Annotated in this window: 113 protein-coding genes and 3 tRNA genes; 71 read left to right on the top strand and 45 right to left on the bottom strand. The window is 68.1% G+C overall.

The window, feature by feature from the left end; genetic code table 11:
* The first annotated feature begins 12 nt into the window (after positions 1-12).
* Positions 13-690: an HAD hydrolase-like protein gene (locus tag ACSF8R_RS11275; RefSeq protein ID WP_434811970.1), complete on the top strand. Its 678-nt coding sequence runs from the start codon at positions 13-15 to the stop codon at positions 688-690.
* The gene (locus ACSF8R_RS11270; RefSeq protein ID WP_434811969.1) at positions 687-1,943 is read left to right on the top strand and encodes a hypothetical protein; all 1,257 of its coding nucleotides are present in this window, start codon (positions 687-689) and stop codon (positions 1,941-1,943) included. Before ACSF8R_RS11275 ends, ACSF8R_RS11270 begins: the two co-directional genes overlap by 4 nt.
* A gap of 9 nt (positions 1,944-1,952) precedes the next feature.
* Here ACSF8R_RS11270 and ACSF8R_RS11265 read toward each other — a convergent pair whose 3' ends face one another.
* Positions 1,953-2,159 carry a cold-shock protein gene (locus ACSF8R_RS11265; protein ID WP_434811968.1) on the bottom strand — a complete coding sequence of 69 codons (207 nt, stop codon included), beginning with the start codon at positions 2,157-2,159 and terminating at the stop codon, positions 1,953-1,955.
* A 295-nt stretch (positions 2,160-2,454) separates the two neighbouring features.
* Between ACSF8R_RS11265 and ACSF8R_RS11260 the strand changes: the two genes are divergently transcribed.
* The gene (locus tag ACSF8R_RS11260; RefSeq protein ID WP_434811967.1) at positions 2,455-3,096 is read left to right on the top strand and encodes a GntR family transcriptional regulator; all 642 of its coding nucleotides are present in this window, start codon (positions 2,455-2,457) and stop codon (positions 3,094-3,096) included.
* A gap of 62 nt (positions 3,097-3,158) precedes the next feature.
* Entirely contained in the window at positions 3,159-3,476 is a 318-nt protein-coding gene (locus ACSF8R_RS11255) for a hypothetical protein (RefSeq protein WP_434811966.1), read from the top strand.
* A gap of 18 nt (positions 3,477-3,494) precedes the next feature.
* Here the strand turns inward: ACSF8R_RS11255 and ACSF8R_RS11250 are convergent, their stop codons facing one another.
* Entirely contained in the window at positions 3,495-4,085 is a 591-nt protein-coding gene (locus ACSF8R_RS11250; RefSeq protein WP_434811965.1) for a TetR family transcriptional regulator, read from the bottom strand.
* Positions 4,086-4,167: 82 nt separating this feature from the next.
* On the opposite strand from ACSF8R_RS11250, the gene ACSF8R_RS11245 reads away from it, so the two are divergent.
* From ACSF8R_RS11245 to ACSF8R_RS11220, 6 genes are read left to right on the top strand one after another with little or no spacing between them, the layout of a single operon-like run.
* Positions 4,168-4,785, top strand: a complete 618-nt coding sequence (locus tag ACSF8R_RS11245) for a biotin transporter BioY (RefSeq protein WP_434811964.1) — start codon at positions 4,168-4,170, stop codon at positions 4,783-4,785.
* Positions 4,782-5,873, top strand: coding sequence for an AMP-binding protein (locus ACSF8R_RS11240; protein ID WP_434811963.1), 1,092 nt, complete (start codon positions 4,782-4,784; stop codon positions 5,871-5,873). The genes ACSF8R_RS11245 and ACSF8R_RS11240 overlap by 4 nt, the downstream gene beginning before the upstream one ends.
* Entirely contained in the window at positions 5,863-6,978 is a 1,116-nt protein-coding gene (locus ACSF8R_RS11235; RefSeq protein ID WP_434811962.1) for a thiolase family protein, read from the top strand. The genes ACSF8R_RS11240 and ACSF8R_RS11235 overlap by 11 nt, the downstream gene beginning before the upstream one ends.
* Positions 6,978-7,658: an energy-coupling factor ABC transporter ATP-binding protein gene (locus tag ACSF8R_RS11230; protein ID WP_434811961.1), complete on the top strand. Its 681-nt coding sequence runs from the start codon at positions 6,978-6,980 to the stop codon at positions 7,656-7,658. The genes ACSF8R_RS11235 and ACSF8R_RS11230 overlap by 1 nt, the downstream gene beginning before the upstream one ends.
* Complete coding sequence (locus ACSF8R_RS11225; protein WP_434811960.1) at positions 7,652-8,263, top strand: energy-coupling factor transporter transmembrane component T family protein; 612 nt, start codon at positions 7,652-7,654, stop codon at positions 8,261-8,263. The genes ACSF8R_RS11230 and ACSF8R_RS11225 overlap by 7 nt, the downstream gene beginning before the upstream one ends.
* Positions 8,260-8,592 (top strand): CHY zinc finger protein, encoded by a 333-nt coding sequence (locus ACSF8R_RS11220; protein ID WP_434811959.1) that lies wholly within the window; start codon positions 8,260-8,262, stop codon positions 8,590-8,592. The genes ACSF8R_RS11225 and ACSF8R_RS11220 overlap by 4 nt, the downstream gene beginning before the upstream one ends.
* An 11-nt stretch (positions 8,593-8,603) precedes the next feature.
* On the opposite strand, the gene ACSF8R_RS11215 is transcribed toward ACSF8R_RS11220, so the two are convergent.
* Genes ACSF8R_RS11215 through ACSF8R_RS11205 form a run of 3 tightly spaced genes read right to left on the bottom strand, consistent with a single transcriptional unit; the run spans position 8,604 to position 11,914 of the window.
* The gene (locus tag ACSF8R_RS11215) at positions 8,604-9,518 is read right to left on the bottom strand and encodes a carbohydrate kinase family protein (protein ID WP_434811958.1); all 915 of its coding nucleotides are present in this window, start codon (positions 9,516-9,518) and stop codon (positions 8,604-8,606) included.
* The gene (locus tag ACSF8R_RS11210) at positions 9,515-10,591 is read right to left on the bottom strand and encodes a zinc-dependent alcohol dehydrogenase (RefSeq protein WP_434811957.1); all 1,077 of its coding nucleotides are present in this window, start codon (positions 10,589-10,591) and stop codon (positions 9,515-9,517) included. Before ACSF8R_RS11210 ends, ACSF8R_RS11215 begins: the two co-directional genes overlap by 4 nt.
* Before the next feature lie 30 nt (positions 10,592-10,621).
* The gene (locus tag ACSF8R_RS11205) at positions 10,622-11,914 is read right to left on the bottom strand and encodes an MFS transporter (RefSeq protein WP_434811956.1); all 1,293 of its coding nucleotides are present in this window, start codon (positions 11,912-11,914) and stop codon (positions 10,622-10,624) included.
* 155 nt (positions 11,915-12,069) lie between these two features.
* Between ACSF8R_RS11205 and ACSF8R_RS11200 the strand changes: the two genes are divergently transcribed.
* Entirely contained in the window at positions 12,070-12,993 is a 924-nt protein-coding gene (locus tag ACSF8R_RS11200) for an AraC family transcriptional regulator (RefSeq protein ID WP_434811955.1), read from the top strand.
* 81 nt (positions 12,994-13,074) lie between these two features.
* Here ACSF8R_RS11200 and ACSF8R_RS11195 read toward each other — a convergent pair.
* A tRNA-Leu gene (locus tag ACSF8R_RS11195) sits at positions 13,075-13,158 on the bottom strand.
* A gap of 145 nt (positions 13,159-13,303) precedes the next feature.
* Between ACSF8R_RS11195 and ACSF8R_RS11190 the strand changes: the two genes are divergently transcribed.
* From ACSF8R_RS11190 to pknB, 7 genes are all read left to right on the top strand, one after another.
* Entirely contained in the window at positions 13,304-14,035 is a 732-nt protein-coding gene (locus tag ACSF8R_RS11190; protein WP_434811954.1) for an FhaA domain-containing protein, read from the top strand.
* Positions 14,032-14,565: an FHA domain-containing protein FhaB/FipA gene (locus ACSF8R_RS11185; protein WP_434811953.1), complete on the top strand. Its 534-nt coding sequence runs from the start codon at positions 14,032-14,034 to the stop codon at positions 14,563-14,565. The genes ACSF8R_RS11190 and ACSF8R_RS11185 overlap by 4 nt, the downstream gene beginning before the upstream one ends.
* A gap of 12 nt (positions 14,566-14,577) precedes the next feature.
* Complete coding sequence (locus tag ACSF8R_RS11180) at positions 14,578-15,813, top strand: Stp1/IreP family PP2C-type Ser/Thr phosphatase (RefSeq protein WP_434811952.1); 1,236 nt, start codon at positions 14,578-14,580, stop codon at positions 15,811-15,813.
* Positions 15,810-17,192, top strand: a complete 1,383-nt coding sequence (locus tag ACSF8R_RS11175) for an FtsW/RodA/SpoVE family cell cycle protein (RefSeq protein WP_434811951.1) — start codon at positions 15,810-15,812, stop codon at positions 17,190-17,192. Before ACSF8R_RS11180 ends, ACSF8R_RS11175 begins: the two co-directional genes overlap by 4 nt.
* Complete coding sequence (locus tag ACSF8R_RS11170) at positions 17,192-18,646, top strand: peptidoglycan D,D-transpeptidase FtsI family protein (protein WP_434811950.1); 1,455 nt, start codon at positions 17,192-17,194, stop codon at positions 18,644-18,646. The genes ACSF8R_RS11175 and ACSF8R_RS11170 overlap by 1 nt, the downstream gene beginning before the upstream one ends.
* Positions 18,643-20,424: a serine/threonine-protein kinase gene (locus ACSF8R_RS11165; protein ID WP_434811949.1), complete on the top strand. Its 1,782-nt coding sequence runs from the start codon at positions 18,643-18,645 to the stop codon at positions 20,422-20,424. The genes ACSF8R_RS11170 and ACSF8R_RS11165 overlap by 4 nt, the downstream gene beginning before the upstream one ends.
* 62 nt (positions 20,425-20,486) lie before the next feature.
* Positions 20,487-22,211: a Stk1 family PASTA domain-containing Ser/Thr kinase gene (pknB, locus tag ACSF8R_RS11160; RefSeq protein ID WP_434811948.1), complete on the top strand. Its 1,725-nt coding sequence runs from the start codon at positions 20,487-20,489 to the stop codon at positions 22,209-22,211.
* A 1-nt stretch (position 22,212) separates the two neighbouring features.
* On the opposite strand, the gene ACSF8R_RS11155 is transcribed toward pknB, so the two are convergent.
* The 3 genes from ACSF8R_RS11155 to ACSF8R_RS11145 are packed head-to-tail and all read right to left on the bottom strand — an operon-like array spanning position 22,213 to position 23,800.
* Entirely contained in the window at positions 22,213-22,860 is a 648-nt protein-coding gene (locus ACSF8R_RS11155) for an anthranilate synthase component II (protein WP_434811947.1), read from the bottom strand.
* Entirely contained in the window at positions 22,857-23,015 is a 159-nt protein-coding gene (locus ACSF8R_RS11150; protein WP_434811946.1) for a hypothetical protein, read from the bottom strand. The genes ACSF8R_RS11155 and ACSF8R_RS11150 overlap by 4 nt, the downstream gene beginning before the upstream one ends.
* Positions 23,015-23,800: a class E sortase gene (locus tag ACSF8R_RS11145; protein WP_434811945.1), complete on the bottom strand. Its 786-nt coding sequence runs from the start codon at positions 23,798-23,800 to the stop codon at positions 23,015-23,017. The genes ACSF8R_RS11150 and ACSF8R_RS11145 overlap by 1 nt, the downstream gene beginning before the upstream one ends.
* Positions 23,801-23,853: 53 nt before the next feature.
* Between ACSF8R_RS11145 and ACSF8R_RS11140 the strand changes: the two genes are divergently transcribed.
* Positions 23,854-24,093, top strand: coding sequence for a cell division protein CrgA (locus tag ACSF8R_RS11140; protein ID WP_434811944.1), 240 nt, complete (start codon positions 23,854-23,856; stop codon positions 24,091-24,093).
* 125 nt (positions 24,094-24,218) lie between these two features.
* Here the strand turns inward: ACSF8R_RS11140 and ACSF8R_RS11135 are convergent, their stop codons facing one another.
* Both ACSF8R_RS11135 and ACSF8R_RS11130 read right to left on the bottom strand, forming a co-directional pair.
* Positions 24,219-25,094 carry a rhomboid family intramembrane serine protease gene (locus ACSF8R_RS11135; RefSeq protein ID WP_434811943.1) on the bottom strand — a complete coding sequence of 292 codons (876 nt, stop codon included), beginning with the start codon at positions 25,092-25,094 and terminating at the stop codon, positions 24,219-24,221.
* A 17-nt stretch (positions 25,095-25,111) separates the two neighbouring features.
* Positions 25,112-25,669, bottom strand: a complete 558-nt coding sequence (locus ACSF8R_RS11130; protein WP_434811942.1) for a peptidylprolyl isomerase — start codon at positions 25,667-25,669, stop codon at positions 25,112-25,114.
* An 88-nt stretch (positions 25,670-25,757) separates the two neighbouring features.
* On the opposite strand from ACSF8R_RS11130, the gene ACSF8R_RS11125 reads away from it, so the two are divergent.
* Together ACSF8R_RS11125 and ACSF8R_RS11120 are read left to right on the top strand one after the other, a co-directional pair.
* Positions 25,758-26,342: a DNA helicase gene (locus tag ACSF8R_RS11125; RefSeq protein ID WP_434811941.1), complete on the top strand. Its 585-nt coding sequence runs from the start codon at positions 25,758-25,760 to the stop codon at positions 26,340-26,342.
* On the top strand, positions 26,342-26,818 hold the full coding sequence (locus ACSF8R_RS11120; protein ID WP_434811940.1) for an aminoacyl-tRNA deacylase: 477 nt from the start codon (positions 26,342-26,344) through the stop codon (positions 26,816-26,818). The genes ACSF8R_RS11125 and ACSF8R_RS11120 overlap by 1 nt, the downstream gene beginning before the upstream one ends.
* Here the strand turns inward: ACSF8R_RS11120 and ACSF8R_RS11115 are convergent, their stop codons facing one another.
* The 3 genes from ACSF8R_RS11115 to ACSF8R_RS11105 form a co-directional block, all read right to left on the bottom strand.
* The gene (locus ACSF8R_RS11115) at positions 26,819-27,244 is read right to left on the bottom strand and encodes an NUDIX hydrolase (RefSeq protein ID WP_434811939.1); all 426 of its coding nucleotides are present in this window, start codon (positions 27,242-27,244) and stop codon (positions 26,819-26,821) included.
* 58 nt (positions 27,245-27,302) lie between these two features.
* Positions 27,303-27,375, bottom strand: a tRNA-Ala gene (locus ACSF8R_RS11110).
* A gap of 12 nt (positions 27,376-27,387) precedes the next feature.
* A tRNA-Ile gene (locus ACSF8R_RS11105) sits at positions 27,388-27,461 on the bottom strand.
* 96 nt (positions 27,462-27,557) lie between these two features.
* On the opposite strand from ACSF8R_RS11105, the gene ACSF8R_RS11100 reads away from it, so the two are divergent.
* Entirely contained in the window at positions 27,558-28,274 is a 717-nt protein-coding gene (locus ACSF8R_RS11100) for a VIT1/CCC1 transporter family protein (RefSeq protein ID WP_434811938.1), read from the top strand.
* 21 nt (positions 28,275-28,295) lie between these two features.
* On the opposite strand, the gene ACSF8R_RS11095 is transcribed toward ACSF8R_RS11100, so the two are convergent.
* The 5 genes from ACSF8R_RS11095 to recF all read right to left on the bottom strand — a co-directional run bounded on the left by ACSF8R_RS11095 (position 28,296) and on the right by recF (position 35,282).
* Positions 28,296-28,700: a DUF3566 domain-containing protein gene (locus tag ACSF8R_RS11095; protein WP_434811937.1), complete on the bottom strand. Its 405-nt coding sequence runs from the start codon at positions 28,698-28,700 to the stop codon at positions 28,296-28,298.
* Entirely contained in the window at positions 28,697-31,303 is a 2,607-nt protein-coding gene (gene gyrA / locus ACSF8R_RS11090) for a DNA gyrase subunit A (RefSeq protein ID WP_434811936.1), read from the bottom strand. The genes ACSF8R_RS11095 and gyrA overlap by 4 nt, the downstream gene beginning before the upstream one ends.
* Positions 31,304-31,357: 54 nt before the next feature.
* The gene (gyrB, locus tag ACSF8R_RS11085) at positions 31,358-33,415 is read right to left on the bottom strand and encodes a DNA topoisomerase (ATP-hydrolyzing) subunit B (RefSeq protein ID WP_434811935.1); all 2,058 of its coding nucleotides are present in this window, start codon (positions 33,413-33,415) and stop codon (positions 31,358-31,360) included.
* Positions 33,416-33,540: 125 nt separating this feature from the next.
* Positions 33,541-34,029, bottom strand: a complete 489-nt coding sequence (locus ACSF8R_RS11080; RefSeq protein ID WP_434811934.1) for a DUF721 domain-containing protein — start codon at positions 34,027-34,029, stop codon at positions 33,541-33,543.
* Positions 34,026-35,282: a DNA replication/repair protein RecF gene (gene recF, locus ACSF8R_RS11075; RefSeq protein WP_434811933.1), complete on the bottom strand. Its 1,257-nt coding sequence runs from the start codon at positions 35,280-35,282 to the stop codon at positions 34,026-34,028. Before recF ends, ACSF8R_RS11080 begins: the two co-directional genes overlap by 4 nt.
* Positions 35,283-35,398: 116 nt before the next feature.
* Here recF and ACSF8R_RS11070 point away from each other — a divergent pair, with 116 nt between their 5' ends.
* Complete coding sequence (locus ACSF8R_RS11070; protein WP_434811932.1) at positions 35,399-36,889, top strand: peroxidase family protein; 1,491 nt, start codon at positions 35,399-35,401, stop codon at positions 36,887-36,889.
* Positions 36,890-36,910: 21 nt separating this feature from the next.
* On the opposite strand, the gene dnaN is transcribed toward ACSF8R_RS11070, so the two are convergent.
* Both dnaN and dnaA read right to left on the bottom strand, forming a co-directional pair.
* On the bottom strand, positions 36,911-38,056 hold the full coding sequence (gene dnaN / locus ACSF8R_RS11065) for a DNA polymerase III subunit beta (protein WP_434811931.1): 1,146 nt from the start codon (positions 38,054-38,056) through the stop codon (positions 36,911-36,913).
* 447 nt (positions 38,057-38,503) lie between these two features.
* A complete protein-coding gene (dnaA, locus tag ACSF8R_RS11060) occupies positions 38,504-39,919 on the bottom strand; it encodes a chromosomal replication initiator protein DnaA (protein ID WP_434811930.1) in 1,416 nt (471 codons plus the stop codon).
* A 316-nt stretch (positions 39,920-40,235) separates the two neighbouring features.
* Here dnaA and rpmH point away from each other — a divergent pair, with 316 nt between their 5' ends.
* The 6 genes from rpmH (at position 40,236) to rsmG (ending at position 43,396) form a co-directional block, all read left to right on the top strand.
* Positions 40,236-40,373 (top strand): 50S ribosomal protein L34, encoded by a 138-nt coding sequence (rpmH, locus tag ACSF8R_RS11055; RefSeq protein ID WP_022879826.1) that lies wholly within the window; start codon positions 40,236-40,238, stop codon positions 40,371-40,373.
* A 12-nt stretch (positions 40,374-40,385) separates the two neighbouring features.
* A complete protein-coding gene (rnpA, locus tag ACSF8R_RS11050) occupies positions 40,386-40,724 on the top strand; it encodes a ribonuclease P protein component (RefSeq protein WP_434811929.1) in 339 nt (112 codons plus the stop codon).
* Between the two features lie 65 nt (positions 40,725-40,789).
* Positions 40,790-41,077 carry a membrane protein insertion efficiency factor YidD gene (gene yidD / locus ACSF8R_RS11045; protein WP_434812012.1) on the top strand — a complete coding sequence of 96 codons (288 nt, stop codon included), beginning with the start codon at positions 40,790-40,792 and terminating at the stop codon, positions 41,075-41,077.
* A gap of 7 nt (positions 41,078-41,084) precedes the next feature.
* Positions 41,085-42,191 carry a membrane protein insertase YidC gene (gene yidC, locus ACSF8R_RS11040; protein WP_434812011.1) on the top strand — a complete coding sequence of 369 codons (1,107 nt, stop codon included), beginning with the start codon at positions 41,085-41,087 and terminating at the stop codon, positions 42,189-42,191.
* A 49-nt stretch (positions 42,192-42,240) separates the two neighbouring features.
* A complete protein-coding gene (locus tag ACSF8R_RS11035) occupies positions 42,241-42,759 on the top strand; it encodes a protein jag (RefSeq protein WP_434811928.1) in 519 nt (172 codons plus the stop codon).
* On the top strand, positions 42,752-43,396 hold the full coding sequence (rsmG, locus tag ACSF8R_RS11030; protein WP_434811927.1) for a 16S rRNA (guanine(527)-N(7))-methyltransferase RsmG: 645 nt from the start codon (positions 42,752-42,754) through the stop codon (positions 43,394-43,396). The genes ACSF8R_RS11035 and rsmG overlap by 8 nt, the downstream gene beginning before the upstream one ends.
* 333 nt (positions 43,397-43,729) lie before the next feature.
* Here the strand turns inward: rsmG and ACSF8R_RS11025 are convergent, their stop codons facing one another.
* A complete protein-coding gene (locus ACSF8R_RS11025) occupies positions 43,730-44,011 on the bottom strand; it encodes a GIY-YIG nuclease family protein (protein WP_434811926.1) in 282 nt (93 codons plus the stop codon).
* Positions 44,012-44,804: 793 nt separating this feature from the next.
* On the opposite strand from ACSF8R_RS11025, the gene ACSF8R_RS11020 reads away from it, so the two are divergent.
* Genes ACSF8R_RS11020 through ACSF8R_RS11010 form a run of 3 tightly spaced genes read left to right on the top strand, consistent with a single transcriptional unit; the run spans position 44,805 to position 47,102 of the window.
* Positions 44,805-45,740, top strand: a complete 936-nt coding sequence (locus ACSF8R_RS11020) for a ParA family protein (RefSeq protein ID WP_434811925.1) — start codon at positions 44,805-44,807, stop codon at positions 45,738-45,740.
* Positions 45,740-46,726 (top strand): ParB/RepB/Spo0J family partition protein, encoded by a 987-nt coding sequence (locus tag ACSF8R_RS11015; RefSeq protein WP_434811924.1) that lies wholly within the window; start codon positions 45,740-45,742, stop codon positions 46,724-46,726. Before ACSF8R_RS11020 ends, ACSF8R_RS11015 begins: the two co-directional genes overlap by 1 nt.
* Positions 46,727-46,760: 34 nt before the next feature.
* Positions 46,761-47,102 carry a tryptophan synthase subunit alpha gene (locus tag ACSF8R_RS11010; RefSeq protein ID WP_434811923.1) on the top strand — a complete coding sequence of 114 codons (342 nt, stop codon included), beginning with the start codon at positions 46,761-46,763 and terminating at the stop codon, positions 47,100-47,102.
* A gap of 171 nt (positions 47,103-47,273) precedes the next feature.
* On the opposite strand, the gene trxA is transcribed toward ACSF8R_RS11010, so the two are convergent.
* From trxA to ACSF8R_RS10990, 4 genes are all read right to left on the bottom strand, one after another.
* Positions 47,274-47,597: a thioredoxin gene (gene trxA, locus ACSF8R_RS11005; RefSeq protein ID WP_434811922.1), complete on the bottom strand. Its 324-nt coding sequence runs from the start codon at positions 47,595-47,597 to the stop codon at positions 47,274-47,276.
* A gap of 93 nt (positions 47,598-47,690) precedes the next feature.
* Entirely contained in the window at positions 47,691-48,677 is a 987-nt protein-coding gene (trxB, locus tag ACSF8R_RS11000) for a thioredoxin-disulfide reductase (protein ID WP_434811921.1), read from the bottom strand.
* A gap of 109 nt (positions 48,678-48,786) precedes the next feature.
* Complete coding sequence (gene murJ / locus ACSF8R_RS10995; RefSeq protein WP_434811920.1) at positions 48,787-50,385, bottom strand: murein biosynthesis integral membrane protein MurJ; 1,599 nt, start codon at positions 50,383-50,385, stop codon at positions 48,787-48,789.
* The gene (locus tag ACSF8R_RS10990) at positions 50,378-52,474 is read right to left on the bottom strand and encodes a DUF6049 family protein (protein ID WP_434811919.1); all 2,097 of its coding nucleotides are present in this window, start codon (positions 52,472-52,474) and stop codon (positions 50,378-50,380) included. Before ACSF8R_RS10990 ends, murJ begins: the two co-directional genes overlap by 8 nt.
* Before the next feature lie 153 nt (positions 52,475-52,627).
* Between ACSF8R_RS10990 and ACSF8R_RS10985 the strand changes: the two genes are divergently transcribed.
* From ACSF8R_RS10985 to ACSF8R_RS10955, 7 genes are all read left to right on the top strand, one after another.
* Positions 52,628-54,151 (top strand): DUF7059 domain-containing protein, encoded by a 1,524-nt coding sequence (locus tag ACSF8R_RS10985; protein WP_434811918.1) that lies wholly within the window; start codon positions 52,628-52,630, stop codon positions 54,149-54,151.
* 174 nt (positions 54,152-54,325) lie between these two features.
* Complete coding sequence (locus tag ACSF8R_RS10980; RefSeq protein ID WP_434811917.1) at positions 54,326-55,753, top strand: CCA tRNA nucleotidyltransferase; 1,428 nt, start codon at positions 54,326-54,328, stop codon at positions 55,751-55,753.
* Positions 55,754-55,820: 67 nt separating this feature from the next.
* Positions 55,821-57,131: a GAF domain-containing protein gene (locus tag ACSF8R_RS10975; protein ID WP_434811916.1), complete on the top strand. Its 1,311-nt coding sequence runs from the start codon at positions 55,821-55,823 to the stop codon at positions 57,129-57,131.
* A gap of 125 nt (positions 57,132-57,256) precedes the next feature.
* Positions 57,257-59,410, top strand: a complete 2,154-nt coding sequence (gene malQ, locus ACSF8R_RS10970; protein ID WP_434811915.1) for a 4-alpha-glucanotransferase — start codon at positions 57,257-57,259, stop codon at positions 59,408-59,410.
* Between the two features lie 213 nt (positions 59,411-59,623).
* On the top strand, positions 59,624-61,171 hold the full coding sequence (gene exaC, locus ACSF8R_RS10965; protein WP_434811914.1) for an acetaldehyde dehydrogenase ExaC: 1,548 nt from the start codon (positions 59,624-59,626) through the stop codon (positions 61,169-61,171).
* 110 nt (positions 61,172-61,281) lie between these two features.
* On the top strand, positions 61,282-61,677 hold the full coding sequence (locus ACSF8R_RS10960) for a DUF779 domain-containing protein (protein WP_434811913.1): 396 nt from the start codon (positions 61,282-61,284) through the stop codon (positions 61,675-61,677).
* 162 nt (positions 61,678-61,839) lie between these two features.
* Positions 61,840-62,937, top strand: coding sequence for a mechanosensitive ion channel family protein (locus ACSF8R_RS10955; protein WP_434811912.1), 1,098 nt, complete (start codon positions 61,840-61,842; stop codon positions 62,935-62,937).
* 183 nt (positions 62,938-63,120) lie between these two features.
* On the opposite strand, the gene ACSF8R_RS10950 is transcribed toward ACSF8R_RS10955, so the two are convergent.
* The 3 genes from ACSF8R_RS10950 to ACSF8R_RS10940 form a co-directional block, all read right to left on the bottom strand.
* The gene (locus ACSF8R_RS10950) at positions 63,121-63,366 is read right to left on the bottom strand and encodes a hypothetical protein (protein ID WP_434811911.1); all 246 of its coding nucleotides are present in this window, start codon (positions 63,364-63,366) and stop codon (positions 63,121-63,123) included.
* A 121-nt stretch (positions 63,367-63,487) separates the two neighbouring features.
* Positions 63,488-64,684: a hypothetical protein gene (locus ACSF8R_RS10945; protein ID WP_434811910.1), complete on the bottom strand. Its 1,197-nt coding sequence runs from the start codon at positions 64,682-64,684 to the stop codon at positions 63,488-63,490.
* Entirely contained in the window at positions 64,681-65,682 is a 1,002-nt protein-coding gene (locus ACSF8R_RS10940) for a hypothetical protein (protein WP_434811909.1), read from the bottom strand. Before ACSF8R_RS10940 ends, ACSF8R_RS10945 begins: the two co-directional genes overlap by 4 nt.
* Positions 65,683-66,116: 434 nt before the next feature.
* Between ACSF8R_RS10940 and rpsF the strand changes: the two genes are divergently transcribed.
* The 6 genes from rpsF (at position 66,117) to dnaB (ending at position 70,106) form a co-directional block, all read left to right on the top strand.
* Entirely contained in the window at positions 66,117-66,455 is a 339-nt protein-coding gene (gene rpsF, locus ACSF8R_RS10935; RefSeq protein ID WP_434812010.1) for a 30S ribosomal protein S6, read from the top strand.
* Positions 66,456-66,460: 5 nt separating this feature from the next.
* Positions 66,461-66,973, top strand: a complete 513-nt coding sequence (locus ACSF8R_RS10930; RefSeq protein ID WP_434811908.1) for a single-stranded DNA-binding protein — start codon at positions 66,461-66,463, stop codon at positions 66,971-66,973.
* 142 nt (positions 66,974-67,115) lie between these two features.
* Positions 67,116-67,370 carry a 30S ribosomal protein S18 gene (gene rpsR / locus ACSF8R_RS10925; RefSeq protein ID WP_005054609.1) on the top strand — a complete coding sequence of 85 codons (255 nt, stop codon included), beginning with the start codon at positions 67,116-67,118 and terminating at the stop codon, positions 67,368-67,370.
* A gap of 11 nt (positions 67,371-67,381) precedes the next feature.
* Positions 67,382-67,834: a 50S ribosomal protein L9 gene (gene rplI / locus ACSF8R_RS10920; protein WP_434811907.1), complete on the top strand. Its 453-nt coding sequence runs from the start codon at positions 67,382-67,384 to the stop codon at positions 67,832-67,834.
* Between the two features lie 187 nt (positions 67,835-68,021).
* Positions 68,022-68,462 carry a family 1 glycosylhydrolase gene (locus tag ACSF8R_RS10915; RefSeq protein WP_434812009.1) on the top strand — a complete coding sequence of 147 codons (441 nt, stop codon included), beginning with the start codon at positions 68,022-68,024 and terminating at the stop codon, positions 68,460-68,462.
* A 273-nt stretch (positions 68,463-68,735) separates the two neighbouring features.
* Positions 68,736-70,106: a replicative DNA helicase gene (gene dnaB, locus ACSF8R_RS10910; protein ID WP_434811906.1), complete on the top strand. Its 1,371-nt coding sequence runs from the start codon at positions 68,736-68,738 to the stop codon at positions 70,104-70,106.
* 134 nt (positions 70,107-70,240) lie between these two features.
* Here dnaB and ACSF8R_RS10905 read toward each other — a convergent pair whose 3' ends face one another.
* The gene (locus tag ACSF8R_RS10905; RefSeq protein ID WP_040347802.1) at positions 70,241-70,630 is read right to left on the bottom strand and encodes a heavy metal-responsive transcriptional regulator; all 390 of its coding nucleotides are present in this window, start codon (positions 70,628-70,630) and stop codon (positions 70,241-70,243) included.
* 105 nt (positions 70,631-70,735) lie between these two features.
* On the opposite strand from ACSF8R_RS10905, the gene merA reads away from it, so the two are divergent.
* The 13 genes from merA (at position 70,736) to ACSF8R_RS10840 (ending at position 89,198) form a co-directional block, all read left to right on the top strand.
* Positions 70,736-72,160, top strand: coding sequence for a mercury(II) reductase (gene merA, locus ACSF8R_RS10900; protein WP_005882720.1), 1,425 nt, complete (start codon positions 70,736-70,738; stop codon positions 72,158-72,160).
* 45 nt (positions 72,161-72,205) lie between these two features.
* Positions 72,206-72,610 carry an organomercurial lyase gene (merB, locus tag ACSF8R_RS10895; protein WP_434811905.1) on the top strand — a complete coding sequence of 135 codons (405 nt, stop codon included), beginning with the start codon at positions 72,206-72,208 and terminating at the stop codon, positions 72,608-72,610.
* Between the two features lie 56 nt (positions 72,611-72,666).
* Positions 72,667-76,371, top strand: a complete 3,705-nt coding sequence (locus tag ACSF8R_RS10890; RefSeq protein ID WP_434811904.1) for a hypothetical protein — start codon at positions 72,667-72,669, stop codon at positions 76,369-76,371.
* A 246-nt stretch (positions 76,372-76,617) separates the two neighbouring features.
* Complete coding sequence (gene cmtR / locus ACSF8R_RS10885) at positions 76,618-76,977, top strand: Cd(II)/Pb(II)-sensing metalloregulatory transcriptional regulator CmtR (protein WP_330170743.1); 360 nt, start codon at positions 76,618-76,620, stop codon at positions 76,975-76,977.
* Complete coding sequence (locus tag ACSF8R_RS10880; protein WP_434811903.1) at positions 76,974-78,878, top strand: heavy metal translocating P-type ATPase; 1,905 nt, start codon at positions 76,974-76,976, stop codon at positions 78,876-78,878. The genes cmtR and ACSF8R_RS10880 overlap by 4 nt, the downstream gene beginning before the upstream one ends.
* Positions 78,875-79,474, top strand: coding sequence for a signal peptidase II (locus ACSF8R_RS10875; protein WP_434811902.1), 600 nt, complete (start codon positions 78,875-78,877; stop codon positions 79,472-79,474). Before ACSF8R_RS10880 ends, ACSF8R_RS10875 begins: the two co-directional genes overlap by 4 nt.
* 203 nt (positions 79,475-79,677) lie before the next feature.
* Positions 79,678-80,361, top strand: a complete 684-nt coding sequence (locus ACSF8R_RS10870) for a hypothetical protein (RefSeq protein ID WP_434811901.1) — start codon at positions 79,678-79,680, stop codon at positions 80,359-80,361.
* 51 nt (positions 80,362-80,412) lie between these two features.
* Positions 80,413-80,883, top strand: a complete 471-nt coding sequence (locus ACSF8R_RS10865; RefSeq protein WP_434811900.1) for a DUF6153 family protein — start codon at positions 80,413-80,415, stop codon at positions 80,881-80,883.
* 100 nt (positions 80,884-80,983) lie between these two features.
* The gene (locus tag ACSF8R_RS10860; RefSeq protein WP_434811899.1) at positions 80,984-81,598 is read left to right on the top strand and encodes a DUF305 domain-containing protein; all 615 of its coding nucleotides are present in this window, start codon (positions 80,984-80,986) and stop codon (positions 81,596-81,598) included.
* A 117-nt stretch (positions 81,599-81,715) separates the two neighbouring features.
* Positions 81,716-82,576 (top strand): F510_1955 family glycosylhydrolase, encoded by an 861-nt coding sequence (locus ACSF8R_RS10855; protein WP_434811898.1) that lies wholly within the window; start codon positions 81,716-81,718, stop codon positions 82,574-82,576.
* Between the two features lie 58 nt (positions 82,577-82,634).
* Complete coding sequence (locus tag ACSF8R_RS10850; RefSeq protein ID WP_434811897.1) at positions 82,635-85,088, top strand: phosphoketolase family protein; 2,454 nt, start codon at positions 82,635-82,637, stop codon at positions 85,086-85,088.
* Positions 85,085-87,676 carry a heavy metal translocating P-type ATPase gene (locus tag ACSF8R_RS10845; protein WP_434811896.1) on the top strand — a complete coding sequence of 864 codons (2,592 nt, stop codon included), beginning with the start codon at positions 85,085-85,087 and terminating at the stop codon, positions 87,674-87,676. Before ACSF8R_RS10850 ends, ACSF8R_RS10845 begins: the two co-directional genes overlap by 4 nt.
* Entirely contained in the window at positions 87,669-89,198 is a 1,530-nt protein-coding gene (locus ACSF8R_RS10840) for a multicopper oxidase family protein (protein ID WP_434811895.1), read from the top strand. The genes ACSF8R_RS10845 and ACSF8R_RS10840 overlap by 8 nt, the downstream gene beginning before the upstream one ends.
* A 283-nt stretch (positions 89,199-89,481) precedes the next feature.
* Here the strand turns inward: ACSF8R_RS10840 and ACSF8R_RS10835 are convergent, their stop codons facing one another.
* The 3 genes from ACSF8R_RS10835 to ACSF8R_RS10825 form a co-directional block, all read right to left on the bottom strand.
* Positions 89,482-89,790 carry a hypothetical protein gene (locus tag ACSF8R_RS10835; protein WP_434811894.1) on the bottom strand — a complete coding sequence of 103 codons (309 nt, stop codon included), beginning with the start codon at positions 89,788-89,790 and terminating at the stop codon, positions 89,482-89,484.
* Positions 89,791-89,797: 7 nt separating this feature from the next.
* Positions 89,798-89,983, bottom strand: a complete 186-nt coding sequence (locus tag ACSF8R_RS10830; RefSeq protein ID WP_434812008.1) for a TY-Chap2 family putative peptide chaperone — start codon at positions 89,981-89,983, stop codon at positions 89,798-89,800.
* A 66-nt stretch (positions 89,984-90,049) separates the two neighbouring features.
* The gene (locus ACSF8R_RS10825) at positions 90,050-90,598 is read right to left on the bottom strand and encodes an SRPBCC family protein (protein WP_434811893.1); all 549 of its coding nucleotides are present in this window, start codon (positions 90,596-90,598) and stop codon (positions 90,050-90,052) included.
* 358 nt (positions 90,599-90,956) lie between these two features.
* On the opposite strand from ACSF8R_RS10825, the gene ACSF8R_RS10820 reads away from it, so the two are divergent.
* On the top strand, positions 90,957-91,247 hold the full coding sequence (locus ACSF8R_RS10820) for a ribbon-helix-helix protein (protein ID WP_434812007.1): 291 nt from the start codon (positions 90,957-90,959) through the stop codon (positions 91,245-91,247).
* The gene (locus ACSF8R_RS10815) at positions 91,244-91,588 is read left to right on the top strand and encodes a type II toxin-antitoxin system PemK/MazF family toxin (RefSeq protein ID WP_434811892.1); all 345 of its coding nucleotides are present in this window, start codon (positions 91,244-91,246) and stop codon (positions 91,586-91,588) included. The genes ACSF8R_RS10820 and ACSF8R_RS10815 overlap by 4 nt, the downstream gene beginning before the upstream one ends.
* Before the next feature lie 188 nt (positions 91,589-91,776).
* On the opposite strand, the gene ACSF8R_RS10810 is transcribed toward ACSF8R_RS10815, so the two are convergent.
* The 4 genes from ACSF8R_RS10810 to ACSF8R_RS10795 form a co-directional block, all read right to left on the bottom strand.
* A complete protein-coding gene (locus tag ACSF8R_RS10810) occupies positions 91,777-92,943 on the bottom strand; it encodes a fatty acid desaturase family protein (protein WP_434811891.1) in 1,167 nt (388 codons plus the stop codon).
* A 122-nt stretch (positions 92,944-93,065) separates the two neighbouring features.
* The gene (locus tag ACSF8R_RS10805) at positions 93,066-93,452 is read right to left on the bottom strand and encodes a hypothetical protein (RefSeq protein WP_434811890.1); all 387 of its coding nucleotides are present in this window, start codon (positions 93,450-93,452) and stop codon (positions 93,066-93,068) included.
* A gap of 48 nt (positions 93,453-93,500) precedes the next feature.
* Positions 93,501-96,737 (bottom strand): GH32 C-terminal domain-containing protein, encoded by a 3,237-nt coding sequence (locus tag ACSF8R_RS10800; protein ID WP_434811889.1) that lies wholly within the window; start codon positions 96,735-96,737, stop codon positions 93,501-93,503.
* A gap of 200 nt (positions 96,738-96,937) precedes the next feature.
* Positions 96,938-97,978: a LacI family DNA-binding transcriptional regulator gene (locus tag ACSF8R_RS10795; RefSeq protein WP_434811888.1), complete on the bottom strand. Its 1,041-nt coding sequence runs from the start codon at positions 97,976-97,978 to the stop codon at positions 96,938-96,940.
* 118 nt (positions 97,979-98,096) lie between these two features.
* On the opposite strand from ACSF8R_RS10795, the gene ACSF8R_RS10790 reads away from it, so the two are divergent.
* The 5 genes from ACSF8R_RS10790 (at position 98,097) to ACSF8R_RS10770 (ending at position 102,361) form a co-directional block, all read left to right on the top strand.
* Positions 98,097-99,206, top strand: coding sequence for a substrate-binding domain-containing protein (locus tag ACSF8R_RS10790; RefSeq protein WP_434811887.1), 1,110 nt, complete (start codon positions 98,097-98,099; stop codon positions 99,204-99,206).
* A gap of 68 nt (positions 99,207-99,274) precedes the next feature.
* A complete protein-coding gene (locus ACSF8R_RS10785; RefSeq protein ID WP_434811886.1) occupies positions 99,275-100,309 on the top strand; it encodes an ABC transporter permease in 1,035 nt (344 codons plus the stop codon).
* Positions 100,306-101,106 (top strand): ATP-binding cassette domain-containing protein, encoded by an 801-nt coding sequence (locus ACSF8R_RS10780; protein WP_434811885.1) that lies wholly within the window; start codon positions 100,306-100,308, stop codon positions 101,104-101,106. The genes ACSF8R_RS10785 and ACSF8R_RS10780 overlap by 4 nt, the downstream gene beginning before the upstream one ends.
* The gene (locus ACSF8R_RS10775) at positions 101,103-101,408 is read left to right on the top strand and encodes a putative quinol monooxygenase (RefSeq protein ID WP_434811884.1); all 306 of its coding nucleotides are present in this window, start codon (positions 101,103-101,105) and stop codon (positions 101,406-101,408) included. Before ACSF8R_RS10780 ends, ACSF8R_RS10775 begins: the two co-directional genes overlap by 4 nt.
* Entirely contained in the window at positions 101,408-102,361 is a 954-nt protein-coding gene (locus ACSF8R_RS10770) for a carbohydrate kinase family protein (RefSeq protein ID WP_434811883.1), read from the top strand. Before ACSF8R_RS10775 ends, ACSF8R_RS10770 begins: the two co-directional genes overlap by 1 nt.
* A 4-nt stretch (positions 102,362-102,365) precedes the next feature.
* On the opposite strand, the gene ACSF8R_RS10765 is transcribed toward ACSF8R_RS10770, so the two are convergent.
* Both ACSF8R_RS10765 and ACSF8R_RS10760 read right to left on the bottom strand, forming a co-directional pair.
* On the bottom strand, positions 102,366-102,530 hold the full coding sequence (locus ACSF8R_RS10765; RefSeq protein ID WP_434811882.1) for a hypothetical protein: 165 nt from the start codon (positions 102,528-102,530) through the stop codon (positions 102,366-102,368).
* A 48-nt stretch (positions 102,531-102,578) separates the two neighbouring features.
* Positions 102,579-103,385 carry a nuclease-related domain-containing protein gene (locus tag ACSF8R_RS10760; protein WP_434811881.1) on the bottom strand — a complete coding sequence of 269 codons (807 nt, stop codon included), beginning with the start codon at positions 103,383-103,385 and terminating at the stop codon, positions 102,579-102,581.
* A 148-nt stretch (positions 103,386-103,533) separates the two neighbouring features.
* Here ACSF8R_RS10760 and ACSF8R_RS10755 point away from each other — a divergent pair, with 148 nt between their 5' ends.
* The 3 genes from ACSF8R_RS10755 to ACSF8R_RS10745 all read left to right on the top strand — a co-directional run bounded on the left by ACSF8R_RS10755 (position 103,534) and on the right by ACSF8R_RS10745 (position 106,237).
* The gene (locus ACSF8R_RS10755) at positions 103,534-104,175 is read left to right on the top strand and encodes a response regulator (RefSeq protein WP_434811880.1); all 642 of its coding nucleotides are present in this window, start codon (positions 103,534-103,536) and stop codon (positions 104,173-104,175) included.
* Complete coding sequence (locus ACSF8R_RS10750; protein WP_434811879.1) at positions 104,172-105,662, top strand: sensor histidine kinase; 1,491 nt, start codon at positions 104,172-104,174, stop codon at positions 105,660-105,662. The genes ACSF8R_RS10755 and ACSF8R_RS10750 overlap by 4 nt, the downstream gene beginning before the upstream one ends.
* Positions 105,663-105,808: 146 nt before the next feature.
* Positions 105,809-106,237 carry a hypothetical protein gene (locus ACSF8R_RS10745; RefSeq protein ID WP_434811878.1) on the top strand — a complete coding sequence of 143 codons (429 nt, stop codon included), beginning with the start codon at positions 105,809-105,811 and terminating at the stop codon, positions 106,235-106,237.
* Between the two features lie 31 nt (positions 106,238-106,268).
* Here ACSF8R_RS10745 and ACSF8R_RS10740 read toward each other — a convergent pair whose 3' ends face one another.
* Positions 106,269-106,586: a cupin domain-containing protein gene (locus ACSF8R_RS10740; RefSeq protein WP_434811877.1), complete on the bottom strand. Its 318-nt coding sequence runs from the start codon at positions 106,584-106,586 to the stop codon at positions 106,269-106,271.
* A gap of 111 nt (positions 106,587-106,697) precedes the next feature.
* Between ACSF8R_RS10740 and ACSF8R_RS10735 the strand changes: the two genes are divergently transcribed.
* Entirely contained in the window at positions 106,698-107,321 is a 624-nt protein-coding gene (locus tag ACSF8R_RS10735; RefSeq protein WP_434811876.1) for a GNAT family N-acetyltransferase, read from the top strand.
* 138 nt (positions 107,322-107,459) lie between these two features.
* On the opposite strand, the gene ACSF8R_RS10730 is transcribed toward ACSF8R_RS10735, so the two are convergent.
* The 4 genes from ACSF8R_RS10730 to ACSF8R_RS10715 all read right to left on the bottom strand — a co-directional run bounded on the left by ACSF8R_RS10730 (position 107,460) and on the right by ACSF8R_RS10715 (position 110,189).
* Positions 107,460-108,437 (bottom strand): arsenic resistance protein, encoded by a 978-nt coding sequence (locus ACSF8R_RS10730; protein WP_434812006.1) that lies wholly within the window; start codon positions 108,435-108,437, stop codon positions 107,460-107,462.
* A 97-nt stretch (positions 108,438-108,534) separates the two neighbouring features.
* Positions 108,535-109,446: a formate/nitrite transporter family protein gene (locus ACSF8R_RS10725; RefSeq protein WP_434811875.1), complete on the bottom strand. Its 912-nt coding sequence runs from the start codon at positions 109,444-109,446 to the stop codon at positions 108,535-108,537.
* A gap of 151 nt (positions 109,447-109,597) precedes the next feature.
* Positions 109,598-109,987 (bottom strand): MmcQ/YjbR family DNA-binding protein, encoded by a 390-nt coding sequence (locus tag ACSF8R_RS10720; RefSeq protein WP_434811874.1) that lies wholly within the window; start codon positions 109,985-109,987, stop codon positions 109,598-109,600.
* Between the two features lie 31 nt (positions 109,988-110,018).
* Complete coding sequence (locus ACSF8R_RS10715; RefSeq protein WP_434811873.1) at positions 110,019-110,189, bottom strand: hypothetical protein; 171 nt, start codon at positions 110,187-110,189, stop codon at positions 110,019-110,021.
* Between the two features lie 89 nt (positions 110,190-110,278).
* On the opposite strand from ACSF8R_RS10715, the gene ACSF8R_RS10710 reads away from it, so the two are divergent.
* The gene (locus ACSF8R_RS10710; RefSeq protein WP_434811872.1) at positions 110,279-111,568 is read left to right on the top strand and encodes a serpin family protein; all 1,290 of its coding nucleotides are present in this window, start codon (positions 110,279-110,281) and stop codon (positions 111,566-111,568) included.
* Positions 111,569-111,655: 87 nt separating this feature from the next.
* The gene (locus ACSF8R_RS10705; RefSeq protein ID WP_434811871.1) at positions 111,656-112,330 is read left to right on the top strand and encodes a Type 1 glutamine amidotransferase-like domain-containing protein; all 675 of its coding nucleotides are present in this window, start codon (positions 111,656-111,658) and stop codon (positions 112,328-112,330) included.
* Positions 112,331-112,404: 74 nt separating this feature from the next.
* Here the strand turns inward: ACSF8R_RS10705 and ACSF8R_RS10700 are convergent, their stop codons facing one another.
* Complete coding sequence (locus ACSF8R_RS10700; protein ID WP_434811870.1) at positions 112,405-112,767, bottom strand: hypothetical protein; 363 nt, start codon at positions 112,765-112,767, stop codon at positions 112,405-112,407.
* Positions 112,768-112,980: the final 213 nt, after the last annotated feature.

Genomic DNA, 112,980 nt, shown 5'->3' with positions numbered 1-112,980 from the left:
AGGCTGGATGCCATGGCGCGCTCCCCCTGGACCTGCATCCTCTGGGACGTCGACGGCACGATCGTCGACGCATCCGACGGCATCCTCGGGCGCTTGACGCGCTGCCTCGCCGACTACGGGTTGCCGGCGCCGACGCGTGCCGAGCTCGTGCACTGGATCGGCCCGCCGATGTATGAGTCGTTCCAGAAGAACGTCGGCATGAGCCCCGAGCAGGCGGCCGACGCGGTCAAGCACTACCGCACGATCGGCAAGGCCGACGGGTACACGACGGGCGCGAAGCTCTACCCGGGCGTCGCACAGTTGATCGCCGATCTGGATGCCGCAGGCATCCCGCAGGCGACCGCGAGCTCGAAGCCCGAGGTGCAGGTCACCGCCCTCATGGACCACTTCGACCTCGCCCCGCACCTGCGGGCGATCGTCGGTGCCACGGCCGACGAGAAGACGCTCGCGTCGAAGGCTGCGATCGTGGGTGAATCGCTGCGCCAGTTGCGGGCTTCGGGTGTGGACACCTCACGTCCCGTGCTCATCGGCGACCGCCACCACGACATCGACGGCGGCCGTGAGCAGGGTGTACCGGTCATTTTCGTGCGGTGGGGTTTCAGCTGGCCGCACGAGTCCGAGGGGGCACAGGCGGTCGTCGACGACATCGACGGGCTGCGCGCGTTGCTGCTCGTGCAGGACGAGGCGTGACCGCCGGCGAGGTGTGGGGCTGGGTGTTCCCGGCGCTGGTCGTCTTCGGTGTCGCGGCCGCGCTCGTGGCGGCCGGCGTGTGGTTCGCCCGGCGGGCTCGACGATCGCCCAAGGCGGTCGCCGCCGCGGACGCGGAGCGTGCGCAGGCCGGCATCGCGCTGGTGCGCCTCGATGATGCGGTCGGCGAACTCGATCTCGAGGTCGGTCTGTCGGGTGCGCTGTATGAGGGTGCGGCATCCCCCGCCCTGCGCCGCGCGCGCATGACGGCGCAGCACGCCCGCGACGATGCGTTCTCGCAGTACCGCGACCTCGACGATGCGCCCACGCCTGCCCAGCGCGCCATCGCTGCGCAGCGAATTCGCACTCGCGCCGAGGCGGCGACCGCCGCTGTGGCGCGTGCCCGCACCGAGCATGCCGACTGGGTGCAGCAGCACGTCTCGGCCGCAGAGCAGGTGGATGCCGCGCGCACGCGCCTCGCGGCACTCCGCGTCGAGATGGGCGATCCGTCGGCGCTCATTGCCGAACTGTCGCAGCGTTACGACGCGGTCGAGTGGGAGCGCGGTGCCGCCGCCTCGACGACGGCGATCGAGGCACTGGATGCCGCGGACCAGCTGCTGGCGGAGGCGTCGGAGCGGGCAGCCGATCCGACGCGCACGGCCGTGCCGGTGCTCGCCGCCGCAGAACGCGAGGTGCGCCGCGCTCGCGAGGCTGCGCGTCGGCTCGACGAGACGTATCGCCTCGTGACAGATGCGGGCGCTGCGGTCGGTGAAGAGCTCGAAGCGGCGCGTGTCGCGGTGCGTCAGGCGCTCACGATCCGTGAGGGCCTCGAACCCGCCGACGCGGAGCGGCTGGGCGGCGAGCTTCGCACGATCTCGGAGCGCCTGGCGGCATTGGAGGCCTCGGCGCCACGCCGACCAACGGCGACGGTGGATGAACTGGCGCGGCTGCGCGACCGGCTCGACCTGGCCCTCGGCGATGCGCGCACGGCACAGCAGCGACTGCGGGGCGCGCGCTCGGCACTGCCCGGCGCGCTGGCGACGGCGCGGGCCGCGATCGCGCACGCGGAGCCGAGGGCGTCACGCGCGGGCGCGGATGCACGCGTCAGATTGACGTCGGCGCAACGGGAACTCGCGGCCGCTCGCGGCACGCAGGATCCCGTCGAGGCGCTCGACGCCGCTCGGCGTGCCGCACGGCACGCCGAGGATGCCGCCGCCCTGGCCGATTACGATCGCGACCGACCCGGGCGGCGGTGACCCGACGGGTCAGACGGGACGAATGTTCTCCGCCTGCAGGCCCTTCGGGCCCTGGACGATCTCGAACTCGACGCGCTGGTTCTCTTCGAGCGACCGGTAGCCGGTCGAATCGATTGCCGAGTAGTGGGCGAAGACGTCGGCGCCGCCCTCATCCGGGGCGATGAACCCGAAACCCTTCTCCGAGTTGAACCACTTGACGGTACCGCTGGTTGCCATGACTGCCTTACCTGTATTGCGAAGCCGGCGCCGATGCGCCGACGGGGATCACGCTACGGCAGGCGCGCGCGGGTGTCGCGTGCGCCGACCGATGGTGACACAAACGTTGCACGGGGAGGACGCCCCCATTCGACGCCCGGGCCTGACGCAGAGCGCGTAACAGCCCGGGCGTCGACGGATCCCCCCGGATAAGCCACGCGAAGCGTGACAGCCTCACTCTAGCGATATATCAGTCCGGTGACGGTATCGAATGGATCACTCCCAGCGGCCTCTCGGCGACATAGAATCGTCCTCTATGACAGCCGCCCTCGAGCCGCTCGACCTGTCGCGCGGCGGCATCCTCGGCGACCAGGTCTACGAGAGCATCGCCACCGCAATCCTGACGGGGCGCTTGGCCGCAGGGCAGCGCATGCGCGACGTCGATCTGGCCGCAGAGCTCGGCGTTTCGCGCACACCGGTGCGCGAGGCGCTGCAGCGGCTCGAGCGCATCGGACTGGTCGAGATCGCGGTCGGCCGCTACACGCGAGTGTCGACGCCCGACGACGAACTGCGCCAACACACGGCCGAGTTCACGGCGTACTTCATGGGCAATGCGCTGCGCCTCGCACTGGCACACGGGACGGATGCCGAAGTGGCCGGCATCCTCGAAGCCTGCGACCGGGTGATCGAAGCGTCGAAGACCGGCGACGGAGTCGTGTTGTTCGAGACCTCGACGTTGATGTTCATGGAGATCACGCGGGCCACGCACAACCGCCTGTTCCTCGGCGTCATCCGCGAAGCGCAGCACGCGATCGCCCGCAACCTGCACGGCTGGGACCCGTTCATGCGCGACCCGCTGCTGCGCACGGAGGGGTATGTGCGCCTGCGCGAGGCGATCGCCGCGCGCGACGGCGACACCGCCGAAGCGACTCTGCGCTACCTGCACGCGCTCGTCTGAGCTCCGGTGTCGGCCGTCCCTGGCATGATCGCTTCGGCCGGGGAGAGGAGACACCCGGACCCGTGGGCACCAACCGCCGGTATGCGCGCCAACTCAACGGACGCATGGATGACCGCATCCTCGAGCGCACGGCCGCGTCGGGTCCGCTCGAGACGCTGCTCGCGGCCGAACTGCAGCTGGATCGCCTTGCGGTGACGACCGATCCGCAGCCGGCGCCGGTGCGCGCGTGGGTGCGGTTCGGCGGCGTGCCGATCGAAGTCGACGCCGAAGCATGCATGTGGACCGCCCGGGCGGTGGCGATCCGGTTCCGGGTCGGCGCGAAGGAGTTCCGCACGTGGGTGTGGTCGTCAGCGGTCTCACCCGTCGAAGCCGCTCCGTGACGGCCGAGGGAAGTACGCTCAGGCGGCGCGGGCCTGCAGCCCGTCGACGAGCAGTCCGATGCCGAAGTCGAAGTCTGCGTGCAGGTCGCGGGCACCGGCATCCGTGCCACTCGTTGCGCTCAGGCCGATGCGGTCGTAGGCGAGCAGCTGTTGCTCGTACTGCACGTGCCCGAGCACGAACAGCAGCATCGCGGTTGCGGCCGGTCGCACGGCCTCGGATGCCGGGGAACCGGCTGCGATCACCTCGACGAACCGGTCGTGCGCGGTCGATGATCCGAGGCCCAGCGCCATCGAGCTCGAGACGACTTCGGCGCCGTCGCGGTGTGCGAGCAGGGCCGAGCGCAGTGCACTCGCCTCCCCGCGAAGCCGCGCCGGCCACGACTGCTCGGCGGGGACGGGCGCCGTCTGCGCGACGATGCGGTCGGACAGTTCGGCCAGCAGGCTCTGCTTGTTGGGAAAGTGCCAGTACAGGGCGCCGGCCTGCACGCCGAGTTCGGTCGCGAGTCGTCGCATCGTGAAGTCGGGCAGCCCGTATGCATCGAGAATGCGCATCGCCGCCCGAGCGACGTCGTCTCGGGTGTGGCCGCGGGTGCCAGCTTCTCGCGTCATGCCGCTAGTCTATTGAACGCCGTTTAGGTGAACACCGTTCAAGTCATCTCTCGCCACCAGCCATCACTGTAGGAGTGCCGCCATGCCCACCACCTCCACCCGCGGGCTCGATGCGACCGCCATCGCCCGTGTCGCCGTGTTCGCCGCCCTCATCGCCGTGCTCGGCCTGCTCGGAGCCTTCACGGTCTTCGGGGCAGTGCCCATCACCGCGCAGACACTCGGCGTGATGCTCGCCGGGGCGATCCTCGGGCCGTGGCTCGGCGCAGCATCGGTCGCCGTCGTGCTGGCGCTCGTGGCGGCGGGTCTGCCGCTGCTGGCCGGGGGACGGGGCGGCATCGGCGTCTTCGTCGGCCCGACCGCCGGCTACCTCGCTGGTTGGCTCGCCGGTGTCATCGTCATCGGCCTGATCGTGCGCCACCGCGGCCGCATCCCCACGCCCGTCCGCACCGTCGTGGGCGTGCTCACCGGCGGCATCCTCGTCATCTACCTCTTCGGCATTCCGGTGCAGAGCCTCGTCATGCGCCTGCCGCTCGGCGAGACCGCGCTGTCGAGCCTCGTCTTTCTGCCCGGCGACCTCATCAAGGCGGTCATCGCGTCGGTCGTCGTGCTGACGCTCGTCCGCGCGTACCCGCGCGCGTTCCGACGCGAGACGATCGCCGACGCCGCCGAGACCGAAGAGCGCGACCCGGTCCGCGTGTGATCGTCCCCGTCCGCGGCGACACCGACCGCCTCGTCGAGCGCATCGCCGGCATCCGTGCCGCGGGCGATGCGCCGCTGGTGGGCGATCCACGGTGGCCCGAGGACCAGTGGCGAAACGCCGTCGCCGCGGTCTCGCAGGTGCCGGCGGGCAGCATGGCGGCGTGGGCGGCGCTCACGTCGGGCAGCAGTGCGCATCCGCGCATCGTGCTGCGCAGCGAGGCCTCGTGGGCGGAATCGTTCGACACCGTCGCCGAGCTGCTGGATGCCGGTGCCGACGACGCCGTGCTGCTGCCGGCCCCGCCCGCCGCATCGCTCACGCTCTTCTCCCTCGCCCACGCGCTCGGCGGCGGGCCGCGGCCGGTGCTCGCCGGTGAGCCGGATGCCGAGGTCACCTGCCTGCACGGCACCCCGAACGCGCTGCGTGAGGTACTCGACCGTGGCGTACCGCCGCGCCTGCGCACGGCGCTCATCGGCGGGTCCCGCCTCGACGCCATGCTGAGGGAGCGGGCGGAAGCGGCCGGCATCCGCCTTGTCGCGTACTACGGGGCAGCAGAACTGTCGTTCGTCGCGGTCGATCGCGGCGACGGACTCGTGCCGTTTCCGGGTGTCGACCTCGAGATCCGCGACGGGGTGGTGTGGGTGCGGTCGCCGTTCGTCGCCGACGGGTACGCCGGTGCCGCGGGGCCGCTCCGGCGCGACGGGGCGTGGGCGACGGTCGGCGACCGAGGCGAGCTCGTCGACGGGCGCCTGCACCTGCACGGCCGCACCGACGGCGCCATCTTGAGCGCATCGGCGACGATCATGCCCGATGAGGTCGAAGAGGCCTTGCGTACGATCCCTGGTGTGCGTGATGCGATCGTGTTCGCGAGGCCCCATCCCCGGATCGGCGCCTTGCTGGCCGCGTTCGTCGAGTTCGACGGCGAGCCGGTCGCGAACCTGGCCGCCGCCGCGGCGCAGCTGCTCGCGCCTGCGCACCGTCCGCGCCTGTGGTTTTCGGGTGCGCTGCCGCGCACAGCGTCGGGCAAGCCCGCGCGCGCGGCGGCGATCCGTGCGGTCGACGACGGAACGGCGGTGCGCCATGCCCGCTGACCCGGTGATCATCGCCGCGCGGCGCACGCCCATCGGCACGCGCGGCCGCGGACTGTCGGGCGTCACACTCGACCGGCTCGGCGCGGCCGCCATCACTTCGGCGCTCGCCGACGCCGCCGCGGTCACGGGTCAGGCGCCTGCGGTCGTCGATGTCGTGTGGGGCAACTGCATGGGCCCCGGCGGCAACCCCGGCCGGGTCACCGCGCTGGCGGCCGGCCTCGGACACGACGTGCCGGGTGGCACGGTCGACCGGCAGTGCGGCAGCGGACTGGCCGCGGTGCTGGATGCCGTGACCGCAGCCCGCGTCGACCCCGGCGTCCGGGTCGCGGGCGGCGCCGAGAGCCCTTCGACGGCTCCCGTGCGCGCATTCGACGGTGTCGCGTACGACCGGGCGCCGTTTGCACCGCTCGGGTTCGCCGATCCCGACATGCCGCGCGCGGCCGACGACCTGGCCCGGCACGACGGCATCTCGCGCGAACGGCAGGACGCGTACGCCGCTCGCAGCCATGCGCGCGCGATTGCGGCCCGCGATGCCGGTCGCTTCGACGCAGAACTCGTGCCGATCGCGGGCCTCGACCACGACGATTCGATCGGTCACGCCGCACCGCTGCTGCCGCGGCTGCGTCCACTGTTTGCGGGCGGCACGGTGACGGCGGGTACGGCGACCCGCATCAGCGACGGGGCCGCTGCCGTCGTGGTCGCGCCGGCCGGTGCCGCGCCGGGCCTCGCCGTCCGCGGCGGTGCGATCGTCGGCTGCGACCCTGCGCTGCCCGGTGTCGGCGCCGCCGCCGCCGTCCGCACCCTGCTCGACCGCCACGGGCTCACGGTCGCCGACATCGCCGCGTTCGAGATCGTCGAAGCCTTCGCGGCGCAAACCCTCGCCGTCCTCGACCGGCTCGCCCTCGCCGACGACGACCCGCGCGTGTGCGCCGACGGTGGCGCGCTCGCCCTCGGACACCCGTGGGGCGCGAGCGGCGCGATCTCGGTGGTGCGCCTGTTCAGCCGGCTGGTGTGCACACCGGCAGTGCCCGGCACGCTCGGTGTGGCCGCGGCATCCATCGGGGGCGGCATGGGTGTCGCCGCGCTCGTCGAGGTGGTGCGCTGATGCTGCACCTCGATCGGGTCGGGCTCACGGTGGGCGAGACGACGGTGCTGCGCGACGTGACCCTCGACGTCGATGTGCGCACGCTCGCGGTGATCGGCGACAACGGGTCGGGCAAGTCGAGCTTCGCGCGCGTGGTCGGCGGGCTCGTGCGGCCCACGACCGGCACCGTGCGGGTGCTCGGGGTCGAGCCGCGTGGCCGGTCGGGCGCGCTGCGCAAGCGGACCGCGCTGGTCTTCAGCAACCCCGACACGCAGATCATCATGCCGACCGTGGTCGAAGACGTCGCGTTCTCGCTGCGTGGCGAGGGCCTGTCGAAGCAGGAGCAGGCGGCGCGTGCCGGGGAGGCCTTGGCCCGGTTCGGGCTCGCCGAGCTCGCGGATGCGTCGGCGCACGAGCTCTCGAGCGGTCAGAAGCAGTTGCTCGCACTGTGCGGCGCGTTCGTGCGAGACCCCGATCTGGTGATCGCCGACGAGCCGACCGCGTACCTCGATGCGCGCAACGCCCGCGCCGTCGCCGACCACCTGTTCGCCCCCGACGGGCACCGCCTCGTGCTCGTCACCCACGACCTCGCCCTCGCGGCCGGCTGCGACGCCGCGGTCCTGTTCGCGGACGGCGGCGTGGTCGAGGTGGGACCCGCGGATGCCGTCATCGCCCGCTACGAGCGGGAACTCGCGTGCTGACCGCGTACCGCCCAGGTCAGGGGCGCCTGCACCGCATGTCTGCGGGTGTGAAGACGGTGCTGCTGCTTTTGCTCGCCATCGGCATCCTGCTGCTGCCGTCGCAGTGGTGGTCCGCCGGCGTCGCCGTGGGCGTCACGGTGGCCGGCTACGCCCTCGCGCAGTTGCGCGACGGGCTCTGCGGCATGCGCGAACTCGGCCGACAGGTGCGGGCGATGTGGTGGATCATCGCGTTCACACTCGTCAGCCAGCTCATCTTCACGGGCGTCGAGCCGGCCGTCGCGAACACTGCCAGGGTCACGGCATCCCTCGCCCTCGCCGGACTGCTGGTGCTGACGACACGGGCGAGCGACCTGCTCGCGGTCTACGAACGTGGCCTGTCACCGCTGCGGAAGGTGGGCGTCGATCCGGAACGCATCGCGCTGCTGCTGATGGTGACGCTCAGCACGATTCCGGCGCTCGCCCGCGCCGCCCGCGACGTGCAGGAGGCGCAGCGGGCGCGGGGTGCGCGGCCGAATCTGCGTACCTTCGCAGTGCCGTTCCTGGTGGTCGCGCTCTCGCACGCCGACCAGCTGGGCGATGCACTCACCGCTCGGGGCGTGCGATGATGCGTCCGGTCGTGCGCGGCCCGGTCGTCGACGCGCAGACCCGCTGCATCCACTACGCGACGCCGCTCGACATCATCGCGATCGAGTTCGCCTGCTGTCGCGCCTTCTACCCGTGCCACCGGTGCCACGACGAGACGGCCGACCATGCGGCACGGCCGTGGGGCGCGGATGCCGGTGGTCACCCCGCCGTGCTCTGCGGCGTCTGCGGACACCTGCTGACGATCGACGCCTACGCAACGGCGAGCGCGTGCCCCGCGTGCGACGGCGCCTTCAACCCCGGCTGCAAACTGCACTGGGAGCTGTACTTCGATCCGGCGCTGCGGGGCTGAGGCCGGCAAGCTCAACGACTGACGAGCAGCTCCGTTGCCCAGGGGAGGTCTGCGCCACGCCGCGAGACGGTCACCGCAGCGCAGGACTGCGCGAACGATCCCACCCGCGAAAGCGCCTGCAGGTCGAGCATCTGGCCCCGGTCGACGACCGGCAGCTCCACGTCCTCGAAGATCTCGCTCAGCGCGTGGATCATTCCCGCCATGAACGAATCACCCGCACCGATGGTGTCCACGACGCCCGGCACCTGTGTGGCGAGCGCGATGCGATGCGCACCGGTGCACACCAGCGCACCGTCTGCTCCTCGGGTGACCGCCACAACCGCGGCCCCGAGCGCGAGGAGGCGGTCAGCCACGCGGTCGAGGGCCCAGCCCGGGTAGAGCCAGGCGGCGTCCTCGTCGCTGAGTTTCACGACGTCGGCCGCGCTGAAGAACATCTCGGTCACCGGCAGCTGCTGCGCATGCGGACGCATCAGCGCGGGCCGCACATTCGGATCGAATGTGGTGATGGCATGGGCGCGGGAGGCACGCATGGCTTCGAGAGCGGTGGCATCGCCAGGTGGAAGCGCCGCACCGAGCGAGCCCGTATGAACGAATCTCGTGGCCGGAGACACCTCGACGGACGCGACCTGCCAGTCGACGTCGAATTCGTATCGCGCGGACCCGTCGTCCTGGATGGTCGCGACCGCCGACGCCGACCGCACCGGCGGCATGTCATTGCGCAGGCTGACTCCGGACGCGTCGAGGTGGTTGAGGATCACGGCGCCGTTCGGGTCGTCCGCGACGCCCGCATGGAGCTCGACGGCGTGGCCGAGTCGGCCGAGCCCGACGGCAACGTTGAGGGGCGATCCGCCAGGGGTCGTGGACGGCTTCCTCCCCGGTTGTTCGACGATGTCCACGAGGGCTTCTCCGATGACGACGATGCTCATGGAACGATGAGGACCTTTCCGGAGCTGTCGTTCGTCGCGGCGGCGAATGCATCCGCGACGGCTTCGAGACCGAAGACCTGGGAGATGATCTCATCCGTGGGCAGACCACCGTCGGCTGCGATGTCGATGGCGGTGCGCACGTCCGCCTCGGTGTACGCGGCGCAGCCTTGGACGCGGATCTCCCAGTCCTGGATGAGCGGCATCGGCAGGGACGCGTCGCGAGGAGGAACGCCGACCACGACCAGCGTGCCCGCCCGACGCAGGAGCGCGATGGACTGCGCGAAGGAGCGTTCGTTCGCGACGCAATCCAGCACGACGTCCGCCGTCGGACTGCCCAATGCGTTGAGAACCTGCTCGTTGACGTCGGGGGCTGAGGCGAGCACGGCCCCGCGTGCTCCGACGCGTCGCGCACGTTCGAGCTTGCCGGTGTCCATGTCGGTGACGACGACGGATGCCGCGCCCGCGTGCAGTGCAGCGACGACGCACAGCACCCCGATGGTGCCCGCTCCGAGGACGACCACGTGCGCGCCACGCAGGTCGCCGGCGATGCGTGCTGCGTGGACCGGAGTGGCGAGGCACTCGACGAGCACAGCGGTGCGGTCATCGACCCCTTCCGGGACGGCGAAGAGATTGCGCGCGGGTGCGACGAACTCGGTCGCCATGGCGCCGGACCACTGCTGCGAGGGATCGCAGCCGATCCACGTCAGCTGTTCACACGCGTTCGACCGATTCGTGAGGCAGTTCACGCAGCTTCCGCAGCTGACGTTCGGCTTCAGGATGACGCGTTGACCCACGGTGAACCCGTCGACGTTCTCCCCCCACCCGGCGACGACGCCGACGGCCTCGTGGCCGGGAACGTAGGCGCTGGTGAGGAACGGGTGAGCGCCTGCCAGCGCGTGGGTGTCGGACCCGCAGATGCCGACGACGCTGGAGTGCACCAGCACTTCATCCGGCTTCGGGATGAGGGTGGCGGCATCCTCGAGGTGCACGCCATCGAGCGGGATCGACACCGCGCGGCGGAAGGTGCCCGTGGGGAGATCGGATGCGGGGGTGCGGGTGAGTGCGTCAGACATGGCGATGGTTCCTGATTCAGGTCGGTGCGGTCAGGCTGCGAGAACTTCGGTGCGAGCGGGGATGCGGTGGCCCCGCTCGTCGAAGCCGGGCTGTGGGGGTCGAACGAAGTAGGTGAGGCCGGCGCCGATGACGTAGAGGACGGCGAAGGCCCAGCACACGCCCCCGATGCCGAGAGTCGGCAGCAAGAGCGCGGCGATGGCCGGCCCGAGGAATGTGCAGACACCGGCCGCCAGGTTGTGCGCCGAGATGGCCGCTCCGGTGTGCTCAGGTGCCAGGGACGGGAAGACGGCGCCCATCGGGACGAACGCGGAGACGGTGATGCCGAGGAGCACGGCGGCCGCCGACATCATGATCATGTCGGGGCCGAACCATTGCGGCACATAGTAGAAGGCGAGTGTCGCCACCGCGCAGCCGATGCATCCGAACCAGCGCATCTGCCGCATCCACCCCGCTTTGTCGCCGATGCGTCCCCACACGACGTTGGTGACGAGGGTGACGGCGAACATGAGACCCCACAGCTGCATCCACTGGGCGAGGGAGAAGGAACCGACCGCGTCGTAGCTGTCGGTGGTGAGGTAGAGCGGCATCACGACGGGGAATCCGAAGAGCGTCAGATTGCAGATGACCCTGACCAGCGCGATGACGAGGATCTGGCGGTTCTCGACGAGGATCGTCGCGCCGCGCGCGAGTTCGCGCCAGCGGTCACCGCGGCTCAGCGTCTCCGGAGCAGCGACGGACACCCCTGCGCTCCGACCCGAGCGGTCGCTCCAGAGGCAGAACAGCACGCCCGCAGCCACCCAGGGAAGCGCCATCCAGAGGGTTGCTCGCTCACCGACGACCGGAATGATCCAGCTGGGCAGGTATGTGCCGAGCACGCCGATGCCGAGGGAGTAGGCCGCCCAGTACCAACCCATCGCGGTCGCAAGGCGACTCTTGTCCACCGTCTGGGCGATGAGCACGACGAACGAGTAGATGAACAGCGGGTACGCAGCGGCGCGAATGCCATAGACGAGGAGGATGAGCGGCAGGCTGCCGGCGTCGATGACGAATCCGAGGAACACCGCCTGCAGCACGAGCCAGCTCGTCCCTCCGATGATCATGATGCGCCTGGCCCCGAACATCTCCGAGATCACGCCGGAGCTCCACGCGGCAATGGCCGCGATGAATCCGTAGACGCTGAAGGTGAGCGCGGCGTCCACCGGGCTGTAGCCGAGCCCGACGAGGTGAACGGACAGGAACGTCAGCTCGAACCCGTCGCCGGTCATGAACAGTGCGATTGCGGCGTATCCGAGCGTGAGGCTCAGTGGCCATCGTGAGGACATGTGGTCACCTCATTGTGATGGGCGCAGTGTCAGTGCGCCGAGCGGGTCGTGCGTCATCCATATTCCGTTGCACGCTGGACACGCTCTAGAGCACTGGAACCGGGTGTTCTGATACGAAATTGACATCTGGTTCCGCGAAGAGGACGCTCGTGCACATGGATTCACCGGTATCGGAGGAGGGTGCGTCGGCATCACCGTTTCAACGGCGACCACCCGCACCCGAGGTCGTCATCCCGGACGTGGACAGCATGGTGCGCTGGCACCAGCACGACTTTCCACATCCATTGGCCAGGTGGCACACCCACCCTGAGGTCGAGGTGCATCACATCCGCGCCAGCAGCGGCATCGCGTTCGTGGGCGACTATGTCGGCCGCTTCGATCCGGGCCACTTCGTCCTGGTCGGCTCTCATGTGCCGCACAACTGGATATCGGATCTGGTGGAAGGCGAGGTGATCGCGACGCGCGACACGGTGCTGCAACTGCACCCGGACCGCATCCAGGCGCTCGCGGCAGTCGCGCCGGAAGCGCAAGAAGCGGTCAGTCTCTTCGTGGCCGCCGCGCGCGGGATGACGTACACGGGTCGAACGCGCGACCGCGCCATCGCACATCTGGATGCCGTCGGGGCCACCAGGGGCATCGAACGCTTCGCGCACGTGTTGAGCCTGCTCGCCCTCCTCGCCCGGGCACCCGAAGGGGATCGGTCCTACCTCGGGCGCCGCCGAACGACGGTGCGCTCCGATGCGGCCGCGCAGCGGAAGGTGGACGAGGTCCTCGACTACATCACGACCAATCTCTCGGATCAGGTGTCGCTGACTGCGGCAGCGGAGCTGGTGGGGATGAGCCCGTCAGCCCTTTCCCGATTCTTCACGCGGACTGCGGGGCGGGGGTTCGTGGAGACGGTTCGCCGTCTTCGCGTCATCGAAGCGTGCCGTCGCTTGGATGAGACAACCGCCCGCGTGAGTGATATCTGCTTCGAGGTGGGCTACGAGAACCTCTCCAACTTCAACCGACAGTTCCGAATCGAGACCGGGATGACCCCGCGTGAATATCGCGTTCGAGCCGCAGCGCCACACGGCTGAACCTTCCGGGGGTGGAGCGCGGCCTGGAAACGAATCAACCCCCGCCCGGATAATCCCAGGTCGGGGGCTGATTCTTCGCTGTGCGCGAGGGGGGAGTTGAACCCCCACGCCCTTTCGGGCACTGGCACCTGAAGCCAGCGCGTCTGCCTATTCCGCCACTCGCGCGAACCCGTGTCTCCAAGGACTCAACTTCCCGAGGATATCACGCGCTCACGCGTGCACAGAATCACCGGCTTCTCAGCCGATTCCGCAGGTTCACAGTGAGTGCAACTAGCATGTCCCGTACCGGTCAGCCTGCCTGAGGAGCCCCGTGGGACTACTTGACAGCTTCGAGAAGGGACTCGAACGCGCCGTCAATGGCGCGTTCGCGAAGACCTTCCGCAGCGGCGTTCAGCCTGTCGAGATCGCCTCGGCGCTGCGCAGCGAACTCGACGCGAAGGCCGCGGTCGTCAGCCGCGACCGCATCCTCGCGCCCAATACGTTCACCGTGCGGCTTGCGCCATCCGACGAAGAGCGGATGCTGGCGCTCGGCGCCACGCTCGACGAAGAACTGCACCGCCTCCTGGCGCAGCACGCGAAGGATCAGGGCTTCAGTTTCGCCGGCCCCGTGACGGTCGCGCTCACCTCCGATGACCAGCTGTCGACCGGCACGTTGCGCGTCGAATCGCGCACCGCCGCCGGTGATGTCGCGTGGCGCGGCGTGGTCGAGGTCGAGGGCAAGCGGCATCCGCTCGCGAAGGGCCGCACCGTCATCGGGCGCGGCAGCGACGCCGACATCACCATTTCGGATGCCGGCACGAGCCGCCGTCACGTCGAGGTGCTGTGGGACGGCGAGCGCGCCATGGTGCGTGACCTGGGATCGACCAACGGCACCCAGCTCGACGGCCGCAAGGTGGGCGAAGGGCCGCTGCTGCCGGATTCGGTCATCCGCATCGGACGCACCGACATCACGTTCCGCGTGGTCGCACAGGCCACGCCGCCCCGTCCGTCCACCTCGGCCGCCGACGCGACCCGCGCCTACGACCGGGGAGGGCGCCCGTGAGCGAACTGACACTCCTGCTGCTGCAGATCGGCTTCCTCGTCCTGCTGTGGTTCTTCGTGTTCGCGGTGGTCTACTCGCTGCGCGCCGACCTGTTCGGTGTGAAGGTGCGAAAGCTGCCCGAACCGGCGCCCGCCGCAGCAGCCCCGCCCACGGCAGGACCCTCGGATGCCACGGCTGCCGTCGCGCCGGTGGCCCCACCGCGTCCGCGGTCGTCGGGCCCCGAGAAGGCGACCCGCGACGCCGTGTCGCGCATCGTCATCACGAGCGGACCGAAGACGGGACTCGAACTGCCCCTCACCGGTGAACCGCTGACGATCGGCCGCTCCAGCGAGTCGGGCCTCGTCATCCGCGACGACTACACCTCGAGCCACCACGCCCGCCTGCTGCTGTGGGGCGAGCAGTGGATGATCCAAGACCTCGACTCCACCAACGGCACCTGGCACGACGGGCAGCGCGTCTCGACGCCGGTTCCGATCATCGTGGGGGCGACGGTCAAGGTGGGCGCGACGACCTTCGAGCTGCGGAAGTAACCGGATCTCGGCATGGTCTTCCAGGGATCGAGCACGGCCATCTCCCACACCGGGAAGGTGCGCTCCAACAACCAGGACTCGGGCTACTGCGGCTCGTCGCTGTTCGTCGTCGCCGACGGCATGGGCGGCCACGCCGGCGGCGACGTCGCCTCGAGCCTCGCGGTGCATCGCCTGAAGACCATCGACGAGCCGTTCCCCTCGACCGCCGCGGCAGAACGCGCCCTGCGAGAGACGATCACCGACACCGCCGCCGAACTCATCGAGACGGTGACCCGCAAGCCCGAACTGGCCGGCATGGGCACGACGGTGACGGCGCTGATGATGGTCGACGACCTCGCCGTCATCGCCCACATCGGCGACTCGCGGCTGTACCTGTTCCGCGACGGTGCGCTCACCCAGATCACCACCGACCACACGTTCGTGCAACGCCTGGTCGACTCGGGGCGCATCACGCCCGAAGAGGCCCGCTACCACCCGCGACGTTCGGTGCTGATGCGCGTGCTGGGTGACATGTCGCCCGACCCCGAGGTCGACACGTTCATCATGCCGACCCAGCCCGGTGACCGCTGGCTGCTGTGCTCCGATGGGCTGTCGGGTGTCGTCGACGACGCGCACATCTCCAAGGCGCTCGCGCAGGACATGGCACCCGCCCGCACCGCCGACGTGCTGCTCAAGCAGGCCCTGGACGGCGGTGCACCCGACAACGTCACGATCGTGATGGTCGACATCGGCGGGCAGCACCCCATGTTCGCGGGCACGCCCACGATCGTCGGCTCGGCGTCCAACCCGACCGGCATCGAGGTGCCGGCCGCACGCCCCGGCCGGGGCGGCTGGCTGCACCTGAAGAGCCAGGCCGCGAACGAACCCACCCACTTCGAGCCGGCGGCCGAGTTCCTCGAAGAGCTCATCGAAGAAGACCGGCGCCGTGCACGCTGGCGCCGCATCTGGTGGTTCGTCGGCTTCGTCGTCATTCTCGGCGCACTCGCGGCGGGCGTGTTCGCCGGCTACCAGTGGACGCAGACCCGCTACTTCGTCGGCACCGACGACGACAGTGTCGTCATCTACCGCGGCGTGCAGGCCAACATCGGTCCCATCACGCTCTCCTCGCCGTACGAAGACACCGACATCCTGCTGTCCGATCTGTCGATCCTCGAACGCCAGGCCGTCGACGAGACGGTCTCGGCTCGTTCATTGGCCGACGCGATCGCGATCGTCGACCGTCTGCGACCGACGGAGGAGGAAGAATGACCGCCTCCGTCGAGACCGACACCACGGTTCTGAAGGCACTGCGCAAACTGCGGATGCCGCAGACCCAGCGCAACCGCGAACTCGGCCTGCTGCTGTTCGTCTTCGTGATCAACGCGGTCGCCGTCGCCCTCGTGCAACTCGGCGCGACCGACGCGATCGACTGGACGTTCCTCAACTACTGCGGCGGGCTGACACTGCTCGTGCTCGCATTGCACGTCGTGCTGCGACTGAAGGCGCCGCAGGCCGACCCGTTCGTCGTCCCGATCGCGACCCTGCTGTCGGGCATCGGGCTCGCCATGATCTACCGGCTCGACATCGCCGAGTCCTCCACCGGGTGGGGCGCACTGTCGACGCGCCAGCTCGTGTGGCTGGCGATCGCAATCGTCGGGGCGATCGCGATCGTGATCCTGCTGCGCAACTACCGGGTGCTGTTCCGGTACACGTATCTGTTCGGGCTCGCCGGCGTCCTCCTGCTCCTGCTGCCGTTCGTGCCGTTCCTCGCGGTCGAAGAGAACGCCCAGGTGTGGGTGTCGGTCGGCGGCATCTTCTCGTTCCAGCCCGGCGAGCTCGCCAAGATCTGCCTCGGCATCTTCTTCGCCGGCTACCTCGTGCGCACCCGTGAGGCGATGACCTCGGTCGGTCATCGCTTCCTCGGCCTCACCTGGCCGCGCCCGCGCGAACTCGGCCCGCTGCTGATCGTGTGGGGCGTGTCGATGCTCATCATCGTGATGCAGCGCGACCTCGGCACCGGTCTCCTGCTGTTCGGCATGTTCGTCGCGATGCTCTACGTCGCGACCGGCAAGACCAGCTGGGTGTTCATCGGTGTCGCTCTCGCCGTCGGCGGCGCGATCCTCGCGTCGCGCGTGCTCCCCTACGTCACGGGTCGCTTCGCCGCCTGGCTGAACGCCTTCGACCCCGAGGTCATCGAGCAGTACGGCGGCAGCTACCAGTTGGTGACCGGCCTGTTCGGCATGGCCAACGGCGGCCTCATCGGCACCGGGTGGGGCCGCGGCTACCCCGACCTGACGCCGCTCGCGCACAACGACTACATCTTCCCGAGCCTCGCCGAAGAGCTCGGTCTCGTCGGGGTGTTCGCGCTGCTGGCGCTCTATATGGTGTTCACGAGCCGCGGCATCCGCATCGGCATCGCCGGGCAGGACGACTTCGGCAAACTCCTCGCGACGGGCCTGTCGTTCACGCTCGCCCTGCAGGTGTTCATCATGGTCGGCGGTGTGACCCGCCTCATTCCGCTGACCGGCCTCACGACGCCGTTCCTCGCGGCCGGTGGTTCCTCGCTCGTTGCCAACTGGCTCATCGTGGCGCTGCTACTGCGCATCTCGGATGCCGTGCGCTCCCGCCCCCGGGTGGTGATCGGCTGATGACCAAGGAATTGCGACGCCTCAGCATCGTGATGCTGGTGATGTTCCTCGGGCTGTTCGGTGCGACGAGCTACATCCAGGTCATCGGCGCCGAAGAGCTCAACGCCAATCCCGAGAACCGCCGCACGCTGTACGAGTCGTACGAAGTGCAGCGCGGCTCGATCGTCGCGGGCGACGAGGTGATTGCGTCGTCGACGCCCAGCAGCGACCTCTACTCGTGGCAGCGCACCTACACCGACGCCGAGATGTGGGCACCGGTGACCGGATACCTGCCGGTGTCGGGGCAGACGACGGGACTCGAGCAGGCCATGAACAGTGAACTGTCGGGCACCGGCAGCTCGCAGTTCCTCGCCCGGCTGGAGCGCATCGTGTCGGGGCAGGACCCGCGCGGCTCGAACGTGCTCATCACGATCGACCCCGCCATCCAGCGCGCCGCGTGGGAGGCGCTCGGCGACTACGAGGGCGCGGTCGTTGCGATGGACCCGAAGACCGGCGAGATCCTCGCCATGGTGACCAGCCCCAGCTACGACACGAACCTGCTGGCCGTCCACGACACGGCATCCGTCAACGAGACGTTCGACGCGCTCGTCGACGACCCGCTCGACCCGCTCTACAACCGTGCGATCGCCGGCGACCTCAACCCGCCCGGCTCCACCTTCAAGCTCGTCGTGACCTCCGCCGCCCTGTCGACCGGCGAATACACGCCCGAGTCGACCTTCGACAACCCGGCGACGTGGCAGCTGCCCGGCAGTGAGAGCGTCATCCGCAACCACGACGGCGGTACGTGCGGCTCGGGCGACGAGGTCACCCTCGCGACGGCGCTGCGCCTGAGCTGCAACATCCCGATGGCGCAGCTCGCCGTCGAACTCGGCGACGAGGTGATCCGGGCCGAGGCCGAGAAGTACGGCTTCAACAGCTCGTTCGAGATGCCGCTCACCTCGACCGCGTCGGTCTATCCGACCGGCCTCGACGACGCCCGCACCGCACTCAGCGGGTTCGGCCAGGGCGACGTCATCGCCACGCCGCTGCAGATCGCGATGGTCTCGGCGGGCATCGCCAACGGCGGCGTCGTCATGAACCCGCGCCTGGTCGACTCGGTGGTCGCACCCGACCTGACGGTGCAGCAGGAGTTCGGCGACACCGAGTTCGGGCGCGCGCTCGAGTCCGATGTCGCGGCGACCATGACCGACCTGATGATCGCCAATGTCAGTGATGGCGCGGCGAGCGGTGCAACAATAGATGGCGTCGAAGTGGCGGGGAAGACGGGCACCTCCGAACACGGTCCCGGGGACCCCTACACGCTGTGGTTCACCGGATTCGCGCCGGCAGACGACCCCGAGGTCGCCGTCGCCGTCATGATCGAGAACGGCGGCGGTCTCGGACAGTCCGGAACGAGCAACGGGATCGCGGCCCCGATCGCGAAGAAAGTCATTGAGGCGGTGCTGAGCAGATGAGACCGACGCAAGGTGTGAGCTTCGGCGGACGTTACGAGCTGGACTCGCGGATCGCGATCGGCGGGATGGGCGAGGTGTGGGAGGCCACCGACCACGTCATCGGTCGAACCGTCGCCATCAAGATCCTCAAAGACGAGTACATGGGCGACCCGGGATTCCTCGAGCGCTTCCGCGCCGAGGCCCGTCACGCCGCACTCGTCAACCACGAGGGCATCGCGAGCGTCTTCGACTACGGCGAGGAGAACGGCTCCGCCTTCCTCGTCATGGAACTCGTGCCCGGCGAGGCGCTGTCGACCATCCTCGAGCGCGAGGGGTCGCTCTCGAGCGACAAGACCCTCGACATCGTCGCGCAGACCGCATCCGCGTTGCAGGCGGCCCACGCCGCGGGCCTCGTGCACCGCGACATCAAGCCCGGCAACCTACTGATCACGCCCGACGGCCGCGTGAAGATCACCGACTTCGGCATCGCGCGCATCGCCGACCAGGTGCCGCTGACGGCCACCGGTCAGGTCATGGGCACCGTGCAGTACCTCTCGCCCGAGCAGGCGTCCGGCCACGCCGCGTCGCCCGCGACCGACATCTACTCGCTCGGCATCGTCGCGTACGAATCGCTCGCCGGCAAGCGCCCCTTCACGGGCGAATCGCAGGTCGCGATCGCGATGGCGCAGATCAACGACGCCCCGCCGCCGCTGCCGAACACGGTCGCCGAACCGGTGCGCAACCTCGTCATGGCGATGATCGCCAAGAAGCCCGACGACCGCCCGGCCACAGCATCCGCCGTCGCCCGTGCCGCCACGGCCCTGCGCCGCGGCGACATCGCGGCCGCTGCCGCGGTGGTCCCTGCGATCGCCGGCGGCGCGGTCGTCGACGAGGTCACCCAGCTGCTGAGCCCCGCGCTCGGCACCGAGGAGGCCACGCGCATCCTTCCGACCACCTCGCCGCTCGCGGCAGGTGCCGGCGGTGCCGCGGGCGCCGCGGCTGCCGGCTCGGAGACGAAGACACGCAAGCGCAGCCCGTGGACGTGGCCGCTCGTCGCCCTCATCGTGCTGCTGCTGCTCGTGCTCGGCGGCACCGTGTTCACGATGCTGCAGGGGCAGGCTGACCCCGAAGCGACGCCGTCCGACACGCCGACGTCGCAGACGCCCGCAGAATCGCCCACGCCGAGCGACACGCCGGAAGCGACGACGGTCAACGTCGATGACCTCGACCTCCTCGGCAAGACGTGCGACGAGGCCCTGCAGATCGCCCGCGCGGCGGAGCTCGAGAACGCGAGCTGCGAGACCGGCGATGCTGCACCGACGGCCGAGGACGTGGGCACCGTCTACGAGTACTCGCCGGCCGGCAACGTCGCCTTCGACGCGGCGTTCGTGATGACCGCCTACGACGAGCTCGCGCCGATCGACACGCCGTCGAACCCGACCCTGCAGGACGAGTCCGGCAACGCCATCACCACTGCGGAGCAGGGCACGACCGTGTATGCCGGGTGGGACACGTTCTCGTGCCCGGCCGGCAGCGCCGTGAAGTCGTACACGCTCACCGTCAGCGGCGGCATCTTCACCGTCAACAACGACACGTCGGCGAGCTTCAACGCCGAGCAGCGCCCCGCACCGATCACCGTCAACGGTGATGTGGGCGGACGCCTGGGTGTGTCGATGGTCGTGACCTGTGAGGGTGAGAACGGCACGCGCGACTCCGGCTCATCGGGCACCACCGAAGCGACGATCATCGCTGCCGCGACGCCCGATCCCGAAGAGCCCGACGAGGGCGCCGACGGCTGACGTCGAGGGTCGTCCCAGCATGGGGTCGGATAGGCTTGCGAGGTCTGCTCCAGGGGGGTGAAGTGTCCGAACAACGACGAGTGCTGTCCGGGCGCTACCGTGTCGACGAACTCGTCGGCCGGGGCGGTATGGCCAGCGTCCACCGCGGCCACGACCTGACCCTCGGGCGGCCGGTCGCGATCAAGCTGCTCAAGCGCGAGCTCGCCGAGAACGACACCTTCCGCACGCGGTTCCGCCTCGAGGCGCAGGCGGCCTCGCGCATGTCGCATCCGACGATCGTCCGCGTCTACGACGCGGGTGAAGACACCGAGACCGACCCGGACGGGTCGACGCATCCGGTGCCGTACATCGTGATGGAGCTCGTCCAGGGGCGGCTCCTGAAAGACATCGTCGACGCGGGCCCGCTCTCCACAGCGGATGCCGTGCGCTACACCGACGGCATCCTCGAGGCGCTCGAGTATTCGCACCGCGCCGGCGTCGTGCACCGCGACATCAAGCCCGGCAACGTCATGATCACCGAGGCCGGGCAGGTCAAGGTGATGGACTTCGGCATCGCCCGTGCCGTCTCCGACTCGTCGTCGACGGTCGCCGAGACCACGACGATCCTCGGCACGGCGTCGTACTTCTCGCCCGAGCAGGCCAAGGGTGAGCCGGTCGATGCGCGCGCCGACCTGTACTCGACCGGCGTCGTGCTGTTCGAGTTGCTCACGGGGCAGCCGCCGTTCCGCGGTGACAGCCCGGTCGCCGTCGCCTACCAGCACGTGAGCGAAGCGCCGACGGCACCGTCGGAGGTCACCGACACCGTCTCGCGCGGGCTCGACGCCGTCGTGCTGCGCGCGCTCGCGAAGGATCCGTTCCAGCGCTACCAGGATGCCGCGTCGTTCCGTGAGGCGCTCGATGCCGCCGTCGACGGCAAGGCGCCCAGCAAGCGTCAGGTCGGTGCGCTCACCAGCGAGCTCTACGGCGCCGACCCGCGGCAGGCGGCCGAGACCGCGCGGTCGCTGCGGCAGCTCTCGACCGACACGACGATGCGACGCACGCAGTCGGGACCCCCGGTGTCGTGGATCTGGACGGGTGTCGTCGTGCTGGCGGCGCTGCTGATCTCGGTGTTCATCTGGGTGATCTCCATCCGGCCCACCGACGGCATCAACCCGAACGCGCGAGAGGTACCCGACCTCGTCGACACGTCGTGGGAGCGCGCTGAAGACCGACTCGCCGAGCTCGACCTCGTCGCCCGCAAGATCGAAGAGGCGAGTGCTGAGATCAATGAGGGCAACGTCATCCGCACCCAGCCCGAGGCGGGAACCACGGTCACGCCCGATCAAGAGATCCGCGTGTACGTCTCGACGGGGCAGCAGATGGCGACGGTGCCGAACCTGTCGACCATGACCCGCGATGAGGCGGTCGAAGCCCTCGAGAAGGCAGGGTTGCAGTTCGGGACGGAACGGCGACGCAGCGACCCCGACACCGCGGCCGACATGGTCATGGATGCCAGCGCCGGGGGCTCGTCGGTCACAGACGGGTCTGAGTTGCCCCTCGGTACACGCGTCGATCTGGTGGTCGCCACGGGAACCGTGACGGTTCGTGACTTCACCAAGACGAGCACGCTGGCGTCGGCGATCGAAGAGCTCGAGTCCGACCGGTTGCAGTTGACGGTCGTCCGTGAAGAAGACCCCGATTGCCCGGCCGCAGACCCCGAGATCGTGATCGCTCAGGACAAGGTCGGCGAGGTGCCGATCCACTCCGACGTGACCCTCACGGTGTGCACGGGCGCCGCCGACGGCTGAGTCATTCCGAGCGGTGCGGATGCAGGGCGCTGCCGCGATCGGCCGCACCCCGGCATCCGAGTGATTCGAGCCAATTGCCGAGCAGGCGGTACCCGCCCTCGGTGAGCACGCTCTCTGGGTGGAACTGCACGCCGTGCGCCGGTGCGTCACGGTGCGAGAGGGCCATCACGGTGCCCGACCCGGTGCGGGCCGTGACGGTCAGCTCCGGCGGCAGGGTGGCCGCGTCGACGGTGAGCGAGTGATAGCGGGTCGCGACCATCGGATCCGGTAGGCCGTCGAACAGCCCGGCGCCGTCGTGGTGCACCTCACTGGTCATGCCGTGCATGAGTTCGGGCGCGTGCACGATGTCGCCGCCGAGCGCGGCCGCGAGCGCCTGGTGGCCGAGGCAGACGCCGAGCAGCGGGGTGCGTGCGGCGAGCGCGGCACGGACGACGTCGATGGACGCACCGGCATCCTGCGGGGTGCCGGGCCCGGGTGAGACGAGCACGCCGTCATAGCCCGAGATCGCCGCGGCCGCACCGGCAGGATCGATCTCGTCCGCCTCGACCATGTCGACGGCGGTGCCCAGTTCGACCAAGTAGCCGGCGAGGGTGTGCACGAAGCTGTCGCGGTTGTCGACGACGAGCACACGCGTGGATGCCGGGGTCATCCGCCGATCGTCGCATCCTGCGGGGTGATGATCTCGGACACCCACGGGAACACCCACACGAACAGTCCGTAGACGGCCGCCGCGACCAGCGCGAGCAGGATGACCAGCCGCACCCACCAGGGTCCGGGGAGCACATGCCACAGTGCGGCGTACATCAGGCGGGCGCTCCTTCTGCGGCGGGGGCGGCTTCGACGGGCGCCGACAGCACGGCGGGTGCACCGTCGGCGCGGGGGGTGAACTCGTCGAACAGCGCGTACGCGATGATCCGCTCGAGCATGTTGAGCTTGGGCGCGCAGCTCGTGAGGGTGAGGTAGCGCCCTTCGCCCTCGACGCCGGCGCGCTGCGGCACCGGCAGCAGGACGTCGGTCTGGGTGTCCTGCACATACTCGAGGGTGCGGAAGCGGTAGGTGTACCAACCGTCCTTGGTCTCGATGACGATCGCGTCGCCGACGACGAGACGGTCGATCGGGTCGAAGGGCGCACCCGATGTCCACCGGTGTGCCGCATACGCGGTGTTGCCGACGGCCCCGGGCATCGCCGTGTCGGCGTAGTGGCCGATCATGCCCTCGTCGAGGATGTCGTCACGCGTGACGCCCGAGGCGATGCGGAACTTCCAGTCCGACCCGAACCGGGGCACGTACATCACGCCGAACTGGTCACCGTGCGACGCGTCGCCCATGACGGGGATGACGACCGGTTCGGCCGGGTCGACGGGAGCCATCATGGGCGGGGCGCTGGGCTCAGCCCACGACTGGGCGAGCGCCTCGGCTTCGGCGTGCTCCCGGGCGCCGGCGATCGCGTCGCCGATCCACAACTGCCACGCGACGAACAACAGGGCGACGACGCCGACGGTGATGAGGAGTTCGCCCAGCACGCCGATGATCGAGACCCGGCGACGACTGCCGCCGCGCTCGCCCCTTCGATCCGCCGCGAGTGCCACACGGGGATTCTATGTCGACGGGATTCGGGCGCGCAGACCGTTAGAATCTCCCCATGGCACGTTCTGGCAATGACGACGAACCGATCGTCGAGCGCACCGACAGCGAGCAGGCTCCCAACCCGGTGTGGTTCAAGCCGATCATGCTCGGACTCATGCTCATCGGACTCGTCTGGGTCATCGTCTTCTACCTGACGAACCAGCAGTACCCGATCCCCGGCATCGCCGGCTGGAACCTCGCGATCGGCTTCGGCATCGCGTTCATCGGATTCCTCATGACCACGCGCTGGCGCTAGCCGCCCGCAGACACACGAAAGGCCGAGATCCTGCGGGATCTCGGCCTTTTCCACATGTGGACGGGGTGTGAATTACACCGGTGTGATTCATCCCCATCTGTGGATGAATCTGTGGATAACTTTCGTCAGCGGTACACGACGACGGGGATGACGAGCAGTGCGCACAGGCCGACAGCCACCGCGATCAGCAACCACAGCTGCGTGCGCTGCTGCCGCTGCGCACGGGTGCGCGCGAAGATGAAGCCCACGAGCGCGCCGACCAGGCCGCCGCCGATGTGCGCCTGCCACGAGATGCCCGAACCGGGCAGGAACGTGATCACCAGGTTCAGGCCCAGCAGGACCGCGATCGCGGTGACGTTCGCGCCGAGGTGCCGGCCGATCACGAACATCGCACCCAGCAGGCCCCAGACCGCGCCCGATGCGCCGACGACCCAGGTGCCCGGCGCGAGGAGCGCCACCAGCACCGACCCGCCGAGCGCACTGAGCAGATAGAGCGCGAGAAAGCGGAGTCGGCCGAGCAGCGGCTCGAGGCTGCGGCCGAGCGCCCACAGCGCGAGCATGTTCAGGGCGACGTGCCAGATGCTCGCGTGCACCAGCGTCACCGTCAGCAGGCGCCACGGCTGGAAGGCCACATCGGGGAACAGGAACCCGCTGTTGAAGGCGAGCCACCATTCCACGGTCGCCCCGAAGCCGGGGATGAGGGTGATCAGATAGACGAGCGAGGTCAGCGCCACGAGCCCGTACGTCATGAGGGGTCGCGAGTCGGTCGCGAGCGCCCGCACGGCACTGCGCCCGGGCGAGCGCCTCGGCATCCGAGTGACGGGTGCGACGTTCGCCTGTTGCTCACGCAGGCACTCGGGGCAGATCACCCCGACGGGCATCTGGGTCTGGCACTCGGGGCAGATGGTGCGCAGGCACCGCTGACACAGCACGAAGCTCTGCCGCTCCGGGTGCCGGTAGCAGAAGTTGTCCGGGTTGCTCCCGAAGTCGGCAGAGCTCACGTGATCTGGTGCGCCGGTCAGGCGGCGGCGATGTCGACCGAGGTCAGCACGACCGGCTCGATCGGGCGGTCACCGGCAGCGGTGGGCACGGCGCTGATCGCGTCGACGACAGCGCGCGAGGCGTCGTCTGCCACCTCGCCGAAGATCGTGTGCTTGCCCTGCAGCCACGGAGTCGGGTCGGTCGTGATGAAGAACTGCGAGCCGTTGGTGCCCTCGGGCTGGCCGGTGATCGCGTTGCGGCGAAGGCCGGCGTTGGCCATGGCGAGGATGTAGGGCTGGTTGAAGTTCAGTTCGGGGCTGATCTCGTCGTTGAACGTGTAGCCCGGGCCGCCCACGCCCTGACCGAGGGGGTCGCCGCCCTGGATCATGAAGCCGGGGATGATGCGGTGGAAGATGACGTCGGTGTACAGCGGGCCCTCACCGGGCTGGCCGGTGGCGGGGTGGGTCCACGAGCCCGAACCGTCGGAGAGTCCGACGAAGTTCTGCACCGTCTTGGGTGCCTGGTCTCCGAAGAGGTTGACGACGATGTCGCCGTGGTTGGTGTGGAGCGTCGCGACAGCGGTGTGAATCGGCATGCTCACCATTCTCTCACCCACCGCCGCTTCCCCCGCCCGCCCTGTCTGGCAAGATGGGGGAAAACGTCCCCGATCTGGGAGGGTCACCGTGAGCCTCAGCCGCAAGCGCAAGAAGGAACTCCGCAAGCTCCAGGAGCAGGCGAACAAACTGTGGGAGTCGCAGGAGGTGCTGCTCGGCCAGGCCGGTGACGTCGCCCGCGAGGCCGGCCGTCAGTTGGGCAACTACAACCGCGAGCACGTCGTGCCCGCCGTGCAGGGCGGCTACCAGAAGTACGCCGCGCCCTACGTCGACAAGGCCGCTTCGACCTCGACGAGGGTCTACAACCAGAGGGTCGTGCCGGCCGCCGGTGCCGTCATCGGTTCGGCGCTGTCGATCTGGGACGCCGCGAACGACACGCGCGACCGCATCTCGAAGGGTCGCGGCCTCGCGCAGGTCGACATGAACGACTTCGCCAAGCGTGCCGAGAAGCACGCCAAGAAGGCGCAGAAGCTGCTCGCAGCGAAGGCGCCGGCACCGACCGTGAAGAAGCAGGGCATGAGCGCCGGTGGCGTATTGGCTCTCGTCTTCGGCATCGCGGCCGCCGTCGGCGTGCTGTACGCCGCCTGGCAGACGCTTCGTGCCGACGATGAGCTCTGGGTCGCCGACGACCCGCTGCGCGCCCCCGACGCGTGATGAACCCCGACCCGCTCGACCGGGTCCGTGACGCCGCCGCTTCGCGGGGACTGGCGATCGAGCTGCGTGAGCGGCCGGCCGCGAACAGTCTCCCCGAGGCGGCGGCGTTGCTCGGTCTGCAACCGGCAGACATCGTGAAGACCCTCGTGGTCAAGCGCAGTGATGACACGTTCCTGTTCGCGCTGATCCCCGGTGACCGCGCCATCTCGTGGCCGCTGCTGCGCACGGTGGTCGGTGTGAACAAGCTGCAGCTTCCGGCGCCCGAGCTGGCCCTCGCCGCGACCGGATACGAGCGCGGCACCATCGTCCCCATCGGCAGCACGACCGACTGGCCGGTGTTCGCCGACACCTCGATCGTCGGTCGCCGGATCGCGATGGGTGCCGGCGCCCACGGCTACAGTCTCTTCGTGGATGCCGACGAGCTGATCGCCGCCTACGGCGCCACGGTCGCCGAGATCTCCCAGCCCACCGGCTGATCAGCCGAGGTCGGCCATGCGCAGGGCGACGTCGACGAGTTTGACCCGCGACAGCCGCTGCACATGTTCCACGTGGAACCACTCCGCGCGATCGGTCGACCCGTTCTGCTCGTACCGCAGCTTTCCGCCCACGATGTGCGCGCGGTACACGATGCGCAGCGCGTGGAGCGGGACGGCGACATCGCGTTGCAGTCGCCGATTCGCCGGAATGACGAACGAATCGATGCCGAGCAGCTCGTCGACCGCCACCTTGTAGCCGGTCTCTTCGCGCACCTCTCGTCGCACCGCGGCCTCGGGGTCTTCACCGTGCTCGAGCCCACCACCGGGCATCGTCCACGCCGCGCGGCGCCCTTCGTTCCAGTGGGCGAGCAGCAGACGACCGTCATCGTCGGTGACGACCGCGTACGCGGCCACTCGCATATCCATTCCCGCCACCCTAGCGAAGTCGCTCAGCGTGCGGCTGTGGCCGGTGAAGAAGAGATTGTGGAGCCTAGGAGATTCGAACTCCTGACATCCTGCTTGCAAAGCAGGCGCTCTACCAACTGAGCTAAGGCCCCGTGAGGGTGGTGTGGGGCTACCAGGACTTGAACCTGGGACCTCTTCATTATCAGTGAAGCGCTCTAACCGCCTGAGCTATAGCCCCGTGAAGGATCGGCGCCAGCGCCGTCAACCTCCAAGACTTTACCCGACACACGGCGACTTTGGCGAATCCACACGTCCGCCGCGGGAAACTGACATCATGACCCAACCGACGCAGCACCGCGAGCCGCATGACCGGGGAGTGAATCAACGGCTCAACTGGCTCCGCGCGGGGGTCTTGGGAGCCAACGACGGGATCGTCTCGACTGCGGCACTCGTCGTCGGCGTCGCCGGCGCCACCAGTGCGACCGCGGCGATCTTCACCGCTGGAATGGCGGGCCTGGTTGGAGGTGCTGTCTCGATGGCGCTGGGGGAATACGTCTCGGTGTCGAGTCAGCGCGACACCGAGCGCGCGCTCATCGAGAAGGAACGCCGCGAACTGCGAGACATGCCCGCAGCAGAACTCGAGGAGCTCTCCGAGTTGTACCGCGAGCGAGGGCTGTCAGAGAGGACCGCGCGCGCGGTTGCCGAGGAGCTCACGGCGCACGATGCCCTCTCCGCCCACCTCGAGGCGGAACTCGGCATCGATCAGGACGACTTGGTGAGCCCATGGCAGGCAGCCTTGTCTTCAGCCGTCTCCTTCACGATCGGCGCGCTGTTGCCGCTGCTGGCCATCCTGCTGCCACCCGAGCCGTGGCGCATTCCCGTCACCTTCGTCGCCGTGCTGGCGGCACTTGCCGCCACCGGTGCGGTCTCGGCGCATCTCGGTGACGCTCCAAAACTCCGAGCGGCACTGCGACTCGTCATCGGCGGCGCGCTGGCGCTCACGGCCACGCTGCTGCTGGGAACGCTTCTCGGAACGACAGGGATCGGGTGAACTCCTCCTGCGTTGAATGCCTCAGTTCGAGGTGAAGCCGACCAGCAGCCCGCCGGTCACCTTGACCATCATGTTGTAGATTCCGGCGATGACGGCGCCGAGCACCGTGATCACGATGAGGTTCAAGATCGCGACGATCGCGGCGAACGCCATGACCTGCGGCAGGTTCAAGAACTCGTTCAGCGAGAACGTTCCGCTGCTGAACGCCATCACGATCTCATCGAGCTTGCCGAGCAGGTTCGTCGTCTGCAGCACCGTGAAGATGAGGAACACCGACACGACCGTCACGATCGCGAGCGCCACCGCGGTCAGGAACGAGAGCTTCACGGCAGACCAGAAGTCCACGTACACCAGGCGCAGGCGAACCTGCTTCGCGCTGGTCTTGCTCGACGACTTCTTGGCGAGCTTGTCGGCTACCGTGCTCATGACTCGGTTTCACTCTCTTCGGGGGTGGCGGGCGTGGATACATTATCCGGTGCCACCTGAGCGTTGTCAGTGGACTGCCCGGCATTCTCCGCGTCGAGCTGCTCGGCGAGGTTGCGTTCGCTGTTGCGCGCGATGGCGAGGATGCGGTCGTCGGCGTCGGGTCGGGCGAACACGACACCCATCGTGTCACGGCCCTTGGCCGGCACTTCGGTGACGGCCGAGCGGACGACCTTGCCGCCGGCGAGCACCACGAGCACCTCGTCGTTCTCACCCACGATCAGGCCACCGGCGAGCACGCCGCGGTCATCGTTGAGCTTGGCGACCTTGATGCCGAGCCCGCCGCGGCCCTGGATGCGGTACTGGTCGACGGCGGTGCGCTTGGCGTACCCGCCCTCGGTGACGACGAACACGTAGCCCTCATCGGTGACGACGGATGCCGACAGCAGCGCGTCCTCGCCGCGGAACGACATGCCCTTCACGCCCTCGGTCGCACGACCCATCGGGCGCAGTGACGCGTCGTCGGCGGTGAAGCGCAGCGACATGCCGTGGCGCGAGATGAGCAGGATGTCGTCGGTCTCGTCGACCAGCAGTGCCGAGACCAGCTCGTCGCCGCCTTCTTCATCGTCCTGCCCGCGCAGGCGGATCGCGATGATGCCGCCCTGACGGTTGGTGTCGTAGTCGGTGAGCGCCGTCTTCTTGATCTTGCCGTCGCGCGTCGCGAGCACGAGGTAGGTCGCGACCGCGTAGTCGCGGATGTCGAGGATCTGCGCGATGTCTTCGCCGGGCTGCAGCGCGAGGAGGTTCGCGACGTGCTGGCCCTTGGCATCCCGCCCGCCTTCGGGCAGCTCGTACCCCTTGGCGCGGTAGACGCGGCCCTTCGTCGTGAAGAACAGCAGCCAGTGGTGCGTCGTCGTCACGAAGAAGTGCTCGACGATGTCGTCGGCCCGCAGCTGCGCGCCCTTCACACCCTTGCCGCCGCGGTGCTGCGACCGGTAGTTGTCGCTACGCGTGCGCTTGATGTAGCCCCCGCGGGTGACGGTGACGACGACCTCTTCTTCGGGGATGAGGTCTTCCATCGACATGTCGCCGTCGAACCCGTGCAGGATGTGGGTGCGGCGCTCGTCGCCGAACTTGTCGACGATGCCGGTGAGCTCCTCGCGGATGATCTCGCGCTGGCGTCCCTCGTCGGCGAGGATCGCGTTGAGGTCGGCGATCTGCGCCTCGAGCTCGGTGGCCTCGTCGATGATCTTCTGGCGTTCCATCGCGGCCAGGCGACGCAGCTGCATCGCGAGGATCGCGTCGGCCTGGATGTCGTCGATCTCGAGCAGCTGCTTCAGACCCTCTCGCGCCTCGTCGACGGTGGGCGAGCGGCGGATGAGCGCGATGACCTCGTCGAGCGCGTCGAGCGCCTTCAAGTAGCCGCGCAGAATGTGCATGCGCTCTTCGGCCTTGCGCAGACGGTACTGCGTGCGGCGGACGATGACCTCGATCTGGTGCGCGACCCAGTACGAGATGAACCCGTCCAGCGGCAGCGTGCGCGGCACGCCGTCGACGATCGCAAGCATGTTCGCGCCGAAGTTCTCCTGCAGCTGCGTGTGCTTGTACAGGTTGTTCAGCACGACCTTCGCGACCGCGTCGCGCTTGAGCACGATGACCAGGCGCATGCCGGTGCGGTCACTCGTCTCGTCGCGGATGTCGGCGATGCCGGTCAACTTGCCGTCGCGTGCCAGGTCGCGGATCTTCGCCGCGACGTTGTCGGGGTTGACCTGGTACGGCAGCTCGGTGACGACGAGGCAGTTGCGACCCTGGATCTCCTCGACGTTGACGACGGCGCGCATCGTGATCGAGCCGCGCCCGGTGCGGTACGCCTCGCGGATGCCCTTCGTGCCGAGGATCTGGGCGCCGGTGGGGAAGTCGGGCCCGGGGATGCGCTCCATGAGCGCTTCGAGCAGCTCGTCGCGGGTGGCCGTCGGATGCTCCAGCGACCACAGGGCGCCGGCGGCGACCTCGCGCAGGTTGTGCGGCGGAATGTTGGTCGCCATACCGACCGCAATGCCCACCGAACCGTTGACGAGCAGATTCGGGAAGCGGGCCGGCAGGACCGTGGGCTCCTGCGTGCGGCCGTCGTAGTTGTCCTCGAAGTCGACGGTCTCCTCGTCGATGTCGCGGACCATCTCGAGGGCGAGCTGGGCCATCTTCGTCTCGGTGTACCGCGGGGCTGCGGCACCCATGTTGCCGGGCGAACCGAAGTTGCCCTGGCCGTCGGCCAGCGGGTAGCGCAGCGACCACGGCTGCACGAGGCGGACGAGTGCGTCGTAGATCGCGCTGTCACCGTGCGGGTGATACTGACCCATCACCTCGCCGACGACGCGGGCGCACTTCGAGTAACTCTTGTCGGGACGGTAGCCGCCGTCGTACATGCCGAAGATGACACGGCGGTGCACGGGCTTGAGGCCGTCACGCACGTCGGGCAGCGCGCGCCCGACGATGACGCTCATCGCGTAGTCGAGATAGCTGCGCTGCATCTCGACCTGAAGGTCGACCTGGTCGATGTTGCCGTGCGCGTACCCGGCAGTCGGGTCGGGGCGTTCTTCGTCAGTCATTGTGTGCTTTCGGTGATCGAGTGCCGCGCTCGGCGCGGCGTATCGAGATCAGGGTCAGATATCCAGGAACCGCACGTCCTTGGCGTTGCGCTGGATGAATCCGCGCCGCGCCTCGACGTCGTCGCCCATCAGCACCGAGAAGATCTCATCGGCCGCGGCGGCGTCGTCGACGGTGACCTGCTTCAGGGTGCGGGTCGTCGGATCCATCGTGGTCTCCCACAGTTCCTTGGCGTTCATCTCGCCGAGACCCTTGTAGCGCTGCACGCCGTTGTCCTTCGGGATCCGCTTGCCTGCGGCGATGCCGTCGGCGAGCAATGCGTCGCGCTCGCGGTCGCTGTAGACGTACTCGTGCGGCGAGTTCGACCACTTCAGCCGGTACAGCGGCGGCTGCGCGAGGTAGACATAGCCGGCCTCGATGAGCCCCCGCATGTAGCGGAACAGCAGCGTCAGCAGCAGCGTCGTGATGTGCTGACCGTCGACATCGGCATCTGCCATCAGCACGATCTTGTGATAGCGCGCCTTCTCGACGGCGAAGTCCTCGCCGATGCCGGTGCCGAACGCCGAGATCATCGCTTGGATCTCGTTGTTGCCGAGCGCACGGTCGAGCCGCGCCTTCTCGACGTTGAGGATCTTGCCGCGCAGCGACAGGATCGCCTGACGCTCCGGGTCGCGGCCGCTCACGGCCGAGCCGCCGGCCGAGTCGCCCTCGACGAGGAAGATCTCGCTGATCGACGGGTCCTTGCTCGTGCAGTCCTTCAACTTGTCGGGCATGGATGCCGACTCGAACACGCTCTTGCGCCGGGCGGTCTCGCGCGCCTTGCGGGCGGCGAGGCGCGCGGTCGCGGCGTCGATCGCCTTCATGATGACGCGCTTGGCCTGGGCCGGGTTGCGGTCGAGCCAGTCGGTGAGCTGGTCGCCGACGACCTTCTGCACGAACGCCTTCGCCTCGGTGTTGCCGAGCTTCGTCTTGGTCTGACCCTCGAACTGCGGCTCGCTGAGCTTGACCGAGATGACGGCCGTGAGACCCTCGCGGATGTCATCACCGGTGAGGTTGTCGTCCTTCTCCTTGAGCAGGCCCTTCTCACGCGCGTACTTGTTGATGTACGTCGTCATCGCCGCGCGGAAGCCCTCTTCGTGGGTGCCGCCCTCGTGCGTGTTGATCGTGTTCGCGAAGGTGAAGACGTTCTCGGTGTAGCTCGTCGTCCACTGCATCGCCATCTCGAGCGAGATGTGGCGCACGGTGTCTTCGGATTCGACCTCGATGATCTCGTCGTTGACGACCTCGGCCTTGCGTACCTTGTTGAGGTACTCGACGTAGTCGACGAGGCCGCGCTCGTACAGGAACTCGTCGTGCGGCGCGCGATCCTCGCTCGTGCCGTCTTCGAGGTCGACGACGTACACCGACGACGGGCGCAGGTCGCGCAGCGCGATCCGCAGCCCCTTGTTCAAGAATGCCTGTTGCTGGAAGCGGGTGCGCAGGGTGTCGTAGTCGAAGTCGATCGACTCGAAGATCTCGGCATCCGGCCAGAACGTGACCGTCGTGCCCGTCTCGTCACTGGGCTCGCCCTTCGCCAGCGGACCCTCCGGCTTGCCGCCGTCACTGAACGACTGCCGCCACACGTGACCCTGTCGCTTGATCTCGACCTCGAATCGCGTCGACAGCGCGTTCACGACCGACGATCCGACACCGTGCAGACCGCCCGAGACGGCGTAGCCGCCACCGCCGAACTTTCCACCGGCGTGCAGCACCGTGAGCACGACCTCGACGGTCGACTTGGTCGGGTCGGACGCATGCGGGTCGACCGGGATGCCGCGGCCGTAGTCGACGACCTGCAGGCCGCCGTCTTCGAGAATCGTGACCTCGATCGCGTCGTTGTAGCCGGCGAGCGCTTCATCGACGGCGTTGTCGACGATCTCGTAGACCAGGTGGTGCAGGCCACGCTCACCGGTCGAGCCGATATACATGCCGGGGCGCTTCCGAACGGCCTCGAGTCCCTCGAGCACCTGGATGGCGTCGGCACCGTATTCTGCGGGGACCTTTCGGTCCTGCGGCTCGGCCTTCGGGGTGTCGCTGTCGGAAGCGGGAACGCTGTCAGGGGTTTCAGGCGTCATAAGCTCTTCGACCGCTCCAGATTCTGTTGTACGGACTTCACTCAGTCTAGTGGCTGAGGACCGGTCTGCGCCGCTGAAAGGCCCTGTGGCGCGATGAAAGTGTTTCCGAGGCCTCGGGATGTGGGTTACCCGTAGGTATCGCGCGGACCCCGGCCTGGAACGGCTCTGGGACCCCATTTCCATGAGGGGACGTCCGGTCCGATGAAACGCACGTTCTGGACACCCGCGTCCGGGAACCGCTTCATGAGCTCGGTGATGATGGGTGCGCGCATGAGATGGAGGTTCTTCGCCCAGGCCGTCGAGTCGCACTGCACCGTCAGCGTTCCGTCACTCAACGCGACGGGTGTCGCGTGCCGCGCGGTCTCTTCGCCGGCCACGTCCTCCCACTGCAGCACGAGGTCTTCGCGAGCCAATTGCGGGTCCCAACCGGCCTGCTTCGTGAGGTCGGCGAGCACGTCGCCGACGCCGTGCGGGTCGCGCCCCTTCGTGAACGGCTGGTGCTCGTCGTCGTCCCCACGTCGACGACGTTTGCGGCGAGCACGCGCCGACGGCTCGAGACCGCGCAACCGCAGGTACGTCGCGATCGTCTCGGGGTCGGGCGTCGGATCGCTCATGCCTCCGCCTCCACGGCATCCGGCTGCGTGATCGTGCCCGCCTCGACCCGTACCGTGCGCGCACGCAGCCCCTCGGGCACATCGGCCTCGACAGCGGCGGTGACGATGACCTGCTCGAAGTCGGCGACGACGCCGGCCAACCGGGTGCGCCGGTCGGCGTCGAGTTCGGCGAACACGTCATCGAGGATGAGCACCGGGTCGCCGAGCATCGACTGCTCGCGCAGGAGTCGCGCAGATGCCAGGCGCAACGACAGCGCGACCGACCACGATTCGCCGTGCGACGCGTAACCCTTCACCGGCAGCCCGCGCACCCGCAGCAGCAGGTCGTCGCGATGGGGCCCTACGAGCGTGAGCCCCCGATCGAGCTCGGATGCGCGTTTGTCGGCCAACGCCGCACGGAACTGCGACTCCACCGTCTCCCGATCCGGAACGTCACCGACACCGGTCGCGGACTCCGGTGGTTGCGTGCCGGCGCGAAGCGACGGTGTGACTTCCGGTGGTTGCGTGCCGGCGCGACGCGACGGTGTATCGAAACCACCATCCTCAGGATCGGCGCCGCCGATCGACAGCATCCACTCCAACTCCGGCTGGTGATCCGCCCCCGCGATCGCGGTGTACGCCTCGGCGACGGGACGGCCGAGGTCACCCGCGAGCGCAAGCCGGGCACGGATGACTTCGGTGCCGAGCTGCACGAGCTTGTCGTCCCACACCTCGAGGGTCGACAACCCCTCACCGCGCACACCGCGGGCTCGAGCGGACTTCAACAGTGCGGTGCGCTGCTTGAGCACGCGGTCGTAGTCGGCGAGTACGCCGGCCATGCGTGGTGCACGCTGGATCAGCAGCTGGTCGGCGAACCTGCGCCGCGACGACGGATCACCGCGGACGATCTGCAGATCTTCCGGCGCGAAGAGGACGACCGCCGCATACCGGGGCAGTTCGGTCGTCTTCACGGGAGACCCGTTGACGCGCGCCTTGTTGGATCCCGACCGGTTCAACTGCGCTTCGAGCATCACACGGCGTTCACCGTGGGCGAGCCGGGCGCGCACGATCGCGGCATCCGCGCCATCGCGCACCATCGGCGCGTCCTGCGACACCCTGTGCGAGCCGAGCGTCGCGAAATAGCCGATCGCTTCGGCCAGGTTCGTCTTGCCCTGGCCGTTGCGGCCGACGAAGACGTTCGCGCCCGCAACCAGCGACACATCGGCGGCCGCATAGTTGCGGAAGTCGACGAGGCTGAGCTGCTCCACGATCACCGAACCAGCCTAGGCACTCGAACCGACATGCGGGGGTCTGCAGCCCGCACTCGTATCAGTGAGCATCGACGGCGCTCTTCAGGAGGGAGAACGACACCATCCGACGGGAGCTCATCATGGCGCACGGCACAGCAGACCTCGGCCTGCTCACCCCGCAATCGACCTTCTACGACCAGGGCCGATTCGGCCGCCTGTTCCCGACGCTGCCGGCCTTCGCCGCAGACACGCCGTCGGTGCGCGAGGCGCTCACCGAACTCGGCAAACGCGGCGGTCCCATGGATGCCCGCGACAACCTCGGTGATGCGACACTGCTCATCACCAATCCGGGGCGCGCGGTACGCAATCCCGACAACCCGACACAACCGGCGGGCATGACCTTTCTCGGTCAGTTCCTCGATCACGACATGACGTTCGATCCCACCTCGAGCCTCGCCAGGCGGCAGGATCCGGAGTCGATCCGCAACTTCCGCATTCCGGCGCTCGACCTCGACAGCGTGTACGGCGGCGGGCCCGGTGTGAGCCCACATCTGTACGACCGCACGATCGACCACGGTTCGACAACGCTGCTCGTTGAGCAGATCACCGGCTCCGGCTCCGTCAGCATCGACGGCGCCGACCGTTTCGATCTGCCACGCAACGCGCAGGCGACCGCCCTGCTGGGCGACCCTCGAAACGACGAGAACCTCATCGTGAGCCAGCTGCACCTCGCGTTCCTGCGCTTCCACAACCGGGTGGTCATCGACCTTCGTACCGATATGCCGTCACTGACCGCGGACGAACTGTTCGCTGAGGCACAGCGCGTCGTCCGCTGGCATTATCAGTGGATCGTGCTGCACGAGTTCCTCCCCGCCACGATCGGCGCGGACCTCACCGAAGAGCTCATGACCGAGGGGCGCAAGCACTACAACTGGCGCAACAATCCCTACATCCCGGTCGAATTCGCCGTGGCCGCCTACCGGTTCGGCCACTCGCAGGTGCGTCCGTCGTATCGGGCCAATTTCGGCACCGATGCCGACGACTTGGCACACCAGTTCATCGGCTTCATCTTCGATCACCGAGCCATGGACCCGACCGACCCCGACGATCTGCGCGGCGGATGCCGGGCGGCGCGGCGCTACATCGACTGGCAGACCTTCTTCGACTTCGGCGACGGCCGAATGCGGCACAACAAACGCATCGACGCGACGTTGTCGACGAGTCTGTTTCGCCTGCCCGGGTTCGGTGACGGCGCTGGAGCGTCGCTCGCGACCCGCAACCTGTTGCGGAATCTGACGCTCAAGGTGCCGTCGGGGCAACGGGTCGCCCGCGCGATGCAGTTGCCCGAGCTCGCCGCGGCCGACCTGTCGGAACTGGCCGATCTCGAACTGGATCGGCGCACACCGCTGTGGTTCTACGTGCTGCGCGAGGCGGACGTCCTCGCTGATGGCAAGCACCTCGGCCCCGTGGGCGGTCGCATCGTCGGCGAGGTCATCCACGGTCTCATCGACGGGGATGCCTCGTCGTACCTGTCGCAGGATCCGGACTGGACGCCGACCTACGGCACGGATGACACGTTCGCGATGACCGATCTGCTCACGGCCGCCGGCGTGGTCGGCAGCCTGGGCTGAACGACGCGCGAGCGCGCCGGATCAGCGCAGCAGCAGGTTCGGCTGCAGCAGGTACTTGAAGCTCTCGGGGCCACCCGAGGTCTGCGGCGTGATGAGGATCGGGCTGAGCTTGTTCGCGTTCTCGCTCGAAGTGAACGTGACACGGGTGAACTCGCTCTTCACCGCGCTGAGCGCTTCGAGCAGGTACTGCGGGTTCAGGCCGAGCGTGACCTCTTCGCCGGTGAGGGTCGCATCGACCGACTCGGTGGCGCGAGCCTGCTCGGTGCCCGAAGCATCCATCGACACCCCGTCTTCGCTGAACGTGAAACGCAGCGGCGCCGAGCGGTCGAGCACGAGGGCGACACGACGCACGGCCTCGGTGAGGTCTGCCGTGTTGACGACGGCGTAGTGGTCGGTCGCGGCGGGGAACAGCCGACGAACCGGCGGGAAGTTGCCCTTGATCAGCAGCGACGTGACGGTCTTGTTGCCGGCGGTGAACGCGATGATCTCGCGGTCACCCGACCCCGAGAACGAGACTTGGATGTCACCCGAGTGGGCGAACGTCTTGCCGACTTCGGTGAGAGTGCGTGCAGGGACCAGTGCGGTCGTTGATTCGCCGTCGGTGGCGACACCGCCGCCATCCCACGGCACGTCGCGAAACGCGACACGGTACCGGTCGGTGGCGACGAGGCTCAGCTCGGTGCCGGCGACCTCGAGTTGCACGCCCGTGAGCACGGGCGTGACATCGTCACGCGACGCCGCGAACGCGACCTGCGCGATGGCGGTCGCGAAATCCTCTGCGGGGACGAGTCCCGAGTCGCCCGAGACCTCGGGAATCGCCGGGTACTCCTGCACCGGCATCGACGCGAGGGTGAAGCGGGCCGAACCACACGTCAGCAGAATGCCGCCGTCGGCCTCCTGCTCGATCTGAATGGGCGCATTCGGCAGTCGGCTCGCGATCTCAGACAGCAGTCGGCCGTGGACGAGGATCGTGCCGGGCTCATCGACGGTCGCCTCGATCGTCGTGCGAGCTGATGCTTCGTAGTCGAACGCCGACAGCGACAGCCCCTCGTCGGATGCCTCGATGAGCACGCCCGCGAGGATGGGCTGCGGATTGCGCTGCGGCAGGAGCTTCACGACGAACGAGACTGCTTCGCTGAACACGTCGCGATTCACGTGGAACTTCACTGCTGCTCCCTTGTCGATTACCCAGCCGGTCGTGGGTAGGGCCTTCCCATGCTAGTGCCCTGCACACCGTGCACCGGAAGAGCAGGCTCTCCACGGGCCGTCCCCCACAGGGTGATCGAATCGGCTTTTCTCTAGATGGATCTCTGTCATGGTGTTAACACCTGTGGAAAGTGTGGATAACTCCAGCGATCCCAGTCGACGAGCGGAAACCACACGTGTGTAAGTTGTGAGCGAGCTGCGGATGGCTTGTGTCCACTGTCATCCCGGGCCGCGGCGCAGTCACCGGTTCATCCACAGGATGTCGCCGTTCGTTCACAGGAGACCCGTCTCGACGACGAGTTATCCACAGGCTGTCCACACTGTGAAGAACGCGCATGATGAGACCTCGGTGCTGACACTGTCAAGCACAGAGGTGGGATATATCGGCCGAGATCGGCCGGAACGCACTCAGCGGGATGCGCGGCCGAGCTGCGTCGTGATCTCAGAGACCTGGTTGTAGATCGAGCGACGCTCCTTCATGAGCTCACTGATCTTCTTATACGCGTACATGACGGTCGTGTGGTCGCGGTTGCCGAACAGCTGCCCGATCTTCGGCAGCGACAGGTTCGTGCGTTCGCGGCACAGGTACATCGCGATCTGGCGCGCGGTGGCGACGGCCTGCGACCGGCTCGAGCCGTACAGGTCATCGACCGACAGACGGAAGTACTGCGCCGTCGCACTGATGATGTCGGTCGGCGAGATGACATTCGTGTCGTCGGTGTCGACGATGTCGCGCAGCACCGTCTGCGCCATCGAGATGTCCAGCGTCGACCGGTTCAGACTCGCGAACGCCGACACACGGATGAGCGCACCCTCGAGCTCGCGGATGTTCGACGACACCTTCGTCGCGATGTACTCGAGCACTTCGTCGGGCACCTGCAGCCGCTCGGACTGCGCCTTCTTGCGCAGGATCGCGATACGCGTCTCGAGGTCGGGCGCCTGCACATCGGTGATGAGGCCCCACTCGAACCGACTGCGCATGCGGTCTTCGAACCCGGTGAGGTGGCGCGGCGGAACATCGCTCGTGATCACGACCTGCTTGTCGTGGTCATGCAACTGGTTGAAGGTGTGGAAGAACGCCTCCTGCGTCTCCGCGCGACCCTGCAAGAACTGGATGTCGTCGATGAGCAGGATGTCGACATCCCGGTACCGCGCCTGGAACGCGGAGCCCCGGTTGTTGGCGATCGAGTTGATGAAGTCGTTCGTGAACTCTTCGCTCGAGACGTACCGCACTTTGATGCCGGCGTACAGATTGATCGCGTAGTCGCCGATCGCGTGCAGCAGGTGGGTCTTACCGAGGCCCGAGTCGCCGTAGATGAACAGCGGGTTGTAGGCCTTGGCCGGGGCTTCGGCCACAGCGACCGCGGCCGCATGCGCGAAACGGTTGGACTGGCCGATGACGAAGTTGTCGAAGGTGTACTTCGGGTTCAGTCGGGTGTCGCTGCGGGATGCCGTCGGTGCCGGTTCTGCGTACTCCTCGACGACTGGGCGCAGCGCCGCCGGCGCGGGCAGGGTCTGCACCGGAACGGGAGCTGTCAGATGCGCATCGGCGAGCTCGGGGTTGACGACGACACGGAACGCAGACGCCGAAGGATCGGCATCCGCCACAGAGAGCGCCTCCATGATCGGCGCGCGCAGCCGGGTGTTGAACTGCGCCGCGGTCAGCTCGTTCGGCACATCGAGGTAGAGCGTGCCGCTCATGACGCCTTGCGCCACGGCCAGATTCAAGAATCCGCGCAGCTGCGGGGTGACGCGGTCGTCTGCGTGGAGTCGGTCGAGCACTGCGGTCCAGACCGGAACGTCCGGAACGTCGTGCTGAGACATAGCCCCTCCGGGTGACATTGTGGATGGATGCGCGGATCGCCGCTGATCTGCGCGGACAAGCCTGTGGATAAGTATCCGTGACACGCTAGTCATCCACGTTCGCGGCGCAAAATCCACTGTAGGTGCGCTCCGCGTGTCGTCGCCATGGGCCCTGCGCACCATGGGCATAATGGGCGGTTCCCTGGGTTCGGTTTGCGTGTCACCGCCACTCGACGTACCCTTAGTCGGTTGACTTATGCCCGAATGGGCAGTCCCTGTCTATGTCTGTGTCCCCGGTCTAGAGCGCTCGGGTGACCGCCGATCCGGAGTGATCCTCATGAGCAAGCGTACGTTCCAGCCCAACAACCGCCGTCGCGCCAAGAAGCACGGCTTCCGCGCCCGCATGCGCACGCGTGCCGGCCGCGCGATCCTTTCGGCTCGCCGCGCCAAGGGGCGCACCGAGCTCTCGGCCTGACGTCACGTCACGGTGCTGGCGCGCGGGAACCGCATCACCCGCGGGGCGGAGTACAAGGCCGCCGTCCGCGGGGGTGCCAAGTGCGCCGCGACGCACACCGTGACCTACGTCATCAGTACGGACGAGCCCCGTCCCGCCCGCTTCGGCTTCATTGTCAGCAAGCAGGTGGGCGGGGCTGTCGTGCGTAATACGGTCCGCCGCCGGCTGAAGGCCGTTTGCGCGGAGGCGCTGCCCGCGATCCGCGAGGGCGCTGACGTCGTCATCCGCGCGTTGCCCCGCGCCGCCGATGCCGACTACGCGCAATTGCGCGACGAGGTCGTCCGGTGTCTCGAGCGGAGGGCTGCAGCGTGAGTGCGACGACCCTTCCTTCGTATGCCCTCGGTGACGGCCGCTGGATCGGGGCGCGACCCTGGCAGATGCTGCCCCTCGCGCCGCGCAATGCCGTGCTCACTGTGCTCCACGCATATCGCGCCACCATCTCGCACGTCTACGGCGACGTGTGCAAGTACTACCCCTCGTGTTCCGCCTATGCGGTCGGGGCCGTGCAGCAGCACGGCGCCGTCAAGGGCGCAGCGCTGACCGCCGCCCGACTCGCGCGCTGCCACCCGTGGGCCGCAGGCGGGATCGATGACGTCCCCGCACACCGCGACTTTCGTCATCAGTTGACTCCGCACGGATTCGTCGTGCCCCCCAGAAAGGACTGATCCCGTGCTGGATCTCTTCGCCGCCACCCCGACCCCGGTCGTGCCGACGCCCACAACGCCCGCCCCCGGTGACGGGACGGACTTCTTCAGCATCATCATGTGGCCGTTCAAGTGGATCGTCGAGGCGCTGCTCGCGTTCTGGCACTGGCTGCTCACGTCGGTGGGGCTCCCCGAGGCGTCGGGCCTGACCTGGGTGCTCTCGATCGTCGGTCTCGTCATCGTGGTGCGCGCTGCGCTCATCCCGCTGTTCGTGCGACAGATCAAGAGCCAGCGAAAGATGATGGAAATCGCCCCTGAACTGCGAAAAGTTCAGGAGAAGTACCGCGGGAAGCGCGATCAGCTCTCCCGTGAGGCGATGAGCCGCGAAACCATGGCGCTGTACAAGAAGCACGGCACGACGCCGGTTTCGAGCTGTCTCCCCCTGCTCGTGCAGATGCCGATCCTCCTCGGCATGTTCTACACGCTCAGCGATGTGAAGAAGCACGCCGAATGGGGCGTCGGTGGCGTCGGCCTGCTGAACACCGAGCTGACCAAGCAGTTCTACGACGCTCAGCTCTTCGACGTCGCACCGCTGCACGTCACCATGATCGAGGCCATCAACAACGGCCAGACCGTCAGCGTCATCATCCTCGTGATCCTCGTCGTGCTGATGATCGTCTCGCAGTTCATCACCCAGCTGCAGATCATCTCGAAGAATCTCTCGCCCGAGGCCAAGACCGGCCAGGCGTACCAGATGCAGCGTGTCATGCTCTATGTGCTGCCGCTCGCCTTCATCTTCTCGGGTGTGTTCTTCCCGCTCGGCGTCGTCATCTACTGGTTCACCTCGAACATCTGGACCATGGCGCAGCAGTTCATCGTCATCCGCAATCTGCCCACGCCCGGGTCGGAGGCCGCGAAGGAGCGTGAGGAGCGTCTCGCACGCAAGGGCAAGGCCCTGAACGCCGAGGGCAAGGTCGTGCCGATGGAGAAGTACCAGGCCGAGCAGCAGCGTCTGTATGAAGAGGCGCAGAAGGCGAAGGCCGAAGCCCCCAAGCGTCAGCAGCCGATGAGCAAGCAGCGCGCGAAGAAGCAACAGCAGCAGAAGCAGAACCCGGAACGGACCGACGGCAACTGACCGTCGCCCGGCATCCCCTACCCCCTCCACCGAGAGTGCAGAGACGATCATGACGCAGTCCCCCGATCCCGTCGCCGCCGAGCGCCCCACCTCGAGCGCTGACGCCACCGTGGAGCAACTCGAGCAAGAAGGCGACATCGCTGCCGACTACCTCGAAGGGCTCCTCGACATCGCAGATATCGGCGGTGACCTGGACCTTGATGTGCGCAACGGCCGCGCGTACGTGTCGGTCGAAGCCGATGAGGAGGGCTCGCTGGCGCTGCTTTCGGAACCCGAGACGGTACAGGCGCTGCAGGAGCTGACCCGCATTGCGGTGCAGACGCAGACCGGCCGTTTCTCACGCCTCATCCTGGATGTCGCCGGCTCGCGCGACGCCCGCCGCGTGCAGCTCGAAAAGCTCGTCGACCGCGCTGCCGCCCGTTTGGATGACGGTGCTTCGCAGGCATCGCTCCCCTCGATGTCCAGCTACGAGCGCAAGCTCGTGCACGACATCGTCGCCGAGCGCGGGTTGATCTCCGAGTCGTACGGCGAGGGCGCGGACCGTCACACGGTCATCCGTCGTGGCTGACGTTTCACGTGAAACACCGGTCATCGAACCGGAACCTGAAGTCGCGGCGCAGATCTTCGGTGATCGGGTCGAACTCGCACGCGCCTTCACGGCTGCGCTTGGTGCGCACGGTGAGGAACGCGGGCTGATCGGCCCACTGGAACTCCCCCGGCTCTGGACCCGTCATATCCTCAACAGTGCGGTGGCCGCTCCGTTGTTCTCGGGTCGAGTCGGTGACGTCGGATCGGGTGCGGGTCTTCCGGGCCTGGTGCTCGCGATCGCGCGGCCAGACGTGCAGTGGGTACTGATCGAACCGATGGACCGGCGCGTCACTTGGCTGCACGAGCAGGTCTCCGCGCTCGGACTCGACAACGTCGAGGTCGTTCGTGCTCGTGCCGAGGACTGGGACGGCGGACCGGTGCTCGACGCCGTCACCGCTCGTGCGGTCAGCGCGTTCCGCACGCTCATTCCGCTGACCGCACCGTTGGTGCGTGATGGTGGCGAGCTGATCCTGTTGAAGGGCGCCAATGCGGCAAATGAGATCGGTGCCGCCGAGAAGCAGATTCGTAAGTATCGCCTGTCCGACGTTCGCGTCGAGCCGGTCGGCGATGGTGTGATCTCTGAGCCCACGAGAGTGATCCGCGCGACCGTTCGCTGACGTTTCACGTGAAACATCGCGCCCCCGCTGGTTTCCGGTGGTTGAGTGCCGCGTCGCAGACGCGGTGTATCGAAACCACACCCACAGGCGCCGTTGAGGCGGCGTTTCACGTGAAACATCGAGCGCTGCACGAGAGAACCCGACAACGGCTGCGCGCCCCGGTGGTTGAGTGACGCACTGAAGGTGCGACGCATCAAGGCCAGGCAAGCACGGGATGGTGCCACAGCTCTCGATCGGGCCGTGGATCCGCGCAGCCGCCGCGCTCCCGGTGGTTGAGTGCCGACGCGCAGCGTCGGTGTATCGAAACCACGCTCTCACCAGTCCGCCGCCGTTTCACGTGAAACGCTTTCGACTGAGCAGAGGCAGCGAGCCTGCACGACTTGTGATCAAGGCGATCCGTTTCGCCCGGCTCCACCCCTGCACTTGCTTCTCACGCAGATGCGCTTCATCAACGCGATCGAACGTCTCCGCGTAGACCAGTCGGACAGGGCGACGTCGCTGGGTGTAGGCCGCACCCTCGCCGGCGTTGTGCTGAGCAAGTCGCCGTTCGAGGTCGAGAGTTGATCCGACATAGAACGAGCTATCCGAGCATTCCAGGATGTACATGTGTGCCATCAATTGAGCTTGCAGGACGCATCCAGGTGACTGATCGGGCGTTGAGGCATCTGTGGATAAGGCGACGCGATTCGCTGGTGTGCAGGAGGCGATGTTTCACGTGAAGCACTGCGCCGTAAGCGTTCTGGGAGTGGTTTCGATACACCGCGTCTTCGACGCGGCACTCAGCCACCGGGAGCGTGTGATCCCCGTGATTGGATGGCGGAGCGCACTGCGGATGCGTGGAGGCTGTTCGTTCGGGCTGTGGCGCGGATGTTTCACGTGAAACGCCACCCCTACATGCATTGCGGGCGCGGTTTCGATACACCGTGTCTGCGACGCGGAGCACATGTTTGACGTGAAACGGGATCTGCGGGGTTGCTTTCGATACACCGACGCCGCGCGTCGGCACTCAATCACCGGTCAAGGTGACGGCGGTTGAGTGACCGGGCTCAGCCCGATGTATCTAAACCGGTGCGGTCGCGCTCGAGAACGAGATGTTTCACGTGAAACATCACCCCCACATGAGTTGTGGGGGTGGTTCCGATACGCCGCGTCTTCGACGCGACACTCAACCACCGAGAGTGCGGTTGTGCGTCGGAGCAGATGTTTCACGTGAAACGGGGTCTGGGGGTGTGGTTTCGATACGCGCGTCTTCGACGCGGCACTCACAACCACCGGGGAAGGGGACGTCGGGGCGCGCCCGCCGGCAATCACCGGCGGGTGTTTCACGTGAAACGGGGGTGGGACACCGGGGACGTCGGTGCGGTCAATTACAGTAGAGGAGGCCTTTCGACAACGACGGGAGTATCAGGTGCCGGAATCGGAGAACGCGACCACATCCGCGCCCTTCTCCATCGATGACAGCCCGATCGCCCGTGAACTCGCCGATCTGACGTCGCGCCGCAAGGTGCTCGACGACGTGGAGCTGGAGTTCGATGGCAAGACGCGGATCATCACCGTGTCGAACCAGAAGGGCGGCGTCGGAAAGACGACCACCACCGTCAACATCGCTTCGGCACTCGCGTCGGTGGGCGCCCGCGTGCTTGTCATCGACCTCGACCCGCAAGGGAACGCATCGACCGCGCTCGGCGTGCCCCACACCGCCGAGATCCCCAGCGTTTACGACGTGCTCATCGACGAGTTCCCGCTGGCCGACATCGTGCAGACGAGCCCCGAATCGCCTCGACTGTTTTGCGCGCCCAGCACGATCCACCTCGCCGGCGCCGAGATCGAACTCGTCTCGCAGGTCGCTCGCGAACACCGTCTGCGGACGGCGCTCGAGGAGTACATCCAGGCATCCGAAGAGCCCGTCGATTTCGTGCTGATCGACTGCCCGCCGTCCCTCGGTCTGCTCACGATCAACGCGTTCACCGCCGCCAGCGAGGTCATGATCCCGATCCAGTGCGAGTACTACGCACTCGAGGGTCTCAGTCAGCTGCTCGGCAGCGTTCGGATGATCCAGAAGCACCTGAATCCGCGGCTGCACCTCTCGACGATCCTGCTCACGATGTTCGACGGACGCACCCGTTTGGCCCAACAAGTGGCTGATGAGGTGCGAAATCACTTCCCGCAGGAAGTCCTGCGCACTGTCATCCCGCGTTCGGTGCGCGTCTCGGAGGCGCCGAGCTTCGGACAGACCGTCATCGCCTACGACGGACAATCCGCAGGCGCCGTCGCCTACCGCGAGGCGGCTGTCGAGATGGTCAAGCGGACACAGGCTCACAGCACGAAAGAAGGAGCATCCTGATGGCGAAGCGAACCGGACTGGGGCGCGGCATCGGCGCCCTCATCCCCACGAGCGAGCCGGCCGAGTCGCGCCCGGTCGATGTCTTCTTCCCTGGCGGCACCGCAACGATCACGGCCGAGGATGTCGCTGAGGTTCGCTCGGCAGACAGTGCCGCCGCAGAACCCGAACTCGTCGCCGTCCCGGGAACACGTCTCATCGAGATCGACCCGCATGCGATCGTGCCGAACCCGCGTCAGCCGCGCACCGAGTTCGACCCCGATGACCTCGCCGAACTGGTCCACAGCATCCGCGAGTTCGGCGTGCTGCAGCCGGTCGTCGTGCGCCCCACAACTGAGGGCACCTACGAACTGATCATGGGTGAGCGTCGCACGCGGGCTTCACGCGAGGCGGGCCTCGAGAAGATCCCGGCGATCGTGCGCGACACGGCGGACGAGGACCTGCTGCGTGACGCGCTGCTCGAGAACCTGCACCGCTCGCAGCTGAACCCCCTCGAAGAGGCCTCGGCGTATCAGCAGCTGCTCGAGGACTTCGGCATCACGCAGGAGCAACTCGCTGGACGCATCGGACGTTCGCGCCCGCAGATCAGCAATACGATCCGCCTGCTCAAGCTCCCCCTCCCGGTGCAGCAGCGGGTCGCCGCCGGCGTGCTGAGTGCAGGTCACGCCCGAGCGATCCTGTCGCTCGACGATGAAGAGACCATGGGCCGCCTGGCCGACAAGATCGTCAACGAAGACCTCTCGGTTCGCGCCGCCGAAGCAGCGGCGAAGCAGATCGGAACCGCCGGCACCCGCCGCATCGCGCCGCAGGCCGGCGCTCGTCGTGCACACCTCGACGACGTCGCGCAGCGCCTCGGCGACCGCCTCAACACCTCGGTGAAGATCTCGCTTTCGGCAAAGAAAGGCCAGATCAGCATCGATTTCGCAACCATCCAGGATCTCAACCGAATCCTCGGTGAGATGGGTGAGACGGAGTACGGCGCCGCCTGAGCCCCGTGCGGCCAGGGGCGCGTACCCTGGATGAGTGGAAGATCAGCGCAACCTCCCGCCGCGAGCGAGCCTCGAGCTGCTGCGCGCCGAGGCCGCTGACGAACTCTCGGTGCTGATCGAAGAGCGGATTCGCCACGGCGAAGACCCGTGGGACTTCATGGAAGATCTGCCGAGCGTCGATGAACTGGTCGTGCTCACGCTGCGCGCGGAGAACATCGCCGGCGATGGCGGGGTTCGACCCACCGCGTCGCGCAACTATCGCGTACTGCGGCAGATCGCACTCGATCACCCGGCGCTCACCAAGGCGGTCTGGCGCATTCTCGGCAGCGAACCCCACCGCGTGTGGGACGCGTCGGTGCGCACCCAGGCATCCTGACGGGTTCGGGTTCGGGTTTCGATACACCGCCGCTGCGCGGCGGCACTCAACCACCGGACAGGGTTGCGCGGCGGCACCCAACCACCGGGCTGAGCTGCACGGCGCGGTGAACGGACGAAGAAAAATCCCGGTCAGAACGAGAATCTGACCGGGATTTCGAGGTGTGGGGGATCAGCCGATGTAGGCGGCGAGGTCCTGCTCGAGTGCGAACTTCGGCTTGGCGCCGATGATCGTTGTCTCGACCTGACCCTTGTTGAAGACCTTCATCGCCGGGATCGACGTGATCTGGTACTGCATCGCGAGGTTGGGGTTCTCGTCGACGTTCAGCTTGAGCACGGTGAGCTTCTCGGCGTGCTCCGACTGGATCTCGTCGAGGATCGGTCCGACCATGCGGCACGGTCCGCACCATTCGGCCCAGAAGTCCACGAGGACGGGGCCGTCTGCCTCGAGGACGTCCTGCTGCCAGCTGCTTTCGCTCGTGGCCTTGGCGGTCATGTGGTGTCTCCCTCTGTGTGGCGATGACGTGACGGTGTCGGTGAAGAGAACGCGCGGATGCGGCGAATTGTTCCACCGCTCCGATCGAGGCGATCAGGCGATGGAGGCCTCGGGCAGTCCGTCGATCTCGGCGGCATCCACGGCCGGTTCGCCGGCTTCGCCGAGCGCGGCGAGGTAGTGCTCGACGTCGAGGGCTGCGACCGTGCCGCTGCCGGCCGCGGTGACGGCCTGGCGGTAGGTGGGGTCGATGACGTCGCCGGCGGCGAAGATGCCGGGCACCGAGGTGCGCGACGAGCGGCCGTCGACCCACACGGTGCCTTCGGGGGTCAGCTCGAGCTTCTCGTGCACGAGGTGGGTGCGCGGGTCGTTGCCGATCGCGACGAACACGCCGTCGAGGGGGAGTTCGCGGGTGGACCCGTCGACCGTGTCGCGCAGGACGAGGCCGCTCACGGCGTCGTCGCCGAGGATGTCGGCGACCTCGGCGTTCCAGATGAACTCGATCTTCTCGTTCTTGATGGCGCGCTCCTGCATGATCTTGGAGGCGCGCAGTTCGTCGCGGCGGTGGATGACGTAGACCTTGGATGCGAACTTCGTGAGGAACGTGGCCTCTTCCATGGCCGAGTCGCCGCCGCCGACGACGGCGATGACCTTCTCGCGGAAGAAGAAGCCGTCGCAGGTGGCGCAGTACGAGACGCCGCGGCCTGAGAGGCGCTGCTCACCGTCGATGCCGATCTTGCGGGGCGCGGAGCCGGTCGCGAAGACCACGGCATCCGCTTCGTGCGTCTTGCCGGAGCCGAGGGTGACGGTCTTGACGCGCCCGTCGACGGAGAGCTCGGTGACGTCGTCGTAGACGACCTCGGCACCGAAGCGCTCGGCCTGCTCCTGCATCTTGGCCATCAGGTCGGGGCCCATGATGCCCTCGGGGAAGCCGGGGAAGTTCTCGACCTCGGTGGTGTTCATCAGTTCGCCGCCGGCCTCGACCGAGCTCGCGATGACGAGCGGGTTGAGGTTGGCACGGGCTGCGTAGATCGCTGCGGTGTAGCCCGCGGGTCCGGAGCCGATGATGATGACCTGTCGCACGGCGACGCCTCCTTGGAACGGGGGATGCGGGACGCTCACGCACCCCGGAGAACTCAACCAATGGTAACCGCGCGGCATTCCACCGGCGGGGTGCGGCACGGGCGATGCGTCAGCGACCGGGCAGGAAGCGGCGGGCGATGGATGCCGCGGCCCGCAGTTCTGGTGCCCGGAGGGCCCAGAGGGCGAGGGCGTAGACGAGGAGCGCGGCGATGCCGATCGCCACGATCGCGACGAAAGACTGCGCGAGACCGGATGTCGCCCAGCCGCCGACGCCGCCGAGCAGCAGGAACACGCCCCAGCCCGCAGCGCCCGCCGGGATGGCGGCGCCGAGGAACCGCAGGTACGCGACGGTGGCGCCACCCATGCCGAGGGGCCCGATCTTGCGACGCAGCAGCACGACCGCCAGGACGAGTTGCACGATGTTGGCGAGCGACTGCGTGAGCGCGATGCCGGCGGCGAGGTGCACCGGCGCGAGCAGGGCGAACGCGGCCAGTGCGCCGAGAATCACAAGCGCTGCCTGCACCGCGGTGAACACGAACGGGGTGCGGGTGTCGTGGTACGCGTAAAAGGTGCGTTGCAGCACGAACTGCACCGACAGGGGCAGCAGTGCGACGAGGTAGGCGCCCAGCACGAGCGAGAACTGCACCGATTGCTCAGGCGTGTGCGTGAAGAACCGCGAGATCGGCACGATGGCGGCGACGATGGCGGCGAGGGCGCCGACCATGAGCACACCGATCGTGCGGGTGGAGGTGTCGAGGTCGGTGCGGACGGCATCCGTCCGTCCTGCTGCCGCGTGTTCGCTGAGCTGGGTGAAGTAGGGGGTGCCGATCGAGAGGACGATGACCGAGAACGGCAGCATGAACACGAGCCAGGCGTATTGCAGCGCGGCGACGGAGGCGCCCTGTTCGGATGCCGCGCCCACAAGATTCGTCTGCACGAGGCCGGCGAGCTGTCCGACGACGACCATGAGGAAGGTCCAGCCGGCCAAGCGTGCGATGTGACGCAGGCCGATGCCGCGCCACTGGAAGTCGGGTCGCACGTGCAGGCCGGCTTTGCGCCAGAACAGCAGCAGCACGAGTGCTTGCGCGACGATGCCGCCCGTCGCGGTGCCCGCGAGGACGGCGATCATCTCCGGCGTCCAGCCGACCGCCGACCGTTGCACACCGAAGATCCAGATGAAGGCCGCGAACCCGACGATCGAGACGAGGTTGTTGACGATCGGCGACCACGCGAACGGGCCGAAGACGCGACGCGCGTTGAGCACTTCACCCACGAGCGCGTAGAGCCCGTAGAACAGCAGCTGCGGCAGACACCAGTACGCGAAGGCGATGGTGAGGGGGATCGCGGCGGGCGACAGCCGGGAGCCGTAGAGCAAGACGAGTACCGGCGCAGCGACGACGGCGACGAGGGTGACGGCGGTGAGCGCCGTGACCCCGAGGGTGAGCAGCTTCGAGACGAACGCGCTGCCGCCGTCCCGGTGGGATGCCGCCTTGATGATCTGCGGAACGATGACGCCGGCCAGCAGTCCCGACGAGATGATCGCGTAGATGTTGTTCGGCAACTGATTGGCGATCGCGAACGCATCGGCGGCCCCACCGCCGATGACCGGCAGTGCCGCGGCGAGCACGATGTTGCGGATGAGTCCGGTGACGCGTGAGACGAGCGTGCCCGCTCCGACGATTGCGCTGGCGCGGCCGATGCTAGCCATTGTCGGCATCCTTCTCGTGCGCGACGACGTCTTCGTCGCGGGGGCGGCCACGGGCGCGCAGCCGCAGCCAGGTGCGTACGGCGCCGAGCACGATGAGGCCGCCTACGACGATGCCCATGAGGACGATGCCGACGGTCTCCCATTCGGCGCGCACCGAGACGTCGGCGGTGAGGGTGTCGCCGATCGCGACCATGCTGGGGCTGCGCAGCTGCAGGTCGATCGTGGCTTCACCGCTGCCGACGCGGGCTTCGACGGGCACGTCGGCTCGGGTGTTCTGCAGCGGGCCCGCCTCGACGGTCGTGATGTTCTGCACCCGCAGGCGCGGGTCGTTCGGCGAGGCGATGAGGATGAGCGACACCGGCCACGCCAGGTCGTTGCGGATGCTGAACTGCAGGGGCGCGCTGGATCCGAGCAGGGTGATGCCGGCCGGTGGCACGATGCTGACAGCGTCGAGGGTCGTGCGCGTCTGCGTGCGGTGGGCCGTGACGGCATCGCGCCACGCCACCGGGGTCTCGCGCCAGCCGTTGCCGATGAGCTGGAGGATCTCTGCGCGCTCGGTGGCGGTGATCAGCTGCGGGTCTTCGAGGATGGTCGCGAAGCTCGTCAGTTCGCTTTCGTCGGTGCGGAACTGGTTGAGCACGTCGGCTCGACCGGTGTCGGGTTCGATCTCGTCGAGCTGCACCCGGGTGGGGGTGGATGCCAGCAGCTCGTTCAGATCGACGGTGCTGGTGCCCGGCACGCCGGTGACGGCCGAGAGCGCGGATTGCAGGGCACTGCGGTCAACCGATGCCACCCGGTCGACGACGACGAGCAGTGGCGCGTCGTCGAGCTGCGCGGTCGCGAGCGTTGTGTACGCGGTGACCTGGGCGAGTGCGGCGGCGCGGTCGACGCTGTCGGCGATCGTGACGGCGTTCGACAGCGCGGTCGATGTGCGACTGTCGGCCACGAGGAGCGCGGCTCCGTCGTCGGTTTCGCCGCGGCCCGAGACCGCACCCGTGGCACCTGTGACGGAGGACGGCACGAGCGTCACGGCGGTGTCGTCGGCGCGTCGGATGCCGGTGATCGTCTCGCTGCCGGCGCTGCCGCTTGCAGGCCAGTACACACCGTCGCGGGTCGGGCCGATCTCGAGCAGCGCTTCGTCGTCGGGGAGGGCGCCCGTCTCGGTGTCGTCGACGTCGGCCGCGTCGGTCGCCGGGGTCTCTTCGTCAGCCGCCGTGAAGTTCTCGGCGTCGAGGTACGGGCTGAGGGTCGTCGCCGTGAGCAGGCTTCCGGCGCTCGCCGAGAGCTGGGTGGCGATGTCGGCGTCGCCGAACTGCAGCGCGAAGCGCGTGTTCGGCAGGGCGAGCAGGTCGTCGAGCCAGTCGGTCACCGATACGGGCGCGGCGGTACCGAGTGCGCGGATCGCGGCGGGGACGGCGGGGTCGACGGCGAGGATCGCGTCGGTGCCGGTGACGGCGTCGAGCCGCGCGCGCAGCGCCCCGTCGTCTGCCGTGAGGGCTTCGAGCTCCTCGGCCGTGGCGAGACCGGTCGTGAGGGGTCCGGCCGTGATCGGCACGACGATCGCGACCTGCGGTGACGCGTCGGCATCGGGCACGACGACGACGCTGCGCGCGGTGAGTTCACCCTGCGCCGATGCGTAGGTGACCAGCAGCGGGTATACCCCGGGTGCGCGGTCCTCGGTGGTCGAGGCGTCGACGTCGACCGTCACATCGAGTTCGCCGTGCGCGGCGATCGACGGCAGCAGCGTCTGGGCCGCCTCGGAGAGCTCGCCGACATCCGAGCCTTCGGCGATCCACGCTGCAACCGCATCCGCGTCGTTGAGCTCGCTGTCGCCGAGTGACACCGACACCTGTCCGGCGGCGACGGTCGAATCGGTCGGATTCGCCGCCTGCACCGCGACCTGCAGCGGCTCGTCCGGGTTCCAGAGCGCGTCGCTTTCGGGCGCGGCCGTGAAGGTCATCGGCGGCGCTTCGGGCGGACCGGTCACAGCGGCGGCGGTGACCGGGGCGGCGCCGAGTACGAGGAGCGCGGCAAGCACACCCGACCACACGCGTCTGCGCATGCGGGGCGCGGGGCGCGGGCCTGTCACCGGCGAAGTCAAGGTCATAGGGATGCGGTTTCTGTGCGATCCCGGACCGCACGACAACGCGATTCTAGGGCGACGGGCACTGCGGAACCTGAGTGACCGGCCGCACGACGCCGGATTGCGCGCGCGCGTGGGGTGAGCGGGTTGAATGGAACCATGCACGCCGACCCGACGCCCACCGAGCCCCTGTGCGCCGCGTTGCGCGCCGACCTCACGGCGGCCGGCTACACGGCTGCGGCGGTGCGGGCGGCGTGGGGTGCGGTGCCCGACGACGCGATCGGGCGCGGGCTGATCGGTCCGGCGTTGACGGCGCTGGCGGCGCGCGACGACGCGCTCGCCGTGCTCGCGCGGCTGCTGTTCCTCGGGCAGCCGACGCCCGTGACGGTCGCGGATCGCGCCTTGCCGACGCTGACCTCCCGCGGCCTGGTCGATCTGGGGCTTGCGCGCATCGACGGCGACGACCTCGTGCCGACGGCGCTCGTGCGCCCGCAGGACGTCGACGACGAGCAAGGCAGCGGGCACTGGTGGATCGCGTCCGACCTCGACGAAGCCGCCCGCGGCGGTGCGCTGCCGGTCGACCACGTGCTGGGTGTCGGCGGGGCGTCGCTGACCCTCGCCGGATTGCAGCTGACGGCTCCGGCCGATCGGGTGCTCGACGTGGGCTGCGGCTGCGGCATCCAAGCCCTTCGCGCGCGCCGTGTCGCCGAGCACGTGACGGCGACCGACATCTCGCGCCGTGCGCTGGCGTTCACCGAACTCAACGTGCTGCTGAACGGGCAGGGCGGCGTGCAGACGCGATTCGGCAGCCTGTTCGAACCGGTTGTCGGCGAGACGTTCGACCGCGTCGTCTCGAACCCGCCGTTCGTCATCACCCCGCGTGTCGCGGGCGTGCCCGCCTACGAGTACCGTGACGGCGGCATGGCGGGCGACGCGCTCGTCGAATCGTTCGTCACCGGGGTCGCAGCGGTGCTCGCGCCCGGCGGGGTCGCACAACTGCTCGGCAACTGGGAGTACCGGGCCGACGCCGACGGCCTCGAACGGGTGCGCGAGTGGGTCGGGCGGGCACCGGTGCCGCTGGAAGCCTGGATCGTCGAGCGCGAGTTGCTCGACCCGCTCAGTTACGCGGAACTGTGGGTGCGCGACGGCGGCACCACACCCGGATCGGGCGAGTACGCCCGGCTCATCGACGCCTGGCTCGACGATTTCGCAGCCCGCGGTGTCACCGGCATCGGCTTCGGGTACCTGCTGCTGCGCCGCCCGGCATCGGGCACACCCACCCTCGCGCGCTACGAGCGGATCGCGCAGCCCGTGCCCGGCGCGCTCGGCCCGCACCTGACCGAAGCGCTCGCCGCGTGGGACCGGCTCACCGCGATGGATGACGTGGCCCTGGCGGCATCGACCCTGATGGTCGCCCCCGACGTCACCGAGGCGCGCCACCACGCACCGGGCGAGGAGGACCCCCGGGTCATCGAGCTGCGGCAGGGTGGCGGGTTCGCGCGGTCGCTCGAGGTCGACCCCGGGCTCGCGGCGCTCGTCGGGGCGTGCGACGGCGACCTGCCGGTCGGTGTGCTCATCGATGCGATCGCCGACCTGCTCGACGTGGATGCCGCGGCCCTGCGCGCCGATCTGCTGCCGCGCGTGCGCGAACTCATCTTCACCGGGTTCCTCGCACTGCCCTGACCCATCGCGACTTGCGCCGAGCTTGCCAGTTCCGCCGCGAGCTTGCCGCTTCCTTGCCGAGCTTGCCGGCGAGTTCGCGAACGAACCGGCAAGCTCGCGAGCGGACCGGCAAGCTCGCGAGCGGACCGGCAAGCTCGCGAAGGAGGGTGACGCACCGCCGGTAGGCTGAAATCCATGCTCAATATGGCCGAGGGCCTGGCCCGGATCGGCGCGCTCGCCGCATCTCCTGTGGTCGCGACCCTCGCCGACGCGTTCGCCGCGGCCGGTCACGAACTGGCGATCGTCGGCGGGCCCGTGCGTGACGCGCTGCTCGGCCGCCGCACGAACGACCTCGACTTCACGACCGACGCCCGCCCCGACGAGATCCTGCGGATCGTCGAGCCGATCGCGACCGCCACGTGGGACATCGGTCGCGCGTTCGGCACGATCGGCGCGAAGATCCGCGGCGAACAGGTCGAGATCACCACCTACCGTGCAGACAGCTATGACGGGGTCACCCGCAAGCCCACGGTCGAGTTCGGTGACACGCTCGAGGGCGATCTGGCGCGTCGCGACTTCACGGTGAACGCGATGGCGCTGCGGGTTCCCGGTCCCGCGCTCGTCGACCCGACCGGCGGTGTCGAGGATCTCGTCGCGGGCGTGCTGCGCACCCCGAGCGACCCGGCGGTGAGCTTCGGCGACGACCCGCTGCGCATGCTGCGCGCCGCCCGCTTCGCCTCGCAGCTCGGGTTCGACCCGGCGCCCGCGACGGTGGCGGCAATCGAACGGCTTGGTGAGACCCTGCGGATCGTCAGCCCCGAACGTGTGCAGGGCGAGCTGGTGAAACTGCTGCAGACCGACGATCCGACCCGCGGGATCCGCATCCTCGTCGACACCGGGCTCATGGAGCAGTTCCTGCCCGAAGTGCCGGCGCTGCGCCTCGAAGTCGACGAGCACCACCACCACAAAGACGTCTACGAGCACTCCCTCACCGTGTTGCGGCAAGCCATCGACCTGGAGCACTCCCGGCATCCCGGTGCGGCGCCCGACGTGACCCTGCGCCTGGCTGCCCTGCTGCACGACATCGGCAAGCCCGCGACCCGAAAGCTCGAACCGGGCGGTGGGGTCAGCTTTCACCACCACGACATGAAGGGTGCGCGTCTGGCGCGCAAGCGCCTGCAGGCGCTGCGGTTCGACTCCGACACGATCTCGTCGGTGACGCAGCTCATCGAGCAGCACCTGCGCTTCTTCGGGTACGCCGAGGGCGCCTGGACGGATGCCGCGGTCCGCCGGTACGTGCGCGACGCCGGCGCCGAACTGGAGCGGCTGCACATCCTCACACGTGCCGATGTGACCACGCGCAACAAGCGCAAGGCGAACCGGCTCGCCGGTGCCTACGACGACATCGAGCGGCGCATCGCCGAACTCGCCGAACAAGAAGAGCTCGACGCGATGCGCCCCGAGCTCGACGGCAACCAGATTCAGCGGATCCTCGGCATCCGCCCCGGCCGCGAGGTCGGCGAGGCATACCGGTACCTGCTCGACATCCGCCTCGACGAGGGCCTCATCGGTCCCGAGGCCGCGGAGGCTCGCCTGCGCGAGTGGTGGGCCGCCCGCGCCTGATCGGCCCTCGCGGGACGGCATGCCGCCGCCTAGACTGGCGGCACTCCTCACTGCTGAACGGAGTCGCATGGCGGGGCGCTGGTCATCGCGGCGTGAGGTCTCACCCGAGAACTCGCGCCTGCTGATCGAGCGCGCCCACGAAGAGCTGATCGGCGGCAACGCGGCTGATCCTCGCATCGCGCAGATCCGTCCGCTGGTCGCCGATTCGTGGCGCCGCTCGCTCGAGGGGCTCGTGGGCGCAGAGGCCCTGCCGCCGCTCGATCTTGACGACGACGAGCTCGAGGCATACCGCCGGGCCCACCCGCTGTCGGGCGTCATGGACATGGTGCGCGGCCTGCTGCTGCCCGACCCGGATTCGGGGGTCATCGTCGCGGTGGGCGATGCCGCGGGCCGGTTGCTGTGGGTCGAGGGCGATTCGCAGGTGCGCGCCCTCACCGGTGACATGGGCTTCGTCGCGGGCGCGAACTGGTCGGAGGCGGCCGTCGGCACGTCGGCTCCCGGGACGGCGCTCGCGCTCGACCGGTCGGTGCAGATCCACGGTGCGGAGCATTTCAATCGGCTCGTGCAGCCGTGGTCGTGCACGGCGGCCCCGGTGCACGACCCCGAGACGCGGCGCCTGCTGGGCGTCATCGACGTGACGGGCGGGGCGGATGCCGCGACGCCACAGGCCCAGTTGCTCGTCGACGCGACCGCGCGCGCCGTCGAGGGCGAACTGCTCGTGGCCCGGCTGCGCAGCCGCGCCACGCAACCGCCGCCGCGGCGAACACGGACCGTGCGCACGCCCGAGACGACGACGTTGCGGGTGCTCGGGCGTGACAAGGCGCTGCTCGAGGTCGCGGGTGAAGGCCACGAAACCGTGACCGAGCTGTCGGCCCGGCACGCCGAGATCCTGCTCATGCTGGCCGTGCACCGGCAGGGCGTGTCGGCCGAGGCCCTCGGCGAGATGATCTACGGCGAGGGCGGCGGCGACAGCATCCGACCCGAGCTGGTCCGGCTGCGCAAGGTGCTCGAACGCACCGCTCCGCACCTCGTGCCGGCGTCGCGTCCGTACCGGCTGCCGGTGCCGCTCGAGACCGACGCACACCACCTCATCTCGCTGCTCGACCGTGGTGCGCACCGGGTCGCCCTGTCGGCGTACCGCGGCGCGGTGCTGCCCGACTCGGTCGCCCCAGGTGTCGAGGAGTTCCGCGAGCAGGTGCGCGTCGCGCTGCGTGAGGCGCTGTTGTCGGAGGCGTCCGTCGACGTGCTGCTGGCCTACGCCGACATCGATGAGGGTGCCTCGGACGCCGAGGTGCTCACGCTCGCGCTGAGCATGCTGCCCGCCCGTTCACCCAAGCGCGCGGGACTCGTTGCACGCCTGGAACGGCTCGAGGCCTGACGGCTCAGGCCTCGGTCGCGAGCGCGCACGCGCTGCGGGTGACCGGATGACCCGGAGACCGTGTGTTCGGATAGTGCGTCCGGTGGCGTCGCGGTGGGAGGATGGGTGCGACGAAAGGATCGGCGATGAGCGATGACACGGCATCCGACCTGCCAAGCGAGCAACTGACGGCGCTCGCCGAGGCCCACGGCATCGCAACGCGCTATTGGTCGTTCTTCGGCGACGAGGTCGTCGTGCCCGCCTCGACCCTCGTGGCCGTCCTGACCGCCATGGAGGTCGCCGCACACGATGCGGATGCCGTGGCGCGGGCACTCGCCGACGTGCAGGACCAGCCGTGGCGGGCGCTCGTGCCCGCATCGACCGTCGTCCGGCCCGGCGCCGGTGACCTCGTGCTGCACGTGGCCGACGGCCACGACGTCACCGTCACCATTCGGTTCGAGACGGGCGGCAGCCGCGTGCTCGAGATTCCGGTGCAGAGTCCGGAAGCTCGCGAGGTTGATGGCATCCGGCTGTGGCGCGTGCGTGTGCCGGTGCCCGCAGATGTGCCGCTCGGCTGGCACACTGTGCAGGTGTCGCAATGGGTCCACGGCGGCGCCGACACCCGCGTGGCCGAAGGTGTGCTCGCGGTCACGCCGGCGCGACTGCCCGACCCACCTGTGCGCTCGGGCGAGCGCGGCTGGGGCCTGATGGCGCAGATGTACTCGGTGCGGTCGGAGCGGTCGTGGGGCATGGGCGATTTCGCCGACCTCGGTGACCTCGCCGCGATCGCCGGGCAGCGCGGGGCCGACTTCCTGCTCGTGAACCCGATCCACGCAGCCGAAGTGACCGTGCCGATCGAACCGTCGCCGTACCTCCCCGCCACCAGGCGCTTCCTCGCCCCGCTGTACGTGCGCCCCGAAGACATCCGTGAGGTCGCGTACCTCGACGAGGGCGACCGCGCCGTCGTGACCGAGGCGCAGGCAGCGGTCGGCGCGATGAACACGGATGCCGAGCGCATCGACCGCGATGCTGTCTGGACAGCCAAGCGTGCCGCCCTCGAACTCGTCTTCGCCGCACCGCGCTCGGCGGCGCGCCAGATCGAACTCGACGCGTTCCTCGCCCGTGAGGGGCAGGCGCTGCAGGACTTCGCGCTGTGGTGTGCGCTCGAAGAGCATTACGCCGACGTGCCCGCCGATGAGCGCCCCGCCGACGCGTGGGACATCGGCTCCGAACTCGTCGCGCAGCTGCGCGGCCGCCTTGCCGACCGGGTTGCGTTCCATGCCTGGCTGCAGTGGGTCGCCGACGAACAGGTCGAGGCCGCGCAGGCGGGAGCCGTGGCATCCGGCATGGGCATCGGCATCATGCACGACCTCGCCGTCGGCGTGCACACGCGCGGGTCGGATGCGTGGTCGTTGCGTGACATGTACGCCGGCGGCATCACGGTCGGCGCCCCGCCTGACATGTACAACCAGCAGGGGCAGAACTGGAACCAGCCGCCGTGGCTGCCCGCAGCGCTGGCCGAGGCCGCGTATGCGCCGCTGCGCGACATGATCCGCACCCTCCTGCGACACGCGGGCGCGTTGCGCATCGACCACATCATCGGGCTGTTCCGGCTGTGGTGGATTCCGGCGGGCCTGGGCCCCGCCGCCGGCACTTACGTGCGTTACGACCACGAGGCGATGATCGGCGTGCTGGCGTTGGAGGCGCAGCGCGCCGGCGCGGTGCTCATCGGCGAAGACCTCGGCAACGTCGAGCCGTGGGTGCGCGACTACCTGTCGGCCCGCGGCATCCTCGGTACGAGCGTGCTGTGGTTCGAGCAGGAGGGCGACCGTCCGCTGCCGCCCGAGCGCTACCGGCGGGACCTGCTCGCGACCGTCAACACGCACGACCTGCCGCCGACCGCCGGCTACCTCGCCGACGAGCACGTCGCCCTGCGCGCCCGCTTGGGGTTGCTCACGCAGCCGGTCGATGAGGCGCTCGCCGAGGCCGACGAGGAGCGGCGGCGCATGCTCGACGAGCTGCGCCGCCGCGGACTCATCGACGACGATGCCGACGAACAGCAGATCATCGAGGCGCTGCACGTGTTCCTCGCGGCATCCCCGTCGCGCCTGCTCGGCGTCGCCCTCGTGGATGCCGTGGGCGAACGTCGCGTGCAGAACCAGCCCGGCACCGACAAGGAGTACCCGAACTGGCAGGTGCCGCTCGCCGGCCCCGACGGCGCCGCGGTGCTGCTCGAAGACCTGCCCGCCGACGAACGCTTCACGTCACTGCTCGCGGCGGTCGACCGCGCCCTTCGCTGACCGCGCGTCGCGTTCAGTCACCACGACTGGGCCACATTCCGGCATCCGCGCCATCGATCGATGCCGCAGTCGCCGCGAACTGGCGCAGACGCGTGAACCGGATGCCGGGCGGCCCGCACCCCTCGCAACGGGATGCAACGTTGCACGGCGTAGCGTGCCCGACACGTCGCAGCACCGAAGCGCGACGCTCATGGACTGTCGAAGGAGACCATCATGACCATCGTCGAAGAGGGCGTCTCGAGCGTCTACGCCGCACCCGGCCAGCGGGGTGCCGTCGCCGACTACCGCTCCCGCTACGGCCACTACATCGGCGGCGAGTTCGTCGAGCCCGTCAAGGGCCAGTACTTCGAGAACATCACGCCCGTGACCGGGAAGCCGTTCTGCGAGGTCGGGCGCGGCACAGTCGAAGACATCGACCGCGCCGTCGACGTCGCCTGGAAGGCGTTCGAGTCGTGGAAGAAGACGACGCCCGCCGAGCGCGCCGTCATCCTCAACAAGATCGCCGACCGCATCGAGCAGAACCTCGAAGCGATCGCCGTCGCCGAGACGTGGGAGAACGGCAAGCCGGTCCGCGAGACCCTCAACGCCGACATCCCGCTGATGGTCGACCACTTCCGCTACTTCGCGGGCGTGCTGCGGGCCCAGGAGGGTTCGCTCAGCCAGCTCGATGAAGACACCGTCGCGTACCACTTCCACGAGCCGCTCGGCGTGGTCGGGCAGATCATCCCGTGGAACTTCCCGCTGCTGATGGCGACGTGGAAGCTCGCCCCCGCGCTCGCCGCCGGCAACTGCGTCGTGCTGAAGCCGGCAGAGCAGACCCCGGCATCCATCCTGTTCCTGTTCGACATCATCGGCGACCTGTTGCCGGAGGGCGTCGTGAACATCGTGAACGGGTTCGGCATCGAAGCCGGCGCCCCGCTCGCGCAGCACAAGCGCATTCGCAAGGTCGCGTTCACGGGTGAGACCACGACCGGTCGGCTCATCATGCAGTACGCGTCGCAGAACCTCATCCCGGTGACCCTCGAACTCGGTGGCAAGTCGGCGAACGTGTTCTTCGACGACGTCGCGCGCGAGAAGGATGCCTACTACGACAAGGCGCTCGAAGGCTTCACGTTCTTCGCCCTCAACCAGGGCGAAGTGTGCACCTGCCCGTCGCGTGCGCTCATCCAGAAGTCGATGTACGACGGGTTCCTCGCCGACGGCCTCGACCGTGTCGGCAAGATCGTGCAGGGCAACCCGCTCGACCCCGAGACGATGATCGGCGCGCAGGCCTCGAACGACCAACTCGAGAAGATCCTCAGCTATATCGAGATCGGCAAGGAGGGCGGCGCGAAGCTGCTCGCCGGCGGTGAGCGGGTCGACCTCGGCGGCGAGCTGAGCGGCGGCTACTACGTCGCCCCGACCGTGTTCGAGGGAACGAACGACATGCGCATCTTCCAGGAGGAGATCTTCGGACCGGTGGTCTCGGTGACCTCGTTCACCGACTTCGCCGACGCGATGTCGATCGCCAACGACACCCTCTACGGCCTCGGCGCCGGCGTGTGGAGCCGCTCCGGCGACACCGCCTACCGCGCCGGCCGCGCCATCGAGGCCGGTCGTGTCTGGACGAACACGTACCACCAGTACCCCGCCCACTCCGCGTTCGGCGGCTACAAGCAGTCCGGCATCGGTCGCGAGAACCACCTGAAGATGCTCGACCACTACCAGCAGACGAAGAACCTGCTCGTCTCGTACGCCGAAGGCGCGATGGGCTTCTTCTGATCGGCATCCGCGTTTCGACGCTCCGCTCCTCGCTCAACGACCGGTGGCCCCCAGCCGGTCGTTGAGCGAGCGGAGCGAGACGAAACGCACGGTCGGCGAAGGAGGTCATGATGACCACGACCGAGCAGTACCAGCGGGTTGCGGTGACGGATGCCGCGGCCGGCCTGTTGCGCGAGCTGACGATGCAGCACGGCAAGCTGATGTTCCACCAGTCGGGCGGATGCTGCGACGGCAGCGCCCCCATGTGCTACCCCGTCGGCATGTTCATCACCGGGCCGAGCGACGTGAAGCTCGGCGACCTCGAGGTGGGCCTTGACGACCCGATCGAGGTGTTCATCTCGGAGGCCCAGTTCGAGTACTGGAAGTACACGCACATCACCATCGACGTCGTGCCGGGCCGTGGCGCCGGGTTCAGTGTCGAGGGCCCGACGGGCAACCGTTTCATCATCCGCTCACGCATGCTGAACGACGCGGAGCTGGAGGCCTTCGGGCTCGCGCCGAGCTGACGGCTGACGCCGGCATCCTGATCCGACCCGGCTGATCCGCGAGACAGCATCTGCGCTGTCGAGACTGTGCGTCTTCCGCGCGGTCTCGACGGTACGGATGCTGTTTCGCGTTGAAGGGGGTCGGGCTTCTAGCGTGGAAGGACCGCAAACGAAAGGAGCACCGTGGATCAGGACCTCTGGGAGCAGTGGCTCGCGTGGGGCGTCGTCCTCGCGATCCTCATCGGCATCGCAATCGTCATCGCGTTCGTCACAACCTTCGTGCTCGTCCTCATCGGGCGCCGCAAGACCTGGCCGCACGCACTGTCGACGCGCACGCGCTGGCCCTTCCGCACCACCCTGCTGCTGATCGCGCTGCTCGGCTCGACCGCAGCGCTGCCGGTGGAGACCGACATCCGCGGCGGCATCCAGCACGGCCTCGCGATCGCGATCATCGTCGCCGGGGCGTGGCTGCTCGCGAACCTGTTCCTCTTCTTCGTCGACAGCGGCACGCAGCGCTACCGCCTCGCCGAGACCGACACGTTCTCGGCCCGCAAGATCCGCACCCAACTGCAGATCGTTCGGCGACTCGTGATCGTCGTGATCGTGGTGCTCGCCGCCGGCGCGATCCTCATGACCTTCGACGCGGTGCGTGCCGTCGGGGCGAGCGTGCTGGCATCCGCCGGCATCGCGTCGATCGTCGCCGGTCTTGCTGCCCAGTCGCTGCTCGGCAACCTCTTCGCCGGGGTGCAGTTGGCCTTCAGCGAGGCGATCCGTGTCGGTGACGTCGTCGTCGTGCAGGGCGAGTTCGGCACGATCAACGAGATCACCCTCAGCTACGTCGTACTGCAGCTGTGGGATCAGCGCACCCTCGTGTTGCCGTGCACGTACTTCACGACGACGCCGTTCGAGAACTGGACGAAACTCGGCCGCGCCCTGCTCGGCACGGTCTACTTCGACCTGGACTGGCGGGTGCCGGTCGATCGCATGCGCGAGCAGCTCGACCGCATCCTCGAAGGCACCCCGCTGTGGGACGGTCAGTCGGCGAGCATTTCGGTGACGGATGCCGTGGGCGGTCAGCTGCAGGTGCGCGTCGTCGTCTCGGCGAGCGACTCGAGCGCCCTGTGGGACCTGCGCTGCCTGGTGCGCGAGCAGCTCGCCGACTGGGTGCGCCGTGAGGCCCCCGAGGGGCTGCCGCTGCAGCGAGTCGCCTTCGACGCCCCGACCGCCGTGCCATCCCCGGTGCCGTCTCCGGTGCCGGCTCCCGGCTCGACCGAGGAGTGAGCGCCCTGTTGCGCGCGTAACTCCTCACTTTCGCGGCCTGCACCCCCGGATCCGGGCCGTTTTCGCCTCGGCCGCGCGAAAACTCAGGAGTTCCGCACGGGCGACCGAGGCAACCCGCCCGATTGCTTCACGTGAAACGGCCGGCCCCGCAGGTGCGGGACCGGCCGTCGGGGCGGATGCCGCTCAGCGGCGAACCGTCACCTCGGAGTGGGTGGAGTACACCCCGGCCACGCAGTGGGTGCAGGAGTGGACGGCGACGCGATTCGGCGGGCTCGACGAGTTCGTGCTGGAGGGCCCGATGGATGACCCGGTGCGCGCGCAGGAGGTGCTCGATCTGCTCACGGCGAGCCTCGGCGACGGCGGCTTCTCGGTGACCGCGGCCACCGCCACGTTCCAGTACGAGACGGCTGCCGGAACAATGCGGGGCATGGTCGAAGCGGTCACATTCGGCAACGCCCAGGCCTGGAATGCTGTGGCGCAGGGACTCTCAACGGCGGGCGACCCGCGTGCGCTGACTTCGACGGCGGCGCCGGGCGCGAGAGCACCCGACTCAGTTGAACAAGAACCGGGTGAGGATGCCGCTCTGGGTGAGTATCCAGAACAGGCCGAACCCGACGACGGCGATGATCGGCACCCAACGGACGCGCCGTTGCAGGCGCTGGCCCTGCTTGGCCACGCCTCGAGGTGGTGTGAAGGATTCGACGGGTGCTGCGAAGGGCAGCGCCTGTGCGCCGCCGTCGGCGGCGTGGACGGGCTGCGGCTGCGGGAACGCCTGCGCGGCGGCCTGCGCGGCGAGGCGTTCGTCGCGCCAGCGTTCCCACTGTGCGAGTTTGTCGAGCAGGGCGCCGACGACGGAGAACAGCCAGTTCCACATGTTGGGGTCGAGCGTCGAGAAGTCGCGCTTGGCGTAGAGGAACAGCCAGTCGTCGACGATTTCGATGTCGAGGGCGGCTGCGTTGTCGATGAACCGGGCCATGATGTCGGGCGTGAACAAGTAGAGCGCGTCGCGTTCGTACCCCTGAGGGCAGTACAGGTGGAAGTACTTGTCGAAGTCGCCTTCGAGGCTGAGGCGCTGGTCTTTGTCGAATGCGGCGGGCAGGTTCGAGCTGCCGAACAGGCCGTTGTTGCCGACGGCGTCGAGCACGATGTGCGGCAGCGGTGACGACAGGTGCACGCCGACGTAGCCCCACTTGTGGGTGGTCTTGTTCTTGCCTGAGCCGGTCGTGTACCGGTAGTTGCCGAACTCGACGAGGCGGGGTTCGGATCCGCGGAGGATGTCGGTGGCCTGGCGCGAACTGCCGAGGCTGAAGATCATGCCGGGCAGCGGCGGGTTCGAGGCGGTCGGGTACCAGGTCATGCCATTGGCCTTGGCGAAGCGGTCGAAGCGGTACCAGTTCTCGCCCGAGCGGCGCATCGCGGTGATGACGAGGGCGGTGATGCCGCCGACGATCGTCAGCATCACGACGACGGGCACGATCGATCCGATCACTGCGGTGGCGCCGAGGCCGGGTTCGCTGAACGAGGTGGCGAGGGCACCGAAGATGCCGAACAGCACGCTGCTGAACATGAACAGGAAGACGATCCCGATCACGATGAACACGACGATGCCACCCGTGAGCGAGCCGCCGGGCGCGCGGCCTTCTGCGATGAGCTGCTTCTTGTAGGCCTTGACGGTGGCCCGGTCGACGGGTTCGGTCAGCGGTCGCGCGTCGAACGGGTACGTGCGCGGTGCGGTCGGGTTCGTCATGCGTTCACCTCGTCGGAGAAATACGTCAGGGTCGTGCCCTCGCCGATAGGCAACGCTTCGATGCCGTCGGCGGCGCACAGCGACTGCACGAGGGCGGTGCTGCCGCCGACGATCGTGGAGTCGTAATCGACTTCGGTGACCCAGACCCAGGCGCGGTCGGCGGGCCACACGATGCTCGGTGCGTGCGCCGACGGATCGAAGCCGTGTTCTTCGGCGGGCCGGTCTCGCCATGGCGCGTCGAGCACCCAGTCTGGGGCGGCGAGCTCGTCGATGCCGCCGCGGAAGAGGACGTGAGGACGTCCGGGCAGATCGAAACGCGGTCCTTCCGAGACCTCACGGGAGAGGATGCCGTCCTGCCACGTCTTGCGACGGAACACGTCGTTGAAGACGTCGCGCGTGGCAGCGCCGAGCATGCGGTTGTGCTTCGCGAGGTCGTCGTCGTAGCGGTCGCCGATCTGCAGGAACGCGCGCGACGGGCTGTGCCCCAGGTGCCCGACGAGCCCGCCGATGCCCTCCCATTGCGCGATGTGACCCTCGGTCGGTGCCGTCGTGTGCTCACGCAGGATGCCGGCGAGGCGGGCGACGAGGCCGGGGTCCATGTCGCCTTCGGGTGGCGCGTTGTATTCGCGGCCATCCGGCCCGATGACCTGCTGCCAGCCGTTCGCGTCGCCCAGCGGGTCACCCGGGCTGCGGACGAGACGGTTCCATTGCGCACCGGCGTGGAACGTCGTGCCGAAGGCCGCAGCGGTCTGCGCCCACGTGACCGCACTGGTCACCATGCGGTCGAAGAGGGCTTCATGCTGGTGCCACGGCATCTCGCGCACCTCGTCGGGCGCCGGCATCCGCTCGCCGGGAAGTTCGGTGACGGATGCCGGATGGAACACGCGCGCGTAGGCCTCGAAGCCGCGCGGGACGACGTCGTGCATCGTGCCGAGCCAGGGGTCGTCGAGGCGTTCGCGCAGCCACTCCCCGACGCTCGTGTCGGGTTCCCATTCCATGCGGGCCACGCTACCGGGCCGTCGCGTCGCGAAGAGAAATCCTTTGTCCTCGCTGTGTCCCCCATTTGGGGGACAAGGGGGTAGACTCGACACCGGCGGCGTTGCAGAGCGTACTGCTCTCGCGCCGTCCTTCTTGCGCTCGACCGCGTGACCCGGGGCACCCTGCACCCCCTGCGACGCTCCGGTCCGTGGTCGAGCGCGAGTCGGCTTTCGCGCCGCCGGGGACCCGAACCCCGGCGGCGCGACGTCGTTCGCGCGCCGATTCGGCCGCGTCGGCGGTGAGCCGTGGCATCCGCTAGACTGTTGTGGTTGTCTGCCTCCGGCATGCCCGGTCGGCGACACGTGCATCAACCCTCCTGCTGTCGGGAAACGCCCGGCAGCCGTTCAAGTCCGAAGGAGGTGGGTTAGTGACGCACACGCACCAGTACGAACTCATGGTCATCCTTGACCCCGAGGTCGACGAGCGCCAGGTCGCTCCCAAGCTCGACGGTTTTCTGAAGGTCATCACCGCAGATGGTGGCTCGATCGAGAACGTCGACGTGTGGGGCAAGCGCCGTCTCGCGTACGAGATCCAGAAGAAGAATGAGGGCATCTACGCCGTCGTCAATTTCACCGCCACGAGCGAGGCCACGCACGAGCTCGACCGTCAGCTCAAGCTGAACGAGCAGATCATGCGTACCAAGGTCCTCCGTGCCGAGGAGGCGATCGCTCAGGTCGCCGCCGAGAAGGAGCGCGCTGAGGCCAAGGCCGCCCGCAAGGCCGCGAAGGCGTAATCGCGATGGCCGGCGAGACGATCATCACCGTCGTGGGGAACCTCACGGCCGACCCCGAGCTGCGGTACACGCAGAACGGACTGCCGGTCGCGAACTTCACGATCGCATCGACGCCCCGCAATTTCGACCGTCAGGCGAACGAGTGGAAGGACGGCGAAGCGCTGTTCCTCCGCGCGTCGGTCTGGCGGGAGTTCGCAGAGCACGTGGCAGGTTCGATGACGAAGGGCATGCGGGTCATCGCGACCGGCCGCCTGAAGCAGCGCTCCTACCAGGACCGTGACGGCAACAACCGCACGGCCATCGAGCTCGAGGTCGATGAGATCGGTCCTTCGCTGCGCTACGCCACCGCCCAGGTGACGCGCGCCGCTTCCGGCGGTGGCGGCAACTTCGGCGGAGGCCAGCAGGCCGCGCGCCCGCAGCAGGGTCAGCAGGACGAGCCGTGGTCGACCCCCGGTTCGGCAGCACCCGACGCGTGGAGCGCCCCCGGCGCCAGCTACGGCGACGACACGCCCTTTTGAGTCGGGGCGGGTCAATGCCGCGCAGCGGCGTTGATGCGACCGCGACGCAAGGTTGAGTAGCCGCCGAAGGCGGCGTATCGAAACCCAAGATCACAGGAAGCCGGCACGACCGGCATCCACAACTTCGTACTAAGGACAAACAATGGCTGGAAAGGCTACCGGCGATCGCCGCAAGCCGCGGAAGGGCGCGAAGAACGCTGCCCCCGCGAAGGCGATCCGCGTCGGCGTCATCGACTACAAGGATGTCGCCACCCTTCGCAAGTTCATCTCGGAGCGCGGCAAGATCCGTGCCCGTCGTATCACCGGTGTCTCGGTGCAGGAGCAGCGTCTGATCGCCAAGGCGATCAAGAACGCCCGCGAAATGGCGCTCCTGCCTTACGCCGGCGCTGGCCGCTGAGGAGCACCGACATGGCAAAGCTGATTCTCACGAACGAGGTCGCCGGGCTCGGAAGCGCCGGTGACGTCATCGAGGTCAAGAACGGGTACGCCCGCAACTACCTCATCCCCCAGGGCTTCGCTGTGGCCTGGACCCGCGGTGGCGAGAAGCAGGTGGCGTCGATCCGCGCCGCCCGCGAGGCACGCGCGATCCACGACCACGAAGACGCTGTGGCGCTCAAGGACAAGCTCGAGGGCGATAAGGTTCGCCTCGAGGTGACCGCGGGCAAGGAAGGCCGCCTGTTCGGCTCGGTCAAGACCGCTGACGTCGTCGACGCGGTCAAGGCTGCCGGCATCGGTGAGCTCGACAAGCGCAAGATCACCTTCCCGTCGCCCATCAAGTCGGTCGGTGACCACGAGGCCGTCGTCCGCCTGCGCGACGACGTGACCGCCGTGATCACCCTCCAGGTGGTCGCCGCCAAGTAATCGGATGCCGCCCAGGCACTCCTCACTCCGGTGATCGAGTGCCGAGCAGGCGCTCCTCACTCCGATGATCGAGTGCCGCCGCAGGCGGTGTATCGAGATCAGATGCCCCGGACCTCCACGGTCCGGGGCATCTGTCGTTCCGGCGCGCCGCTCACGGTGACGGCGGGTGGATGCTCCGCGGTTGGCGGTGTGGCGTCCGGCGTCAGACGGTGAGCCCGACACGATCGCGGCCGGCATGTACGACCTGCTGCACAACCGCATGTTCGCCGACCCGGCGTTCCCCGAACCAGACACCGTCGACGGGCCACTCCACGACACCGACCGAATCGCATACCTGCACGGGCATATAGCAGCGGTGGCGCGGGCTCGAGCGGCAGGCGTCGACGTTGCCGGATACACGGCATGGTCGCTGGTCGACAACTTCGAGTGGGCCGAGGGGTACACGCAGCGCCTCGGGCTCGTGCACGTCGACCACGCGACCGGCGGCCAGGGAAGGGTTGCCGCCCGCTGGTTCACGCTCTTCACGACCGCATGGCTCGTCGTTTCGGTGCTCGGGGCCGCGCTGTACGCCGCGGTGCGTGAGGCCCAGGGAACTGGACTTGACAAAGTCGAAGTTCTCCCCAGTTGATACACACACCGCGAACCTTCAACACACACTTCAATCACATTCGTCATCCACAGCCTGTGAACGAAAGAATCCCAGGTCAAGCTGACTATAGATTTCTCCAATCCTTGTAGACTCGGGCGTTTTCCACAGGAGTTGTACACAGGCGTTCCGGCGTTTCGTGCAGATTCTCCACACAGTTATCCACAGGGTGGTTTGCGGCTGTCGCACCCCCTCCTTACCGTGTACTCCGGCTCGAAAACCCGGGATGCGAGTCAGAGTGGGGTGAGGCGCGCAATGTCGATTGCGGACATCGGAGAAGACCGGCTCGGGGGACCCCGCGAGCATGAGCGCACTCCGCCGCACGACCTGCTGGCCGAGCAGTCTGCGCTGGGCGGCATGCTGCTGTCGGGCGACGCGGTCGCCGATGTCATCGAGTCGCTGCGCGGCACCGACTTCTACGTGCCCAAGCACGAGCTGATCTTCGAGGCGATCCTCTCCCTCTACTCGCACGGCGAGCCCACCGACGTCGTCGCCGTCACCGACGAACTCATCAAGAACGGCGAACTGCAGCGTGCCGGCGGTGCCGACTACCTGCACTCGCTCACCTCGATCGTGCCGACGGCGGCCAACGCCGGCTACTACGCGTCGATCGTCAACGAGCGCGCCCTGCTGCGCCGGCTCGTCGAGGCCGGCACCCGCATCGTGCAGATGGGCTACAGCGGACAGGGTGAGGCGCTCGACCTCGTCAACAACGCGCAGGCCGAGATCTACGGCGTGACCGGTGCCGAGCAGACCGAGGACTACGTCCCGCTGCAGGTCGCCGTCGACACCGCCGTCGAAGAGATCGAGGCTGCACGCGGCCGCGATGGGCAGATGACCGGCATCCCAACCGGCTTCGCCGGGCTCGACCAGCTCACCAACGGTCTGCACGGCGGTCAGATGATCGTCGTCGCGGCGCGGCCGGCGATGGGCAAGTCAACGCTGGCTCTGGATTTCGCCCGCGCGGCGGCCATCAAACACAAGCAGCCGACGATTTTCTTCTCGCTCGAGATGGGGCGCAGCGAGATCGCGATGCGTCTGATGAGCGCCGAGGGTGCCGTGCCGCTGCAGAGCATGCGCAAGGGGTCGCTCGACTCGCGCGACTGGACGACGATCGCCGCGACCCGCGGAAAGATCAACGACGCACCGCTCTACATCGATGACAGCCCCAACATGACGCTCGTCGAGATTCGCGCGAAGTGCCGAAAACTCAAGCAGCGCGTGGGGTTGCGGATGGTCGTCATCGACTATCTGCAGCTGATGACCTCGGGCAAGCGCGTCGAGTCGCGCCAGCAAGAAGTCTCGGAGTTCTCGCGTGCCCTCAAGCTGCTCGCGAAAGAACTGCAGGTGCCGGTGATCGCGCTGTCACAGCTGAACCGTGGCCCCGAGCAGCGGCAAGACAAGAAGCCCGCCATCAGCGACCTGCGTGAATCGGGCTCGATCGAGCAGGACGCCGACATGGTCATCCTGCTGCACCGCGAAGCCGCCTACGACAAGGAAAGCCCCCGTGCAGGCGAGGCCGACCTGATCGTCGCCAAGCACCGAAACGGCCCCACCGACACGATCACGGTCGCCTTCCAGGGCCACTTCTCCCGCTTCACGGACATGGCGCAGGACTTCGGGTAGGTATTGTAGGTTCCACGTGAAGATGTCGGATTCCAGATCGAGATGTCGGCTAGTTGTTGCTGGCCATAACGTTGTGGTCACGTAGGAAGGTCGCGGCAGGAGGCTCCGCCTCTGCGCGCGTCATCTCGGATTGGCTACAGGTACCTGCAGACCTCGTCGGCGTTGCAGGTCTCGGGTTCGGGTTCTGCGGCTGCGTCGCGGAGGGCGGCAACGTTGTCGCGGAGGGAGACGAGATCCGAGATCTGGCGCTCAATGTCCTTCAGACGAACGTCTAGGAGGTCCCGGACGTGGCCGCAGGGAATCTCGCCTCCATCGCGGATGTCGAGGATCTGTTTGATCTGCGCGAGGGTAAGTCCGGCAGCCTGGCCGCGGTGGATGAAGTCGATCCGAGTCGCTGCTTCCGGATCGTAGTCGCGGTATCCCGACGCGGTGCGCTCGGCCGCGGGAAGCAGGCCCTGCTCCTCGTAGAACCGCAGGGTCTTGGCGGTGGTGCCGGCCGCCTCGGCGAGTTCGCCGATCCTCATCTGGGTCTCCGATGTGTCACAGGTCGCACTTGACCTTCCCCCGTACTGGAAGGTCCATTGTGGCTGCATCAAGAGCAATTCTCAAGACTCAGGGGAGGAATCGGGATGCAGTCCAGGTACGACCTTGCGATCATCGGATCGGGTGGCGCCGCGTTCGCCGCCGCCATCCGCGCGACCACGCTCGGCAAGTCGGTGGTGATGATCGAGCGCGGCACTTTCGGCGGCACGTGCGTGAACACCGGCTGCGTGCCGTCGAAGGCGCTCATCGCCGCCGCTGAGGCCCGCCAGACCGCTGCCGAGGCGGGCAACCGTTTCCCGGGGATCGCCACCACAGCGGACGACGTGGACATGCCCGCGCTGATCAGCAGCAAGCAGGACCTCGTCGAGGAACTTCGGGGTGAGAAGTACGTCGACGTCGCCGACGCCTACGGCTGGCAGATCCGCCACGGCGACGCTGCGTTCGCCGGCACGCCAGAAGCGCCCGTTCTTGAGGTCACCGCGACTGACGGTGCGGTCGAGACGATCGACGCTGATCACTACCTGGTCGCCACCGGCGCCAGCGCATGGGCCCCACCGATCGACGGTCTTGAGGAGGCCGGCTACCTGACCTCGACCACGGCGATGGAGTTGACCAAGGTTCCCGACTCGCTGCTGGTGCTCGGCGGCGGCTACGTCGCCTTGGAGCAGGCCCAACTGTTCGCCCGGCTCGGGTCGAAGGTCACCCTGCTGGTTCGTTCCCGGCTGGCGTCGAAGGAGGAGCCGGAGGTATCCAAGGCGCTGCAGGAGGTCTTCGCCGACGAGGGCATCCGCGTGGTCCGCCGTGCGGTCCCGACCCACGTTGCCCGTGACGACGTCAGGGGCCAGGTTGTTGTCACCGCTGACATCTCCGGCGGCGAGCAGGAATTCCACGCCGAACAGGTCCTCGTCGCCCTCGGCCGCCGACCGGTCACCGATGGGCTGAACCTCGATGCGGTGGAGGTGAAGACCGGCGACACGGGCGAGATCGTGGTCACCGACCAACTGCAGTCCTCCAACCCCCGGATCTGGGCAGCCGGCGACGTGACCGGGCACCCCGAGTTCGTCTACGTCGCCGCCCACCACGGCAACATGGTCGCTGAGAACACGTTCGCTGGCGCTGAGCGGTCGGTGGACCACAGCCGGCTGCCGCGGGTGACCTTCACCAGTCCGGCGATCGGCGCGGTCGGGATGACCGAGGCCCAGGTGCTCGCTGCCGGGATCCGCTGCGACTGCCGCGTCCTGCCGCTGGACTACGTGCCCCGGGCGCTGGTCAACCGCGACACCCGCGGCTTCATCAAGATCGTCGCCAACGCTGAGACCGGCGAGATCCTCGGCCTCACCGCCGTCGCCAAAGACGCCGGCGAGCTCGCCGCCGCCGGTGTCCACATTCTCGGCAAGACCGTCACCGAGGTCGCCGACGCATGGGCGCCCTACCTGACCATGACCGAAGGCATCCGGATCGCCGCCAAGGCCTTCACCACCGACATCTCCAAGCTGTCCTGCTGCGCGTGACCCGCAGCCGACAGCCTCCACCCGACTCATGAAGAAGGTACCGCCATGTCGGAGCTCACGACGCAACTGCCCGAACGACTCAACAACACCGAAGAGACCGGCCTTGACGCCGTCCTATTGATCCCGCTGCTGCGGCTGATCGTCGAGGGCGGCCCGGTCACCGTCGAGCAGTTCGCCGCGGCCGCCGGCCGTCCGGTCGACGACGTACGCACGGGTCTGGCCGCGGTGCCGGACACCGAGTACGACGACCAGGGCCGCATCATCGGCCAGGGCCTCACCCTGCGCCCCACCCCTCACCGGTTCACCGTGGCCGGTGAGGAGCTCTACACCTGGTGCGCCCTGGACACCCTGATCTTTCCGACCCTGCTCGAGCGCGCGGCGAGCGTGGAGTCGGTCTCCCCGACCAGCGGCGAGCCGATCCGGGTCACCATCGTGCCCCGCGCGGTCTAGGTCCGTGTGCGCACGGCAACACAGGCTTCGTCCGAGGGTCCGACCATACTGGCACTGTGCCTGCAGAGAACGAAGCTGATCGGATAGCGACCGACGTTGAATCTCAGCCGTCGGAGCAGCCGGCGCCGACGGTTGTCCTCCGCTCTCTTGCTCCCGAGTATGAGGAACCACACCACGCGGGCTATCTGCGGCATCTTGAGGATGCGATGAAGGACCCCAGGAATCGCAACATCGCACTCACAGGTCGATACGGTTCCGGAAAGTCCAGCGTGCTCGATCAGTTCGAACGCGCACACAAGGCCGATACTCTCCGAATCAGCATCAATACTCTCGGACCCGACGAGGACGACGAGGACCTCACCAACCGGATTCAGAAAGAGCTTGTCAAACAGCTCGTCTATCGTGCCGAGCCGGGGAAGCTCCGCCGTTCGCGGTTCGTGCGAAGCAGACCGCTCACCCGCTGGCGTGCGTTCTTCGAAGCGGTCGGGATCACAGCTGGAGGGCTGCTACTGCTCTGGCTGATAGGTCTCCGTCCGGGTGACAGTTGGTTCGGGGGCACCAGCAACCCGTTCTTGACACTCCTCTTGGGCGGGATATTCGTCGCTCTCGTCGTTGCGGTCGTGTGGGTGGTGCGGCTGGTCATCGGGGACCGCGTCGTTTCACAGGTCACGACAGCGGGGACGACGATCACCCTCGGCGATAAGCCGACCACGTACTTCGACGGCTATCTCGACGAGATCGTCGCCTTTTTCGACGCTGTTGAACCGAAGTACGTGATCTTTGAAGACCTCGATCGCTTCGACGATCCGCAGATCTTCGACTCTCTCCGTGAACTCAACACGTTGATCAACGCCTCTTCTCACTGGATCGGCAAGGATCATCCGCTTCGGTATATCTACGCGATCAAGGACAGCTTGTTTGAGAAGATCGGCACGGATCTCGACGAGAAGGATCCGGGATCGGACGACGAACCGTCGAAACCGACGACTGACCGGGAACGCAAGATTGATTTGGCCGCCGCGGCCGTGGAACGTGCGAACAGGACGAAGTTCTTTGAACTGGTGGTTCCCGTCGTGCCATTCATCTCCCATCGCAACGCTCGAGACCTCCTTGCAGGAGCGCTCACGAAGCTCGGCCTTCCGAAGGATCTCGTGACCCGGCCGCTCTTGGATCTCGTCGCGCGCCACACCACTGACATGAGGTTGCTGATCAACATCTGCAACGAGTTCGCGGTGTTCGCCGAGCAGCTCTACTGGACTGAGAATCGCGCACCAGGCATGACCCCGGACGACCTGTTCGCACTGGTCGCCTACAAGAACTTCCACCTCGCGGACTTCGAAGCAATCCCCCAGCGGGCGAGTGCTCTTGACGCGCTTGAGAACAGCCATCGAGGGCTCGTTCGGGCCACCATCGAGGAGCTACAGAAGAAGCGTCGCGAACTGATCCGGACGGAAGAGAAGCGACGCGTCCAAGACGAAACGGCGGCGACTCTCGGAGCACGCCTGTTACTCGTCAAGGACCTGGTGTCGGCTCGTACCTCATACGGCTATGCGGGAATCTACGTCCAAGGGCAAACCCGCGCGTTCGATGAGGTGACTTCCCCGACGTTCTGGCGGCACGTCTCAGAAGCAGGCACGCTGACGCTGACACCCGCCCGGCCGAACTACGAGAACAATGCCGTGATCATCGATGCCGCACAACTCACGTCCTTGTTCCCCGACAGCATGGACAGCGACGTTTGGCGCGACTCGAGTCCCGCAGAACTCACCCGTCAGGTGCGGCGATACGACGAGGACATTGCATCCCTACGCGGTGCGGATTTCAAGGACCTCGCTCACTACGAGAACATCGCTTCGGGCAAGACACCGTTCAAGGACACGATCACGAGCACGCTCGATTCCGAGCTCGCACGGGACCTCGTGCGTCGCGGATTCCTGACCCGGAATTACGCGGAGTACTCAGCTCGGTTCTACGGGAGCTTCATCGGCGTGGACGTCGCCTTCTTCTACAACCACAGCGTCCAGCCGAACCAGATGTACGTCGACTACTCATTCAAGACCGAGAATGCGGTGGCGAACCTGCTCGAACAAGTACCGGCAGACTTCACAAGTTCCGCCAGTGCGCTCAACCTGGAAGTGGTCTCGTACCTCCTGGGCAACGACTTGGCGGCGGCCAAAGAAGTGGTTGAGTTTGTCGTCGCCGATTTCAGCAAGGACGCTCAGACCTTCCTCGACGCGTTCATCAATTCGCCGACGACGCCACGCGAGAAGCTTGTCGCGCTGCTCGCCGAGCATCCATGGAGAGACCTCTTTCAGTACATCGCCACTCACTCTGGCATGCCCGACGAAGACACCCGGATCCGCCTCCTCGACGCGGCGCTGCTAAGCAGCAAGACGGCCGATGCCTATGATGTCGACGGTGAAGCTCTCTCACTACTCTCCAGTGAGTACGCGAATCTTGGTGGCGTTCGTGATCCCCAGTCTCCGGAGAGGACGGCGACGATCTACGGATTCCTCCAGTCCGCCAACATCCTCGTCGAGGATCTGGGTGTCCTCGGCGCACCGTTGCGAACGCGCGTCGTTGCTGGGGAGATGTATCAGATCTCGACGCCGAACCTGCAGCTTGCCCTGGAGATCACGACCACCCCCACAATTGACGAGGCGCGCAAGCACGAAGCGGTCTGGCATTACGTCAAGGAGAACATTGACGTATACCTAGGCACGCTCTTCGCATCTCAGCCTGACGCAGAGACCGTGACTGCCGAGGCTGTCCTTCAAGCCGTCATCTCGGAACAGCACGGCACGTGGAGCGATGAGCAACTCGCAAGAGTCATCGCGTCGAGCTCGCAGACAGCAGCGCTTGCCGATATCACTGATGTCCCACTTGACGCCTGGCCCCTTCTTGTTGCGGAGCGTCGTGTTATGCCCGCTGTCGCCAATGTGAATGAGTACGCCTCGGCGCACGGCATCGATCACGACCTCGTTCAGTTTCTCGTCGACGACGGAGAGGCCATTCCGCTGCAGGGTGTTGATGAGGTTGACGAAGACGACCGGCGCGCTCTCGCCGTGCTTGTCCTCAATGCCGGCGCACTTCTCCCGGCATCTGTTCGGGTAGGTCTTGCGATCCAGCTCGACCTACGTAACGGGGTTGACGCGGCTGCCCTGGCGCCAGCCGGCGACGATCTCTTGGCGAGGGCGCTAGAAGCCGGACTCGTTCCTGACGAGGCGTCGACGTTCGAGCACTTCTCCAGCGGCGGCTGGGCCTCCGTCGCAGCCGCATTCGCCGTATCGGAGAACGTCGAGACGTTCCTCACGCCAGCGCTCGTGTCGGGGTATGTCGCAGAGCTGGTTCGCAGCGCTGGCGTCCCGGAGGTCCTCCGCAACAGGGTTGCGGAGGAAGTCACTGCGTTCGTCCCGGATGACGAGGTCGAGCCGCTCCGGGCCGTGGGCGTCTACGCCGCGGAAAAGTGGATCAGGATTCCGCGCGAGCAGGTCAGCCGTATCGCGAGAGTCACCATGGACGCCAGCGCCGTGCTCCCGCATTTGGTTCGAGATCGAGATCTCAGCCCTGATCAATTGATCGAGACGATGGCATTCCTCGGGGCGCCATACAACGCGCTAACAAGCGGTCCGGGGGTGGAGTTCGACCTTCCGCCCGTTTCGTCAGCCAAGACCCTCCTGGAGCGTCTTGAGGGGGCCGGTCGCGTCGAGATATTCAGCCGCGGATGGGGAGCCGGGAAGGGTGTCCGTAACCGGATGTGATCCCGCGGACAAATCTAGCTGGCGGAAACTCCGGACAAACTGCTGGCGGAATGCCCTCGAAGCCGCCGTGTCCGGACAAACTAGTGAAGTGCCCGACAAGGTGTTGTAGGGATTTTTCTGAGTTGTCCATTTGGCGGATGAAATGTCCACGCGATGTCCATCCGGACATTTCTCGGGAGAATCGCGGGTCAAAGTACGAAGAAGCAAGCGCCCGACGGAGTACAGCAGTTGATGTATAGTCATCGTGTGCTGACTATTGCTGATCAACTTGATGTGATGAACCGGCTCGGTCGAGCTATGGCCGACCCGACCCGCTCTCGCATTCTCCTGACTCTCTTGGCCGGCCCGAGTTACCCGGCGGTGCTGTCTCGCGAGTTGGGGTTGTCCCGCTCGAATGTGTCGAACCATCTGACGTGTCTGCGCGGGTGCGGGATCGTGGTGGCCGAGCCCGAGGGCCGGCAGACCCGCTACGAGGTCGCAGACCCGCACCTTGCCCGCGCCCTGACGGCGCTGGTGGATGTGACACTCGCGGTCGACGAGAGCGTGCCGTGCATGGACCCGAACTGCGGGGTCGAAGGTTGCGTGGCGGGGGAGGTGCGGGCGTGAGCGCGGTCACGGGTTCGCAAGTCGAGCACGTCGACCTCGACGACGACGATGATGACGATGACCGGTCCTGGTATCGGAGCCCGAGCGTTCTGATCCCGATCGCCTCCGGCGTCGCGTTCGCCGCCGGCCTGGTGTGCGAGTGGACCGGCGCGGAGACCGCGGGCCTGGTGTTGTTCTGGATCGGTCTGCTGCTGGGCGCGTACACGTTCGTGCCGGGCGCGCTGCGCAAGCTGTTCACCAAGGGCAAGCTCGGCATCGGCCTGCTCATGACGATCAGCGCCACCGGCGCGGTGATCCTCGGCTACGTCGAGGAGGCCGCCGCGCTGGCGTTCCTGTACTCGATCGCAGAGGCGCTGGAAGACAAGGCGATGGACCGCGCCCGCGCGGGGTTGCGGGCACTGTTGAAACTCGTGCCCGACACCGCGCTCGTCAAGCGCGGCGACGCCACAGCCGAGGTAGAGGCGAAGGAGCTGCGCGTCGGTGACGTGCTCGTGGTCCGGCCGGGTGAACGGATCGCGACAGACGGTATCGTGCGCGCCGGGCGGAGCAGCCTGGACACGTCCGCGATCACAGGCGAGTCGATCCCGGTCGAGGTCGAACCCGGCACCGACGTGTCGGCCGGGTCGATCAACACCACCGGCGTCCTCGAGGTCGAGGCCACCGCCGCTGGCACCGACAACTCGCTCACCACGATTGTGGAACTGGTCGAGCAGGCGCAGGCCGAGAAGGGCGACCGCGCCCGCCTGGCCGACCGCATCGCCCGACCCCTCGTGCCCGGCGTGATGATCCTCGCCGTGCTGGTCGGCGTGCTCGGGTCGCTGCTGAGCGGCGACCCCGAGCTGTGGATCACCCGCGCCCTGGTCGTGCTGGTCGCAGCGTCGCCGTGTGCTCTGGCGATCGCCGTCCCGGTCACTGTCGTATCCGCCATCGGGGCTGCGTCGAAGTTCGGTGTGGTTGTGAAGTCCGGTGCCGCGTTCGAGCGGTTCGGTGGCATCCGCCACCTCGCCGTCGACAAGACCGGCACCCTGACTCGCAACGAGCCCACCGTGACCCGCGTCGTCACCACCGGCGTGACCGAGGCTGACGTGCTGGCGTGGGCGGCGAGCCTGGAAGGTCACAGCACGCATCCCCTCGCCGCAGCGATCACCACCGCGGTTCCCAACGCTCCGGCCGCTGCAGACGTCAGCGAGACCGCCGGCCACGGCATCGCCGGCACCCTCGACGGTGCTCGTCTCGCCGTAGGGAGTCCACGCTGGCTGGACGCCGGCACGCTGGTCGGCGACGTGGAGGCGATGGAGTCCGAGGGGATGACCGTCGTCATCGTCCACCGCAACGACCAGCCCGCCGGAGCGATCGGAGTGCGGGACGAGCTGCGCCCCGAAGTCCCCGAGGTCATCGCCATACTGAACCGGCGCGGGATCGGCGTGACGATGCTCACCGGCGACAACGCCCGCACCGCCGCGGCCCTCGCCGCACAGGCCGGCATCAGCGACGTGCGCGCCGAACTGCGCCCCGAGGACAAGGCCACCGCCGTCGCGGAACTGTCGAAGTCGCAGCCCACCGCGATGATCGGGGACGGCATCAACGACGCCCCCGCTCTCGCAGCCGCCGACCTGGGGATCGCGATGGGAGCCAAGGGCGCAGATGCCGCGATCGAGTCCGCCGACGTCGCGTTCACCGGCCACGACCTGCGCCTCATCCCGCAGGCCCTCGCTCACGCCCGCCGCGGCCGCAGCATCATCAACCAGAACGTCGTCCTGTCCATCGCGATCATCGCGGTCCTGCTACCGCTCGCGATCACCGGCATTCTGGGCCTCGCCGCCGTGGTGCTGGTGCACGAAGTCGCGGAGGTCATCGTTATCCTCAACGGGCTCCGCGCGGCGCGGCGCACGAAGGCATGACCGGTCCCGTTCACGGCCTCGCGCAGGGAAGGGCGGATGCCGTGGAAGTGAGTTCCGCCGGCCCTCTTGGCGCGCGCGTCCGACCGCGTCTATTCCTGATCGCGTGCGCCGTCGCTGTCGGGGCGGTGCTGATCGACCAGGGAACCAAAGCACTCGCCCTCGCGCAGCTCAGCGAACAAGCCCGCATCCCACTCCTGGGAGACTGGCTCGGCTTGCAGCTCGCGTTCAACCCCGGCGCCGTCATGTCCCTCGGATCCGGCTCAACCTGGCTGCTCACCATCATCGCAGCCGCGGCATCCGTGGCTCTGCTCATCGCCGCAACACGCGCCCGCACCGCCGGGTGGGCGGTCGCGATCGGCCTGCTGTGGGGAGGCGCAGTCGGCAACCTCCTAGACCGCCTGCTCGCCCCACCCGGATTCGGCCGAGGCCACGTCACCGACTTCCTCGCCTACGGCAACCTGTTCATCGGCAACCTCGCCGACGTCATCCTCGGTGTCGGCATCGCTCTCGGCATTTTGCTCTACATCTCGCCGCCGAAAGGCAAAAGGTGGAGTCATCCGCCCGACGAGCACAGATCGACTCCCGAAGACATCTAGCAGCATGTTCGCGGCTGGCTTTCGAGGACATCTCGCTTGTCACTCCCGCGTCCTTTCGCTGCGCAGATGGACATCTCTGAGCGGTTCCTACAGTGTTTGTAGGTTCCACGTGGAGATGGCATTGTCTACCGCAAGATGGCCCACAGTTGGCCATTGGGCCAGGTCTCGTGGACGGATCGTGTGTATTGATCTGGGGTAGAGGAATGGCAGACGTCGTTGGGGACGGGACTGGTCTGGGGTTGGTGCCGCTCGTTCCGGTGCATGTACCCGAGCAGCACAAGGTGTACAGCGACGAGCTCGTGTCGCTCTTGGAGGACGATGAGCGCCGCAAGCGGGTCTGGAACATCGCGCTGACGGGTGGGTACGGGAGCGGCAAGAGCAGCGTCCTTGCGGGGGTGCGTGAGCGTCTGGCGTCGAGGGTCGTCGAGATCTCACTATCATCGCTGAGCGATGTCGGGGTGCAGCCGTTCGATCGACAGAGCAATGCGCTGGCGAACTACATTCAGAAGGAGATCGTCAAGCAGCCGCTGTACCGCGAGCGTCCGATCTCGGTGCCGGGGTCTCGGTTCCGGCGGATCAGCCGGTTGCCCATGCGCCGCGCTCTTGTGACTTCGGTACTCGCCGGCGTGTTGGTGACCGCAGTGTTCTGGGTGACTGGCTGGGGCGCTCCACTCCAACTGGGGGCGGATGCGGAGTGGTGGCAGCGTCCGACGATCCTGACTGTGATCGGGCTGCTCGCCGCTACTGGCACATTCGCGGCGCAAGTGTTGTTGTCGAACCGGATGCGAATCGACAAGCTCGGCACCGCGGCAACGTCGGTCAGCCTGACCGGAGACGCCGATGGGAGCTACTTCGACGAGTACCCGCTCCCGTGCGTGGTGTTCTGACCGTGTCGCGGAGGCAGGGCACCGCTACCCTGGACGGGAAGGAGGTCGGTCGTGAACGTGATTCGCTCGCACGCGCGTCTGACCCCCGGGGTGCGACGGCTCCTGCTGGCCGCTCCGATCGCCCTGGCGATCATCACCGGGCTGCTGTCCATGCACGTCCTGACCGGTTCCCACCAGCCCGCCCTGGCATCAGAGACCAGCGCGATGAGCACGCACAGCCAGGTCGGCTCCGCACCAGCCGCCGCCGACGATACGCCGATGACCGCAGCTGCGGCGGAGGGCGCTGGGGGGCATTGCCAGGACGGGTGCGGCAGCCCTGCGGGGATGCCGGATCATTCGTTGCTGATGATGGTGTGTGTGCTGGCGCTGCTGGCCGCGGTGATCGTCCTGCTCGCCCCGACGTTCCGTGCCCTTCTCACATACGCCGTAGCCCGCTCGCGCTCCCATACCCGGACTCTGCTGGCCGGATTGCCGCATCCCCGCCCGCCTTCACTGCTTGTCCTGTCCATCAGTCGCACCTGATTCCGCCTGAACCCCGGCGACCCTTGCCGGGGATGCTGCGCTCTGCCCTCCCGGGCACTGAATCAGACCCTCACCGACTGAATAGACAAGGACACCCCTGATGCGTTTTCGTACTTTCACGCTGACCGCTGGCGCCCTGGCCACCGTGCTCGTGCTCGCTGGCTGCGCCCCCACCGACGGCACCATGCCCGGCATGGACCACGGCTCCGGGGGGATGACCAGCACCGCCCCGTCCCAGTCCGCCGCCGCGTTCAACGCCGCGGACGAGATGTTCGTGACGATGATGATCCCGCACCACCAGCAGGCCATCGAGATGGCCGATCAGATCCTCGCGAAAGACGGCATCGACGAGCGGGTCGTCTCCCTCGCCGAGCAGATCAAGGCCGCACAGGACCCGGAGATCCAGACCATGAAGGGCTGGCTTCAGGAGTGGGGCGTTCCGTACGACGACTCCATGTCCGGGATGGAGGGCATGGACATGGGCGGCGGGATGATGTCGGAGGACGACATGGCCGCTTTGGATGCCGCGACCGGGGTCGAGGCGACCCGCCTGTTCCTGAACGGCATGATCGCTCACCATCAGGGCGCCGTGACGATGGCGCAGTCGGTGCTCACCGACGGGCAGAACACGGACGTGGCCGCCCTCGCGCAGCAGATCATCGACGGGCAGACCGCCGAGATCACCACGATGCAGGACATCCTCGCCAGCCTCTGACCCGGTACCCCTCGGACGGGACCCGCGCTCCCGATGCCGGTCCCGTCCGAGGCCCCACCCTCGACCCCTGTGCGGTCACCGGTATCCGGCGTACCCGCACGGAAAGGCTCTCCGTTCATGATCTCTCCCACCACCCGCAGACTGGCGATCACGGCCACCGTCACCGTCGCGCTGCTGCTCACGGGCTGCAGCACCACCCCTGCGGAGCCCGATGCCCCCGCGAGCACCGCGGCCGGGTTCGGGCATGTGCACGGCATCGTCGACGCCGGTGACGGCACCGTGCTGCTGGGCACCCACACCGGCCTGTACACGCTGGGCGAGGACGGCACCGTCACCGGCCCGGTCGGTGGCATCGACCTGGACGCGATGGGACTGACCGCTACCGGTGACAACCTCTACGCGTCCGGGCACCCCGGCCCGTCCACCCCGGCGGAGCTCGGCGCCCCCAACCTCGGCATCATCCGCAGCCTCGACGCTGGCGCCTCGTGGGAACCGGTCGCGTTCACCGGGGAAGAGGACTTCCACGTCCTCACCGTCACCGGCGACGGCACCCTGTACGGGATCGGATCCTCCCGCCCACTGCTGCGCACCAGCAGCGACGGCGGGCAGAGTTGGGCGGACGGTGCCGAGCTGCCCGCCGTCGACCTGGCCGCCGCGACCGACGGCACCCTGTACGCCGCCACCCAGGACGGGCTGCAGCACAGCACCGACGGTGGCGCCACCTTCACCCCGGCGCCGGACGCGCCAGTGCTGTACCTGGTGGAGACCGACCCAACCGGTGGGGTGGTCGGAGTGGACACCGACGGGACGTTGCGACGCCTAGTCGGCACCGGCTGGGAGAACGTCGGCACCACCACGGGAACCGTCCAAGCCCTCGGGGTCACCGGGGACGGTGCGATCGTCCTGGTCGATGACCGCGGCGTGGTCTGGATCCGCGACACCACCGCCACCGTTCTCATCCCGGCGGCAACACCATGACCCCCGTCATTCGCACCTGGCGCGACCCGAGCGGCCGCGGATCGGAAGGAGACCGACCATGACCCCCACACCGGCACCCCCCGCGTGGGCGCACCGCACCACTGATGCCACCGTCGAGCAGTTGGCGGCGGTGGATGCGTGGTGGCGGGCGGCGAACTATCTGAGCATCGGCCAGATCTACCTGCAGGGTAACCCGCTGCTGCGCCACCGCCTCAGCCGGGACGATATCAAGCCGCGGCTGCTGGGCCATTGGGGCACCACCCCGGGCCTGAACTTCCTCTACGCCCACCTGAACCGTGCCATCCGCGATCGCGACCTGAACGCCCTGTACGTGACCGGGCCCGGGCACGGCGGACCCGGCATGGTCGCCAACGCCTACCTGGACGGCACCTACACCGAACGCTACCCGGGCATCGACCGCACCGAAGAGGGGCTGCGGGCGTTGTTCCGGCAGTTCTCCTTCCCCGGCGGGATCCCCTCGCACGCGTCCCCGGAGACGCCGGGGTCGATCAACGAGGGCGGCGAGCTCGGCTACTCCCTGGTGCACGCCTACGGGGCGGCGTTCGACAACCCCGACCTGCTGGTCGCCTGCGTGATCGGTGACGGGGAGGCAGAGACCGGGCCGTTGGCGACCGCGTGGCACGGCAACAAGTTCCTCAACCCCGCCCACGACGGGGTGGTGCTGCCGATCCTGCATCTGAACGGGTACAAGATCGCCAACCCGACCGTGCTGTCCCGCATCCCCGAGGAAGAGCTGGTCGCGCTGCTGCGCGGCTACGGCCACGACCCCCACGTCGTCACGGTCGGCTTCGATGGGGAAACCCCGCGTGAGTCCCACGCGGCCTTCGCGGCAGTGCTGGATGCGGTACTGGATGAGATCGCGGACATCAAGGCCGCCGCGGCGGCGGGGACGTTGGAGGGGCGGCCGGCGTGGCCGGCGATCGTGCTGCGCAGCCCGAAGGGGTGGACCTGCCCGAAGATCATCGACGGTCTGCCGGTGGAGGGCACCTGGCGGGCCCATCAGGTGCCGCTCGCCGAGGTCCGCGACAATCCGGAGCACCTGCGGATCCTCGAGGACTGGCTGGCGTCCTACCGTCCGCACGGGCTGTTCGACGTGATCGGCGCCCCGCGCCCGACCACGGTCGCGATCGCCCCGGACGGGGATCGGCGGATGAGCGCGAACCCGGCCGGCAACGGCGGACAACTCACGATCCCGCTGCGGCTCCCGGACTTCCGCGAGCACGCCCACCCCGTCGACCCCGCCGCGCGCGGGGCGTCGACCGGCGAAGCGACCCGGACGTTGGGGGATTGGCTGGCGGGGGTGATCCGGGACAATCCGGACAACTTCCGCATCTTCGGCCCGGACGAGACCGCCTCCAACCGACTCGCCCCACCCGTCTACTCGGCGACGGGCAAGCAGTGGAACGCGGCCGTGGAGCCCGTCGACGAGCACCTGGCCCCGACTGGGCGGGTGATGGAGGTGCTCAGCGAGCACCAGTGCCAGGGCTGGCTCGAGGGCTACGTCCTGACCGGCCGGCATGGGCTGTTCAACTGCTACGAGGCGTTCACCCACATCGTCGACTCGATGTTCAACCAGCACGCCAAATGGCTCGAAGCGGCCCGGGAGGTGTCGTGGCGGGACCCGATCCCGAGCTTCAACTACCTGCTCTCCAGCCACGTCTGGCGGCAGGACCACAACGGGTTCTCTCACCAGGACCCCGGGTTCATCGACCTCGCCCTGAACAAGAGCCCCGACATCGTCCGCGTCTACCTGCCGTTCGACGCGAACACGCTGCTGTCCACCTACGACCACTGCCTGCGCTCGGCCGGGTACATCAACGTCGTCGTCGCCGGGAAGCAGCCCGCCCCGCAGTGGCTGACGATGGACGAGGCGATCGAGCACTGCACCCGCGGGCTGGGCATCCTGCCGTGGGCGGGCACGGAAACCGAGGGCACGGAGCCGGATGTGGTGCTCGCCGCCGCCGGCGACGTCCCCACCCTCGAGACCCTCGCCGCCGCGGCGCTGCTGCGCGAGCACGTCCCCGACCTGAGAGTGCGGGTGGTGAACGTGGTCGACCTGACCCGGCTGCAGTCGGAGGATCAGCACCCGCACGGGCTGCCGGACCGGGAGTTCGATGCGATCTTCACCCCCAACAAGCCGGTGATCTTCGCCTACCACGGCTACCCGTGGCTCATCCACCGGCTCACCTACAACCGCGCCGGGCACCAGAACCTGCACGTGCACGGCTTCCAGGAGCGCGGCACCACCACGACCCCGTTCGACATGGTCATGCTCAACGACCTCGACCGGTACCGGCTGGCGATCGACGTCCTCGACCACGTCCCGGGCCTCGCCGCCCGCCACGCGGAGCTGCGGCAGGAGCTGCAGGACGCCCGCCTGCATGCCCGCGCCCACACCCGTGAGCACGGCACCGACATCCCCGCCGTCGCCGACTGGCACTGGCCCCACCCCGACACCACCGACCCCGCCATCGGGAAGGAACCGAAATGAGTGACACCAGAACCGTGACCCTGCAGGTCAGCGGCATGATCCGCGCGACCTCCAAGAACGTCACCGAAGCCCACCTGGGCCGACAACCCGGGGTGATCGCCGTGGACGCGAACCCGGTCTCGCAGACCGCGACCGTCACCTACGACCCCGAGACCACCTCGGTCGCCCACCTCCAGCAATGGGTCATCGACTGCGGGTACCACTGCGCCGGCCAGTCCGTCCCCGACCACATCTGCCCTCCCACCGGCGACTCACACGACCACGGCGCCCACGACCACGCCGGCCCCTCAGCCGACGGCGCACAAGAACCGCACGCGAGTCACGACGCGCACGAGGGCCACACGGATGCCACGGGTCACGCCAGCCACGCGGGCCATGAGGGTCACGCAGGCCATCACGACGACCCCGTCCACGATCACGCCGCTGGCCACGACCACACGCACGCCCCGTCGGCGACGGCGGATGCCGGTGAGCACGCCGGTCACACCGCGGCCGCGGGTGGGCACGATCATGGTGCAGCGTCGGGTCACAGTGCGCAGGAGATGATGGGCCACGGTGGGCATCACGGCGGGATGTCGATGGACGCGATGATCCGCGACATGCGCAACCGGTTCCTGGTCGCGCTGATCCTGTCGATCCCGATCACCCTGTGGTCTCCGATCGGGCGGGAGGTGATCGGATTCGAAGTGCCGGCACCGTTCGGGCTGCGCGATGACGTGTTCATGCTGATCCTGTCGCTGCCGGTCATCTTCTACTCCGCGTGGATCTTCTTCGACGGCGCCTACCGGGCGCTGCGCGCGAAGACCCTCGACATGATGGTGCTCGTCGCGGTCGGAGTCGGCGCCGGCTGGCTGTACTCCCTCGCGGTCACCCTCACCGGCGGCGGTGAAGTGTTCTACGAAGCCGCCACGGTGCTTGCCACCTTCGTGCTGCTGGGGCATTGGGTGGAGATGCGCGCCCGCGGCGGCGCGAACGACGCCATCCGCACCCTGCTGGAGCTCGCACCCTCGCAGGCGGTCGTGATCCGTGACGGGCAGGAAGTCGAGATCCCCACCAGCGAGGTCGTCCCGGGGGATCTGATGCTGGTGCGGCCGGGGGCGAAGATCCCCACCGACGGTGTCGTGGAATCCGGAGAGTCCGAGGTGGACGAGTCGATGGTTACCGGCGAATCCATGCCGGTGGACAAAGCGCCCGGGTCGGAGGTGATCGGAGCGACCGTGAACACCGTCGGCACCCTCCGCGTCACAGCCACCAAAGTCGGGTCGGACACGGCGTTGGCCCAGATCGTGAAGCTCGTGCAGGAGGCGCAGAACTCCAAAGCCCCCGGACAGCGCCTCGCCGACCGGGCAGCGTTCTGGCTGGTCCTGGTCGCCCTGATCGGCGGCACCCTCACCTTCCTGGTGTGGCTGCTCGCCGGCGCTGCAATCCCGATGGCGATCCTGTTCGCCATCACCGTCGTCGTCATCACCTGCCCCGACGCCCTCGGATTGGCGACGCCGACGGCGATCATGGTCGGCACCGGGCTCGGCGCGAAACGGGGCGTGTTGTTCAAGAACGCATCCGGGATCGAAATCGCCGCCCGCATCGACACGGTCGTGTTCGACAAGACCGGCACCCTCACCAAGGGGGAGCCGGAGGTCACCGACTACATCCCCGTCGGCGGCGACGACCTCGAGACCCTCTCCCTCGCGGTCGCGTTGGAGCGGGAATCCGAGCATCCTCTGGCGAAAGCGATCGTGAATTACGCCGACGCCCGCGACATCCCCCGTCGCACCGCAACCGCGTTCCGAAACGTCACCGGACAGGGCGCGATCGCCACCGTCGACGGTCGACAGGTCGTCATCGGCAACCCGCGCCTTCTCACCGGGGAGGGGATCGACATCAGCGGGGTGCAGGCCGCTCAGCAGGACCTGGCTGGGTCCGGCCGCACCGCGATCCTGTTCGCCGTGGACGGGCAAGTCGCCGGGATCATCGGTCTCGCCGACGCACCCCGGGACACCGCAAAGACCGCGATCGACGCTCTCCACGAGCAGGGCGTCGAGGTCGCGATGCTCACCGGGGACAACAAGCCCACCGCCGACCGGATCGCCGCTCTCCTCGGCATCGACACCGTGATCGCGGATGTGCTCCCCGAGGACAAGTCCGCGAAGGTCGCCGAGCTGCAGAAGACGGGCAAGAAGGTCGCGATGGTCGGCGACGGCGTCAACGACGCCCCCGCCCTCGCCCAGGCCGACCTCGGCATCGCGATCGGCGCCGGCACCGACGTCGCCATCGAGACCGCCGACGTGGTGCTGATGCGCTCGGACCCGCTCGATGTTGCGATCGCACTCAAGATCGGCAAGGGCACACTGCGAAAGATGCGGCAGAACCTGGGCTGGGCCATCGGATACAACGCCGCCGCCCTCCCCATCGCCGCCGGCGTGTTCTACCCGGCGTTCGGGATCATGCTGTCCCCGGAGATCGCCGCCCTGTCGATGTCCGGTTCCTCCGTGATCGTCGCCGTCAACGCCCTCCTCCTCAAGCGGCTCCGCCTGCCCGCCCAGGCGCCCGCTGCGACGACCATGCAGAAGGAGCCCGAACATGCCTGACCGTCCGCTCTCTCCCACACCGTCCTCCCCGATGCTGCTGACCCGACGAGGTGTGCTCGGACTCGGACTGGGCGCCGTCGCGGCAGCCGTGCTCGCCTCCTGCACCCCCGCGCCGCAATGGGTGACACCCACCGGCGCAGCGGTGTCCGGCACGGAGAAGAACCGCGGCGGCACCGGCCGAGTCACCACCGTCGACCTCACCGCCGCCCCCACCACGCTCGACCTGGCCGGTACCGCCGCCGCCACCTGGGCGTTCGGAGGTATCCCGGCCCCGGTAATCCGGCTCACCGCAGGCGACACGCTGAAAGCGACCGTCCGCAACCAGCTCGACGCGGACACCTCCGTGCACTGGCACGGACTCGCCCTCCGCAACGACATGGATGGGGTCCCTCCGGTCACCCAAGCCCCCATCGCCCCGGGCGGACAGTTCGCATACGAGTTCGTCACCCCGCATCCGGGCACCTACTGGTTCCACCCCCACGTCGGCCCGCAACTGGACCACGGCCTCTACGGTGCGCTCATCATCGACGACCCGGACGAGAAGGTGACGTGGGACGACGAATGGGTGCTGATCCTCGACGACTGGCTCGACGGCGTCACCGCCACCCCGGACCAGGTCCTCACCGACCTCTCGAAGGGCATGGGAGACATGGGCGGGATGGGCGACATGTTCATGCGGATGGGGAACCTGCTGATGGGCGCCACCTCCGACCTGCTCGGCGGCGACGCCGGCGACGTCTACTACCCGCACTACCTCATCAACGGCAAACCCAAAGCCGACCCCGCCCAATTCACCGGCACTCCTGGTGCCCGGGTGCGGATCCGTGTCATCAACGCCGGCAGCGACACCGCGTTCCGGTTCGCGATCGGCGGCCACACCCTGACGATCACCCACACCGACGGGTTCCCGGTGGATCCTGTCGAGGTCGACAGTGTCCTGATCGGGATGGGCGAACGCTACGACCTGCAGGTCACCCTGGACGATGGGGTGTTCCCTGTCGTCGCCGACGCGGAAGGCAAGCAGGATCGCGCGTTCGCGCTCGTTCGCACCGCCGCTGGCACGGCTCCGGCCAGCGACGCCCCCGTCGCCGAGCTCGGCACCGGCAGGGTCGGCACCGCTGCCGGACTGAGCGCGACCGCCTCCGTCACCCTGCACCAGGCATCCCCCGACCGGGTCGTGCACCTCGCGCTGACCGGGGGGATGGAGGCGTACGACTGGGGGATCAATGGGCGCCGGTTCGACATGAACGACCCGTTGCGGGACGCGCACGCGATCAGTATGGGGGAGCGGGTGCAGTTGCGGATCCGCAATGACACCGAGATGTGGCATCCGTTCCACCTGCACGGCCACACCTACCAGCACGCGAACGGCGGCCCCCGGAAGGACACCTCCATCATCCTCCCGGGCCAGACCCTGACAGTCGACTTCGACGCCGACAACCCCGGCCAGTGGGTCGCGCACTGCCACAACATCTACCACGCCGAGACCGGCATGACCACGGTGCTCGGATACCAGTCATGAACCGCGCGTTCATCCCCAGCACGGGAGGATGATCGCGCGGGCGATCGGACGGCGGCGGACGTCAAGTCTAAGTGGACTTCCTACTCTTATGTAGGGATCTGCCATTTCGCGCGGAATCCTGCTGACGAAACTGCTGCCAATTAGCGTGGAATCCCCGAGTTCTCCGCCAACTTGACCGTGTCCATATGGACGTTTCGGCTCTCGAACTCGGACCTCCTCGGAGTGATGCGACGCTGGTGGGAGGCTGCGTTCAGCGTCCCAGAGCTCGGGCCTCTCGCGTCAGTCAGGCGGTCTTCTTGTACGTGGCCCGAAACACTGCATCCTCAAGCCACTTCTTGAAGTCAGCGTTGTCCGAGTACTCCTTGAAGAGCTGAGTCTTGTCACGGACCAGGCTGAGCATCACGCGGCCGAGCGCATCGACCATCGCGATCTTCGCGTTGGCTTTGTCATTGTTCGCGGCGGCGATCTGGCAGGCAGGGTCTTCGGTGACCTTCGCCGGAACTTCTTCGGGAATCCGGTGGCGTATGCGCCAAGGCTTCCTTCGCGCCGTGCTTGCGATGGGGAGAGCGCGGAAGCGGTCTCCAGCGGACACGAGCGCGCTACAGCCGATCCATGAGCAGGTTCGCGACCATCCCCGGCATTCGACGGTTGTGCCTGATGTACTCATCCATCAGGTCTACGGAACCATCATCGAAGGAGAAGCGCCCCTCGGCGGAGACAAGCGCCACCGGGGCGCTACCACGCAGTAGCGCCCAGAAGCGGCACGAAACCGGGCCTGCTGCGATGCAGGCGCTCGGGGAGGGCGACCCAGCGACGCGCGAGCGCCGCCGACGTCACTCGCTGCACGCGGATCATGCGAGAACCGAAAGCATTCGGCGCATGCGATCGTGCCGCTTGCGGAACACTGCAAGCAATTGGCTGCGCAGGATCACGCGGTCGATGGTCGGCCCGAACGGCCCCGCGAAGCGCAGCGTGTCGGTGTAGCGGCTGCCGGTTCCGTCGTCGACCGCCGTGTGGGTGTGGTGGAAGTATCGGAAGAATCCCCGGACCTGCTGGTCGCTGAACTCTCGCCCGGGCTCATGCGAGTCGATGAAGGCAACCCACTCGATCGGGATGACGTGTTTGAGCCACCACCTGAAGTGATAAGTGCCGCCGAGTTCGCCCGTCTCGGTCGAGGACCACAGCACCTGCATCGGTTCCGGCATGATCGCGATGAAGTTCTGGCGCTGCAGGCAGAAGTCGATCACGACGTCCGCGGGTTGCGGCAGCCACGACTCGACCTTCACCTCGATGACGTCGGCCGGGGCATCCAGCAGAGCGAGCCCGCCAATGCGACTTCGCCCGGCATAGGCGCGGGCTGCGATCTTGCGCTCGGTGATGGTCAGTTTGTCGGTGGTCACGTCGGGCCTCCTGGCAAGCACACTCTATCCGCGGCGCGGAGATCGAGGTGTCGATCAGCCACAGCGGCTCGTTCGTTGCCGTTGCCGTCGCCCGCCGCCCGGTGGGAATCGACATCGAGGATGCTGCCGATGTGGTCCTACGCGCGGGCGACCTCTCGATGCTCCTCAGTGACCCTTGATCTACGCGGCCTGACTCGTGAGGTGGAAGCCGTGGCAGGCGTCGCACTCGTAGGTGCGGACTTCGCGTCGCCGCGTGGGCAGGCTCAGGACTTCGGCGTGGCGAGGCAGTATCCCTTTCGCCGCCGGCGTGGCGTCAGCACGGGCGTGACGGCGCGATCGAGATCGCCGCGAACCTTGACTGGGAGCGAACGGGGATCCCGGAGAGGCCACGCAGAGCCGCCGGTATACTCCGAGTATGACCACGACCATCAAGGTGAGTGATGAGCTCCGCGACAGGCTCAAGGCGCAGGCTGCTCGCGATGGGCTCACGCTTGGCGCGCACCTCGCGCACCTCGCCGATGCCGAAGATCGGCGGCGGCGGCTTGAGCAGCTGAAGTCGGTGATCAGCGGCTCGACGGAGGCCGAGACCGAATCGTATGCGCGAGAGACGGCGGACTGGGAGCGCGCCGAGTTGTCCGACGCGTCGTGACGGCGTCGGACCTCGCTCCGGGCGCTGTCGCCTGGGCGGCGCTCGAACCGGTCCGTGGCCGCGAACAAGGCGGGCATCGCCCGGTGCTGATCGTCGCCTCGCAGGGCTACTTGGATGCCGTGACGACCCTCGTCATCGCGCTCCCCATCACGACGGTCGACCGTGGGTGGCCGAACCACGTCCGAGTGGATGGACCCAGCGGACTGGATCGTCCGTCGTGGATCATGACCGAGCAGCCCCGCACCCTCCCACGCGACAGGCTCACCGGAATCGCAGGAGAGGTGACCGATGAGTGCTTGGTCACGGTGCGCACCTGGCTCGGCGACTTCTTCGACCTGTGACGTGCAGCTCGTAAGCTCGACGCATCCGGAAGGAGACGGCTCTACGCCAGTCCCGCTGATGATCTCCGGGCTGATGGACTCTGCGGTCGAGCTCGCAGCGGTCGAGCCGTCCGAGCATGTGACGCGCACGCCAGGCGATGCGTCGGGCTCGGGCGACATGGTCGACACTCGCGTGAACGCGCGGGTGGTCAGGCCCGCCCGCGCGTGGCGATCATCGGGCACTCGAACGGGTCGCGCGCGGCGAGGCCCACGCGGTTGAGGTAGGCGATCACGATGCCGTACGAGCGCCACAGTGTCGTCTCGGTGTACGGCACGCCGAGGGCGCGGCACTGGTCGATCACGATCTCGCGGGCGCGCGCCAGGTGCGGGCGCGGCATGTTCGGGAACAGGTGGTGCTCGATCTGATAGTTGAGCCCGCCCATCAGCCACGTCGCCCACCAGCCGCCGCTGACGTTGCGCGACGTGCGCACCTGCTTGCTGAAGAAGTCGAGCTTGGCGTCTTTGGCGATGATCGCCATGCCCTTGTGGTTCGGTGCGAACGAGGCGCCCATGTACACGCCGAACACCGCCAGCTGTACGCCGAGGAACGCGAACGCCATGCCCAGCGGAAGGAAGATGAACACCGGCGTCCAGATCACCGCGAACCGCAGCGCGATCAGCGCCAGCTCCGTCCAGCGTTCCTTCACCGCTTCGCGACCGAGTAGGTGACGGATCGCCAACACATGCAGGTTCAGGCCTTCGAGCGTCAGCAGCGGAAAGAACAACCAGCCCTGTCGTCGGGTGATGAGCCGGCGGATGCCGCGGGCTTTCGTGGCATCCTCTTCGAGGAACGAGATCGTGTCGACCTCGATGTCGGGATCTTTCGTCACCCGGTTCGGGTTCGCGTGGTGACGGGTGTGCTTCGACGTCCACCACGAGTAGCTCATGCCGACCACGCCGTTCGCGAGCACGCGGGCGAGACGGTCGTTCGCGGGGCCGGACGCGAGAATCTGTCGGTGCGCAGCCTCGTGCCCGAGGAACGCGACCTGCGTGAACAGGATGCCGAGGGCGCCGGCGATCAGCAACTGGAACCAGCTGTTGCCAAGCAGCACGAATCCCGTGATCGCGCCGCCGAATCCGAGCAGTAGCACGAGTCCCACAGCGCCATAGAACCAGGGTGTTCTGCGCAGCAGCCCGCTCTCTTTGACCACCTGCGACACCTCGGTGTACGCCCGCGTCATCGGGGGAAACTCGGTCGTGCCGGCATAGGTCTGACGGACGGGGCCGAGACGGTTCGCGGTGATGGTGGAAGAGATAGTGCACCAGTTTCGATGGGGACCGGTCGGCCGTTTCACAGCCAGAGGCGGGGCGCCCATCGCTGCCACCACGCTACGCGCTCGACCATGAGCGGACCGGCATATCTCCGAACACACCGAGGATGCTCAGGTTGCGGGTGCGTCTGGCTTCGGGTCGCCGCGGGGCCGCGGACGTCCGTGCGTCAGACCGCGCGAGGAAACGCGCCGGCGATGCGTGTGGCGACGGCATCCACGTCGACGTCGGTTTCGGTGGCTGTCGTGAGCCGCTTGACGAGCAACCTTGGCCACAGCACGTGAACGCCATTGACGATGAACGAACCCCCGATCAGCGGCCAGTCCGCTTCGATGAAGCACAGCGCACCGGTTACCGGCACCGTCGGGTCGTTGACCGCGGTGGCTCGAGTGCGGAGCGCCTTCGGCAGGAGATCGCTGCGCTGCTGGACGACGAACTCGTGTCGGAGCGCGCCCGCCGCACCGGTGCCAGGCTGCGTGCGGAACGGCCCGGCGCCGACGTTGCCGCGACCAGGATTCTCGAGGTCGCGGACGCCTCGCGAGGCTGACCGCGACACTGCCGACGCTCAGTGGGGAGGCGGGTCCCCACCCGCCTCCCCACGCACTCACCTACGCACCTGCACCGCGAGCAGGTTGCTCGAGGTGGCGCCGACCGCATTGGCGAACTCGACCCGGTACACGTGCGAACCGACGTGCGCGCCGCGCACGTCGAACGTCGCCCGCTGCGCGCCCGGGGTCGCCGCCGTCAGCGGACCTTCGGCGAGGAGCGTGTCGCCCTCGTAGACGCGGTACGACGTGGCATTGGTGCCCCACCACAGGTTCGCGGTGAGCCTGAAGTCGCCGTCACCGTCCCAGTTGTCGTGGCTGAGCACCGGTCGGGCCGGATTCGCCTGGGTGACGGTGACCGTCACGGTCGAGGTCGCCGTGACGCCCTTGCTGTTGACGAGCTCGCCGGTATACGCATACGTGCCGTTGGCGCGCCCGCTGATCGGCACCGTCGCGCGCTGCGCGCGCTCACCGTCGTGCGTGAGCGGGACGGTCGCCACCAGCTCGCCGTTCTCGAACAACCGGAACGAGCTCGCGTTCTCACCCCACCATAGGTTCATCGTCACCGTGTACGCACCATCGGCCAGCCCGGTGTCCCACCCGTTGTCATGGCTGAGGATGCCGCGAGCAGGGGCAGCTGCCGCACCGTCATCGGGGCTCGACCACATGGTCCCCTCCAACGGCGTGACCGTGATGCGTTCCAGTACGGCTGCACCTCCCTCGGACCAGGCGCTGATCATGTCGGCCCCCTCGGCGGGGAACACCTGGTCGGTGATCGTGACCGTGCCGTCAGCGGCGAACAGTTCCACCGAGGCGCGATCGAGGTACAGCTCGAAGCGCACCGTACCGTCCGCATCGAGCTCGACAGGGGCATCCTCGATCGAGGCGAACGCCGGGTGGAAATCGACCTCTCCGGACGCACGGCGGTCGACGAACAACCGGCCCCGGTCGCGGTCGTATCCGATACGTGTGCCGGTGTCACCGTCGCCGAACACGGTGATGCCGGCCTGCTCGGCCGACCCGGGACGCAGCACGACCTCGACCTTGGCGACCTCGCCCGACAGACCGAGCTCGCTCTGCCCGTCCACGCTCACCCCGGTACGGGTCGCCGCACCGCCGGTGTCGAGGACGTCGCCGACCTGCGCGACGACCTGCTGTCGCAGCCGCGGGCCGTCAGGGGTCGACACCAGCGTCACCTCCCGCGGGAGGCTCATCGAGCTGCGCCACGTGGAGGTGGGGATGTCGTTGGCGTAGTCCCAGTTGTTCATCCAGCCCTGCATGATGCGCGACCCGTCGGTGGGGGTCCCGAAGTACGACACCGCCGCGTAGTAGTCGCGCCCCCAGTCGAGCCAGTCGTATCCCTCCAGTCGGGGCGCCGCGGGGGTGTCGGCGAACATGATCTGATCGACCAGGATGTGTCCCCAGCCGAACCGGTTGTTGTCGACGATGCGGATGGTGGCATCCTTCCCCGCGAACGCCCGCACATCCCACCCGACCCAGTCCAGCGTCTCGCTGTCGGCACCGGTGGCTGTGCGCACGACCTCACCGTCGACCACGAGGCTCACCGAGGTCTCGTCGCTGCGCACCTGCGCGGACGTGTCGCCGACGACGACGTGGTCGAAGGTGAGATGTCCCCACCCCCCGGTCGCCTCGTCGCGGATGCGCAGCTGCGCGGTGCTGCCGCGGTAGGACGCGACATCCCACGATGCCCAGTTGAGCTGGCCGGCGTCCGACCCGGTCTGGGTGCGGACCACCTCGCCGTCGACGACGAGCTCGGCCTGCAGGGTGCCGTCGGTGCGCTTGCCGCCGCCGATCAGGAACGACACGACGTCACCGTCGAGGGTGAACTCGGGTGAGGTGTAGAGGCCGACGTTGTCGTCACCGTTCGGCCCGCCCTCCCAGGTGTTCACTCGCTTCTGCCCGAGGTAGTAGTCGCCGCCGGCCGTCGACGGGTTGCGGGTCGGTTCGGTCGCGAAGTCCCCGGTGAGCTGCCATCCGGTCTGGGAGAGGTCCTGCCCATCGGGCAGTTCGAAGTCGAACACGGTCGCACCGGCCGGCGGTTCATTGCCCAGCTGTGTGCCGTCGACGTGCGGATGCCGCCCGCCGCCCACCAGCAGATTGATGGCGTCGGACGTGATCGTGAAGGTCGGGGACTCGAGGGTGCCGACCGGCCAGTCGCCGTCGGCGAACCCGTTCACCAGGCCCTCACCGGCGAAGCCCGTCACCGTGTTCTGGCCGGCCATGGTGCCGGTCGCCGGGACGGCGGTCCACGGGCCGTCGAACCGGTTGCCGGGCTCGTTCGAGACCGTCCACCCCTCGTATGTGCCGTCGTCGAACCCGGCGTACACCTCGCCGGCGGGCAGGTCGGACGGACCGTCGGTGCTCTCGCTGGTGAAGGTGGTGCCGTCGAAGTCGCCGACGAAGTACTGGCCACCGCTGCCACCGGCGACCGCGCCGGGGTTGAGGTTGACGACCATGACCCACTTGGTGCGTTCGGGGTCGCCGTCGACAGGCAGCTCGAACAGGTCGGGGCACTCCCAGATGCCGCCGGTGGAATTCGCGGGCCCGAAGTCGGAGAGGTGCTCCCACGACCGCAGATCGTCGCTGCGGTACAGCACGACCTTGTGGTCGAGCGCCTCGACGGCGACCATAACCCAGTACGCGCCGGCCGGGCCGTCGTACCAGAACACCTTCGGGTCGCGGAAGTTCGCCGACCCGCGGTCGAGGACCGGGTTGCCCTCGTACTTCGTCCAGGTCGTTCCGTTGTCGGTGCTGTAGGCGAGGGACTGCGCCTGGATGCCGGCGTGTGTCGGGTGGGCCGGCTCGTACGCGCTGGTGTAGATCGCCACGAGCGGCGCCTGTCCTGCGACGCCGAAACCGGAGGTGTTGTGCTCGTCGACGACGATCGACCCCGAGAAGATGCTCTCGATCGGGCTGCCGGACTCGTCGAAGGTCTGCGGGATCGCGATCGGCTGCTCTTCCCAGTGCAGCAGGTCGTCGGAGGTCGCGTGCCCCCAGCTCATGTTGCCCCAGCGGGTGCCGTCGGGATTGTGCTGGAAGAACAGGTGGTACGTGCCGTCGACGTAGACCATGCCGTTCGGGTCGTTCATCCAGTTCTCGGCGGGGGTGAAGTGCACCTGCGGGCGGAAGCGTTCGTCGCCGGGCAGCTCGTCGGCTGCTGCGGCGGCACCGGTGGCGGCGATCGCGCCGGTGAGCGCGAGCGCGGTCGCGGCTGCGGTGGCCGCGACGCGTTTCGCGATCGAGGGTCGTGTGCGGGCAGGGATCGGATGACTCATTCGCGCTCCTTCGGGCGAGGCCGGGGCGGGTTCCCCAACGTGCTGACATCGATGTCAGCACGTTCCGCAGGAGGCTAGGGAATGTCCGCCGGACAACGCAAGGGATGCTTCAAGAACGATGCTGACACCGTTGTCGCAGCGATGCGGCGGATGCGGGGATGGCGCGCGTGAACACCGGCGATGTCGCAGCTGGCGTCCTGTCAGTCCTGGGCGACGATCTCGCCCGATCCGCGCGGGATCAGCCTGGTCGGCACGATCTCGCGTCCGGCGGGTGAGCGGTCGCCGGCCAGGCGCGCGAAGGCGCGTTCGACCGCTTTGCGACCGATCTGCTGCGGATCCTGGGCAACGACGGTGACGGCGGGATCGACGAGATCTGCCAGTGGCAGGTCGTCGAAGCCCACCAGCGCGATGGTGTGCTGCATCCGCGCGCGTTGCAGTGCGTGCAGTGCGCCCACCGTGATGAGGTTCTGTGCACTGAAGACCGCGGTCGGCGGGTTCGGGCCGGCCAACAGACCCGACAGTGCGCGCTCGGCGGCGTCGGCGTCGTGCAGTTCGGTCACGATCGTCGCCAGCGAGGTGGGGATGCCCGCCTGCCCGAGCGCGTCGAGGAATCCGGCGTGGCGGTCGCGGGCGGTCTGGATGTCCATGCGGTCCGCCAGCAGCGCGATGCGACGGTGCCCGTGGGCGATCAGGTGCGCCGTGGCCGCTGCGGCGCCGTCGCGGTTGTCGCTCACCACCGAATCGACATCGACGCCCGGGTCGCGGTCGATGTACACGACCGGCAGGCCGCGTTCGTTGACCGCGCCGAGGTAGGACTGGCGGCGACCGGCGGTGGTGAGGATGAGCCCGTCGACACGCCGCTGCAGAAAGGCGCGCACTGCGCCGTCCTCCCGATCGGGATCGTCATCGAGGCTCGAGGCGAACACGGCGACGCCCCGCGCGGATGCGACGTCTTCGACGGCGCGGTGGATGGCGCCCGAGAACGGGTTGTCCACGCTGCCGACGAGCAACCCCAGCGTGCGGGTCCGGCCGTCCGATCGACGAAGGCTTCCCGCCTGCAGGTCGACATGGTAATCCAGGGCGCGGACGGCGTCCCACACGCGCGCGGCGGTGGCAGCGGCGACGTTCGGTTCATCGTTGATGACACGCGACACCGTCTTGGTGCCCACGCCCGCGAGGGCGGCGACGTGGCGCATGGTGGCCCGGGGGCGACGGACTTCGGGATGCTGGGGCGCTGACATCGGTGTCAACTTCCTGTAACGACGGTCGGATTCTGTATTGACCATATCGGATCGATGGGCTAGAAAGTCCATTGACATCGTTGTCAAGGGACAGCGTTGGCCCGAGAGGAATTCAATGATGAACCACATGTACCGCCGTCGCAGCGTGGGAGCTGCGACCATCGCCCTGACCGCAGCCGCCGCATTCGCCCTGGCCGGTTGCTCGAGCAGCAGCAGCACACCGGGAGCCACCGGTGACACCGGAGACACCGAGCAGATCGGTGTCTCGCTCATCGTCAAAACCAACTCCAACCCCTTCTTCATCGCGATGCAGGAGGGCGCCCAGGAAGCCGCCGATGCGAACGGCGTGTCGTTGACCCTCGCCGCCGGACGTGAAGACGGCGACGAGGACACGCAGATCCAAGCCATTGAAGCCGCCATCTCCAAGGGCGACGCCGGCATCCTGATCACCCCGAACGGGCCCGCCGTGCTCGACGCGGTGCAGAAGGCGCGCGATGCAGGCCTCTACGTCATCGCCCTCGACACCGTGCCCGACCCGGCAGACGCCGTCGACATCACCTTCGCGACCGACAACTTCCTCGCCGGCCAGTACATCGGGCAGTGGACCGCCGCCGCTCTCGACGGCGAAGACGCGGTGATCGGTCTGATCGATCTGTTCGACGACAAGGCCGTCACCGTGGACTACAACCGCGATCAGGGCTTCCTCGACGGTATGGGCATCGACACCGGCGATGTCACCGTCAACGGTGACGAGGCCGAAACCGGCTCGTACAGCGGCGGCGACTACACGATCGTCGGCAACGAGGCGTCGCAGGGCGCCGAAGACGGTGGTCGCACCGCGATGGAGAACCTGCTCGCGAAGAACCCCGACATCAACGTGGTCTACACGATCAACGAGCCCGCGGCCTACGGCGCGTTCCAGGCGCTCGAAGCAGCGGGCAAGAGCGCCGACGACGTGCTGATCGTCTCGGTGGACGGCGGCTGCACCGGCGTATCGCAGGTCGCCGACGGCACCATCGACGCGACCAGCCAGCAGTACCCGGTCGCCATGGCAGAACTCGGTGTCGAAGCGATCGTCGAACTGGTCGAGAGCGGCACCGCACCCGAGACCAGCGAAGGACTCGACTTCTTCAACACCGGCGTCGCACTGGTCACTGACCAGCCGGCAGACGGCGTCGACTCGATTGACACCACCGAGGCCGCCGGCATCTGCTGGGGCGGCGAGTAAGCACCGAACGGATGCCGCGGCCGCAGCGCCGGCCGCGGCATCCACCCGCTCCGATCGGAAGTGACACAGTGACCCAGTCAGCCCCACCGACCTCGACCCTCGACCTGGCGGCCGAGTTCCTCGACCGGCGCACGCCGCTCGACCGCGTACGCGGACTGCTGCACCGGTACCCCGCGATCAGCCCCGCCGTGGTGCTGATCGTCGCGGTCATCGTGTTCGGCACCATCAATCCGCGCTTCTTCGCCGCCGCCAACCTGTCGCTCGTGCTCGACCAGGTTTCGGTCGTCGGCACCGTGGCGATCGCGCAGACCCTCATCATCCTCACCGCGGGCATCGATCTGTCGGTGGGTGCCGCCATGATCCTCGCCTCGATGGTGATGGCGCAGACCGCGTTCCACAACGGCTTTCCCGCCGCGATCGCACTGCTGGCGGGTCTAGTCGCCGCCCTCGCCGCCGGTGCACTCAACGGGTTCTTGGTGACCCGCGTGAAACTGCCACCGTTCATCGCGACCCTCGGCACCTTCAACGTGTTCGTCGCGCTCACGCTGCTCTACAGCGGCGGACAGACCGTCCGGCGGGCCGAGATGCCCGAGCTACTCACCTGGACGGCCACCCCGCTGCCCATCGGCGACGTCCGGCTGACGGTCGGCGTGCTCATCATGCTCGCGCTGTACGGGCTGGTCGCCTACGTGCTCGGACGCACCGCGTGGGGCCGGCACGTGTACGCGGTCGGCGACGACGCCGAGGCGGCGCGACTGGCGGGCATCTCGACCAGCCGCGTGCTGATGAGCGTCTACGTCGCCGCCGGCGCCGTGCTGGCAGTGGCGGCGTGGATCCAGATCGGTCGATCGGGTGCAGCCAGCCCCAATGCCGGTGCCGACCTGAACCTCGACTCGATCACCGCGGTCGTCATCGGCGGCACATCCCTGTTCGGCGGCCGGGGAGTGATCTGGGGCACCCTGCTGGGCGCCGTGATCGTCGGCGTGTTCCGCAACGGACTGTTCCTCGCCGGCGTCGACGGGCTCTACCAGACCCTCGCCATCGGCATCCTCGTCATCGTCGCGGTCGCCGTCGACCAGTGGATCAGAAAGGTACGCAAATGAGCCTCATCCAAGACGCCGCACCCGTCACGCCGCCCGCACACGGAGTGCCCGTGCTCGAAGCCAAGCGGCTGGTGAAGACCTTCGGGCGCGTGGTCGGCCTCGACGGGGTCAGCCTGCAACTGCACCCCGGCGAAGTGCTCGCTGTGATCGGCGACAACGGCGCCGGCAAGTCCACCCTCATCAAGTGCCTCACGGGCGCGTACATCCCCGACGAAGGGCAGTTGCTGCTCGACGGCAAGCCGGTGCACTTCAAGCGTCCCCAGGACGCGCGTGCCGCCGGCATCGAGACCGTCTACCAGAACCTCGCCGTCTCGCCTGCCCTCGATGTCGCCGCCAATCTGTTCCTCGGTCGGGAACGGCGAAAGCCAGGGTTCGCCGGATCGGTGCTGCGGCTGCTCGACACCTCTGGCATGCGGCGCGAGGCACGCGAGCAGGTGCACCGGCTGGGTATCTCGACTCTGCAGGACGTGACCGTGGCCGTCGAGAACCTCTCCGGCGGACAGCGCCAGGCGGTTGCTGTCGCGCGGGCGGCGGCGTTCGGATCGAAGGTCGTCATCCTCGATGAGCCGACCGCCGCGCTCGGCGTGCGCGAATCGAACCAGGTGCTCGAGCTGATCGTGCGTCTGCGTGAGCACGGCGTGCCCGTGATCCTCATCTCGCACAACATGCCGCACGTGTTCCAGGTCGCCGACCGCATCCACATCCAACGGCTCGGCAAGCGCGCGGCGACCATCACCCCGCAATCGCACTCGATGACCGACGCGGTCGCGATCATGACCGGTGCGGCGCAGGCATGAGCGAATCGGTCGTGTTGTACGCCGAATTCACCGCCACACCGGATGCCGGCGAACACGTCGATCGGTTGATCTCGGATTACGCTCAACTCGTGCGCGCGGAACCTGGCAACGAGGTGTTCGAGGTGTATCGACGCGAGGAGGCCCCGGACCGGTTCTTCGTCTTCGAGCGGTACCGTGACCGGGCGGCCTTCGAGGCGCACCTTGGCGCGGAATCCGGACGCGCGTTCAACGACGCGCTCGGTCCGCTGATCGTCGAATCGGGAAGCACGCTCAGCTTCCTGCGCGAAACGGCGCGGGTCTGATGGGCAGGCAGGCCGACGGCACCGGAGAGGTGGCGGAAGGTCTCGTCCACGCACGGGTGCTCGTCATCGGTGAAGCACTGGTCGACATCGTGCAGCGCGACGGGATCGGCGCGCAGGAGAGCCCGGGAGGGAGCAGCGCCAACGTCGCGCTGACGCTGGGAAGACTGGGCCGGCCCAGCATCCTGCTCACCGCGTTGGGCGACGACGAGCGCGGTGACCGCATCCGTGCCTGGCTCGATGCGTCGGGCGTGCGCGTGCTCGCCGGACCGTTGGAGCGGACCTCGACCGCGTCGGCCGTGCTATCCGCTGACGGGTCGGCCAGTTACGAATTCGATCTGCACTGGCGCCTCGACGCCGTCCACCCGCCGCGTGCCGGCATCGTGCACAGCGGGTCGTTGGCGGCGTTGCTCGAACCCGGTGCGAGCCAGGTCCGCGGGATCGTCACGGCGATGAGGCCCGAAGCGCTGGTCACCTACGACCCGAACATCCGCCCCGCGCTGCTGCCGGATCCCCAAGCGGCCCGCCAGGCAGTGCTCGCCGCCGTCGCCTCGGCCGACCTCGTCAAAGCGAGCGACGAAGACATGTCGTGGCTGCATCCCGGTGAGGACCCGGTCGAAGTAGCGCGCCGATGGCTCGCCACTGGACCTGCGGTGGTGGTCATCACCCGCGGTGCGCAGGGAGCCGTTGCCGTCTCGAGGTCGGGCGAGGTGCGTGTCGCGGCACCGACGACAGCCGTTGTCGACACCGTCGGTGCCGGCGACAGCTTCATGGGCGCACTGATCGACGGACTCATCGACACAGGTCTGGCCGACGCATCCGCGCGTGAGGCGCTGCACGGCGTGGATGGGGCGACGCTCGAGGCGCTGCTGCAGTTCGCGGTCGCCACGGCTGCGGTCACGGTGTCCCGTCCTGGGGCCGATCCACCGCGGCGCGCCGAGATCATGGCGCTGTGACCGTTCAGTCGTGACGCGGGCCGACCCTTGCCGGTTCCGCCATCGCCGGTTCGTCGCTCGACGGTGTGTCCGTGCCGGCGTCCGCAGCATCCTGCGCCCGCGCGGCAGCGACGGCAGCCGCGATCTGGGCTCGTACCTTCGCGGCGTTGCGCTTGCGTTGGCGGCGCATCAGGAGCGTCTGGCATCGGGTCGCCGCGGGGCCGCGGACGTCCGTGCGTCAGGCCGCGCGAGGAAACGCGCCGGCGAGGCGTGTGGCGACGGAATCCACGTCGACGTCGGTTTCGGTGGCTGTCGTGAGCCGCTTGACGAGCAACCTTGGCCACAGCACGTGAACGCCATTGACGATGAACGAACCCCCGATCAGCGGCCAGTCCGCGTCGATGAAGCAGAGCGCACCGGTCACCGGCACCGTCGGGTCGTTGACCGCGGTGGCGACGCGTTCGACCTGGGTCTGCACGCCGGCGACAAGCTTCGTCTTGTCGCGACCCGCGACGCGGAGCGACTCGACGCGCGGGCGGAAGATGCCGCCGTCGACCTGCAGGGCGGGTCGACCCTTGTAGCGCTTCGCATCGACGACCCACACCCCGCTGGGAGCGACGATGATGTGGTCGATGTTGGCTCGCGTTCCGGGAATGCGGCGGTCATGGAGCACCTGTGTGGTCTCGGGCAGGTCCTTCATTCGTGCGGCGAGCAGTTCCTCGCCGATCGCTCCCTGTTCCCAGGCGCGGGTGCTCTGCGGATCGTCGGAGAGCGCAAGGATCAGCCCGCCAAGCTTCGGGTGCTTGGTGCGGATGCGATCTTCGCGAGCCTGTTTGCGACGCTCGTACTCGCGTCGAGCCGATCCGCCTGCCACATCCGGCCTCGATTCGACAGGCTCCGCTGCACATTGCACGCAACGGACGGTCTTCGACGCTCGCTCGTACACCGCCTCCTGCTTCACCGCGAGCGCCAAGCCGCACAGCCGACAGATTCCCGCATAGCGCAGCCGCATGACCTTGTCGCCCTGTTCCAGCTCCGCGTCCACGGCCCGACCGTAGCAGCGGCCGAGACACTGACTGTGCCACCTGGCATCAGCGAGGTTCACTGTGCGGCGCCCGACGTGACGCCGACACCGGTCACGGCGTGGGGGCTCGCCCCTACTCGTCGGCCGGGTTCGGGACGACAATGGCGGCATGGCAGAGGAGATCACGGTGCTCCTCGCGGACGACCATCCCGTCGTGCGCGGGGGTCTGCGCGCGCTCTTCGACACCTTGGACGGCATTCGGGTGGTCGCGGAAGCAGCCGATGGCGCCGGGGCGATCCGTGAAGCATTGCTGAATCGTCCCGACGTGATCCTGCTCGACGTGCGGATGCCGGGGATGGGTGGGATCGATGCGGCACGACGGATCGCGATCGACGTGCCGGAGGCGGGCATCATCATGCTGACGATGGTCGACGACGACGTGCTGGTCACCGACGCCCTGCAAGCCGGCGCGCGCGGCTACCTGCTGAAGGGAGCCGAATCCGATGAGATCGAACGCGCCGTGCGCAGCGTCGCGGCAGGCGACGCCGTCTTCTCGTCGGCCATCGTGCCCGGGGTAGTGGGCCGGATGCGGGGTCCCGCCTCGACGCCCGCGATCGGCTCGCTGACGGCGAGAGAGCGACAACTCCTCGACCTCATCGCGCGCGGCCTCTCGAACACCGCGATCGCCGAGCGCATGGGCATCGCCCCGAAGACCGTCGGCAACCACATTTCGTCGGTTTTCCTCAAACTGCGGGTCGCGACACGTGCCGAGGCGATCGTCCTGGCACGCGACGCCGGGTTCGGCCGATGAAGCGCCGTCGGATCGGTCTCGCACTGGCCGCGTTCCTCGTCATCGCCAACCTCGCGCCGGCACTGGATATCCGACCCGACCCGGCGACGGGCGAGGTCGGATGGCTCCCGGTCACCGCTGCTGCCATCGGTCTCGTCCTCGCGGTCGCGACCGTTGTCCTTCTCGTCCCAGCGTGGCGTGGTCGCCAGTGGGCGGTGCGCGCCGTCGCGCTGATCCAGTTGCTGGGGATGCTGCAGGCGACCCCGATCTTCTTCGTCCCCGCCGAGGTCGTCCCTGCAGGCGCGGTCGTCTTCGCGGCACTGGGTGCACTTGCGAGTCTGGTCGCGATCACGCTGATGCTGTACGACTCGTCATCCGTGCTGCTTGCCTCGGCGGCAGTCGTCGTCACGGTGGCCATCTACGCGGGCCTCGTCGCCGCTGTGTCGGTGCTCTTGCCTGCCGCGGCGGAGCGCAGCATCCAGACCGCGAGCGCCATCGTCGTGGCGCTGCTGTTCGCGCCGATCCTGGCGCTCATGCGTCGCACCGTCGCGCGGTCGATCTACGGCGGGAGGGTCGATCCTGCCGGAACGGCCATCTCCGTCAATCAGCAGCGCGGGATCGGTGAGGGTGCGGTGCAGACGGCCGTCGAAGAGACCCGTCGAGCGTTGCGTCTGCCGCGGCTTGAACTCATGGAGGGCGGACGCACGCTCGCCGCCGCGGGTGCGCGGCATGCGACGGCCGCCCGCGAGACACTTCCCGTCGGGAACGAATCAGGCCTCGTGCTCGTCGTCACGTTGCGACCCGGCGAGACGCGCTTGCATCGCGACGATCGTGCTGCGCTCGAGCTCGTCGCCGCGCCGTTCGCGCTGCTGCTGCGCGAGTCGGCGTTGATCGCCGAGCTCCGTGTCGCTCGAGCTGATGCCGCACGTGCGCGAGAGGCCGAACGCGCCACCATTCACCGCGAACTGCACGACGGACTGGGCCCGCTGCTCACTGGCGCGTCGTACCGCCTGGACGCGGTACGCAACCAACTCGATGCGGCGCCGCAGGGGGTGGATGCCGACCTGGCCACCATCGGCGCGGACCTCCGTACCGCAATCGACGAGGTGCGTCGCGTCGTCTATGGACTGCGCCCGGCTGAGCTCGAGCAGGGGACGATCTGGTCGGCCGTCAGACGGCACGCGGGGGCTGTCGGCGCCGACCTGAGCCTTCCGGATCCGCCCCCGGCGCTGTCGCCGGCCGTCGAGCTCGCCACCTTCCGTATCGTGACCGAGGGGATCGCGAACATCGAGCGGCATGCGCCCGGTTCGCAGGTCACCTTGGCGATCGAGTGCGACGGAGACGCGATGCGCATCGGCTTGGGCAACGCCGGCGTGTTCGAGCCACCCTCGGCTGCCGGCGTGGGGACGACCTCCATGCGCGATCGCGCCGAGGAACTCGGTGGGCGCTTTCACGCCGGACCGGTGGCGCAGGGCTGGCTCGTGAGCGCCGAACTGCCCCTCCATTGAGACGGTCGCCCCGCGACACTGGGGGCGGACCCCCATACGTCTCCCGGCCAGGTGGGTGCTTCCCCTCATGATCGCATCGCGTCGCGCAGGGAGCATCGAGTGAGCGTCCGCTCCGGGCGTCGCCGCAACCACAGGGGGTTCACATCATGTCCGCTTCATCCATTCCATCCGCCGTCACCGAGACGAGGCCACGTCGTCTCGGCATGCTTCGCACGGGCCTCGTGATCGGGGCGATCTTCGGCCTGCTCGGCGTACTGCCGTCGCTCGACATGGGGTTCGACGGCTCTGGCTGGGACGTCGTGCTCATCGTCTTCGCGATCCTGTCCGTGCTGGTCGCGATCGCCGCCATCATCTGCGCCGTGGTGGGCTGGCACGGGCGGCGCGGCGCGGCCATCACCGCGTGCATCGTGCAGGTGATCTCGCTCATCCCGTCGCTGCCCGCCTTCTTCCTGCCGCACCACGAGACGACTGCGGAGGGCCCGGGCCCGACACTTGCGATCGTCGGCATCGTGCTCACCGCCGGCGTCATCGCGCTCATCCTGATCGGGTTGCGTCGAGCGCACGCACACCCGTGAGTGCGCCGGTCGATCATCGGTCGCCCGCGCGTCAGCCCTTCGGCAGCATCGTCAAGAGCATCTTCGACGGCTCGAGCGCGCGCACCGCGTGCGGCACACGCGCGTCGAGGTGCAGCATCCCGCCCGGTCGCAGTTCGACAGTCTCCTCGTCGGTCGAGAACTCGAGGTGTCCGGTGAGCCCCTGGACGAGGATCGGGCCCGGTGCGGAATGCTCGGTCAGTTCGGCACCCGCATCGAAGGCGAACACCAGCACTCTCGCGGCATCCCCCGACAGCGCGAGCTTCGACGCGCGCTTGCCCGCCTCGATTTCGACGACGTCCAGCAGGTTCTCGACGAAGGTGAGCGTCATGCCCCCATTCTCGTGTCGGCATCGTACCGAGACAAGGGCCGGGTCGGGTCGCGCGTTGACGATGTCGGACCCAGGCGGCAAACTGACCTGCACCGACGCGGGGAGGATGCCATGGCCGACACCGACCAGACGAGCGACGACACCGGCGCCACGAGACACGTCATCAAGCCGCTCACGCCCGAGACCTTTCCGGGCTGGCTCGCGCTCGCCGACAAGCACAACGGCGTGTGGGGCGGATGCTATTGCTCCTACTTCCACGGCGACACCGAGCACACCGCCAAGGCCGACTTCGACAACAACCGTGGCGCGTACAAGAAGCGTCTCGTCGAGGAGGGCGTCGCGCACGCGGCGCTCGTGTTCGACGGCGATCAGGCGATCGCGTGGTGCGAGTACGGCACCCCGGCAGAACTCCCCGGCATCTATCACCGCAAAGAGTACGACGCCGGTGAGCAGAACCCGGCGCCGTGGCGCATCACCTGCTTCTTCGTCGACCGCGACCACCGACGTTCCGGGGTCGCCCGTGAAGCACTCGACGGCGCACTCGACCTGATCGCGAAGGCCGGCGGCGGCGAAGTCGTCTCGTTTCCGAACGTTCCGGTCGAAGGCAAGAAGACCTCGGCATCCTTTCTGCACAACGGCACGCGCCGCATGTTCGAGAAGGCGGGCTTCACGTTCGAGCGCGACCTCGGCAAACGCAAGACGGTCATGCGGATCACCGTGCCTCCGGCCGCGTGATGGGTCGGCGCCCCGACCCGCTGACGTGCCCGACCTGCGGTGACCCGCTGCGGTTCGAAATCCTCGACGACGAACGGTTTCTCGTCGCGTGGTCGTGCGTCAACTGCGGGCTCATCCGCACGACCGAACCGGTGTGAGTCAGCCCTGCGCTGACGACCTGACGACTCTCGGCACGAGCCGTACGAACACGACCATCGCGACCAGTTCGACGAGCGTCTGGGTGACCACGACGAGCGGTGCGAGGTCGAACGCGGCCGGCAGCGCGAGCACGAGCGGCAGCACCACGAGCGAGTTGCGGGTCGCGCCGCTGAAGACGATCGCGCGACGCCCGGGCACGTCGATCCGCCCGATGCGACCGGCAGCCGCGCCGAGCGGCACCATGACCGCGGCGAACAGCACGTATACCGGAACCGCGAGCGCGAGCGACGGCAATTCGCCGGCGACCCCTGAGATCTGCGACGCCACGACGACGGTGAGGGTCAGCATCATGAGGGGCACCATCGCGCCGAGCACGGCATCCTGCACGCGCGCGCCCACCCGTGTCCGCGCCGCGAACTGGGTGAGTGCGGCGGCGAGCAGCGGCAGCACGATCAGCAGCACGAACGCCTCGACGAACGGCGCAAGGTCGACGGCCCCGACGAACTCGGCCCCGACGAACAGCCACAGGTACACGGGCAGCAGCAGCATCTGCGCGAGCATGAGCAGCGGCGCCGCGGCCAGCAGGCGGTCCTTCGCGCCACCGGCGAGGCCCGTGAACACGATCACGTAGTCGACGCACGGCGTGAGCAGTACGAACAGCACACCGATCAGCAGCGCCTGCTCGTGCGCGACGATGCGCGACAGCACCCACACTACGACCGGCACGACGACGAAGTTCAGCGCGAGCACCGTCGCGAGAAACCGCACGTCACGGATCGCTTGCCCGATCTTCGCGAACGGCACGCCGAGGAACGTCGCGTACAGCAGCACCCCCAGCACCGGGTTGATCGCCAGTTCGGCGGGGTGCGCGACCGCCGGGATGCCGAGACCGAGCGCCGCGCCCACCGCCAGCGCAAGAAGGTACAGCGCGACCTGATGCTTCTCCATCCAGTCGGCGCTCGCTCGCACGCTCCCCATCATGCCCGTACGCCACCGCTCCGCAGTCAGTTGCGCGGCATCCAGTGAGGATGGACCCGACGCAATTGACTGCGGAGCGGTGGGTGGTGCCCGGCGGTCAGACCGAGGCGGTCTCGCGCTCACGGTCGACGTCGTGCCCGGCGACGGTGACGGGCGCGGCGACGGTGGGGGTGGCTTCGCGGCGGCTGCGCTTCGGCTCACGGATGCGGCGCGGCGAGCTCGGGCGGCCGTACGTGTAGTAGAGCGGCAGGCCGACGAAGGCGAGGCCACCGACGAGGTTGCCGAGCACGGTGGGCAGCTCGTTCCAGATGAGGTAGTCCATGACCGTGAAGTCGCCGCCCAGCAGCAGGCCCGACGGGAACAGGAACATGTTCACGATCGAGTGCTCGAAGCCCATGAAGAAGAACAGCATGATCGGCATCCACATCGCGAAGATCTTGCCGATGACGCTCTTCGACACCATCGCCATGACCACGCCGGTCGCGACCATCCAGTTGCACAGCACGGCCCGCACGAACAGGGTCAGCATGCCGGCCGCCCCGTGCTCGGCGTAGCCGACGGTGCGGCCTTCGCCGATGTGGCCGATCGCCTCGCCGACTTCGTTCGGCGGTGTCGAGAATCCGTAGGTGACGACGATCGCCATGAGCACTGCGACGGTGAAAGCGCCGATGAAGTTGCCGAGGAATACGAGGCCCCAGTTGCGCAGGATGCCGCCGAGCGTCACGCCCGGCCGCTTGTCGAGCCACGCGAGCGGCGCCAGCACGAACACGCCGGTGAGCAGGTCGTAGCCGAGCAGGTACAGCATGATGAACCCGACCGGGAACAGCACGGCGCCGAGGATGGGGCTGCCGGTGGTCACCGAGACGGTGACGGCGAACGCGGCCGCGATGGTGAGCACGGCGCCGCCCATGATGGCGCGGATGATCGTGTCGCGGGTGGAGTACATCACCTTCGACGCGCCGGCGTCGATGACGTCGCGGACGAGTTCGGTGGGCTTGACGTAAGACATCGCAGATCTCCAGGGGACGGGGAGCAAGACGAGGGGTCGAGCGGTATGGTCACCGAACCTACGACCGCCCCGTTACCCCCGAAGTGCCCACGACGGCACAGTCGTGTTACCGCTTCCTCTCAACGGGGATGCCGGCCATGTGAGGGTGCCGTCAGCCGGCGGCGTCGTCGAACTCGCGCTGCAGGTACTTCGGAGCCTGCGCGCGCCACGCCTCGGTGACGAGTTCGGCGAGGTGATCCGGCTCGATGCCAGCCATACGGAACGCGACTTTCGGCTCGCCCCACGCGGTCGTCGCGGGCAGAAAGACGTCGGGCAGCATCTCGCGCAGCGCGAGGGCGTCGACCCGGTCGGCGATCTTCACACCGACGACGAGTTCAGTCGCGACGATCTCACGGACGTCGGCGGGAATGCTCGGCCACGGGTGGCACTCCCACGCGAACGGCTTGCGGCGCACGAACCACGCCACACCACCCGTCGTCGCGCGCTCCTCACTACCCGGAAGCCCGGCCGCGATCGCGCGCACATCATCGAGGGTCGCCACGGACCGAGCCTATGCGGCAGTCCCGACAGTGTCAGTCGTGCCGACCGCTGTGATCCGCGACATCCGGTTCGGCGCGAAGCTCGTCGGCGATCTCTTCCTCCGGTCGTGGCGCGATCGTCTCGTCGTCCTCGAGCTCGGGGATCGTCGTCTCGCCCGGGCGAGGCACGTGCGGCTCGACATGATGCTCGGTGTGCTCGGTCACGGCGGCTCCTCCGTTCGTGCCCCACAGCGTACGCCCGTCGCGGCGTGAACGCGTCGAGACGATCCGCCCGGGGCAGACACTTCCCGGTCATGAGGAGCAGACCCGAGTGCGCCGCTGTCGCTGCCGCCGCGATCTCGGTGAGCCTGCTGGTCGGCTGCGCGGGTAGCGAGAATCGAGCGGATGCCGGGCTCGTCCGTGCCGACGTCGCCGCGCGCACCGTCTCGACCGCCGACGCGGCAGCACTGCCAGATGTCGTCGCAGCGTCGCGCGAGGCGGGTATGGCACTGCTCTCCGCGGCCGCCGACGACGCGAACACCGTCGTCTCACCGTCGAGTCTGCAAGTCGCGCTGTCGATGCTCAGTGAGGGCGCACGCGGCGACTCCCTCGCGCAGCTCGAAACGGCCCTCGGTGCCAGCGGCGACGATCGCCGCGACGCGTTCGCCGCACTGCGCGGGGCGCTTGCGCCACTCGACGGAGATCCCAGGGATGCCACGGGCGACGACCTGCCGGACGAGCCGATCGTGCACCTGGCCGATCAGGTGGTCGTCGATGAGGGATTCGAGGTCAGCAACGACTACCTCGCGACGATCGCCGAGGTGTACGACGCCGGCATCCATCACATCGACCTCGACGGCGCCGCGGCGAAGGACGCACTCGACGCGTGGGCCGATCACCACACCGGTGGACTGATCCCCGAGAGCGCGATCTCGCCGAATCCCGACCTGCGCCTCGTGTTGCAGGACGCGATTCTGCTGGCGGCGCAGTGGCAGACCCCGTTCGGAACAGCGGCCACGTTTCCGCAGCCGTTCATGTTGCCCGGCGGCGACAGGGTCGACGTCGACATGATGCACAGCATCGAACCATTCGCCTACGTCGAAGTCGATGGCTGGCGTGCCGCCCGGCTGCCGTACAACGATGCGCTGCACGCCGACGTCGTGCTGCCGCCGACCGGCATCGATCCCGCCGCGGCCTCCGCCGACCTGCTCGCGGACCTCGACGCCGCACTCGACGTCGCGTCGCCGGAGCCGCTCGATCTCGCACTCCCCAAGGTCGACACCGCAGGCACGCTCGACCTCCTGCCGTCGCTGGCGGCACTCGGCGTCGCATCGATCGGCTGTACGGGCGACGCGGATTTGTCGGGCATCGGCGGGGTGCCTGGTGAGCTGTGCGTCGCCCAGGCATCGCAGCAGACCGTTCTGCGGATCGACGAGGAGGGGACCGTCGCCGCAGCGCTCACCGAGATCGGTGCGGAAGCGAGCGCCGCCCCCGCGGCGCCAGACCGGCAACTGCACCTCGACAGGCCGTTCCTGTTCCAGATCGCCCACACCGACACGGACTGGCTGCTGTTCGCCGCAGCCATCCGCGACCCGCGCAGCTGATCCACCGACTCCGCGAGACTTCACGAATGTCACGATTTCGTGCGTGAAGCGTGACATTCGTGAAGTCTCGCGCGGCAGACTGACCGCATGAAACTGTTGCTCACGTCGGGTGGGATCACGAACGACAGCATCCGCAACGCGCTCGAAAGAATGCTCGGCAAGCCGATCGGCGAGGCGAACGCCCTCTTCGTGCCGACCGCGCAGTGGGGGCAGCCGGCGTGCAGCCCCACGACCGCGTTCAACTCGACCGCCGACACGTGGCCGAGTCACACCTCGATGACGGGCCTCGGCTGGAAGTCGGTCGGCCTCCTCGAACTCACCGCACTCCCGAGCATCGGCGCAGAGCGCTGGCGGCCGTGGGTGCTCGCCGCCGACGTGCTGCTGGTCGACGGCGGCGAGGCGGTCTACCTCGCCGAATGGATGCGGCGGTCCGGCCTTGCCGCAGTCCTGCCCGAACTCGATGACACCGTGTGGGTCGGCGTGAGCGCCGGCAGCATGGTGATGACCCCCCGCATCGGGCCCGAGTTCGTCGACCGCGACCCCGACGGCGGCGACGAAACGCTCGGCCTCGTCGACTTCGCGATCTTTCCGCACCTCGACTACCCCGGCTGGGATGAGAACACCCTCGAATGCGCTCGCGAGTGGGCGGCGCGCATCGGCATCCCGTCGTATGCGATCGACGATCAGACCGCGATCAGCGTGGTCGACGGCGTCGTCGAAGTCATCTCCGAGGGGCACTGGGAGCAGTTTCCTGCAGCCTGACTGCAGGGCGACGGTGACGAGACCGACCGCGACGAGCGGCAGAGCGATGACCGCGGCGAACACGGTGCCGGAGATCACGGCATACCCGTGCGGGTCTGCGGCGCAGGTCGGCACCTCGAGCACCAAGCGTCGGGGAAGACTCGGTCGCCGGGTGTCACGTGTCCGATGGATACCACACGGAAAACGAGGCCATCCCCGGTGCGAACGCCGATGAACTCGAAGCCGCCCTCGCGACGACCCTGGGTGCCCACCCGCTCCCGCCGCAGCTCGCCCTCGAGGAAGGAGTCAGCGTCGACGACGATTTTGGCCGGTGCCTCGGGAGGTGCCTCGGGCGAGCTGTACAGCTGCCCACCGTCGCCGATCACGAGGTAGCGGAAGTCGATGCCGTGCTCGAGGATCTCTTCGTCCGCGTCGTCTGGGCGGGCCGGTCGAGCCAATACCGACTTGGCGATCGCGGCCGTGCTGCCGGCGATCGTGTCGTACGGCCAGCGCCGTCGCCGCGGGCAGGAGGCGATCGAGTCGCGGGACGACTGATGGGCGCCGGGTTCTTGGCGCTCGCGTTCACGCACGATCTTCCCCAGGCCGCGATGTGGTTCGCGATGTTCGCCGCGGTGCTCGGAGTCGGCAACGGCCTGTCCAGCGGCATCCTC

The organism is Microbacterium sp. bgisy189, assembly GCF_965345345.1.
In the GTDB taxonomy this organism is placed as follows: domain Bacteria; phylum Actinomycetota; class Actinomycetes; order Actinomycetales; family Microbacteriaceae; genus Microbacterium.
Note: the sequence above shows the minus strand (reverse complement) of the source record. Positions and strands in the feature narration are given on the sequence as shown.

Coding starts and splice junctions, on each gene's coding strand:
- ACSF8R_RS10980 (WP_434811917.1), top strand. CDS start 54,326: ATGCTCAATATGGCCGAGGGCCTGGCCCGGATCGGCGCGCTCGCCGCA.
- ACSF8R_RS10740 (WP_434811877.1), bottom strand. CDS start 106,586: ATGACGCTCACCTTCGTCGAGAACCTGCTGGACGTCGTCGAAATCGAG.
- ACSF8R_RS10775 (WP_434811884.1), top strand. CDS start 101,103: ATGAGCGAATCGGTCGTGTTGTACGCCGAATTCACCGCCACACCGGAT.
- ACSF8R_RS11155 (WP_434811947.1), bottom strand. CDS start 22,860: ATGACCCCGGCATCCACGCGTGTGCTCGTCGTCGACAACCGCGACAGC.
- ACSF8R_RS10705 (WP_434811871.1), top strand. CDS start 111,656: ATGAAACTGTTGCTCACGTCGGGTGGGATCACGAACGACAGCATCCGC.
- ACSF8R_RS11100 (WP_434811938.1), top strand. CDS start 27,558: ATGACCCAACCGACGCAGCACCGCGAGCCGCATGACCGGGGAGTGAAT.
- ACSF8R_RS11165 (WP_434811949.1), top strand. CDS start 18,643: ATGAGACCGACGCAAGGTGTGAGCTTCGGCGGACGTTACGAGCTGGAC.
- gyrB (WP_434811935.1), bottom strand. CDS start 33,415: ATGACGCCTGAAACCCCTGACAGCGTTCCCGCTTCCGACAGCGACACC.
- ACSF8R_RS10840 (WP_434811895.1), top strand. CDS start 87,669: ATGCCTGACCGTCCGCTCTCTCCCACACCGTCCTCCCCGATGCTGCTG.
- exaC (WP_434811914.1), top strand. CDS start 59,624: ATGACCATCGTCGAAGAGGGCGTCTCGAGCGTCTACGCCGCACCCGGC.
- ACSF8R_RS10960 (WP_434811913.1), top strand. CDS start 61,282: ATGACCACGACCGAGCAGTACCAGCGGGTTGCGGTGACGGATGCCGCG.
- ACSF8R_RS10855 (WP_434811898.1), top strand. CDS start 81,716: ATGATCTCTCCCACCACCCGCAGACTGGCGATCACGGCCACCGTCACC.
- gyrA (WP_434811936.1), bottom strand. CDS start 31,303: ATGACTGACGAAGAACGCCCCGACCCGACTGCCGGGTACGCGCACGGC.
- ACSF8R_RS10755 (WP_434811880.1), top strand. CDS start 103,534: ATGGCAGAGGAGATCACGGTGCTCCTCGCGGACGACCATCCCGTCGTG.
- ACSF8R_RS10850 (WP_434811897.1), top strand. CDS start 82,635: ATGACCCCCACACCGGCACCCCCCGCGTGGGCGCACCGCACCACTGAT.
- ACSF8R_RS10875 (WP_434811902.1), top strand. CDS start 78,875: ATGACCGGTCCCGTTCACGGCCTCGCGCAGGGAAGGGCGGATGCCGTG.
- merA (WP_005882720.1), top strand. CDS start 70,736: ATGCAGTCCAGGTACGACCTTGCGATCATCGGATCGGGTGGCGCCGCG.
- ACSF8R_RS10780 (WP_434811885.1), top strand. CDS start 100,306: ATGAGCCTCATCCAAGACGCCGCACCCGTCACGCCGCCCGCACACGGA.
- rpsF (WP_434812010.1), top strand. CDS start 66,117: ATGGTCATCCTTGACCCCGAGGTCGACGAGCGCCAGGTCGCTCCCAAG.
- malQ (WP_434811915.1), top strand. CDS start 57,257: ATGAGCGATGACACGGCATCCGACCTGCCAAGCGAGCAACTGACGGCG.
- ACSF8R_RS11130 (WP_434811942.1), bottom strand. CDS start 25,669: ATGCCGATTCACACCGCTGTCGCGACGCTCCACACCAACCACGGCGAC.
- ACSF8R_RS10800 (WP_434811889.1), bottom strand. CDS start 96,737: ATGAGTCATCCGATCCCTGCCCGCACACGACCCTCGATCGCGAAACGC.
- ACSF8R_RS11080 (WP_434811934.1), bottom strand. CDS start 34,029: ATGAGCGATCCGACGCCCGACCCCGAGACGATCGCGACGTACCTGCGG.
- ACSF8R_RS10710 (WP_434811872.1), top strand. CDS start 110,279: ATGAGGAGCAGACCCGAGTGCGCCGCTGTCGCTGCCGCCGCGATCTCG.
- ACSF8R_RS11230 (WP_434811961.1), top strand. CDS start 6,978: ATGCTGCACCTCGATCGGGTCGGGCTCACGGTGGGCGAGACGACGGTG.
- ACSF8R_RS11150 (WP_434811946.1), bottom strand. CDS start 23,015: ATGTACGCCGCACTGTGGCATGTGCTCCCCGGACCCTGGTGGGTGCGG.
- ACSF8R_RS11035 (WP_434811928.1), top strand. CDS start 42,241: ATGACGCAGTCCCCCGATCCCGTCGCCGCCGAGCGCCCCACCTCGAGC.
- ACSF8R_RS11215 (WP_434811958.1), bottom strand. CDS start 9,518: ATGAGCATCGTCGTCATCGGAGAAGCCCTCGTGGACATCGTCGAACAA.
- ACSF8R_RS11015 (WP_434811924.1), top strand. CDS start 45,740: ATGGCGAAGCGAACCGGACTGGGGCGCGGCATCGGCGCCCTCATCCCC.
- ACSF8R_RS10750 (WP_434811879.1), top strand. CDS start 104,172: ATGAAGCGCCGTCGGATCGGTCTCGCACTGGCCGCGTTCCTCGTCATC.
- ACSF8R_RS10930 (WP_434811908.1), top strand. CDS start 66,461: ATGGCCGGCGAGACGATCATCACCGTCGTGGGGAACCTCACGGCCGAC.
- ACSF8R_RS10735 (WP_434811876.1), top strand. CDS start 106,698: ATGGCCGACACCGACCAGACGAGCGACGACACCGGCGCCACGAGACAC.
- murJ (WP_434811920.1), bottom strand. CDS start 50,385: ATGGCTAGCATCGGCCGCGCCAGCGCAATCGTCGGAGCGGGCACGCTC.
- ACSF8R_RS10770 (WP_434811883.1), top strand. CDS start 101,408: ATGGGCAGGCAGGCCGACGGCACCGGAGAGGTGGCGGAAGGTCTCGTC.
- ACSF8R_RS11205 (WP_434811956.1), bottom strand. CDS start 11,914: ATGTCCTCACGATGGCCACTGAGCCTCACGCTCGGATACGCCGCAATC.
- ACSF8R_RS11220 (WP_434811959.1), top strand. CDS start 8,260: ATGATGCGTCCGGTCGTGCGCGGCCCGGTCGTCGACGCGCAGACCCGC.
- ACSF8R_RS11025 (WP_434811926.1), bottom strand. CDS start 44,011: ATGGCACACATGTACATCCTGGAATGCTCGGATAGCTCGTTCTATGTC.
- ACSF8R_RS10975 (WP_434811916.1), top strand. CDS start 55,821: ATGGCGGGGCGCTGGTCATCGCGGCGTGAGGTCTCACCCGAGAACTCG.
- ACSF8R_RS11200 (WP_434811955.1), top strand. CDS start 12,070: ATGGATTCACCGGTATCGGAGGAGGGTGCGTCGGCATCACCGTTTCAA.
- ACSF8R_RS11170 (WP_434811950.1), top strand. CDS start 17,192: ATGACCAAGGAATTGCGACGCCTCAGCATCGTGATGCTGGTGATGTTC.
- ACSF8R_RS10745 (WP_434811878.1), top strand. CDS start 105,809: ATGTCCGCTTCATCCATTCCATCCGCCGTCACCGAGACGAGGCCACGT.
- merB (WP_434811905.1), top strand. CDS start 72,206: ATGTCGGAGCTCACGACGCAACTGCCCGAACGACTCAACAACACCGAA.
- ACSF8R_RS11140 (WP_434811944.1), top strand. CDS start 23,854: ATGGCACGTTCTGGCAATGACGACGAACCGATCGTCGAGCGCACCGAC.
- yidD (WP_434812012.1), top strand. CDS start 40,790: ATGCTGCCCCTCGCGCCGCGCAATGCCGTGCTCACTGTGCTCCACGCA.
- ACSF8R_RS11120 (WP_434811940.1), top strand. CDS start 26,342: ATGAACCCCGACCCGCTCGACCGGGTCCGTGACGCCGCCGCTTCGCGG.
- rpmH (WP_022879826.1), top strand. CDS start 40,236: ATGAGCAAGCGTACGTTCCAGCCCAACAACCGCCGTCGCGCCAAGAAG.
- ACSF8R_RS10730 (WP_434812006.1), bottom strand. CDS start 108,437: ATGGGGAGCGTGCGAGCGAGCGCCGACTGGATGGAGAAGCATCAGGTC.
- dnaB (WP_434811906.1), top strand. CDS start 68,736: ATGTCGATTGCGGACATCGGAGAAGACCGGCTCGGGGGACCCCGCGAG.
- ACSF8R_RS10870 (WP_434811901.1), top strand. CDS start 79,678: ATGGCAGACGTCGTTGGGGACGGGACTGGTCTGGGGTTGGTGCCGCTC.
- ACSF8R_RS11175 (WP_434811951.1), top strand. CDS start 15,810: ATGACCGCCTCCGTCGAGACCGACACCACGGTTCTGAAGGCACTGCGC.
- ACSF8R_RS10790 (WP_434811887.1), top strand. CDS start 98,097: ATGAACCACATGTACCGCCGTCGCAGCGTGGGAGCTGCGACCATCGCC.
- ACSF8R_RS10725 (WP_434811875.1), bottom strand. CDS start 109,446: ATGTCTTACGTCAAGCCCACCGAACTCGTCCGCGACGTCATCGACGCC.
- ACSF8R_RS11180 (WP_434811952.1), top strand. CDS start 14,578: ATGGTCTTCCAGGGATCGAGCACGGCCATCTCCCACACCGGGAAGGTG.
- ACSF8R_RS10945 (WP_434811910.1), bottom strand. CDS start 64,684: ATGACGAACCCGACCGCACCGCGCACGTACCCGTTCGACGCGCGACCG.
- ACSF8R_RS11070 (WP_434811932.1), top strand. CDS start 35,399: ATGGCGCACGGCACAGCAGACCTCGGCCTGCTCACCCCGCAATCGACC.
- ACSF8R_RS11210 (WP_434811957.1), bottom strand. CDS start 10,591: ATGTCTGACGCACTCACCCGCACCCCCGCATCCGATCTCCCCACGGGC.
- ACSF8R_RS11250 (WP_434811965.1), bottom strand. CDS start 4,085: ATGACGCGAGAAGCTGGCACCCGCGGCCACACCCGAGACGACGTCGCT.
- ACSF8R_RS11235 (WP_434811962.1), top strand. CDS start 5,863: ATGCCCGCTGACCCGGTGATCATCGCCGCGCGGCGCACGCCCATCGGC.
- ACSF8R_RS11275 (WP_434811970.1), top strand. CDS start 13: ATGGCGCGCTCCCCCTGGACCTGCATCCTCTGGGACGTCGACGGCACG.
- ACSF8R_RS10985 (WP_434811918.1), top strand. CDS start 52,628: ATGCACGCCGACCCGACGCCCACCGAGCCCCTGTGCGCCGCGTTGCGC.
- ACSF8R_RS11095 (WP_434811937.1), bottom strand. CDS start 28,700: ATGAGCACGGTAGCCGACAAGCTCGCCAAGAAGTCGTCGAGCAAGACC.
- rpsR (WP_005054609.1), top strand. CDS start 67,116: ATGGCTGGAAAGGCTACCGGCGATCGCCGCAAGCCGCGGAAGGGCGCG.
- rplI (WP_434811907.1), top strand. CDS start 67,382: ATGGCAAAGCTGATTCTCACGAACGAGGTCGCCGGGCTCGGAAGCGCC.
- ACSF8R_RS10810 (WP_434811891.1), bottom strand. CDS start 92,943: ATGGGCGCCCCGCCTCTGGCTGTGAAACGGCCGACCGGTCCCCATCGA.
- ACSF8R_RS10765 (WP_434811882.1), bottom strand. CDS start 102,530: ATGCGCCGCCAACGCAAGCGCAACGCCGCGAAGGTACGAGCCCAGATC.
- ACSF8R_RS10860 (WP_434811899.1), top strand. CDS start 80,984: ATGCGTTTTCGTACTTTCACGCTGACCGCTGGCGCCCTGGCCACCGTG.
- ACSF8R_RS11245 (WP_434811964.1), top strand. CDS start 4,168: ATGCCCACCACCTCCACCCGCGGGCTCGATGCGACCGCCATCGCCCGT.
- ACSF8R_RS10950 (WP_434811911.1), bottom strand. CDS start 63,366: ATGCCCCGCATTGTTCCGGCAGCCGTCTCGTACTGGAACGTGGCGGTG.
- trxA (WP_434811922.1), bottom strand. CDS start 47,597: ATGACCGCCAAGGCCACGAGCGAAAGCAGCTGGCAGCAGGACGTCCTC.
- ACSF8R_RS11260 (WP_434811967.1), top strand. CDS start 2,455: ATGACAGCCGCCCTCGAGCCGCTCGACCTGTCGCGCGGCGGCATCCTC.
- ACSF8R_RS11115 (WP_434811939.1), bottom strand. CDS start 27,244: ATGGATATGCGAGTGGCCGCGTACGCGGTCGTCACCGACGATGACGGT.
- dnaA (WP_434811930.1), bottom strand. CDS start 39,919: ATGTCTCAGCACGACGTTCCGGACGTTCCGGTCTGGACCGCAGTGCTC.
- ACSF8R_RS10940 (WP_434811909.1), bottom strand. CDS start 65,682: ATGGAATGGGAACCCGACACGAGCGTCGGGGAGTGGCTGCGCGAACGC.
- ACSF8R_RS10905 (WP_040347802.1), bottom strand. CDS start 70,630: ATGAGGATCGGCGAACTCGCCGAGGCGGCCGGCACCACCGCCAAGACC.
- ACSF8R_RS11265 (WP_434811968.1), bottom strand. CDS start 2,159: ATGGCAACCAGCGGTACCGTCAAGTGGTTCAACTCGGAGAAGGGTTTC.
- ACSF8R_RS10845 (WP_434811896.1), top strand. CDS start 85,085: ATGAGTGACACCAGAACCGTGACCCTGCAGGTCAGCGGCATGATCCGC.
- ACSF8R_RS10795 (WP_434811888.1), bottom strand. CDS start 97,978: ATGTCAGCGCCCCAGCATCCCGAAGTCCGTCGCCCCCGGGCCACCATG.